Below are 115,343 nucleotides of genomic sequence, written 5' to 3'. Positions count from 1 at the left end.
CGATTTTTAAACTCTGCAAAGCCTGTTATTTGTTAGCGACAGGTTCAACAAAGGCAGATATTATTGCAGAGGTTATTTCCTCCTCGTCCGCTGATAAATGCATCCCGGCAACAGCCTTATATGATCATCAAAACGTAACGGTCATACTTGATGAAAAAGCAGCAGCCAAATTACCAGAATCCGTTAAACCCAAAACAACATTATTATCGTCTAAAAGTTTCTATGTTGCGCCTAAAATTCCAGAGGCAACCCAATTCCCTGTTCCTGTTTATGAGGGTAGCACACCAACTCAGGTTGGTACCTTTATGTAATTAGCGTGTAAGCAGGGCTTAGCAGCCCTGCTTACGCTTGCTAAAACGGATATGGCTGCTTGTTTTGCTACTTTAACAATAACCAGCACTCGGTTAATAATTCTGTTTCAGCAACCTCGTGATCAAAATTGTAGTAACAAAAAATACACGGTAAGTCGCCAAGCTCTTCATTGGATTCGGGTAACCAATCACGATACAAACCATACACCGCATCACCAATATTTTCACGAGTTCCCTTATGCAGGGTCACTGCATATCGGCCAGCAGGCAATCTTTTTTCGATGATCTCGCCTTCGAGTTTTAATTGCTCTGGTACCGTAATACCAAGATCAAAACGAAACTCGGAAACAGGCGTTGTTTTTGGATCATCATAAGCAAACCCAAAAGACTCACCCGCTTTAGGTTGCAAATTCATTGCTTGCTCTTTCGCCCAATGAATCAATTTATTGACACTGTCGCCCAATTTTTCAGGGTCGCCACGGTGCTCTATCACCGCCAAACGCCTTTCCTTCATATTTTTGATAACCACATTCATTGTCATTTCACCTCGTTTGGGCAAACAATACGGCATTTCCCACACGTGCCAGTTGGACTGAGACCTAAACTCACTTGGGCTCACGCCGCAAATTTGTTTAAATACCCGAGAAAAGGACTCATGCGACTCAAACCCCGCATTGATTGCAATATCTAAAATGGATTTATCTTTAGCCACTATCAGTTGATGGGCCGCGCGTTTCAGGCGTAACCAGCGGATGTAGTGTTGTAAAGATAATCCGGTGTAAGCTGTAAATAATCGATGAAAATGATATTTTGAAAAGCATGCAATAGAACTCAATTGGTTTAGCGTCAGTTTTTCATCAAGATGTTGCCCGATAAACTCTATTACTTTTTTTAATTGCCGTTCATAGTTCATACTTATCTCAGTTTAAAATTATCATCTTATTTACCCCAACAAGATTACTCTGCTCATGGAATACTTATTTGACCATTATTGCTAAATTTAGCAAATAATTAAGTACTCTAGGCTACATTTGTAATAACGTTTCAAAAGGAACATGGGAATAAGTATATTAGGGCATATAGATATTAGAAAAAATTTAACCATTAACTAAGGAGAAGATAATGCCTGCAACAAATCAGGGTAGGAATGAAAATACAGTACTTATTACTCGCGCCGATGCTCCTGGCCAAGACAGCCATTTCAACTGGTCAAAAAATAAACTATATGATTATGGCAAAGCAGTATCCAATACTTACCAGCTCCTCATGAACTTTGATGCCAAAAATGATCCCAATGCCTTTCATCATTTATTGCAAAGTCAATTTGACGCACTTCCCGAAGACGAGGTAAAAATTTTAGAGATTCCTGTTTTAGCACCAGGAAAAGATAAAATTTGTCAGCGAATAGTAGCCATAGGTAACCCAGTTATTCTGGCCGAGCTGCGCAAAATCCCACGTGCTGAAACTGTAGAGCCTGATTATTTCACCAGAAATCCCAATACACCTAAAATTAGCGGAGGACGTGCCTTTGGTTCTGTTTTGGAAGCCATTGGTATGGGTATTTTGAGTGCCGAACACGAGTTGCATGCTCCTTTTAGCCAAGAAATGATCGCCACATTAACCATGAGATCTATTAACGAAACACCCTCTAAAACAGAAAACTCCCATAAACCATGGTTTATTGAGGTCGTTAAAGAGGAAACCAAGATTTTAATTAATGCCATGAAGCAAGCAGCGGCATCGCAACAGCAATTCAGTCCTGATTTTCGCTTCTATGCATTGAAAGTTTTTCTTAGAGGCTTCTACCCCAATGCCTCCTGGAAGGATGAATGGATTCACCAATTATCACAAGCGATTGAAGACATTTCGGACTCCGCTTTTAAGCATGTGGTAGACCCCTACGCGAATGTAGAAAAATTAAGAAAAGAAGCCAAGCTCAGACTAGATCCCTTTATTGATCTTATTATGCAAGAGGATCAGTCATTTTTCCTTAGCAAAGACTATGTTGCTCACACGACCCCCGATATTTTAAGGCAAATCATCATTTCGCTTCTTTTTGCCGGTGGCGATAACATTAAAAAATATTTGGATCATGTCTTTGTCGAATTTGGTAATGAATCGATTCGCAATCGCTATTTAAAAGAAAAACCCAGCGCTGAATATTTGAAAATATTAATTCAGGAAATTGGCCGGCTGCATACCACTATCTATGCACAGCCCGGAAAAGCCTTGGAAGACTTTACTATTGAATATAAAGGAAAAAAAATCCTCATCAAGGCTGGTGATGAATTGCACTACACCACCTGGGTAGCTAACCGTGATACCATGGAATGGGGGCCTAAAGCTGGGCAATTTAATCCGGAAGAACATCAACCGCATTATACCAAACTCAATCCCTTAGCTACATTTGGGTCTGGTTCCAGAGTGTGCCGTGGTAAATACCTGACTTTAGCAATGATTGAATACATTACTGAACAGGCCCTGGAATTATTCTCTTGGGATGCATTAGTCAATAAAGAAAAAAATCATCATCCTACTGAGTTTAATTTTAACAATGGGGTTAAGGGAAAGATAGAGTACACTTTTAGGTCACGACCACAAGCGCCGCTTGTAACTCCCGAAGCAATTCCAGAAACGGCAAAAGAAAAGGGCTCTCGCACCTGGGGGCCTGTTTCTGAATTTTCTCCCGGCATGAGCGCACTATCAGGCCTCTTCTCAGACCATAAGCTGCCGGCAGAGCCCCCCATTGTTCCCACAAACGACTCAACAAAGGAAGTGACCGAGACACTATATATCAATACCCTATAAATAAATGAAATTAATGCGCAGCATTGTTGTTAATGTTGCGCATTATTTTTAGAAACATCAGTTATTACCAACAAGGCTGACTCCAACCAGCTTCGCGACTCCATGTCATGAGACAAGGATTGTTTTTCCCCAAAACAAGGGGCAGCGTATTCCATGGCTGCTGGCCACCAATAAGTTGTTGTTGATTAATCCATGTTCCAGACCATGGAGCAGTTATTTCCGCCTGCAATTGTACCAAGCTAAATTTAAAACCAAGACACGGGTACATTAACACACCTCCTGTGCAATAAATGGCCTGAATTTTTTAAAAAAAATTTATTTAATAAATCATTATCTAGATTTGTTTCACGCGAACGCTACTTAAAACCATACTAGGTTATTTTTATGGTAATTCAAAGAGAGAGCAGTTGAGTATTAGAAAATGACCCGTCTGACACCCCATAGATTATTTAAATAATAGCAAGGTGTGAGGATGCGATAATCAGGTCCTTGGTAATGGCTGTCGGTAATAATCCAATCGCCACGATGAGGCCGCCAATCTTTTTGAGGGCAAGATTCGTTAGGCGCGATTTGCTCGGAATGAATAGCGTCAGGGGCATCATTCACTTGTTTTCCTGTCCACATCACCACATGCACTACAGCTGTAGAGTTGTTAGGTCGTCTTGCGGAAATAAATAATAAATCGCCGGGGTGTAAGGCGGTTAAATCCGAACTAAGGATACTACCGGGATGTTTATTACCCGAACTGTCAATTACCGATAAATACCCCCCATGACCGGCACACGAGTGGTTCACTTCAATACTGTTATCTCGACAAACTAATTTACCCGCTGCATTGGGATTATCAAGCACATTAGTCCCTGATTGCTGATTGGGAGATAAGTTATTTTGGGTTTTATCAGCACGCTGCCCTGCCTGGTATTTTATATTGCTGCTGAACATTAATCCCAAAGCAAAATTATATAAAAAAGTGGTGTAATTACTGCAATCCATGCCATGCCACATAGTGTTATTAATCCAATTAGTGCGAGTTTCAGCCCCCGTTCCCTTATAATTCCATCGGACTTGTTGATGGTAATAAACTGAACCCGGCATAATATTTTTAGCAACACTGCAATATCCGCCTTTGTTGTGCTTGGCATCCCGCCTTTCTAAAGGAGTAGCATAATCAGGTAAATAATGATGACAATAATTTAATTTTTGTTTAATCCAATAATCAGCCGCAGCAAGAACTCGTTGTCTTTGCCAATCTTTATTATTCAAACAGGTTAGCAGTTCTGAACTTAAGCGTAAGATATTCCGTGCCGGCCCCCATCCGCGGACAAATCGCTTAGTATGCAACGGTTGCTGCAATTCATAATCAAAATTGGCTACGTTGTTCTGACATGAGAAAGATATAGAGTCAGAATTTGCAGAAAGGGGCCATAATAAAATTAATAGAGGAATTAAAATTAATTTTTTTATAAAGATTAATGATTGATTCATCATTTTCATTTTAGTTGGTTTAGTTAAAAAAATTAAAAAGTGTCGCGCTCTTAATAATATAGCAGATCAAAAAGCCCCGTCACTTAGAACATTAGCGAGAGATCTCGGAAATAAGCACTGTGCTGCATTGGAAAGATCTCTCGCTAACGCTCGAGATGACGGCTCAATAGTAGCTCTTAAGCCGCGTTCCGTCATCCCGAGGAGTTTGCGACGAGGGATCTCCTGAAATGGGCATGAGCCAAATGTTGGAGATCCTTCGCTGCGCTCTGGATGACGTTCTTAACCTCGGCCCCGAACCGATTAATGTCCCATTTTTTAATCGATAAGAATGGCATTTCGCGAAGGTATAATTTTTTTCCCTTTATATAGAGAAAAAATTTTCGTGATTTCTGCACCAATAAAAAAAATTTGAGAAGAATAAAAGACCCAGACTAAGATGATAATTAAAGAGCCTGCAGCTCCAAACACTGAAGCTATATGAAATTTGTTAAGATAAAATCCCAGTAGAATTTTTCCCATACTAAATAATAATGAAGTGATTAAAGCTCCTAGCCACACATCACGCCAGCTTAACTCAACATCGGGCAAAATTTTAAATGTCATAGCAAATAATAGGGTAATAATAAAAAACGATATTAAGTGACTTATTATTAAGTCAATAAAAATATTGGTTCCCATAAAACGATTCAGGTAATTACTTAAGAGGGCTAGAGAGGTATTTAAAATCAATGAGACTAATAATAAAAAAGCCACTCCTAAAACCATGATAAAGGGGAAAAACCTACTTCTTATTTTTACAAGCCATCCTAGATCGGACCTTGTTCTGACACCCCATATATTATTTAGCCCCTGTTGGATTTCACTAAATACCCCTGATGCGCTAACCAAAAGAACAACAAGACTAACTATTCTGGCATAAAATGCTGTAGTGGGTTTATTGGCACTGAGAATTATTTCCTGGATTTGTAACGCAGTTTCCTTATCTATTAAACGGCTTATTTGCGCCACTATTTCACCGCGAGCAGCATCTTCACCAAATAATATGCCCACGATTGAAATACATATCAATAAAATGGGCATCAAAGAAAATACGGTGTAATAAGCAAGTGCGGCAGCTTGACTTGAAATTCTATCTTGGCTCCAACTAAAAAAAAGTTTTTTTACAAACTGCCAAAATGTCATTAGAAGCATTTTAATCCCTTAAAACTAAATTATAATAATTGTTTAATAGTACTGAATCATAAAAGAGTCTATTTCATTTGAGTACATTAGAAAAACATTTCGATGAAACACCGTCTCTCTGATTTTAGACTACTATAAACATTTTCAACGGAAGGAAAATCATGTCACATCCTATGCTTAATACCCCTTTCTGCAAACGATTAGGTCTGACATGGCCCCTCATCCAGGCGCCCTTGGGCGGCGGTCCATCAACACCGGCATTAGTCGCTGCGGTTTCAAATGAGGGCGCTCTGGGCTCATTAGGCGCGGCCTATTTGCCACCGGTGGATATTGAGCAAACAATCAATCACATTAAAAAGCTTACTCCAAGGCCTTTTGGAGTTAATTTATTTGCGCCTGCGCAGCCCCTGGAGATCAATGCAACCCAAGTTAATGCAGCACTCAAGGTTACCCACCCATTCAGGCAAGAGCTAGCTCTTCCTGAGCCGTTGATTCAAGCTCCTTTTGAAGAGTCTTTCGAAGAACAAATGGCAGTGGTGCTAAAATGTAAACCCGCTGTTTTTAGTTTCACTTTCGGATTAATCGATAAAAAAATTATTAAAGAATGTCGAAAACAAGAAATAATGACTATAGGCACAGCGACTACTCTTGAGGAAGGTATTGCCCTGCAAGAAAGCGGGGTTGATGCCGTTGTGGTGCAAGGCATAGAGGCAGGCGGACATCGCGGCATGTTTTTTGCGGATCAGCAGGACTCTCTAATGGGGACATTCATACTGACCCGAATTATGACTCACACACTTCAAATACCAGTGATTTCATCAGGTGGCATCATGGATGGAAGAAGTATTGCGGCAGTCCTCACTCTAGGGGCTCAAGCAGCTCAATTGGGAACGGCCTTTTTATTATGTGATGAAGCAGGAACAACACCGGCTTACCGAGAAGCGCTGCATCATGCTCAGGGCAATACCACCCAGCTCACTCGTGCTTTTTCAGGGCGTTGGGCACGTGGTATTAAGAATCGCTTCATGATAGAAATGGAAAAGCAGGAGCGCTCCATCCTGCCCTTTCCCGCTCAAAACGCCTTTACTCGCGATATCAGAAAGAAAGCTGCTGAATTGGGGCGATCTGAATTCTTATCTTTATGGGCTGGACAAGGAGTAGAACTCATCCGCAAAATGAAAGCTAAAGAGTTGGTCCAGACCTTAGGTGAGGAAACTCTGGCGGCATTGTGTGAGCGATAGAGAGTTATTCCGCACCAAGGGGCTCCTTGTAAATCAGCTGATGGGGATCAAAACAAACAAACATTAAATCATCTGCGGGCTTTTTCGTAACGCAGTCAATGCAATAATGATGCAATCTGGACTCAATCTCAAAACCGCATTTTTCTGCAACTCGTCTGCTACGAATATTTTCAACCTGAGTCACAATCTGAACTCTTGCTGCATGTAAGGTTTCAAAAGCAAATCGAGCCAATGCGGTGACCATCTCGGTTGCTAATCCCAATCCAGTGTATTTGGTCATCAGCCAATAGCCAATTTCATAGAGCGGTACCATTGGATTGCTGCGATAGTTGTAACCACAAGCCCCAATGATTTCTTGATACTCTTTATGCACAACAACCAGTGGAAAATCTCTTTGATCTTCATCTCGCCAACTTTCAATACCGGCCCGAACAAACTGAATGGTTGGCTCAAGACTGGGATCTGAAGCCCAGGGCATCCATCGCTGAAGCTCTGGTAATGACTCATTAATCGCCTGATTTAATGGCCTTTCATCGCCAAGGGTGGGAGTGCGTAAAATCAAGCGCTTCGTTTCAATTATGGGTAACATATAAAAACCTGTTAAAGGACATTGTTGAATTCTCTTTGCTGCATTTGTCGTGATAACTTTAAAGGCATTATTGATTGTACACTTGCAGAACAGGTTCAGATTATCCCACTATGATTTCATGATAGAACTTCAATTCCATATTATCGACTAACAATGGCGCCTCGTTATCAATAAAATTTTTTACATAAGAGGTTTTAAGATGACTATCAAAAGCGTCCTGATTTTTAAAACGCTCAATAAAAAACACTACATCAGGATTATCTGTACTTCGATGCATTTCATAGCGCAAACAACCTTCTTCTTTTAGGGTTAAAGGAATTAATTTAGCTAACGTTTCTATAAGCTTTCAACCTTATTGGGCTTAGCTGTCAATTCGGCAGTACAAACTAATTCAGGCATGTTTAACTCCAATGGCATAAAATTCAACCTATCGGTGATGGCGGGATAAACCAGCATGACTATACAATGGAATACAACTAACTTCAAAAATAAAATGGGGGAACTCTTCGCCGGGGTCGATTTGTTTCTGAAGAGTGTTCTCAGTTATAGTTTTCTGCTCGGCATTTTTGCTGAGCCATTTTTGCACAACTTCCCTGGCAATTTCTTTGACTTGAATTCAGGCACACACTATTAATACAATTCTGTGTTGCATCAGCAACACATTTTATCGCATCGTATTTTTCAGCCCCTAGATTATCTGAAGGAATATTTGCCGCCAACGCGGTTAATGAACACCCGATAAAAAAGAATATGGCTACTAATTTAATCACAGAGATCATAATAAGTCCTTATCGTTCCGATTCCTTACTAAACTATAGTTACTCACTATTTTTTTTGCCAGTTTTATGAGGTAGCAGTCCATACTCGTTTTTTTAATCAAGACTTAACAATCGTTTCGATTGCTCTATCCAATAAGGCATATCCAATTCCTGATAAAGAATTAGGGATTTTTAATTCTTATCTGATGATGTTTGCAATCTCTTTACTTCTAGCTTCCGCTCTTTTTTATTAACCATTAAATATATTGCTAAATAGAGAGAAAAATTTTATTGTTGGCTTTTTTCTAATTGTATTAATTTCCAAAGACTTAATTTAGAGCGTGTCAAACCATATAACAAGGAACAGTTAATGAAGAACTCTTTTGTAATAAAAAAACTCGGCTTTTACGATTCAGAGAAAGGTTATTGGCGAACCCTATTCAAGGATGAGCCTCATATTAAAGAGCTTCGTCCTTTCGTTAAAAAAATTGAAGGAAAAGAAAGAGACCTCTCTCCTGAAGAGCTCTACGGTTTAGTAGAAATTTTATTGGGAAAAAATACGAGAAGTGATTCACTAAGTGGCGAAGCTTTTCGTGATCTGGCTAATGGGTTTGGTGGTTTTGCGGTACTTGACCTGCTGCAGCATAATGAGAGATTAACGGCAGACAATCTCGTTTTTTTTGAGAGAAATTCGGAGCATGCTAAAGAGTTGGCGCCCCTCGTGATGTCTTTAGCACACAAAATAAATTCATCTGAAATGCTCGCCTTATTCAAATTATCTAAAAGAATGCAGGATACTGATAAAGCACTCTTTTTTAAGTTTCTTAATAACTGTGAGGCAAACAAGTTATTTGTTTACATTAAGTTATTATGTCTTTTAAACCAACATAAAATTCATATTGATAATTTAGTGGCCTTATTGACGGATGCAAAAGACGTTCTCTTCATTCACCAGATCATAGACACCTTAGTTTCTGTAAATTCAGGCTTGCTTACTGCAACAAATGTGGCCAAGACTTTGCAACTAAAGCATCCTTATTATTTTAGTAAATTGTTTAAAGTGTTGCCGATAACCCAAGAACAATTTGATGATTTATTAGGGGTAGAAGGTACATTAGATAAAAGCTCATTTGCTGAAGAAATCATTAAGGCTTTCAATTCCGCCGGTTGGGAGCTCAAGCCTTGGCTAAAGCAGATTTTAACTCCAACAAAATACAGTATCGATGTAGCATTTGCCATTCAGAAACTTAGAGAAATTAAAGTACCTTCTGAACATCTTTTCTTAATTTTAACGCATGTTTTTAATTATCCTCATGCCAGCACAGATTTCGCAGAGGCAGTAGTTATCTTAAGTGAAATTGGGTTGGAGGACAAAGAGCTAAAAATCCTTTGTGGCGTCATCCCAGAGCCTGTCCCCGTGGCAAAAGCTATTGTTATACTTAAAAAAGAACAATCGTATCGCGAAGAAACTCTAAACGTTGTCAGGACTTATCCTGAACATGCCAGGGGGTTAGCTTTAGGATTAGTTTTCTTTGATAAACTCGGAACTCCTGCTTCCGAAGCGTGTAAAACGATGCTTCAACATCCTGAATGCGCAGAAATGACAACACGAGTTTTAGAGTATTTACGAGAAAATAATTTACATAAAGAGCCTATTGCTCTCGCTGTTTGTCAATCCAGAATATCCCAAGGTGCCTTCCTCAGTCTGTTAAAAACGATGAAAAAAGCTGGTCTTTTAAACCAGTCCAATCTGGAGCTCCTTTTTCCCAAAATGAGTTTTATTAAAACTCTGGCAAGTGCCGCAAACTGTTTGGCTCATGTAGATAAACTGGATCAAGATAATTTTAGTTCATTAATCATCGACCCTATAAACTCATTATTCTTAGCCAAAAACCTAGGAGGTAGACCCTATCCTAAATCGCTCAAGTTCTTCTCCGATAATGGGGCAAAAAGTTTCGACAACATTTGCGAAAAAGCTCAAATTCTGGCCCAAGTGAAAAGACAAGGTGGCTTTTTCATGGCAATGACTAAGGAGCAAGAGCATTCTTTTCAACAAGCTACAGGAAAAACCATAAGTAAAGTCCAAGATGAAACATTAATTAAAATTGCATCATACTGTGGAAATAATGGCTTGGATGCAGAGACAGAGCATCATGTTGCGAGTACTACTTATCTTTCGCAAAAATAGGAGCTGTTGACTTTTTTTCTTCAACGCCGACGTACCGCGCGTTATGCGCGGTATCCACCAAAATGAGATATCAGCTCAAAATATCACCAGGATACCCTTTTTAAATCTCGCCACTTTTTAAAATGTCGACACCTTGTTGCAATAATTCTGTTTTTATTTTTTGAAACCGAACCCTGTCCAGAGGGCAGGTAGCATCCTCAATCAAACAACAGTTAAATCCCTCTTTAATTGCATCCTTAATGGTATAATAAACACAAATATCAGCACATAAACCGCAGAAATAAAGTTCTTTAACTCCTTTTTCGTGCAGATAACCTGCCAAACCGGTGCTTTTTTTGCTGTAATTATCGCGAAATCCGCTGTAACTGTCTCTGTCTACATCCATGCCTTTACGGAAAATAACCTCTATGGGTCGAGTTTCAAGATCCGGATGAAATTCTGCCCCCCATGTTCCTTGTACGCAGTGATCTGGCCAAAGTGTTTGCTCTACGCCATGCACAATGTTTTTTTCAAAAGGTTTTTTCCCAGGATGATTGGAGGCAAAACTTTTGTGATTTGCTGGATGCCAATCCTGGGTAGCCACAATCAAATCAAACTTCACTAATGAATCATTAATTACGGGAATGATACTATCGCTATTGGGTACCTCTAACGCTCCTTTGGGCATAAAATCATTCTGCATATCTAATATGATTAGTGTTTTCACGCGCTTTTCCTTTCATATTCTTCAATCAGCTGATCTCGCTGCATTTTTAATTTGCTGCTTAATCCCACTTGATATAAATGAGGAGCGCTCAAGCATTTATATTCAGCAGGTAGCCTATCCAAACATTGTTTGGAGTATTGAGCTATTTCCTTAAGAGTCTTTGAGGCGGATAAACGAATACCATTTTCCATAATCTTGTGTAACAAGGGCTCATATTTAAAATTTTTAATGGAACGTGGTTTTAACGATTCAAAAGGATGATACATCGTATCTAATGCTTCTTCATCCGTCAGAGCGATAACATCAGCGCCCCCAAAGAGACCGTCCTCTGCGATGATTCGGTACACTTGTTTTTTATACGGCAAGGTGGTTTTGGTAGCATTTTCGGAAAGCTTGATCCGGGGTTTATGATGAGCGAATGCCAGTTTGAAGACGCCATCCAAAGCAGCGTCGGGACGTCCGATGACCAGGTTAGTCCCTACTCCAAAGGCATCTATAGGTGCGTCTTCCTCTAATAGAGTTTTAATGGCATCCTCATCGAGTTGATTGGATGCCGTAATTTTTACATCCTTCAACCCTGCTTCATTTAACAGGTGACGCGCTTTTTTTGATAAATCGCCTAAGTCGCCACTATCTAAGCGGATTCCTTTAAGACGTTGCCCACGTGCTTCCATTTCTTTGCCAATCTTTATGGCATTAGGGACTCCACTTTTTAATGTATTGTATGTATCAACAAGCAAAATACAGTCATCGGGATTAATTTCGGCAAAATCACGAAAAGCGGATAACTCATCCTCATAACTTTGGACGAAGGAGTGCGCCATCGTCCCAACGATTGGAATAGTGTAATCACGCCCAGCACGTACATTACTTGTCGCGTCAAATCCGCCAATAATAGCAGCACGACTAGCATAATAACCACCAGGTCCCTGGGCTCTTCTTAGCCCAAAATCAATTAACCTGCGATGACCTGCAACCTGCCTCATTCGACTGGCTTTTGTAGCAATAAGCGTTTGAAAATTGAGAATATTTAAAAGGATGGTTTCAATTATTTGTGCTTCAATAATATTAGCTTCAATAGTGACTACAGGAGCCGTAGGAAATACGATTTCCCCTTCATTAGGAGCATAAACAGTACCTTTAAAACGAAAATTTTTCAGATATTCAAGAAAGTCAGCGTGAAACCCTTGAGTTTGGAGAAAAGCAATATCACGTGTATCAAAGTGAATATGGTGCAGTACCTCAAGTAGATCTTCCAGTCCGGCAAAAACAGCATACCCACCTTCAAAAGGAAGTTTACGGAAGAAGTAATCAAAAACAGCCTCATGATTTTTCCTCTCTTTGAGAAAATAAACCTGTGCCATTTTAAGTTGATATAGATCAGTATAAGTTCCTGTATAATTAAACATTGATACTCTTTTCCCTCTCCAATAATACTTTTTGCTCACATCACAGTGGAACAATTTTTGAAATCAACCACGATTGCCCATTGATACAAGAAAGTCATTCACAATATATCTGTGCATTATCTGTGCTTTTTGAATGACTTTCGCTAATTTCAAGCACTAAAATTGCTTATTTATAAAACTGAATTACGGATGTCCATGCCCATGAGTATGAGAAGGTTGATGAGAATGTTCGTGTTCATGAGATGGAGCATGGTAATGAAAACCATTGGGATTATGAGCGTGAAGATGAGGAGTATGCGTTGGATGAGAAGGAACTGGAATGGGGTTTGATACCACAACGATAGTTTGAGTGCCGGGATTAGATACAACAACTGTATTTGAATGACTAGGTGGTGTTGCCTGGTGGTGACCATGTGTTCGTCTCATATATTTATCCTTATTAAACAGAAATGGAATTCTAGTAGTTGTCTACCCCCCAATATAATGTTCCCAAGGGGCTAATGATGTGTTTTAATTCATCATCGATTGAGGATTATAGTACAGCTAGATCAGTTAGGAAACTATTAAATCCCCGAGGAATCTTATTGATTCTGATGAATTTAAGTGGAAAATTAACCGCATGAAACTTAATGATGAATTGAATAAGTCGATTAAAAAAACCAATAAATGACGAGAAGAAAAGATGAAAAATAATAATCCTGTCACCCCCGAAAATATTTTACCAGAGGACATTAATAGTACGACTATCAACGGAACCTTAATCCGCAAAGGGACTATAGCGGCATTCTTAGCTAATACTGAAATATTGGAAAGCAATAATGCTACCGAACAACAGAAGCAGGACGCAATTCAAACGATGAGAGAGCTTGCCCCAGCCGTCATTGCAGTTGGCTTACATAAGCATGCTGTTTTTAAAAATACTCTTGTTGAAGAGATTTTAATTGATGCTGAGAGCTGTTAATACCAATCGACGCTCAGAATAAAAATCCGTGAAAATAAAAATTAAGAGGCACATTTCTCTATTTGCTACTAGCCCCAAATCAACTTAAATTTCTAAGAAACCACTAAAAAGATAAAGTCGAATAATTTCCTACGTGGCTGTCCGGCGAAAGTAAGGTATTAACCCCTCCGCCAATTAAATCCAGCGCATTGATTAAGGGACTTAGGATTGCTATGCATAGAGCAGCAGTCATTGCCATTAACAATTTTATAGCACCCCCACCATTTTCTTTTGCCTGGCCTGGATTTAACGTTGCTAAATCCAGCGCAGATTTAATAGCATACAGGATAGATGCTCCAGCAAATTCTACGGCTACAACGGCCAAACATATAGGAGCGGAAACTATTGAAGAAGCCCTGTAAAAGGGATCTGATGTAGACTGATAGCGTTGAAAGAAAAATGGTTTTATCGATGAGGGCTTATTTTCAAAGACGTTACTAACTACTCTTCCAGTAACATGGGAATTGCGTAATAAGAATTGGTTGAACTCTATTAAAGTCATAACATGTTCCTATTTTAAAATTTTAGCACCTCGATTATACGACTTTAATTCTTAAGACGTCCTTAAGAGAATATCTCCCAAAACTCTATTGTAACTCACCGAGCTAAATTACAATTTGGGTCATTTTCTAATGCTCTTAATCATCAGTTGTAACCATTTAAAGATTATTTACAACAGATAAATAAAAAATGCCATACATCAATCGAGAAATGTTCACTAATATCTGGGCCAAACTAAAAAATTCGAACAACCATTATTAAATGGGGAGATTATTATTGGATTTAATGAATAATTGAAGACTTTTGTTAGTCTATGGGCTGAGAGAAAAATACTTTACTGAATAGCATTTCCTGAACATTCAGATGATTTTAAATCCGATTCTTTATCTGATGCCTCTGTACCACTTTCTTGTCGCACTAAAAGGAGCACTTCTTCGATGAGGTGTAATCGCAGTTCGGTGTTTTCCTCCGAAAAAACACGCTTCCCCATAGCAAGCAACTCCTCCTTGTTCAATCGAATGTGCTGTTTTATCTCCGAACCAGCATCACGCATGTACCGAGAACCAAAAAACTCATTCCATGATATGGTATCGGTATATAAACAAAGCATGGGAGACCAAAAATCCATAGCAAACTCAGAGCTGGTGTGTAACCTGATGTATGTGTGGCTTTGTTCAGAATAAATTGTCTCGATTGACAGCTCTACATCGAATTCAGTAGCTAAAAAATAAGCGCCAACGATAGCATAAAACTCGCAAGTCCCTGTTCCATAAAGATACGCCAATTTAAAAAAGTGCTCATAAACTTCGGCGGGCTTGCCCATAGTTTGGGGAGCTGTAGACAGACTCAACGAACTGGCAATCACTGCCGGAAGAGCATCCAACTTATCCTTACGATATTGTGGAGAAAAAAATGGACGCTGTCCTTGCTTGTCGCGCCTAGAATAATAAACTTTTTTTGCTTCCTCAGCTGCATCACTATTACAGGGTCCAAATAAGAGCACTTCATCAACTTTTTCTTTTAATCGAAGAAACTGCTCATACATAAAATCCACTTTTTTATAATCAGCAGTATAAGATTGCAATGTAATATCAAGCTCTTTCATACAGACCACATTAGATTAAATAATATTTAAAATAAGATGAATTATAACACACCACGAAGGTCATATTAACACCAAAGTGCCTTCTTATTGATTGCTGCGCTTTTAAAGTGGTCTATTTATTTGCCACTCTTGGATTTAATAGAGAAGAGAAATACATAACAGATTGAATTTTAACCTATTTACTCTTATTAATTTGTAAAACGACATCTATTTATTTGCCCAATCCATGGAAAAATAAAACACTTAATCCTATTAAAAAACAATAAGATGCCGGCATATTATTTCAATATCGTAAACTTAATTTGCAAAACAATTAAATTAAACTTACCCTTATATCCCACTTCATTTGTGGTAAGCATTTTTTATAGTCATATGACTTATTAGGACGTCACTCGTCCGCGGGATCCAGGTGTACGGGAATTGTGCAATGTACCAATGCCAAAAAGGATAAAAGGTCAACAGTTTCTAATAATTCATTTTTTAAGGAAATAAACAATATAAGGAAAAATATGAATTCATAGAAACTCTAATCGACCTCAGGATACACTACAAACAACACAAGTAAATTTATAGAGAACAAAATGCTGCTATGGAGAGTGCTGTTTCTTGTTATGAGCCCCGTTTTGATGGTGGCAAATTCAGCTGCGGCCGAAAAAACAGCCGATGTGCAGATGTTTGAACGCCTTTTTTCTGCATGGACGAATGCGTTTAATCACCACGACCTGAAAGAGTCCTGTAAATTATTTTCCATCAATGTGACTGCGGATTATCAAGGAGCACCAACTAAAAACTATGCCTCAATCTGCAATGGATTTAAAAAAATTTTTCACGAAAAACGTCACTATGAATACCATTTCAAACTCCATGAGGTATACCAAGCTCATGATTGGGCCAGTGTGAGAATTACCTGGTTTCTAGAAATATCACAACACGGTAAAGTAATCGCCAAGACTCAAGATGAAGGGCTAGATGTTTTCCAACGCAACAATAAAGGGGATTGGAAAATCGTTAATTATTTGGCTTACCCGGTTAAAGAGTAACTAATCCCATTACGCCCGGAATCCGCTCCAGCTAGTTTACAATACCCTGTTTTAAATTTAATATTGAATTTAGTTACTAAAATCATAGAGAGTGGCATAATGGCAAAAGGCGGCAAAAGACCAGGCGCAGGGCGCCCCAAAGGGGGGAAATATAATGAAGCCACCAAATTGGTCCGCATTCCACACTCTCGTGTCGAAGAGGTTTTATTGTTTCTCGATATGCAAACCAATTATCGAGTGCCTTTGTACTCAAGCAAAGTACGCGCAGGGTTCCCCTCACCTGGTGATGATTATATCGAAACCTATTTGGATTTAAATAAGCGATACATCCAAACCCCTGCCGCAACGTTCTTTGTCATCGCTTCCGGGGATTCAATGACTAATGCTCATATTCACGAAGGCGATATGCTGGTTGTTGATAGAAGTATCGAAGCAACCCACGGAAAAATTGTGATTGCCGCGATTAATGGGGAACTAACTGTGAAACGTTTATCAGTCATTAACGGACGAATTCAATTGCTACCAGAAAATGAGAAATATAAACCCATTGATATTACGGAGGAGCAAGATTTGGTTATCTGGGGTGTTGTAAAACATATTATGAAAGACGTATGAAAATGGCCATGTATGCTTTAATCGATTGTAACAACTTTTTTGCAAGTTGTGAGCGACTTTTTAGACCTGATTTACGTAATAAGCCATTGATTGTATTGAGTAATAACGATGGAGCCATTATTTCACGATCAAATGAAGCCAAGGCTTTAGGTATTAAAATGGGTGAGCCCTACTTTAAGGTTAAAGGTTTTTGTAAACAACATCATGTCCATGTCTTCTCTTCAAATTACACTCTTTATCGAGATCTCTCTCAGCGCATTATGTCAATACTTGAAGAAGCCTGGGATAATGTTGAAATTTACTCTGTTGATGAAGCCTTTCTTGATTTAAGTATGATGCCTTTTCATTTACACGAATCATTTTGTGCAGAGTTACAAAAAAAGATTTTAAAGTACACAGGAATTCCTACGTCAATAGGCATTGGCCCAACAAAAACTCTTGCAAAAGCAGCGAATTATCTTTGTAAAAAAGAACTTAAAGACCCGATTTTTAATATCGGTGGACAGCAGCATTGGCTAAAAAATATGAGTGTAGCCGATGTATGGGGAATTGGTCGACAATGGCATAAAAAATTAGTACAACAGGGCATTTATACTGCCCATGATTTAGCGATTATCAATCCTCACTTACTAAGAAAGCAATATAATGTAGTCATGATGCGTACGGCAATGGAACTACAGGGAATCTCTTGTTCGGGTCTTGTACCAGCAGAACCCAAACAATCGATCTTATCCTCACGATCTTTTGGGGTGATGCAGACAGAACTCGCCCCCCTCTCGCAAGCGGTTAGTGCGCATTGTACCCATGTTTATGAGAAATTACGGCAACAGCACTCGCTGGCACAGTCAATCTATGTCTTTGTAAAAACAAATCGTTTTCGTGAAGATCTGGCCCAATATAATCGATCCGCGGCCATAGAACTAGTGACTCCAACAGATGATTTGCGCTTAATTACCCACCATGCCAAGAAGTGTTTACAAAAAATATATAAATCAGGTTTTCAATATAAAAAAGTTGGCGTTTGTTTAGAAGCACTGGTGAGCAAAGACCATTATCAGTTAGATCTGTTTCATCAAGCGAATAAATCTCTCCCAAAAACGGAGCAAGTCATGACGATACTTGATGAGATCAATCGCAAGTACGGTCGTAATACGATGAAACTTGCTGCTGAGGGCTTCTCAAAATCCTGGGCGATGAAGTCGGAACTAAAATCACCGGCCTACACGACCCAATGGTCCGATTTGCCTCTTGTTAAAAATGATACTTAGCCTTTTGATGCCAATGGATTTAAAAATACGTTATATAAAGATATAAAGCCGCCTTAATTACTGCATTTCTAACAAATTTCATTCACACAAACAAAATTTCATCCTATTGGTACCGAATCTCTCATTTATACTGTACACTCATGGCATTTATTTGCCTTACTTGAGTAATTTAATGGCAAGACACATGTTGTACTCTGGCGAAATGAATCGCGTGATTAAAAACCATTTTTCCCAGAAAGAACAATGGCAAGAAAAGACGATTACAGTCACAATCAACCCGGAAGTAGAGTTTGAAGTATCTTATTTCTATAACTTGGAAAAAAATGCGGTCGTCATGTCAACACCCTTAGCGGTTAAACCGGTTACTGCATCTGATTTTTTTGAGCCCCCTTATGAAGAGACCGTTGCCACGATTAGCCGTGAATTAGGCAATATGAATTTTAGTGTGAGTGCCTCACTTATTGGCAAAGGAATCGGTGAGCGTCATTATGCTGCCTTTCATAAAGATCGCGAAGGAAAAATGGTCCTTTTTGACTCCCACATCAGTGATCCGGAACGCTTCCTAAATTCAGCAGATAAATCTAACCTGCTTGAAACAGTATGGTATTATTTTACTTCACTTTTTCGAGTGATTCAGTTTAAGTTGGGCTTTGGTCGCATCACTCATAGTCTGATTTTAGAGCAGGATATTGAGGTATACCGGCTGGGTACCCAATCTGCATTAGATGGGGTAAGCTGCGGCTATCATTCAAGTGGTGCGGTTATAGCAATCAGTGAGGATATTGAAAAAAATGATTCATCCTCTTTAGAGAGTATAAAAAACGTCATAGAAGATAATAAACAACTGGATCTGATTGCAGAGGCCCTTCTGAATCAAACGCCCAAGACTCGAATAAAAATCGCGGAAATATCTCCCGCTCTATCGACTTTCACCAAAGCCACACCCCGAGTAACTCAATCGACTGCCTCAACAAAAGTTTCGCCAGCTAATGTAACTCTTCATGTTCCATTACCTGCTGTTAAGGAAAACCAGGCCGCCCCCCCTTCTACGGCAGAAAGACCCTCAATGTAGATGGGTGGGTGCTAATGCCTATAGAAGAAACGTAACTTTTTAATTAATCAAGTCAGGAACAGCCCCCGTTTTCTTGCTTTTATGAAGTTCAGATAGTAATTCAAGTTGAATTTCTTGTATCTTTGTCATTTTTTCCCATTGCTGAGAAAGCAAATGATCTATTTTTTCATGTAAGCTGCGAATTTCCAGCTCTGCTTTTAAATTAATTTGATAATCATGCTGTGAACGCATGCGATCTTTTGCTTCTTGGCGGTTTTGACTCATCATGATCACGGGAGCTTGAATTGCAGCAATACAAGATAAGAGCAAATTTAGGAAAATAAAGGGATAAGGATCGGAAGGAGTTCTCCAGGAGGCTAAAGAATTGGTTACTATCCAAAGTGTAAGAAAAATAGCAAAACTAATTAAAAACCACCAACTACCACCAAAACGGGCAATCTTGTCAGTAAGGCGCTCACCAAATGTCCATTTATTGTCGAATTTTTCTTCAATGTCAATAGACAGCAGTTCCTGTTTACGAAGGTTATCAATGACGGTTTGTTCTAAGGAAGTAAGCTCATTTTTCTCAGACATCAGTAATGAATGTACATAACGGGAGCGCATCGTTGCCAGATCGGCAATGCATATAAATTGTCCCTCATTCCAATTTTTACAGGTCTGCTTAATTTCTTTGACGATCTCTTTTCGTACCAATTCTCCAGAGACCAGGTCATGCGAAGGAAAGGAGTTCCCACAAATAGAGCAGATACATAACAAATCTTGCATTTTTTATCCTCTATATTGAATTTAAATCCTTATACAACAAAAAATAATTTTTGTACAATACGAACAAAGAGCTCCTGGTTTATGTCTCTTCATTATCAACTTCTAGCATAAATTTCACCATCATTGGTGAGGACTAAAAATGCCAATACCTCTTTTTTGATTGCCCGGAGAAATACATACAACAGAAAACTTAACTAACAGAAATTATTTTAAACCGGGGAACGGTCGTTTTACTCCACCATCCTACTCACTTACATCTAAGGTAGTACCATTGGAGTCCTAAACTGAATAATACTTATTTGCGAAATAGATGAATTAATGCTTAGATTCATATTATAACTAAAGCGTGAACGGACAAAAAATGACTTCTCGAATTAATTATTACAAAACTGCTCCCGAAGCGGTAAATCTCATGTTAGGCCTTGAACGTTATATTAATAACAGTGGTCTGGAAAAATCCTTACTTAATCTGGTAAAGATTCGTGCTTCCCAAATTAATGGTTGCGGCTATTGTGTGGATATTCATACCACTGAGGCGCGCAAAGCAGGGGAATCCGAGCGTCGCTTATATGCGGTGGCAGTATGGCGCGAAACTCCTTTTTTTACGGAGCGTGAACGAGCGGCTTTAGCCTGGACAGAGGCTGTTACCTTGTTACCAGCAACACAGGCACCGGATGAAGTCTATCAGGAAGTGCTTCATTATTTTAGTGAAAAGGAAACCGTAGATTTAACCATGGCCATTATTACCATTAATAGTTGGAATCGGTTAGCAGTGGGTTTTCGCACTATGCCAGCGCCTTAAAAAATCACGGCATACTGCTTGTTCAGAATTAAGTGAGGAGGAATAATGGGGGCTTTAATTAAGGGCCAATGGCAAGACAGTTGGTATGATACCAGCCATACCGGTGGTGCTTTTAAAAGAGAATCAGCTCAATTCAGACAGGCAATTACTCAAGAAACAGATTCATTGTTCCCTGCTGAAAAAGGACGCTATCATTTATACGTTTCACTCGCTTGCCCCTGGGCACATCGCTCCTTAATCTTTAGAACATTAAAAAAACTGGAATCCTATATTGGATTGTCTGTGGTTCATCCGCACATGTTAGAAAACGGTTGGGAATTTAAGACCGGGATGGATGGCACAACAGGTGATACGCTTTATGGACTTCGTTACCTCTATGAACTTTATTGTAAGGCTGACAGCCAATACTCCGGCAGAGTGACTGTTCCAGTTTTATGGGACAAGAAAAAAGAAACTATTGTGAGTAACGAATCAGCTGAAATCATCCGACAATTGAATGGCGCTTTTAATCACCTAACCGGCAACCACCAGGATTTCTATCCTCCCGCTTTGGCTAAAGAAATTGATACGATGAATGACAAAATCTATGCAACCGTTAATAATGGGGTTTATAAATGTGGCTTTGCCACGACTCAAGAAGCCTACGAACACGCTTTTTATGAACTCTTTGCTACTCTGGACGAACTCGATAGACACCTGAGTCAAAACGAATATTTGGTAGGGGGACAATTAACGGAGGCCGACTGGCGCTTATTTACTACTTTAATTCGCTTTGACGCCGTTTATTTTGGCCATTTCAAAACCAACCAACAACGGATCAGTGATTATCGCTATTTACAACCTTATTTGAAGAAGCTTTACCAACATCCAGGTATAAAGCAAACCGTGAATTTTGAACATATTAAACAACATTACTACTATAGTCATAAGACCATCAATCCGACTCAAATTGTACCTGTTGGACCTCGGCTTGATTTTCAGTAGACGAAAGTCCAAGAGGCTCAACTAAGCAAACTGAAGTTGTCGCCATGCCTCAAAAAGAATAATGGCTACTGCATTGGATAAATTAAGACTACGACTCTGCTCGCGCATAGGAATACGAATTGCGAGATTATTTTTCCAAATCTCTTCGGGTAAGCCACGTGTTTCTGGCCCGAATAAAAGTACATCTTCCAGTTGATAAACCACATCACTATAGCTTTGTTTACTTTTGGTAGTGCAACAAAAGATTCTGCGCGTGGCATTTTGTTCCGCAAAAGCCTGCCAATCATCATAATGGAGCACGGATGCCCATTCATGATAATCAAGTCCCGCCCGCCGCATGCGCTTGTCATCAAGTGAAAATCCAAGCGGATGGATTAAATGCAGCTGCGCGCCGCTATTGGCACATAGTCGGATGATATTTCCTGTATTAGGAGGGATTTCAGGCTGATAGAGAGCGATATGCAACATAAATTTAGTTCATTTCATTTAAGAATGCTGATTCTAGCGGATCAAGGGCAGGTTAGGAAGATTGATGTTCCTCCGTCTGCAAACAGATCAAACAAAAACGTTTTTTATAAGGAATTGACTTCGCTAACCTACTTGGTTAATTATTAACTATGAATTGTTACATGACCTAATTAAAAGAGTAGGCGAGTCGGTTGATATGAAACATTTTTTCCTCACCCTTTTACTAAGCTTAGTGAGCTCAATGACGGCATATGCCGCACAAAAATCCGTTATTTGTACTATGAAAGGAATAGAAGATCCTATTTCCTTTATCGTCCCCGGAAAAACTGGTGATTTACCTGAAATTGATTTTTCTTATCCTGTAGACGTCACTCGATTTAGCATGAGATCGGGTAATCTACTTTTAGTTGCTATGGATCATGAAGAGACAACCCGTCCGAGAATTTTTATTTCTGCGCAATTAGCTCAAAATAGCCATGCTTATACGGGGCAATTTATGACGGATTTCGGTGGTAATCAACTGCAACTCGATAATGGACAAGTTTCCTGCACCATAAAGTAAAATACGATTTAGATTCATTCTTGGTGACGAATAAACGGCATGCAAAAAATAACGGGTGATATGATCGGTATCGGTTTAAGAAGTCCTCATTATTATCAGATATTAGAGGAAAAACCGGATATTGATTGGTTGGAAGTACACACTGAGAATCTGATGTTACACGGTGGGCCAGTGATAGACCTGCTTCTTTCTATTCGCCAACATTATCCATTAAGTTTTCACGGCGTGGGCTTATCCTTGGGTTCTGCCCAAGGGATTAGTAAGGACCATTTAAAACGGATAAAAACACTGATAAAACGCTTTGAACCGGTTTTAGTTTCCGAACATTTATCCTGGAGCTCCCCAGGGCAGGTCTATTTACCTGATTTATTACCCATCCCTTACAATGAAGAAAGTTTAAGAGTTATTGAGGATAACATTGACTGTGCGCAAAACTATTTGCAAAGAACATTATTAATAGAAAATCCATCTTCATACTTGGAATATCAAACGTCTACTTATTCAGAAGCCGAGTTTTTAGCAGAATTAGTGAAACGAACCGATGTGAACATTTTACTGGATGTGAATAATATTTATGTCTCCAGCTTTAATCACGGCTGGAATCCTCACGAATACATTCAAGCAATTCCAGCCAGTTCGGTGCAGGAAATTCATCTGGCCGGACATGCTGTGCATACTCAAGATGAAATAAATTTCTTGCTGATAGATACCCATGATAATTATGTATGTCAGGATGTATGGGAGTTATATCGCCATGCAGTAAAACACACAGGCATTGTCCCTACTTTGATAGAGTGGGATGCAGAAATACCGGAGTTGCAAATTTTATTAAATGAGGCGAGAAAATCCGTATCTTATGGACACAATGAAACAAATTCAAAATGATTTCTATGCAAGCGTATTCGATCGCAAAAACTGCGCCATTATTCCGCATATTCGCAAAAATCAGATTGCTCCCGAGCTTAGATTTAGCGTTTATCGTAATACCATTATGCAAAATCTGGCTAAGGCCTTGGAAATTACCTTTCCTTCGGTTTGGAAATTGGTTGGACAGGAATGTGCCAATAGTTTAGCCTTTGCTTTTATCCGTAAAGAAATTAATCTTCCTGAGACTGGTTGTTTGGATGATTGGGGGGGCAAGTTCCCTGGTTTTCTCCAAACGGTGAATGCGATAGCTTCTCTTGTCTATTTAAAAGATATCGCCCAAATAGAATGGTTGAAGCATTTAAGCTACTGTGCGGCTAATTATCGGCCTCTTAATCCGGTGTTCTTACAAAATATGCTGGATAGTCGCCTGGAAAAATTGCGCTTACGCTTTAATCCAACGGTATTTTTATATTCATCCCCCTTTTTCTTAAAAGAAATTTTGGAGCTCGTTGAGCATCCAACGGAAAAGGAGGACATCGCTTTACAGGTAGAGCCCTGTTATGCCGTTATTTCACGCCAACATCATCAGGTACTAATTCACTGGGTTTCTCAGGACCTGTTTGATTTCCTGAATTATATAAAAAAACGGTGTACGCTGACGCAATCCTATGAATATATGCTCCAGGTAAATCCGACTTTTGATTTGATTCCCGCATTACACTTTTTGATAAAAAATGAGCTTTTATGGAAGTGTGGATAAGGATAAATCATATGAGAACCACTAGATCGATGGGAGCCTCAACCCCAGCTACCGTCCTTGCGGCAAGTTCTTTTCTTGGCATTATATTCTCATAACGTTGTTCCAGCGCTTCTCTAAGAGTATCTGTGGTAGTCAATGCTAGTGAATGTTCTACTTTGTTATGTTTCTCAAGTTTGGCAGCCAGATTCGCAGTCTCCCCAATGACGGTATATTCCAATCGTTGTGCATCACCTATAACGCCGAATACTACTTCACCAATGGCAAGCCCTATTCCCACCCTCACAGGAAGCTCTCCTTTTTTATTTCGTGCATCATTCCATGCCTCTACTGCGGCCATAATGGCATCAACGGTTCTTAACGCATCTGCAGCATAGGTACTAGAGGGAGTTACAGCACCAAAGCTTGCCATAATTCCATCCCCCATAAATTTATCGATAGCACCATTATATTTTTGAATGAGAGGAACCAATAAACTCTGATACTCCCCCAGAAGTCCTATCAATTCGCTAGGTGATAGTGATTTTGATAACACAGTAAAACCACGCATGTCGATAAACATAATGGCAGCTTTACGTAGTTCACCATAACCTGCTTGTAATGCTGATTCGGAATGGGTGATTTTTTCTGCAACGCTGGTATCAAAAAAACGAGCCAGATCTTTTGCCGCATTGGTCTCTGCCACCGCTTGATACAACGTTTCTTTTGAACGCTTAAGTACCAAGGCAATAATCACCGTGACTAATACGATTGATAAAATCACATCGAATACGGCACCTAAATAAACACTTCGGGTGGACGCGTAGGTTACATAATCCCAGGTAATCACCTTCATACCGGCACTGGATAAAGTCTGCCAAACAATAATAGTCCAGCAAACTGTCGCAGTAAGTCCTGATAAGAGCACCCATTTGGGTTCGAAACGAAGCGCGCGCAGTGCAATCAGGATAAAAACATAATTAATATGGGTGTTTTTAAGATTAATGGTTGCTGTAGTTTCATACTGTAAATAATACGTCCAAATAATAAAGAGTAACAATACCATTTCTGCAACTATTGAAAACCCAAGAAATACTGGAGTTAGCTGCTTCGTATAGGCAAACCATAATCGTACCAAGGTCAGAATAGCGAATAACCACAGCCCTAAGGAGGCAGAATCGACAGGTGCATCTGGAGAGTAACTTATCGGCATACAAAAATTTATAATAAACAATAATGCGATAACCCCCAGCTGTACCCCTGAAACCAGCAATTCACTTCTGTACTGTTGTGCTTCTATCTCTTCTCTGACTCGAAGTGGTAATTGCATGTATTTAAGCACCCTTTCCTCCGGCTATACGCTGACACAGTCCCTTGGGTACCATGACAAACTCTTCAGGATCAGCATCAATTGTCGCTTGAGACGCACAAGCATGCTTCGCATTCCCACAGTCATTTTTTCCTGTACGCACTACATTATAACAACGCTCACGCTCTTCCGTTTTATGGTTTGGCGAAAGCCAATTGGTATTGGTATACACCACAAGGATCGAAGCCCCTACAGCAGCTACAATCACAGCAGTATTTTGTATTTGTCGTTTATTCATATTATTTTTTTCCGTTAAAATTAGAATACTGCGCAGGTAAAAATAATAATACTTGATCAATTAGAATAAACGCCCTACATTTAAAATGCTATAGGTATCTTTTTGTCGTTAAATATAAAATAAAGTACCGTAGCTGATTCTTTAGCCAAATAAAAAGGATTTTTATGAGCCATTTCAAAGTAATGGGCAGCACATTAATGACACATTGGCATCATTAGCCAGCAAAAATGAATATCCAGATAGTAAATAGTCTGAGGTTAAGTGATGTATCTAGATAGCGAAGACTTAAAAGAATTATTGTATTTGGGTTTTAGTTTATGCGCTGAAACCATATGGTCACAAAAATGTGTTAAAGCACGGTTTGCTTGCCACTATTTTTCTTCATGCCCGTATGCCCCCAACATTCTTTGATTGAATAAAACGACATCTATGGAGGATGATATCATGATTATAAAGGACGTTATGCAACGATGCCTGGTTTCTTTACTGTTGTTAATCCCGTTGGCAGCTAAATCCTCTCCGCCCTCCTGGCAGATTGTACCGGGAGAAAGTCAATTGACTTTTACAGCTACTCAAAATGGTGCGGCAGTTTCTGGTGAATTTAAAACGTTTTCCGGTACCCTGTTAATCGACCCTAATGACTTAAAAAATAGCAGCATTGATATTGTTGTGGATATCAATTCAGTCAGCGCCTCTTATGCCCAATTAAAAGAAACCCTGATCAGTCCAGACTGGTTCAATGCCAAACTTTTTCCCAAAGCTGAATTTAAAGCAACCCAGATTGAGAAAACAGGTGATAAGGCTTACCAGGCAAAAGGAACGTTGACTATTCGCGATAAAACAGTGCCCGTTACTTTAAACTTTACCGGAGAGCAACCCGACCCTAGCAAAGGCCTAGTTGTTGGTAGTACAACAATTAAACGAACTCAGTTTGGCGTAGGTCAAGGAGATTGGGCAGGAACGGATGAAATCAAAGACGATGTGACCATTAACTTTAAAGTGGCCGCCATCAAAAAATAATAAGGCCTTTATTTAAAACGGTTTAAGGGAATAGACTAATGAAAAAAACATCAATGATAAATGAGTTTGATATGCCTGAACCACGATGGATACGCACCTATCCAAGCGGCCCTTATCGATTTATTAATAGAGAGTTTTTCATTATTACCTATGAAACGGAGCCGAAACTACTGGAAGCTATCTTACCTGATGGACTTGAATTACTTGAACCGGTGGTGAAATTTGAATTCATTCGGATGCCGGACTCAACCGGTTTCGGTGATTATACAGAATCAGGACAAGTCATTCCTGTTCGTTATAAAGGAGAAGAGGGAACGTTCACCATTTCGATGTTTCTCGATTGTCATGCACCCATCGCCGGAGGACGAGAAATTTGGGGGTTCCCCAAAAAATTAGCCAAGCCCAAATTGTTCGTTGAGGAAGATGTTCTGCTTGGTATATTGAATTATGGCAGTGTGCGCATTGCCACAGCTACTATGGGATACAAGCACCATGAGCTGGATCAGCAGCTGGTGTTAAATACGATGAAAAAACCAGTGTTTCTGCTAAAAAATATACCTGGCGTAGATGGCACCCCTGAAATTAATCAATTAACGAGAACTTATCTACAAGACATCACGGTAAAAGGAGCCTGGACAGGGCCCGGCAGTTTGGAGTTACACCCTCATGCTCTGGCCCCCATAGCCGATTTCGCTATTAAAAAAATCGTTTCAGCAGTACATTTTGTTACTGATTTAACGTTACCCTATGGTGAGGTGGTCGAGGATTATTTACAGGGGAATTTTCATGGCAAGAAAAAAAATTAATCTGCCCCTTCAGAGTGACGAGGCGCATGGAGCTTTTATCTGACCTCAGCCTGCCTAAATTATTTCAAGCCATTAAATTGACGAGGAGTGGGATGGCGGATATTTAGGAAATCCAGCTATTTTTCCATTGATTTAGGATACCCCATCAGTGCCCCTTATTCGAACAAAAAACCAACCTTTGATCAAAAACTAATCTATACTGTTTAAAAGAAAACGGTAATTTAAGTCTTGCTAGATTGGCGAAAAAAGGAGTTTATTATGTTTTCATCTTACATTAAAAGCCTTCTCATTGTACTGATTGCAACGGGTTTTATATCTAATGGTTATGCCGCATGGAACTATAATAAAAACAAAACAACCTGTGTCAATGGTGTTTGCAAACATACGAATGTTCACAAACATTGCCAAAACGGCAGATGTTGGAATTCAAAGCATGTCCAAGTTTATGATCGATAATTATTAATAATCAACTAGGGAGATGGCTTATCCATTTCCCACTACATACCGTTATCTTTTTCACGTCGAACAGCCATAGGATCTATTAAAAAAGAATTAAGGCAACCGTTAAATACTAATCTGTTGACTTGGTTCTTCGACGTACTGCGACGTACCTCCTACGTCCGCGGCTTGTCCGCGGGATGTAGGTGTACTAAAATAGATTGATGCAACAACGCCGACTTGTTCTCGGCATCCAGGCAACGCCCCAAAGCGCTGACCCTTTATTTTCTTTTGTTTGATTTAGTCTCTTTAACTTGAGTCTGCTCTATTTTCTCTTCGGGATTACCAAATTTTTCTTCTGGATGAGTGGCATTATGTTTATCACGACGACGAGCATCTTGTGATTCATTTTTAAATTTTTTATGGTCATGGTGGCTCATTTTAATATCCTCTCCGTATGCAATCGTAAACCTGTTTGTCTACGAGTCCTGTATTAAAGTTAGGTTGGCTTTTCTTAAAAAGCAAATTTTATTCTCTTGAATGAATGAAACTGCCATGCTTGGATTAACCCCATTATTAATATTATTATTTTCAATTTTGTTATGCTAAATTCGCTATTACTTTGCGGGAATCTTTTGTTTATCAGTCTCTTGTGGAGAACAGTGTTTTAAATCATTTAAAACACAAAAAAGGACTTTTTATGACTCAAAAAATAAATGAGATCTTAACCAAGATTAAACTGGAAAAACCTTTAATATTTAATTGTAGCGATTATTACTCTATGGAGCTTATAGTCAGCGGAATACGCAGTTTAGGCGCCTTTCCAATAATGAGTAATGCGGAGCAGGAAATAGAAGAGTTACTGAAACTATCTAAATCTGTGGTTATTAACCTAGGCAAATTAGATGATGCATTTATCACCCTCAGTAACCGTATTTGCCAAATAGCCAATGAGATAAACATCCCCATTATTTTAGATCCAGTCGGTACCGGTGCAAGTCGATATAGAACCGACACCGCAATTGACCTGATTAGTAATCATAAAATTTCCATCGTCAGAGGCTACCCAAATGAAATTTCCGGTTTGTTAACCGGACAATTAACCATGCAACATAATAATCCAATTGATATTAATACCACCGTGGAACATGCAAGATCATTGTCAGAAAAACACAACCTGACAGTAGTTGTGAGTGGAAAAAGACACATAGTTATTGACTCCAAACAGCTCAATCAATTTAATTTTGACTCCCTGCTCCTGCAAAAAGTTGCAGGGATAAGCAGCTTACTTTCATCTATTATTGGAGTTTTTCATGCCATTGAACCTGATCGCTTCATTGCAGCGAAAACCGCTGTTAATTTTTACGCCAATTGTGTTGGACCTACTTCAAGTAAAGCAGCAGGACCCGCGTCTCTGATGACGGAACTGATAGATAGATTGTACATCACCTCATCTAAAGTAATATTATTTTGATAAAGACAAAGGAGTAATCGGTCACTGCACTTATTTTTAGTGCCCCTTGTCGCGCCACAGTAAGTTAAGGAAAGTTATGATTGTTATTTTCGTCCATGGTTGGAGTGTCACGCATACCAATACTTATGGGGAGCTTCCTCAATGGCTTGAAAGTCAAAGCAAAGACGGAAAGCTGAATATTCAAGTTGGCAATATTTATCTCGGACACTACGTCAGCTTTGACGATACAGTAACGGTTGACGATATCGCTCGTGCATTTGATCAAGCAGTGCGTGATGAAATTGCTGATAAGCTGCGAGATGGAGAGCGTTTTGCTTGTATCACTCACTCTACCGGTGGCCCCGTTGTTCGTAAATGGATGGATTTATACTTTAAGAACAATCTTGCCAAATGCCCATTGAGCCATCTCATTATGCTGGCGCCCTCCAACCACGGCTCCGCACTTGCTCAACTTGGTAAATCCCGACTAGCCCGTATAAAGAGTTTTTTTGAAGGCATTGAACCAGGACAGCAAGTTCTTGATTGGCTTGAACTCGGTAGCGATATGAGCTGGCAACTTAATGAAAGTTGGCTTGACTACGATTGCACTGCTAATGGTATCTATTCCTTTGTACTTACAGGTCAGAGAATTGATCGCCAACTTTATGATGCGATTAACTCCTACACGGGAGAAGCCGGGTCTGATGGAGTTGTACGCGTAACTGCTGCCAATATGAATTACAGTCTATTAAAGTTACACCAGGAGGGGAATAACGGTGAAAATCTTGTGGTCGCCAAAATGACACGCACCCAACCAACGGCATTTGGGATTCTGCCCGCGTGTTCGCATTCGGGTAAAAATATGGGAATCATACGTAGTGTTACTCTGGCCAATGCAGCCACTCATCCCACGGCAATATGGGTCCTTCGCTGTCTGCAAGTAAAAAATCGCGACGCCTATAATACTTTAGCCAAAGAGCTGGATAAGATGACTCAAGAAACTCAAGAAAAGGAGCACACAGAATCAGTGAAGACCCTTCTCTATAAGCGCGAGTATATCACCGACCGCTACTCTATGATTATTTTCCGGCTTATTGATGACCGGGGCAATCATCTTGTCGATTACGATCTTTATCTAACCGCTGGCCCCAAATATAGCGAGCTGGCGCTTCCTAAAGGTTTTTTCGTAGATCGCCAGCGAAACCTGAATAATCGCGGAAAACTGACTTATTATCTTGACTACGATATCATGGAAGCAGGGATTAATACGCCTAAAATGCAGGGGAATCTGGGGTTCCGTATTAAGGCATACCCTGAGTCAAGTGACCAGGCTCTCGCCTATTACAGGTTACTTGATTTTCATTCCTCGCTTGCAGACATTAACAAAATTCTTCATCCGAATGAAACAGTAATGGTTGAAATCATGCTTCAGCGACGGGTAGATAGAACGGTGTTCAGTATCACTAACAACCTTACTCCAGCAAAAATCAGTGCGAAACCGACTGGCAAAAAGGTGGATTGATTATCCCATCGCCTGCTACATAATTCCTAATTATTAATATGCATTATGTTGGTTGGCTAGGGGGCTTATTAATAATTCTTCCAGAGTAACTGGCGAAATTCGGCTCTCTTGTTGCTCTGATGTCATTTGATCAACGGGTATAGCAATCAATTTTAATAGATTAGCCAAATGCTCTGTATGAGTATTTCCGCTAACAATAATAACCGTTGTACTATTATCTTTTTGATGAAGTGTTTGCCATAAATCCATCATTAATGTCGCATCAAAATGATAAATTTCATACAAGTAATAAATCTCCAGCCATGCAATTATTATTTCAAAAGATTTCGTCTGCTCCATTCGTTCAATACAAATATCTAAAATTGAATCTGATTCTTTTCTTTCCCCATCGCTACTGGTAAAACTATTTTCTTTTTCCAGGCTTTTTGCCATATCGAGTGCTTTAACGATATTTTTGATACAGGAGTGGATATAGTCACTTAAGCGTAAATTAATAGGTGTAACTTTTTTTTCTAATTGAGTTAAAGACTCTATTTCTAAATTAAATAAATTAAATAAATCTGAAAAACTAAATTTTTTATTATAATCCTCAGCCAATTCATGGAGAATACCTGTAAACTTGGGATTATCAAAATGGGAAGTTTTAGAAGGAGGTAGCTCTGATAAGGTTTTAAAATAGAGAAACAAATCTGTAAAGCCTTCATTATAATGACGTTTATCTGCATGTTGCACTGACAAATTAGCAGAACTAAGTAATAGAATACTATCCATAAAGCTCAATTGTTCTGAGTTATTTTTTTCATCGCCTTCAATACTTTCTAGAAGAATCGTTACACTGTCGCAATCGATTATGAATTCATTTAAAACTTTAATGTATTCCATAGCTAATTTTCTACTCATTGTGTCATGAATTTCTCCTAGCAAAACAATTCTAACATTCTGATACGTAAATTGATAAAAACTAAACAACCCACCTAAAGTAAACATCTTTCTAGCGCTTAGTTTTTCTCCAAAAAATTTGGTTGTGTTCATTTTGGTAACTCTTGTTTCGACCTACAATAAGTTTAGACTCAAAATGATACTTCCTATTTATATTTTTTACAAATAGTTCTTTTAATGACGTCCCGGCTCGATAAGCATCTTCAGACCCCAATATTGAGTAAAGGTAACAATCGGCTCGTATAAATTTGCTCTTTAAGCAATTTCACTCATTCAAGAAAACCGTAAAAAAACTAGCTGACAAATGGTCAACTCTCTTAAAACACCATTGACAGCCCCAAAATGATTGTGTCTTTAGCCTCACTCTCTTCCTCAAGACGTTGCATCGCTTTAAATGATCCATAATCCTGTTCATGTTCATATTCAACAAAAACATTTAATCCAGGTGTCATTCGATAATAAGGTCTAACGATGTAGCGCATTTGATTTAGACCATTGCCAATGGCCGCAGCTACGACTGTTTTAGATGCTAAAATGGTTCTAATTCCTGTTCTTAAAAACAAGTTATTGGTAATTTGAGAGTCACGTTCCAATTCCGCATCCAACTTAAAACTTCCATGGTAATAATAGCCGCGAATATTGGTATCGATAAAATAGGGCATTAATCCTTCAATTCCAATGCCCGGTTGCCAATATGGGGTTAAGGCTGGACGATAAAAATAATTGACGCCCCCTTTTATTGCCCAAAATTGAGAGACCAGATGCCAATAAAAAATATCCAAATCCGCATTGGGAATAGTACCTTTGCTCGCTTCAGCATCATTAATAAATAATTCAAGTTTGTTATAGTCTCGACCGTATAACCCCTTAAACGTCAGTTTTTGCACCGGATGAAAAGGATCTGCCCCCAGATCCACAAAACTTGCCTTATATATACTCATCGGGTGTGCCATAGGATGACGAACCAATGCGGGATCAATAGGCTCTTTATCAACGCGAACAATGGGGCGATTAACATAGGCGGTTTGTTTCACGACATGTTCCGGTTTTGCCTGCCCTTTTGTAATTTCGATTAAGGTGGTGTACTGAAATACTCGCGACATGCCACTCATCATATGATAAAGAAGATGACAGTGAAAAAGCCATTGACCGCTGGCGTCGGTATCAAGATCAGCAGTAACAGTTGCTCCAGGGGGCACATCCAGAGTATGCAATAACGGATCATAACGGCCATGCCCATTCCGTAAAATGAACCAATGTCCGTGTATGTGCATGGGATGACGCATCATTGATGGATTGGTAAAAATAAAACGATAACGTTTATTGGGCTTTAAAGGGATGGGGCGAGCCAGATACTCGGGAACACCATTAATAAACCATATGTAGCGTTCCATATAACCAAATAACTCCATTTTTATAACCTTGCTTACCGGTTTATCAGGATCATTGGTTTTAACTGCTGCTTTTAAGGTTTGATATTTTGTACCCATTGTCTTGGCAGGGGAAGGCACAAAAGAGGTCAACTTATCCCCTATCAAGGTAGGCTCTGTAGGCATATTCATATGCATAGCCCCCATTTGCATCCCATGATCCATCTTCATCCCGTGATCCATTTTCATATCATGATTCATTTTTATATGAGGTGATTTCATTGAATGCGACTTGCTGCTGTGCTTATTCATGGAAGAAGAGCCGCTGTCACTCATCATCAAGGACATCATTTCTCGCATAACAGGCACTGGTTCAGGAAATGGAGTAACGTTCTGGTAATGAACTGATTGATGAGGTTGCGTGACTAAAGCGCCATAAGCTGCCCCTAGGGTATCAATGGATTCGGCATAAATAATATAAGGATGGTTTCTTTGGATTTTGACCAGCACGTCATAAGTTTCACCAGGTGCAATTTTAAACTCTTTTATTGAATAGGGTACTACATCGTTTCCTTCCACATGCACCATTTGCATAGAAGAACCAGGAATCTTGACCTTAAAAATAGTACTACCGCCTGCCCCAATAAAACGAAGTCGTACAATATCACCAACACTTACTGGGGCTGTCCATGGATTTAATTTTGAACGGCCATTTAATAGGAACGCATCATAGGCTACATCACTAATATCATAAATACTCATCCGCATTTGCTGCATCATTTTATAATCATCAACAATTTCTTTCCGTTCACTGGCGGAAGCGTGATGATAATCATGAAGAAACTTGACTAATGAGGGCTGTAATGGAAATTTGGGAGCGTAGAAATCTCCTTCTTTTTTAAGATTAGCCAGAATCTGTTCTGGCTCCGTGTTGCTCCAATCCGACAGTACGACTACATAATCTTTAGTATACTTATAGTTCGGAGGATTGGGCGGATCAACTAAAAAAGCACCATACAGGCCCTGTTGTTCCTGTAATCCGGCATGAGCATGATACCAATAAGTGCCAGCTTGCTCCAAAGTAAACTGATAATGAAAAACGCCTCCAGGCGGAATGCCATGTTGGGTCACGCCTAAAACCCCGTCCATTTGCCAAGGTAGAATTAAACCATGCCAGTGAATGGCCGTTTCTTTATCCAGTTGGTTATACACATTAATAGTAACCTTATCCCCTTTTTTAAAATGTAAGGTAGGAGCTGGTATCTGATCATTTACGGCAATGGCTTTTCTGACTTTCCCGGCGAATTGCACCATTTTATATTTAACGGTCAGGTTCACCGTGCGATGAGCCGCCATAATGGAATGAAAAAACAATAGGGTGACTATCGCAAGCAACAAGCGGTTAAAAAGTGAGTTTGATTTCAATTATGCCACTCCATTTATAATGGATTCACTTTATCATAAATTTTTGCCTATTGAATGATGCAATTTAGGACTGAAACAGACAGGCCCCGACTGGCATGACCACGCTCTTGGGCCAAACTAATTTTCATCATAAATAACTTCCTTTAATAACATCATTCTCTATTAAATCCGGCATTATTTTTTTATTGCTCCTCATGGGGATCAAATTTCAAGCCTTTTGCTTTATAAAAACGCAACAAATGGGAGCTTATCCTCTAAAATTAAGGTATACTTGCACAATCATATTACAGTAAGATTGTAAAAAAACCATGTTGGCTGCTTGGTTATTTAACCGGAGAATTAGAATGTCCGATCTCGACCGTTTTCGTGATGCGCAGTTAAAAGAAGTTGACGGCTATGCGCAGGCAGAAAGAGAAATAACTGCGGGTAAGAAAAGAACCCACTGGATTTGGTATATTCTTCCTCAACTAGGCATCCTTGGCTTCAGTGCCCCCTCCCAATATTATGGCATTGCAAATTTTGAGGAGGCTTGTGATTACCTCCGTGATGAGACTCTTTTTAAGAATTATTATAAAATAATTAAGATTATTGAATCCCAATTAAGTTCCCACCCCAACCTGCGTCTTGATCAACTAATGGGACAGCCCGATGACCTTAAACTGCTTTCCAGCTTAACCTTATTCCGTGAAGCGGCCTCGTTCCTGGACTCGCAAATAACAAATCCCAAGAATGACTTCAAAGATCTTAAAATTCGCTGCGACCATATTTTTGCTTTGGTTGCAAAACAACATTATTACCCTTGTATGCAAACCGAATCTTATTTGCAATCAGCTTCAAGACCATCAATAACGATTAAGCCCCAGGAGATAAAGACGCCCCCTGCAAAACCTTCTGTGGTTCGTCCTAAAACCACTTTCTTTGAACCTCCTGTTATTCATACCCCACCAATACCCGATGTCCCTCTGGTTGTTCATACCCTGCCAATACCCGATAAAAACCCAGTTGTTCCTGACAATACGGCGCTGGATGCCCCCCCTGTTATTCCTATCAAAACAGAACAGGATGAAATTTCTGCTCCACTTACTCCGGTTGAGGATACAGAGCCCGAAGTTTTATCCCCTCTTATTCCAAGCCTTGAAGGATATATTGAGATGAGAAGAAATGAATGGTCTTTTCACTATAACTTTTTAGGGGTAATGTCTTTAATTTATTTAATTATGGACGCCATTTCGGGAAGCGATCACTTCCATGAAAAAAATCGTGACGTTAAAATAAGTGCGGCTACGAAATTAAAACAGCTGCTTGACCCAACCGCTCCCCAATTAAATGCACCACTAACCAGTGTGGAACGAGCTGCCTTGTCAGAAGGAAGATTAGGAGGGCTGGTTGCAGAACACGGTAGTCTGGAACAACTCATACAAAATGCTCCGGAAAAACAAATAATAGAAGACAACTCAATCCATCCCTTTAACTTTTAGTAAATCTAATCATTGAAGATACGGACTTAAAACTTAAGCTATTAAAATAAAACCGGCTCAAGAAGTTGTCTTAATAGCTCAAGTCACATTAGTTAAGAATTGAATTTATAATAATAAAACAAGTTCTTTTGTGACATACGTTTTTCTCGCTTTAGGACTTTAACCAAGTGATCCGCGGCAATAACCTCTCGCCTACTGGCATCTAATTCTTCCTGCAACTGCACTAATTTTTTATTAGCAATATTCTGCATTTCTTCAATTTCTTCATACAAACGATTGCTTTCCAAGCGGGTATTTTTAAGTTCTAATTCCACCATTTCCTTACTTTGATGCAGTTCTTCAAATTCGGCTAAAGCGATAAACAGTTTATCTTCAATTTCTTGCAAAGAATTCAATAGGTAATTACCCAGGGGATAAGGCGAATCAGGGAGATAATTAAGCGAGTCGCTATGAACGGCAAACTCTTTGACGAGGCCTTGGAGGTGCATACTGATGTTTTGTAATATATTTTCCTCCGGAAACTGCTCCAGACTTGGAAAATAACTCAATAGCTCTGAGTTGTGCTCATTCTTTTGATATTTTTCCCACCACTCATATAGGTATTTAAATGCGGTGTTACGACTTACTTTGGCCCTGAAGCAAATTTCGTTTATATCAGGAATATCCGTTTTTCCATTTTGCTCAAAAAGCGTGTTAATCACTTCAAGTACGCGGGATGCGGTCAATTTATTATTATTCTTCATAGTGCACTCCTTCTGCTAGTTAAACTCCAGTCAGCAGTTGTTCATTGTGAAATAATAAAATTTCTTCTTGCTCTCCTGTGATAATTATTTGTTAATACTGCGCATTAATACCGTAACAAAAAATGATATGGGATGCAAATCGCACGAATTCATAAAGTATTGATGAATAAATCTAACATCCAGTTAACAGCCGGTGATTTTATTTTCTTTTCTTACCCACCTTGATCATTTTTACTCCCTTGATCGTATTGTCACTCACTTTCAAAATCTCGATCCGATAATTTTCAATCGTTAAACAAGAGTCCGCCGGTGGAATGTAGCCAAGATACTCTATAATCAGGCCACTTAATGTTCTCGGGCCAATTAAAGGCAAATTCCAGCTCATCATTCGATTTAAATGACGTAACGTTGAACTGGCATCCACAATGACCGAACCGTCGTCTTGAGGGGTAATATCTCGGCTAAGAGCAGCAATATCCGTGGTAAATTCCCCTACTATCTCTTCAAGAATATCCTCCATGGTGACTAAACCGAGAATATCTCCATACTCATCTACCACGAAACAACTTCGTCTTCTCATTTTCCTGAAATTTAAAATTTGAATATTTAAAGGGGTCGCTTCTGGAATAAAATAGGGAGGATCAGCTATTTTTAATAAAGTATCCAGATCCAATTTATGCTCTAAAGCCAAATTTAATACATCTCGGGCATGAATCATTCCCACTAAATTATCGATGGACCCGCGGTATAAAGGCAGGCGCGTATGTTGGGCTGTCTCTAATTGCTCAAGAAGTTGTAGCCAGGGTTGCTCCAAATCAATACCAACGATATCCGCTTTCGGAACCATAATGTCTTCAACAGTTGCCTGCTCGAGATCCAATAGACTGATCAGCATGCTTTTATGCTCTATGGGTAAAAGTCCCCCTGCTTCGTGCACCACGGAGCGTAACTCTTCGCCAGTTAATGCCTCTTTTTGAATTCGATTAATTGAAATGCCAAACAAACGCAAAATCCCATTTGAAATAAGACTAATGGCCTGCACCAAGGGGGCAAAAATCCACTGTAAAATTTTTAAGGGCAATGAGGAAGCAAACGCAACTTGTTGGGGATAAATAGCTGCCAACGTCTTGGGGGTCATCTCGGCAAAAACCAATACTACCAGGGTTAAAAGTGCAGTAGCCACAGCAACCCCGGCATCACCATAAAAACGCTGTCCAATTAACGTGGCTATGGTAGAGGCAACGATATTAGCTAAAGTATTACCGATGAGTACTACACTTAATAGTCTATCAGGCCGTGCCAGCATCTGGTTAACACGTATTGCCTGTTTGTTCTGCTTTTTTACCAGGTAGCGCAATTTATATCTATTAATAGACATCATGCCTATCTCAGATCCAGAAAAAAAACCTGATAAGAAAATCAAAAAAATCAATATGATTAATAATGTTGAAAGAGGGAATTGCACTTAATTTCCTTAAGCCTTTGGTGCTAGAAAATAAATTATCATAAGGTGATCAAGAAAGCGAGATTGAAGAAGGGTTCAAAAGATATAAACCCTTCATCATTATTAGATACAGAACAATTTTTTGGCACTATTGGGTGATGATCCGTCTTATTTTTTATTCTGATCGAAGCGCTTTATGCTGGCGATAATTTCTTCACGTGCTTCATCAGGGCCTACCCAGCCTTCTATTTTAACCCATTTACCTTTTTCCAAATCTTTATAGTGGCTAAAAAAGTGCTCCAAGGTTAACAATAAGTGCTGTGGTAAATCCAAATGAGTTTGGACATCATGATACAAGGTGCTTAATTTATGAGTAGGAACGGCAAGTAATTTAGCGTCGATCCCTGATTCATCGGTCATTTTTAACATGCCCACTGGACGACAGGCAATTACAGCACCGCTAATTAAAGGGACGGGCGTCACTACCAACACATCAACAGGGTCACCATCTTCAGACAGGGTATTGGGAATATATCCGTAATTCGCAGGATAAAACATGGCAGTAGCCATAAATCGATCAACAAATAAAGCGCCAGACTCTTTATCTACTTCATATTTTACTGGCTCACCATGCATAGGGATTTCAATAATAACGTTAATTTCATTTGGCACATCTTTGCCACTCTTAATTTCCATTAAACTCATTTATATACCCTTATACTAAGTAAAAAAGCCTATTATGCGAAAAATTACGCCAAAAGGCAAAGACAAGCTGTCGCAATCTAATGAAGGAAATGTATAATATCTTTTTAATCGATTAATCAGGTTAATTATGACTTGCTTGTTTTGCAAAATTGCCCGAGGTGAAATTCCTGCTACTGCGGTTTTTCAAGATGATGATATAATGGCTTTTCGCGATATAAATCCACAAGCACCTACCCACGTGTTAGTCATTCCCAAGCGGCATATAGCCACAATTAATGACACCCACGAGGAAGACGCGCAGCTTCTGGGCAATATGGTTTTAAGAGCCAAGAAATTAGCTCAGGCTGAGGGACTTAGCGAGGACGGTTACCGATTAGTTTTTAACATTAATTCTGGTGGCGGGCAGGAAGTTTACCACATTCATTTACATTTACTTGGCGGACGTCAAATGACTTGGCCGCCAGGCTAGGAATTCTTTTTATGGAACAACTATACTCTGATCTGCTTAAAGAATTAGGCGAAGACATCACTCGTGAGGGATTAATAGATACCCCTGCTCGTGCTGCTAATGCAATGCGTTATTTAACTAAGGGTTATCGTGAAAATATTGATGACATTATTAATGAGGCACTGTTTGATTCGGACATGAGTGAACTCGTTATTGTGAAAGATATCGAGATGTATTCTATGTGCGAGCATCACTTATTACCATTTCTTGGCAAATGCCATGTCGGATATCTGCCGAATGGGAAAGTCATAGGATTATCCAAGATTGCTCGTATCGTTGATTTTTTTGCGAGAAGATTGCAAATTCAGGAGCGCATGACTAGTGAAATAGCCAATTGCATCGAAGCAATAACCGGAGCTCGGGGTGTTGCTGTCGTTGTAGAAGCAAAACATCTGTGCATGATGATGCGTGGCGTGGAAAAGCAAAATTCTGTAATGACTACCTCCGTGATGTTAGGTGAGATGCGTGCTAACGCGAGCAGTCGCAGTGAGTTTTTGAATTTAATTCGTTAATAGCCCCAATATACGCACCTGTAGCCTGGTTGCAAGCAACCAGGCTACTTTTGAACCAAAATAAAAAAGCCCGCAACAAACTTTATTTGTTGCGGGCCAGTTGAAATGAACAACTGTTCTTCGAGGTTTTTATTCCTCTTCGGAATTATCACCCGCGTCAGCTACTTCATGATGTTCTTCAGTAACAGGCGCTGCCGCTTCTGCTGCCTGAGGCTTATCTTTCCACTCCAGTTTTACTCGACCTTGTTTATCAACACCGGCAACAAATACCTCGATATCCTGACCTTCTTTTAGCACATCCTCGACTTTTTGCGTTCTGTCAGTGCAAATTTGAGAAATATGCAGCAACCCATCTTTACCAGGTAAAAGATTGATAAAAGCACCGAAATCAACGATTTTGCTTACTTTGCCTTGGTACGTTTGACCTACTTCCACTTCAGCAATTAAGGCTTTAATTTGTTTTTGAGCCTCTTCCAGAGCGTCCATATCTGGAGAAAACAACTGGATTACACCGGTATCATCAATATCTATAGAAACCCCGGTACTTTCAATCAAACCTTTGATTGTAGCGCCACCTTTACCAATAATCGTGCGAATTTTATCTTCCGCTACTTTCATCGTTGTGATGCGAGGAGCATGTTGCGACAGTTCATCTCTATGCTCAGCCAATGAGTTATTCATTACCCCAAGAATATGAGTACGACCCGCTAAAGCTTGCTCCAGAGCCTGCTCCATAATTTCATTAGTAATACCGGTGATCTTAATATCCATTTGTAATGCGGTGATTCCATTTTCAGTACCCGCTACTTTGAAATCCATGTCACCTAAATGATCTTCATCACCTAATATATCAGTCAACACGGCAAAACGATCGCCTTCTTTAATTAAGCCCATAGCCACACCAGCAACTGGTGCTTTTAAGGGCACACCTGCATCCATAAGCGCCAAACTGGTACCACAAACCGTTGCCATAGAACTGGAGCCATTAGATTCAGTAATCTCAGAAACGATACGCAATACATAAGGGAAATCAGCTGCTTCTGGTAGTACTGCCATTAAAGCACGTTTAGCCAAACGGCCATGCCCGATTTCGCGGCGTTTAGGGCTACCAACCATTCCAGTCTCTCCCACAGAATAGGGAGGGAAGTTATAATGCAACATGAATCTATCTCTGCTCTCGCCATTGATTCCATCAAGAATTTGCGCATCACGGTCATTACCTAAGGTGGCAACAACAATCGCTTGAGTCTCCCCGCGAGTGAACAAACAAGAACCATGAGTTCTGTCGAGGAATTTGGTCCGAATAGCAATAGGACGTACTGTTTTATGATCACGACCATCAATACGAGGCTCGCCATCAAGAATACGGTTACGTACTATAGAGCGTTCCAGCTCACCAAACATTTCGCCAATATCATCAGCCTTCAACTCGCTGTTTTCTACCATCAAGGCAGCAATGGCTTGTTCTTTTAACTCGCCTAAACGTTGATATCGTTGTTGTTTGTCTCTAATCAGATAGGCAGCTTCAACGTCATGCTTGGACATCTCTGCAATTCTATCTTGTAGGTTAGTGTCGATAGCAGCTGCTTGCCAATCCCAACGAGCTTTCCCGGCCTCTCCTGCCAGTTCTTCTATTGCTTTTATAACGCTCTTCATCATTTCATGACCGAACATTATCGCGCCACGCATGACGTCTTCGCTTAATTCTTTAGCTTCTGATTCAACCATCAAAATCGCATCTTTAGTACCGGCAACAACCAAATCAAGTCTGGATTGTTCTAGTTCTTTACGGCTAGGATTCAACAAATAAATACCGTCTTTATAACCCACGCGGGCAGCGCCAATTGGACCATTGAAAGGAACGCCGGATATAGCAAGAGCGGCCGAAGCACCGATCATAGCGAGGATATCTGAAGAAACGTCAGGGTTTAAAGAAAGAACTGTAGCGATTATCTGAACTTCATTACGGAAGCTATCAGGAAATAAAGGTCGAATCGGCCTGTCTATTAAACGTGAAATGAGTGTTTCATTGTCACTAGGTCTTCCTTCACGTTTATTAAATCCACCAGGAATTTTACCCACAGCATAGAATTTTTCCTGATAATTTACGGTGAGTGGAAAAAAGCCGTTGCTCTCGCCCCCTTCTTTTTTTCCAACCACAGTGACCAACACTTGAGTACCATTCATGCTTACTAATACAGCACCATCAGCTTGTCTTGCTACTTCACCAGTTTCTAACACTAAGGTGTGGTCACCAAATGCTACTTCTTTTGTAATTTTAGCCACGTAATGTTCCCCATCAAGTAATTATAACGAAAAAAAAGGCGCAGAAAACTGCGCCTTTTTATTTAAACGACTGTATGTGTTTGATTCGTCTCTATAGAGACCATAACCTCAACAATCAATAAGAATCTCTCAATCCCAAACTTTGAATTAATGTTTGATAGCGAGATTGATCATTGCGCTTCAAATATTTTAATAACTTACGACGTTTATTAACCAGGCTTTGTAAACCACGTCTGGAATGAAAATCTTTTTTATGTTCTTTAAAATGGTCAGTCAAATATTTGATTCGGCCAGTAATTAAAGAAACTTGAACTTCGGGCGAGCCAGTATCTTTATCGGCACGTTTGTATTCATTAACAATTTCTGCTTTTTCCGCGCTATTTAGCGACATTATACACTCCTGGAACTAAGCTAAGTATTCATTTAAAGGGGGACATTCTACCAAGGCATACAAAACGATACAAGTGCTGTAAATTAATTTGTGCAAAAAATTTCATCTTTATTCCCAATAGGCATCAAATTAAGTAATAATCCGGGTTCAATCCCGGAATGCAAGTAATCGTTTTGCTCTTATATCTCCATTGGTTTGTCGCTCACCTAATCCAATAAACTGTGCCTGCTCATTATAGAGACGAACACAATCTGTTACTTCAACATTCATCTTTCTGGCAATTACTCTGCCTTGACGAATAGTAAATACCTCATCTTCTGATAAGATAATCTTTGCAAAATACTCCACTGCTTTGTCCATTGGGATCAAGCAATCAAGTTTTTGGCTTAAAGACATTTTTTCTAATTGATCGAGCGTATACATAGGCATTTGCTGAAATCCTGATGTATAAAGCCTATGTAACCGTGTCACATGAGCACCAACCTGCAGATCATCACCAATATCTTCAACTAAATTACGGATGTAAGTACCTTTACTACAGGTTACTGTTAATGAAAATTGCTTTCCATCAAAATTGTCCAATTGCAATTGACTGATCAAGACATCCCTTGCTTGTCGCTCTATCTCAATACCTTCTCTTGCAAAGCGATATAAAGGAGTTCCTTTATGTTTCAACGCTGAAAACATCGAAGGAACCTGTTTTATATGCCCCTTATAATGCCTTAAGATCTCGTTTAACTGTACTTCTGTAATACAAAAATCGTCTACTTGGGCAATAACTTCACCTGTAGCATCTGATGTATTAGTTTTTACACCTAATAAACCAGTGGTTTCGTAACACTTATCAGCATCAAGCAAATACTGACAAATCTTGGTCGCTTCACCAAAGCAAACAGGCAACATCCCGGTAGCTAAGGGATCTAAGCTACCTGTATGGCCTGCTTTTTTAGCTCCAAACAATCGTTTGGCTTTTTGCAAAGCAACATTTGATGAGATTCCTTCAGGCTTATTTAATAATAAAATTCCGTCTATTGATGATTTTATTTCAGTTGCTTTCATTATCATCAGGAGTTGGAGGATTTACCTCATCAATTAAACGACTTAAACGTTCGCCATATTCTATTGATTCATCATAAATAAAATGCAATTGGGGAACGGTGCGTAAAGTGATGCTACGTGCTAAAGCGGTTCGCAAATAGCTTGCCGCTGCATTTAAGATATTTGCAGCTAACTTTTTATCTTCATCAAGTACAGTAAAATACACTTTTGCATGCCCTAAATCAGCAGCCACTTTAACTGCTGAAATAGTGACGAATCCTTTTAAGCGTGGATCTTTTACTTCCTGTGGAATAATCTGAGCCAATTTTCGTTGGATCATCTCAGCAATTCTATCAGTTCGTTTAAAATTATTACTCATCTTTATAAATCACGCTTAATTTCAACTGTTTCATATACTTCTATCAAATCACCAGGTTTTACATCGTTATAGTTTTTGACCCCAATACCACATTCAAAACCTTGACGCACTTCAATAACATCGTCTTTAAATCGTCGTAAAGATTCTAAAGTACCTTCGTAAATTACTACGTTAGAACGCAATACACGTATGGGATTATTACGTTTAATTGAGCCTTCAATTACCATACAACCAGCAATAGAACCGATTTTTGGTGACTTGAACACATCACGAACCTCTGCAATACCAATAATTTGCTCTTTAAATTGAGGAGCAAGCATACCAGTTAAAGCCCCTTTAATTTGATCCACAATGTCATATATAACGCTGTAATAGTGCAATGATACCGACTCTTGTTCGGCTAAACGTTTCGCACCACCATCAGCTCTAACGTTGAAACCAATTAAAATTGCATTCGATGCTATAGCCAAGTGAACATCAGATTCGGTAATTCCACCTACACCATTGGAAATCACTTCAACTTTTACTTCATCGTTGGATAATTTCACTAATGCATCAGAAATTGCTTCCAATGAACCCTGAACATCCGCTTTTAATACTATATTCAGCACTTTCGACTCAGCCGCCGTCATGTTTTCCATGATGCCTTCTATAGAAGATTTTTGGCGTCGTGCTAATTTAACATCGCGGAATTTGCCTTGGCGGAATAATGCAACTTCTCTAGCTTTCTTCTCATCAGGAACAACAACCGCTTCATCTCCTGCATGAGGAATGGCAGATAAACCAAGGACCTCTACAGGAATAGAGGGTCCGGCACTATCCACTAAATCACCATTATCCCCTACCAGCGCGCGGACACGACCATATTGGAAGCCAGCTAATAAAATATCGCCTTTGTGCAAGGTTCCACTTTGCACCAACACAGTAGCAACAGGACCACGTCCTTTATCAAGTCTAGACTCAATCACAACGCCCTTCGCAGCGCCATCTGTTAATGCGGTTAACTCCAATACTTCTGATTGTAATAAAACGGAATCAAGAAGATCATCAATACCCATACCCGATTTTGCCGAGATATTAACAAACATGGTGTCGCCACCCCAAGCTTCAGGAATCACTTCATGAGTAGATAATTCATTCATTACTCTTTCCGGATCAGCATCGGGCTTATCCATTTTATTAATTGCAACGATAATAGGTACCTTTGCTGCTTTAGCATGTTGAATTGCTTCAATTGTTTGTGGTTTCACACCATCATCGGCAGCGACTATCAAGATAACAATATCAGTTGCCTGCGCGCCACGTGCTCTCATTGCAGTAAATGCGGCATGTCCAGGGGTATCAAGGAAAGTAACATCGCCTTTTGGAGTACTCACATGATAAGCACCTATATGTTGAGTAATTCCACCGGCTTCGCCTGCAGCAACTTTAGTACGACGAATATAATCCAATAAAGAAGTTTTACCGTGGTCAACATGCCCCATTATCGTTACGACAGGTGCACGAGACTCGGTATGACTTCCTTTAGAAATTGACTCACCTAAACCAACCTCAATAGCATCTTCTTTTATAACAACTGCTTTGTGCCCCATTTCTTCAACAACGATTAAGGCTGTTTCCTGATCAATTACCTGATTTATCGTTGCCATAGCTCCTAAAGTCATCATTACTTTGATTACTTCGGCTGCTTTTACTGACATACGTTTTGCAAGTTCAGCAACTGTAATTGTCTCAGGTACCAGAACTTCTCTAATCATGGGCGTAGTGGGTAAGGCAAAACCATGCGTTAAAGATTCTTCCGCCTCTCTGTACTTATCTGACTTTTCTGAACCTTTTCTCTTTTTGAATTTACTACGTCCACCACGACGATGCCCCTCTTGTTCGTCTTCTTCACGTTCAAAAGATTGATACTTAGGCTTTTTCTTAACTTTCTTAAATTCAGCCGACTCAGAATCGGAGTTAGTCGGCTCAGCATGTTTCTTTTTACCAGGTTTTTCAGAAGACTTAGCTTCTTCTTTTTCTGCAGCCACAGGAGCCACTTCAGGTACAGTAAGGTCCTCTAGTGCCTGTTCAGTAAATACTGCTAATGGCTCAGCCGGTTCCTCTTCAGGTAGAGGATGCTCTGCTACTTCAGCTTTTTCTTCCTCTGCGGAGGTTTCAACCTGAGTAATATTCTCTATCTCTTCAGCAGGAGAAGCTTCAGCAATAGCATTAGCTCCAATTTGTTGTTCATCAGCTACAATTTCTTCTACCTCAGGAGCAACTTCTTTGACCTCGGGTTGTTCTACGATAGTACTGCGTTTAACAAAGGTCTTTTTCTTGCGCACCTCAATATTAACTGTCTTTCCGCTGTGAACATCATGACCAACAGTAACCTGTGATACTTTACGTCTTAAGGTTATTCTTTCAGGTGCATCGGTAGTATCGCGTGCGGAACTACCCTTTAAATGGCTGAGTAAAATCCGCTTTTGATCTTCATTCACTGTCTGTTGATCATCAGTGAAAGACAACCCTGCTTCCTGTAACTGGTTCAATAAGCGTTCAACCGGGATACCAACGACTTGAGCTAATTGTTTAACCGTCACATCCGCCATATTTTAATCCCCTTTCAGCAATTTTTTATAAAACTGCATATATTCTAGTACTACAAGCACCACATTGGTGTGTATATTATCAAAAACCAAGATTTTATATGAACCATGGTTCTCTTGCTTTCATAATTAAAGCACCGGCCTTTTCTTCGGTCATGCCTTCAATTTCTAATAATTCATCTACAGATTGTTCTGCCAATTCTTCCATAGAAGTAATGCCTTTACTGGCTAATTTATTAGCCAAGTCGTCGCTCATTCCTTCCATATTTAGAAGTGAATCATCTGGAGAGCCAGATAATCCCTTACCCGATGTAAGAGCCATCGTTAGTAAAGTGTCATTCGCTCTGTTTCTTAGTTCTTCAACAATTTCATCATCAAACTCTTCTATAGCAAGCAGTTCTTCTTTAGGCACATATGCCACTTCTTCAAGAGTAGAAAATCCATGCGCTACAAGCAATGTTGCAATTTCTTCATCAATTTCGAGTGCAGAAGTAAATAGTTTCACTATTTTGCCAGACTCTTCTTGATTTTTATTTTCAAACTCCTCAACAGTCATCACGTTCAGAGTCCAACCGGTTAGCTGGCTGGCTAAGCGCACGTTTTGTCCATTGCGACCAATGGCCTGAGATAGCTGATCTTTTTCCACAGCCAGATCCATGGTGTGACTGTCTTCATCGACAACTATAGATGATATATCAGCTGGTGCCATAGCATTAATTACCAGCTGAGCAGGATTGTCATCCCATAAAATAATATCAACACGTTCGCCGCCAAGCTCGCTTGAAACTGCCTGCACCCGTGCACCACGCATTCCCACACAGGCACCAATAGGATCGATACGACCATCATTAGTTTTTACTGCAATTTTAGCTCTATTACCTGGATCGCGTGCTGCCGCTTTCACATCAATAATATTCTCGCCAATTTCTGGGACTTCAATGCGGAATAATTCAATTAACATCTCATTTCTTGTACGACTGACAAAGAGTTGTGGGCCGCGAGCTTGAGGAGAAATTTCATATAAGTAAGCACGAACCCTGTCATTAGGTCTAAACATTTCATGAGGCAACATTTCAGCACGGGGTAAAAATGCTTCAGCTTTTCCACCCAAATCAATAATAATATTATCTCGAGTTACTTTTTTAACTGTTCCATAAACTAATTGACCTAACTTATTACGGAACTGATCAATAACTAATTCACGCTCAGCTTCTCTAACTTTTTGCATAATGACTTGACGAGCAGTTTGCGCTTCAATTCTGCCAAATTCGATAGAAGGAATTAACTCTTCAATTCGACCACCAATAGTAACTGATGGGTTACGCTCTTTAGCTTGTTCTAAAGTCAATTGACACTCTGGATCTTCCAGTTCATCTTCATTTACTACATCCCAGTATCTAAACGTCTCATACTCACCGGTACGAGGGTCAAGCTTGATCCGTACACCTATATCTAATCCAAAGATCTTCCGTGTTGCAGACTCCAATGCGGCCTGAATGGCGAGTATAATAACTTCTTTACTAACGCCTCTTTCGTTTGATAACGCCTCAGCAACTAATAACAATTCTTTGCTCATTGTTCGCCTCTCTAGACTGTCAAATTTGCTTTCACAATATTTGAAAAAAGTAGTTCTTGATGTTCATTATTTATATCCAGTACTACTGCACTCTCCGTTGCTGAGACAATAATACCTGACAATTTACGTTTACCATTTACCGGCTTAAAAGTTTTCGCCTGAACGACATGCCCTACATAACGTTGATACTGCAAATAGCTAAACAAGGGCCTGGGAATACCTGGAGATGATATTTCTAAACTATAATTCCCTGGAATTGGATCTTCAACATCAAGTAAAGCACTGACTGCATGGCTAACCGCTTGACAATCTTCAATCCCAATTCCATCAGGTTTATCTATATAGATTCGTAATAACGAGTGCTTACCCTGAGAAAGGTATTCACACCCCCAGAGTTCATATCCCATATTACTAATAGTGGGAGATAGTAATTGTGCTAATTCATCTTGCATCATAATAATAGTAACAAACAAAAAAAGGGCGCACACGCCCAAGTCTGTTAACTGACTTAGATTAGCACAATACCCTATTAAACATAATAAAAAACCCCAAAAATGGGGTTCTAATAAAGTGGTAGCGGGGGCAGGATTTGAACCTACGACCTTCGGGTTATGAGCCCGACGAGCTACCAGGCTGCTCCACCCCGCGTCAACTGTGAGAAAGTATACTGGTACTTATCTCTCTTAGCAAGCACTTTTAACAAAGTTTCTGAATTAATTAACAAATGCATTAATGCAAGTGGCAATTAAAGCTCCTGGAAAAATTCCTAAGTACAGTAATGAGAGACAATTGAGTGAATAGAACAAATTATTACCTTTGCTAATCACAACGGGTTCAGAATGAATAGGTTGATCGAAATACATTATTTTAACTATTCGTAAATAATAGTACGCACCTATTACCGTAAATAATAATCCCCAAATTGCAATCCAGGTCAAATGAACATCTACCACCGCTTTAAGCACCAGCAATTTAGCAAAAAAACCAACTGTTGGTGGAACACCGGCCATGGAAAACATCACAAGAAGCATCATAAAAGCGAGCCAGGGACTTCTCTTATTGAGTCCTTTCAAATCATCCACACTGTCAATTTCCATACCTTGATTCGACATTAAAACTACCAGTCCAAATGCAGCTGCAGACATTAATGAATAAACCACTATATAATATAAGGCTGCCGAATATCCTGCCGGGGTCGCTGCCAAAATTCCAAATAAAGCATAACCCATATGTGAGATCGCAGAATAAGCAAATAAGCGCTTAATTCGGGTTTGTACCACAGCAAGCAAATTACCTATACCCGCAGAGAGCAAAGCCATCACGATGATGATTTGCTGCCATTGTGCCGTAATGTCTATTAAACCTATGGTGAACAGTCTAAATGCCATTGCCAAAGCTGCAATCTTCGGGGCAGTACTAAGAAATAGGGTTACTGAGTTTGGTGCTCCTTGATAAACATCAGGGGCCCACATATGGAAAGGTACAGCAGCCAATTTAAACCCTACTCCAGCGAGAATAAATACAACGGCAAAAGAGAGTAGTAAGTTTTGTTGTTGCCAGTTAGCAGCAATGGCATTCGCAATGTCTAAGAGATCTAATTTACCAGTCGCACCGTATATCAAAGACATGCCATACAAAAGCATACCTGAAGCGATTGCCCCCATGACAAAATACTTCATTGCCGCTTCTGACGCATCGCTGTCAGTGCGTCTAATTGCCGTCATGGCGTATAAAGGCAATGACATTAATTCTAAACCTAAATAGACAGTTAGTAATGAGTGAGCTGAGATAAGAATCATCATACCAAGAGTAGAAAAAAGGCCAAGAACATAATAGTCGCCGCCCGGCATTTGACGCTCGTCTATATAATTACGGGAATAGATAAAACTAAGCACAACCGTAATATATACAAAGAACTTCATCACATGCGCTACATCATCACTAATAAATAAACCATTAAAGATAATGACTTTAAAACTACCTATATATAAGTAACTTACACACGCTGCTAAAATCAAACCGGTGCAAGCTATAAAAAATGAGATGGATTTATATTTGTGACGAAAAAATAAATCCGTGAGCAATGCAAGGCATGCGGTGGCAAGCACAATCATTTCAGGAAGTGCTAAATGTATATTTTCAAGTAATGCGATCATATTGATTAACCTTGCTATGTTACAATTTTGATTTATCAGCTAATGCTAATGTATGACTTACTGTTTGATGAACATATTCAAGCATCGGTTTTGGAAAAACCCCCATAGCGATGACCATCAAGGCAAGTAACACGTAAGCGCTTAACTCAAAACCCGATATATCTTTTAATTCAGCCACTTTATCATTGGCAACAGGCCCGAATATAACGCGCTTGTACATCCATAGCGTATAAGCTGCGCCAGTAATTAACGTGGTTGCTGCCCAGAAGGCTATCCAAAAGCCAGCTTTGATGCTTCCCAATATCACCATAAATTCGCCAACAAATCCCGAAGTACCAGGTAAGCCCGCATTGGCCATAGCAAACAACATAAAGAAGGAGGCAAATATGGGCATAGTATTCACAATCCCACCAAAATCTGATAGGCGGCGGGTATGCATGCGATCATAAAGAAATCCCACCCCGGCAAACATTGCACTAGAAACAAAGCCGTGAGAGATCATAACTACAATAGCACCTTCTAACACCAAACCAGCACTGCTTAACCCTGCTTGACTTGATATGGCAAATATGGCAAAGCAGCCTAAAGTCACAAAACCCATATGGGAAATAGAAGAATAGGCAATCAACCTTTTCATATCTTTTTGAATAATTGCCACTAAACCAATATAAACAACGGCGATCAGTGATAAAGCAACCATTAGTGCCGCATACTTGCTACAAGCATCTGGCACGATAGGAAGAGAAAAACGAATAAATCCGTACGCTCCTAGCTTCAACAATATCGCTGCAAGGATAACTGAACCTCCTGCTGGAGCTTCTGTATGAGCATCAGGTAACCAGGTGTGTACTGGAAACATAGGTATCTTTATTGCAAAACCAAGGAAAAAGGCAATAAAAATTAATGTTTGCGCCGTCATACTTAACTTAATGGCGTAAAACGTTTCAATTTTAAATGATCCTGCGATGTAGCCCATGTATAAAAAACTAGCCAACATCAATACAGAGCCTAAAAAGGTGTAGAGGAAAAATTTAATTGCTGCGTACACGCGATTTTCTGATCCCCATATGCCAATAATAAGGTACATAGGGATTAATGTGGCTTCCCAGAAGATATAAAACAAGATCGCATCCATAGCAGCGAATACGCCTACTAATAACCCTTGCATGATCAGAAACGCAGCCAGATATTGAGCAACTCTATTTCTAATACTGTCCCAAGTCGCAAGTATTACGATCAGGTTAGTAAAGATACTTAAGACAATGAGCAGCAAGGATAGGCCATCTATCCCAAGGCTGTAATTAATGCCCAGTGCTGGCATCCAAGGAATCTCTTCCAAAAACTGCATGCTAAACGTTTGTAAATCGAACCCTGAAACTAAAGGCACGCAAAGCAATAAGCATAACAATACAGTAAATAACGATAAATACCGCGAAATATTAGGATTGTTATCGTCTCCTGTCAGAAGTACGAAAACGCCACCTATAATTGGCAACCAAATTAGCAAATTGAGCAAATGATGCATACTCTCACCTTATCTTTAGCCCAGTATCAACCAGCACAGAAAACCTAATAATCCAAATACCATTACTGTTGCATAATGATACAGATAGCCACTTTGTATAGTACGACCTTTAGTTGAAAACCATCTAACCAAACGTCCACTACCATTTACTACAAGTCCGTCAATTAATTTTTGATCACCGACATTATAAAAAATCCGGCCTATCCCTTTGACGCCTTTTACGAAAACTAAATCATTAAAGCGATCAAATCCGTACTTATTGATTAAAATGTTATAAATTAATGAGCAACGACGTGCTAAATAAGCGGGAATTGTCGGGACGGCAATATAGCAAATCCATGCTATAAGTGCACCTGCTAAAGTAACCCATAAAGTTAATGAATAAATGGAATGAGTCATGCTTGCAAATGGCGATGTTACCTCATGGGCAAGTTCTGCTAAAACATTATGCTCGGGAAGTATGAACAGTGACGAGCCAAGTAAAGTAGGATTATTAAAAAGGATAGGCATATAAAGTACATAGCCAAGGATAACTGAAGGAATAGCCAATAACACTAAAGGAAGCCAAACCACCCAAGGAGACTCATGAACGTGGCTTAAGGTGTGCTCATCCATGCGTGGTTTGCCATGGAATGTCATAAATAAAGATCTAAACGTATATAGGGCAGTCACCATAGCACCGGCAGTAACACAAAAATAAGCATAACTGCTGCCTGGGATTTGTGATAATTGGGTTGCTTCAATAATGGTATCTTTAGAATAGAACCCGGAAAAAGGTGGAAAGGCACAAAGAGCTAAACTACCAATAACATAGGTCACGTATGTAATTGGCATTTTATTCCATAGCCCACCCATTTTCCGCATGTCTTGCTCATGGTGCATACCAATAATAACCGAACCTGCTCCCAGGAATAATAATGCTTTAAAGCAGGCATGGGTCAGAAGATGGAACATCCCTGCACTATATGCTGAAGCGCCCATAGCCACCATCATGTAACCCAATTGAGATAATGTGGAGTAAGCAACTACACGCTTAATATCATTCATTACCAGCGCTAAAATACCAGTGAATAGCGCTCCTGTAGCCCCGATCACCAATACCACAGTTAAAGCCGTGGTCGATAGCTCTATTAATGGAGAAATACGAGCAATCATGAATACACCCGCTGTAACCATCGTTGCCGCATGGATTAAAGCAGAAATAGGTGTAGGACCTTCCATTGACTCAGGAAGCCACACATGTAAAGGAACCTGAGCTGATTTACCCATAGCGCCAACATAAAGTAATAAACAGGTAACCGTAATCACCGACCAAGGATGACCAGAAAATAGCTCTATATTTTGGCTGGCCAGATAACTTGCACTCTTAAATACGGTGGCATAATCAAGACTGCCTGTATAAGCAAAAACGAATGCAATTCCTAAAACGAAACCAAAATCGCCAACCCTGTTAACCAAAAACGCTTTTAAACTGCCCTCAAGAGCGGATTCTTTTTGAAACCAGAACCCGATAAGCAAGTAAGACACGAGACCTACGCCTTCCCAACCAAAGAATAATTGCAGAAAATTATTAGCGGAAACGAGCATGAGCATCATGAACGTAAACAGGGAAATGTAACTGAAAAAGCGCTGATACCCATCATCGTCGGCCATATAGCCAATACTATAGATGTGAACCAGTAAGGATACGAAATTTACAGTAACCAACATGACCGCACTAAGAGGATCAATTAAAAAGCCTAAGTTAAACTCATAAGGAATCAATAACCCGCCAGAAGCCCAGTGATAAAGCACCATGTTAGTGGATGAAATGGCACCGGAAAATATTCCATAGGCAATATAGAGGGATACCACAAAGGAAACGCTTACTCCCAGAATAGTTACCGAATGGGCTCCAACCCGACCTATTTGATTGCGAAACAAACCAGCGATAACCGATCCAATCAAAGGAGTTAAAACAATTATTAGACAAAGTTGAAGTATACTCACGATTTTAACCTTTTAAATGATTCATCTTATCTACATCTATATTGCCGCGATTTCTGTAGAGCAACATGACTATGGCCAAACCTATTGCTGCCTCAGCTGCAGCTACCGTTAAAATATAAAAAACAAAAACTTGTCCACCGACTTCTTTATAGTAATGTGAAAAAGCAACAAAATTAGTGTTAACTGACAAGAGCATTAACTCAACGCACACCAGCAGCAAAATGATATTTTTGCGATTTAGCATAATTCCTACAAGGCTTAAACCAAATAGAATCGCACCTAATATCAGATAATCATTAACAGGTATCATACAGGATTCCCCAATTGTTATTTCTCTGATTTCATATTGATTAATTGAACTCGATCCAGACTTCTGGTCATAATTTGTTGTTTAATATCTTGTCGCTTGGAGCGTACGGCACCCCGATGCACTAAGGTAATGGCAGATACTATAGCAACCAATAAAATAACAGCAGCCAGTTCGAATGCCAGTAAATAATCAGTATAAAGAACCAGCCCCAAAGCTTCGGTATTGGAAATGTGTGGTTCTAAAGCGGCAGGATTATTTTTCGCTGAAACATCGAGCAACTGAGAATTTGCTACTGAACCTTCCGCTACGCTATGTTCTTGTTGCGTCGCAGATACATCAGATTTAAAAGAGTCAGGGATAACTACCATTAATAAGCCTGTTAATAATGCAACTATAATCAATCCAAAAGGCAAATAACGTATCAAATGAGTTTTAATACTTTCAATATCAATATTGAGCATCATGACCACGAAGAGAAACAACGTCATTACTGCGCCAACGTAGACAAGAACAAGTATTAGAGCGAGAAACTCAGCTTCAAGTAATATCCATAATACAGCGCTGGCAAAAAAAGTAAGTACGAGAAACAACACACAACGTACTGGATTATTTTGACTAATTACCATTAGGGCAGATCCCACTGCTATAGTAGCAAATATGTAAAAAATGACCTGAATTAATAATTCATGCATAGCTCACCCCGTTATCGGTATTTTTCATCAGCAGCACGATCTGCTGCCAGTCTTGGTTCCATCATGTCGCCGATGGCCAATAATTTTTCTTTGGTCATGATATTCTGGCCACGTTCACTGACGTGATAATGATGTATGGGCGTTACCACGATAGAATCTACAGGGCAAGACTCTTCGCATAAACCGCAATTGATGCATTTAAACATGTCAATATCATAACGTGTTGTACGTCTTGACCCATCTTCTCTCTCATCAGATTCAATGGTAATGGCTAAAGCAGGACACACTGCTTCACATAATTTGCATGCAATACAACGCTCTTCACCATTAGGATATCTGCGTAATGCCAACAAGCCTCTGAAGCGTGGTGAAAGAGGTGTCTGTTCTTCGGGAAACTGAACCGTTATTTTTTTTCTAAAAAAATAACGGCCGGTTACTCTTAAACCTGATAGCAGTTCTAATAGTAAAAAACTGCGTACATAATATTTTATATATCGATATACTTTTTTCATCGGCTTCTCTATTAACCATCAAAACCAAGGTTTAAGGTGAGCAACAACCATCAAGGCAGTTACAATAACCCAAACTATGGTGACCGGAATAAGTACTTTCCAACCCAAACGCATCAGCTGATCATAACGATAGCGGGGAAAAGTCGCTCTTACCCACAAATAAACAAAAAGAAAGAAAGTAATTTTTATGAGTAACCATACAAAGCCGGGGACTACAAAAAATATACTTTCCAGAACAGGTATCCCTTCAAAAGGCGACATCCAACCACCCAGGAACAGAATGCTTATGAGGGTAGAAATGAGTGCCATGCTCGCATACTCGGACATGAAAAACAGCATAAAACCTATTCCAGAATACTCAACATGAAATCCAGCTACGATTTCTGACTCACCTTCTGCCAAATCAAAGGGAGCTCTATTTGTTTCGGCTATTCCAGCTATCCAAAATACTAAAAACAAAGGAAAAAGTGGTACAAACCACCAATGCAGTATTCCACCTTTTTGTGACAAGACTATATCAGTCAAGTTCATGCTGCCGGCAGCTAATAGTACCCCTACAAAAGCAAAACCCATTGCAATTTCGTAAGATACTGTTTGAGCAGTACTTCTAAGCGCACCGAACATGGCATATTTTGAATTGGATGCCCATCCGGCAATCAGGACGCCATAGACGCCGAGCGAGCTCATAGCAAATGCATACAAAACCCCAGCATTAATATTAGCCAGCACTATACCTTCCTGAAAAGGGATAACTGCCCAACCAGCCAATGAAGGAGCCAAAGCAAAAAGCGGGGCTATAACGAAAAGATACTTATTTGATTTGGTTGGAACTATTATTTCCTTGGAAATTAATTTAATCAAATCTGCAAAAGGTTGCAGCAAGCCTTTAAATCCTACCCTATTGGGTCCTATTCGAACTTGGATGTATCCAATAACTTTTCGTTCTGCATAGGTTAAATAAGCAACGCAAATAAGTAGGGGAACTACTATCGCGAGTATTTTAAGGATAATCCAAACTAATATGCTAATATTTTGAAGCATTTCTTTACCTGTCTAGCGCTTAATAGTTATTGCAGCAAATGAATGGCCCAAGTCAACTGTCTCAGGCATTGCGTTTGCTACCCACACCACATCAGCCGCAATGCGCTCATCGCGTTTAAGCGGCAATGTTATCTCAATATCACCCTGAGATACAGTGGCAATTTCCTCTAATTTCAATCTATCTGCTGTTGCGGGGTGAATCCGTATGCATGCTGATTCAGAAGCAGCACATAATTGCAACTCCCGAGCATTTCTTACAATAGCATCGATACGGTAGAGTGGCCACTCGCCTACTCTAACTAATGATTGATTAATCACCGGTAAAGATTCTGGATAATAGGGCGTATATTCATGTTCCATATTCATGGCAGCGCTGGTTTTGACTTCGGAAAGAATTTCTTCTGTTGATGTATATTCAAAATTCTTGCAATGCAATAAATTTCCCAAAACCCTTAATATTTTCCACGCAGGACGTGCTTCCTCATAAGGTTGCAATGCTCCTTTTACCGTTTGCCAAGTATTATCTACATTAATATAAGTTCCAGAAGTTTCTGCATAAGGTGCTATTGGTAAAATAACGTCAGCATAATCCAGCATCGATTCATGATTATAAGCGGATAACATCACAACAAACTCTGCTGCAAGCATGGATTGCCTTGCCCCATAAGGATTAGCAAAGTCATACCCTGGCTCTACCGCCATAAGAAAATAACCTTTAAGCTTGGCATTGAGTGCGGCCTGAACATCAAGGCCTGGCTCTGAAACGGATTTACCCGCTGCTGCTCTGTGGGGCAACATTCCTGCCATCCAGGCACCCGCGGTATTTGAACCGTTAGTTAACCTCAGTGCTTTGGCACCACTTAATTTTTGAATTACAAACACTAAAGTTCGTATTAATGAAGCTTCCGGGTGATTCTCACAAAGTGCACCAGTAATAAGGCAGGCTTTGTCTTCTTTGAGTGCTTTAGCAACCTGTTTAGTAGTTTTATCTACTTCGAGACCTATTAACAACTTTTGTATGTCTTCTGGCAGAGTCTTGACGTCGTCGGTCAAAGCTAAAGCCAGTTTAGCCAGTTGCATCGGCATTTCTAGTGGAGAGACTATACTGTTTCCTGCAAGTTCAAATCGGTATTCAAAATCAACCGGATTTATAGCATAAATTTTTGCTCCATTGCGAAAAGCTTTACGAACTCGTACACCGGCTAAAGGAACTTCTCTGTCGATATTGCAACCGATAAGGACAACGGAGTTCTGATGTTCTATTTCCGCGTAAGGCAAGGAGCTTTTAGGTGTAGTTGTTTGATTATCCTGATCTCTAAAATCAGTTTGATGTAATCGATGATCCAAATTCTGAACACCCATTTCACGCATTAGTTTTTGTAACAAATACAGCTCTTCCAATGTGGAAGAACTTGATGCAAAAGCCGCCATTTGCTCTGGACCGTTTTGCTTAATAACGCGACTCACGCCTTCCGCAGCGAATTTCAATGCCGTTTCCCAGTCAACAGTTTCCCACTGGCCATTGCGTTTGATTTGTGGTTTTCCTGCCCGCGAGGAGCTTTTTAATCCCAAGTAGCTAAATCTGTCCCGATCAGAGATCCAAGTCTCATTGATTGACTCATTTTCTTTAGGTACAGCACGCATCAATTTATTATTTCGTGTATGCAAATAAATATTTGAACCTAAACAATCATGAGGTGCAACGCCATCATGCTGCGTCATTTCCCATGCTCTGGCAGTAAATCGATAAGGTTTTGATGTCAAAGCACCGACAGGGCATAGATCAATAATATTTCCAGAAACTTCGGAGGTCATACTGTGCTTAACGAAAGTTCCAATCTGCATATGCTCGCCGCGGCCTGTTGCACCTAATTCTCTGACTCCTGCAACTTCTTCGCCAAAACGGACGCAACGGGTGCAGTGAATGCATCGAGTCATCTCTGTTGAGATAAGAACTCCTAAATCATCATCGTCTACAGCACGTTTGGATTCCGTATATTCTGATTGATCCGCTCCAAAACCCATAGAAATATCTTGCAGTTCACATTCGCCGCCTTGATCGCATATAGGGCAATCTAGTGGATGATTAATAAGCAAAAACTCCATAACTACTTTTTGAGAGTGTAAAGCCTCGGCTGACTTGGTGAATACCTTCATTCCATTAGTAATAGGCGTGGCGCAAGCAGGAACTGGTTTTCTGCCATTTTCTACTTCAACCAGGCACATGCGACAGTTTGCTGCAACGGATAGTTTTTTATGGTAGCAAAAACGAGGGATATAAATACCCGCTTCATCCGCAACTTCGATGATCATTTTACCGTTTTCAACTTCAAATGTTTTACCGTCGATTTCAATAGTAGCCATGGTCTAACCTTCTCAATTATGCTGCAACGACCGAGCGTTTATGCTTAATAAAATAATCAAATTCATTATAGAAATGCTTAACGAAACTTTGCACAGGCCAAGCTGCTGCTTCACCTAATGCACAGATGGTACGTCCTTCGATGTTATCGGCGACATTAACCAGCTTTTCTATATCACCAGGCTCTCCATGGCCATGTATAATCCGATGCAATAGTCTTACCATCCAGCCAGTACCTTCACGACATGGAGTGCATTGACCACAGGATTCATCCATATAAAACTCAGAAATACGATATAAAGCAGTGACCATACACGTGGTTTCATCCATAATAATTACTGCTCCAGAACCAAGGCCTGAACCAGCTTTCTGTATGCTGTCGTAATCCATATCTAATCCCATCATTACCTCTCCAGGTAACACAGGCATCGATGTTCCACCGGGAATTACTGCTTTGATTTTACGATTTTTAGTTACTCCACCTGCTAATTCGAGTAACGTTTTAAAAGGGGTTCCTAATGGAATTTCAAAGTTTCCAGGGTTATTAACATGACCACTCACGCTAAAACACTTGGTACCGCCATTATTTGGCCTTCCTAACTTTAAAAACCACTCGCCACCTTTTTCCATAATCACCGGAACGGAAGCAAAGGTTTCCGTATTATTGATTGTGGTAGGCTTTCCATATAAACCATAATTAGCAGGAAAGGGCGGTTTAAATCGTGGTTGTCCTTTTTTACCCTCTAGTGAATTGAGTAATGCGGTCTCTTCACCACAAATATAGGCTCCTGCACCCAAATGGTTGTATAGATCAAAATCAATGCCCGATTTTAATATATCTTTACCCAGTAATCCGGCTTGGTATGCTTCTTTTAAGGCAGCTTCTGTGCGTTCAAACGGCAACCAGAATTCACCTCGGATGTAGTTATAGCCAACGGTTGCTCCCATTACATATCCAGCAATGGCCATACCTTCAATCAGCTGGTGCGGGTTAAGACTTAATATTTCTCTATCTTTACAAGTACCAGGTTCGCCCTCATCAGAGTTACATACTACATATTTCTGCACTGGAGAATTACGATTCATAAAACTCCATTTAAGGCCGGTGGGAAATCCTGCTCCTCCACGTCCTCGCAGAGCAGATGTTTTCAATTCATCAATAATGTGCTGGGGTGATGTTTGTTCTTTCAATATTTTACGCCAGGCACTATATCCACCAACACTTTCATAAGCAGATAGAGTCCAGGGCTCAGCTAAATGAGCCGTTCGGTAACAAACTTGATTTAATTCAACCATGGCAACCACCTCTATCTTATTCGTACTGTTCTAAAACCGCATCTATGGATTCGGCGGTAAGATTTTCATGATAATCTTTGTCCACCTGCATCATGGGCGCGTTTACACAGGCACCTAAACATTCAACGGATCTTAAAGTGAAGCGACCATCATCAGTTGTTTCGCCTAATTTAATACCTAGCTTTTTTTCTAAATGATTTACCATGCCAGCAGAATCTCTTAAAAGGCAAGAAATATTAGTACACACATTAACTAAATGTTTTCCAACGGGCTTATGTTCATACATAGTATAGAAACTGGCTACTTCATACACCGCTATTGGAGCCATATCCAAATAATCAGCAACTGCATCCATTAGCACTGTTGTCAAATGACCATGTTCTTCCTGGACGATTCGCAGGGCACTCATCACCGCAGACTGCTTTTGATCCTCTGGATACTTTGCTATCCATTGATTAATTTCGTGCATTCGTTTTACTGACATGAACTGATGTAATATTTTTGCTGAATTCTCAGACATTTCTAAACCTTTATCTCGTTATTATTAGTGCCCGTTTTGCATCTAATAGGTTAAATTAACGATCTATCTCACCAAACACTATGTCCTGGCTTGCTAAAATTGCTACTCCATCGGCAAGCATATGATCTTTTACCATTTCATCAAAGCTGGATAAGTGAGCAAATCCTGGAGCACGAATTTTCAGGCGATATGGCTTATTAGCACCATCTGAAACCATGTAAATACCGAATTCGCCCTTAGGTGCTTCCACAGCTGAATAAACTTCACCACGTGGTAAACAAAAACCTTCAGTAAATAATTTAAAGTGATGAATTAATGCTTCCATATCATGCTTCATGACCACCCTTCGAGGTGGAGTGATTTTATTATCATCGACTCGAACTGGGCCAGGATTTTTCCTTAACCAGTCAATGCATTGCTTAATAATCCGATTGGACTGTCTCAGTTCTTCAACGCGCACCAAGTACCGATCATAACAATCCCCGGTTTTACCAACAGGAATGTCAAACTCGACCTTATCATATGCAGCATAGCTTTGTTTTTTGCGTAAATCCCAGGCAACGCCAGACCCTCTAAGCATAGGGCCGGTGAATCCCCATTGCAACGCATCTTCAGGAGAGACAACACCAATATCAACTGTACGTTGTTTCCAAATTCTATTATCGGTTAGTAATGTTTCATACTCATCGACACAATGCGAAAATCGCTCTGTAAATGCAGAAAGAAAATCCAATAAACTGCCTTGTCTGGTGGCATTCATCTTTTCGACTTCACGGTCACTATGCCATCTGGATGCTTTATATTGAGGCATGGTATCTGGGAGATCTCTTGCAACGCCCCCTGGTCTATAATAGGTAGCATGCATACGCGCCCCTGATACGGCTTCATAGCAGTCAAATAAATCTTCTCTTTCTCTAAAACAATATAAGAAAACAGTCATAGCACCTATATCAAGCGCAACGGCACCTAACCAGAGCAGATGATTTAGAATACGCGTTACTTCATCAAACATGGTGCGAATGTATTGTGCTCGCAATGGCACTTCGACATCCAAAAATTTTTCAATAGCCCTCACGTAAGCATGCTCATTGCACATCATGGATACATAATCCAAGCGATCCATATAACCAATACTTTGGATGTAAGGCTTGGTTTCTGCTAACTTTTCTGTTGCTCTATGCAGCAAACCTATATGAGGATCGGCACGAACTATTGTTTCCCCTTCAAGTTCCAGTACTAAACGCAACACGCCATGAGCAGCAGGATGTTGTGGTCCAAAATTTAAAGTGTAATTCTTTAGTTCAATCATTATTTGCTACCCTCATCACCTATATAACGGTTGTCATTACGAATAACCTTGGGTACAAGTATTCTGGGCACAATATCTACGGGAGCATAAATTACTTTTTGTAGCTTCGCATCGTAGCGCATTTCAACGTGACCACTGAGAGGGAAGTCTTTGCGGAATGGGTGCCCTATAAAGCCATAGTCAGTTAAAATACGTCTTAAATCAGGATGTCCATCAAATAATATGCCATATAAATCATAGGCTTCACGCTCGAACCAATTTGCGCCTTTCCATAAATCATGCACAGACGGAACAATTAAATGTGCTTCATCAACAAATAGCTTAACCCGTAAACGATGATTTTTTTTAGTAGAAAGTAAATGGTAAACCACAGCGAATCGAGGTTTATCCATAGCATAGGCTTTTGCTTCTTGACGCTCTACGCCTCGAGAAAAACCACTCTCACTAGCAGACTCAGTTTCCCAGTCATATTCACCATAAGACAAATAATCTACGCCACAGAGGTCGATAAGCTGATCAAAGGAAAACGCTTCCTGATCACGCAATTCAAGCATTATTGACTTTAAATTTTGCGCGTCGCATTCTATGGTTAATTCACCATAAGCTAAGTTCAGATCAGTAATATGATTTGCTAATTCAGACTTGAGCTGTTCAGCCAAATGATCGTTTTTAGTCATCTAATTTGTACCTTTCATGACCCTATAACACTTTAACCAGAAAATGACTCATTGGTATAATGCACACTTCCAATCTTCAACGAATCAATTCACCTAATTAAAGAGTACTAGGCTTCTAATATATTTTTACGCCTGATTTTATTCTGTAATTGAATGATGCCATAAAGTAATGCCTCCGCTGTCGGTGGACAACCTGGCACATATATATCTACTGGTACGATACGGTCACAACCCCTGACTACTGAATAGGAGTAATGATAATACCCGCCGCCATTGGCGCAAGATCCCATAGAAATAACCCAGCGTGGCTCAGGCATTTGATCATATACTTTGCGCAGCGGAGGAGCCATTTTATTACATAAGGTTCCCGCAACAATCATCACGTCAGATTGGCGTGGACTGGGGCGAAAAATAATTCCAAATCGATCCAAATCATAACGCGCAGCACCAACGTGCATCATTTCTACTGCACAGCATGCTAAACCAAAAGTCATAGGCCACATAGAACCACTGCGTGCCCATCCAACCAGTTTATCGACTGTAGTCGTTAAAAAACCATTTTCTTGCAATTCTGCAACCGCCATAGCAAGCCTCTAAGCAGTTAAATATTAATAAAAGAAACCCCGGGGGATTTCTTGACTATGAACGAGATGGAGATTATTCCCACTCCAATGCGCCTCGTTTCCATTCATAAATAAAACCAATAACTAATAATCCAAGAAACAACATCATACCGCAAAAACCAAACCAGCCGATTTTGCGCAATGCCAAAGCCCATGGAAAAAAGAAAGCCGTTTCCAAATCAAAAATAATAAATAATATCGCAACCAGATAAAAACGGACATCAAAAGGAATGTGCGAACTTTCAAATGCGCCAAAGCCACATTCATAAGGAGCATTCTTGGCACTATTCGGGCTGTGTTTTGAAAATAACGAACCAGCACCTATCATCACCAGGCCAAGAACCAGTCCAATGATAATGAAAACGAGAACGGGTAAATATTGAGATAGCATCAGTTCACCTTGCTCGGATTAAATGGTGCCGAAGGCCGGACTCGAACCGGCACGGCTTACGCCACCGCCCCCTCAAGACGGCGTGTCTACCAATTCCACCACTTCGGCATATTTTAATAAACAGCATGTTTGTGCATCTTGAGAAGATGCCTCAAATCTGCCGATCAATTATCTTATTGTTTTCCACTCTTACTGCTGTCAACCGGTACCGGAACTGAGTTCACTGGCACAGTAGTTTGTTGAGGTATAGCCTGTTGCTCTGCTTTTTGGTACTGAGTTGAGACCATATAAGACAGCATTAGGCTGGTGACAAAAAATGTCAACGCTAAACCACCGGTTAATTTAAATAAAAAGCCCCCTGTTCCCTGACTTCCAAATAAAGTATTTGAAGCACCAGAACCAAAAGCTGCGCCAATATCGGCACCTTTACCATGTTGTATAAGCACTAATCCGATTAAGACTACTGCAATCACTACATGAATCATTAATATCAATTGATACATTTCACAATTTCCACAAACTGTTTAGCATTCAACGATGCGCCCCCTACCAAGCCACCATCAATATCCGGCATGGCAAATAATGCCTTTGCATTATTTTCGTTTACGCTGCCTCCATAAAGAAGGGGTAAACGCTCAGCATCACTATTGTTTATACCTGCAACCAGCCTTCTAATAAACTGGTGTACTTCTTGTGCCTGTTCTGGTGAAGCAGTTTTGCCAGTACCTATTGCCCAAACAGGTTCATAGGCAACGACACATTCACGAAAGCAATCTTTACTTTTTTCACTCACTGCGAGCAGCTGTCTGGCAATTACTTGCTCTGTTTGTCCTGTTTCTCGCTCAATAAGTGTTTCACCAACACAAAGAACGGGTATCATACCATGATCTTTTACATGGTGGAATTTTTGTGCGACAAAATTTTCATCTTCACCAAAATATTGTCTCCGCTCGGAGTGCCCTACCAAAACATAAGAACAGTTAAACTCTTTTAGCATAGGTGCAGATAACTCTCCAGTATACGCACCCGCGTCTTTTGGAAAGACATTTTGTGCACCAACTGCTATTTTACTGTTACTCAACAATTCATTTACCATAGGAAGATAGATGACTGGAGGCATCACCACGACTTGAGTAGTACTATCGCATTCAATTAACTCTTTCAACTGATTGGTTAACTGAATCACTTGCTGAGTTTGGCCATTCATTTTCCAATTGCCAGCAACTATTTTATCTCTCATCGTATCTCCCACTTTCTGGGAGCGACTATACCCAAACTTATTCCAGATGTGTAGCACTATTCTCTATTTTTTTTATTAGCAATAACATTCTTACCCATTATTATTATTTAGTTGCCTCTTGCTTAGTGCATTGATTTAGTTAAAATCGTAAATGGACTATACAAGGAGTATATATGATGAAACGGATCATCCTGCAACTAATGAGCGAGCTTTCTACTTTAACTGCCCCTTTTAATCCGGTCGATATAAAAAAAATTTTTGCAAAACACCCCCCTCTTGATAAAACTCAGCTACCGCCAGAATTAACACAACATGCCGAAGAGTTACTTGCTTTAATGGATTTAACAGAACAAAGTTTTAATTTGGCTAATCAGCGTCACGGTTTAAGTGAAGAACAAGACCGCCTGATTCATCTAACCGAGGATGGAGGTTTAACACAACAAAATATTCATAAGCTTCAACAACAGATGCATGAAAAAATGGAATTAGTAAGTAATTCTTTCCAGCAACTGTTGCCCCAAATAAATGAGAGCTTACTAAAACAAAATAAATTAATTCCGCCTTATAGCGCTACAGTAGACAGCAAAACACAAAGATTAGCCGTAGAAGAATATAATTCTCAATTGTCCCAAAGCCTTAGTGAAATGGACGCTCAGGCTGCGGCTTTGACACTCTGTCAGCTAACAGAAACCAGAAATAGTTTAATTGAAGAATTAAAAACGCTTGGGTTCAATCTCTCCGCTAAAGGTGGTAAAGACAATATTCAAAAATTAATCTCTTCTATTACACTGTCCATAAGCCAGTTAGAAAGCATAAAACCTAAGGCGATAGAACTGCATCAGCTCTTTGCGAAACAAATATCGATAATTGATGTCCAAACAAAAATTAAAGAGCTGGAACTGCAAACGGCTAGTATTATAGAGCAGCTGGAATCCACTTCATTAGAAATTTCTATCAATACACTGGACCTTAAAGTAAAAAAAAGATTATCAGAAGAGTTTAAAAACAGTACTAATAAATCAGAGTTAATTCAAACTTATCACCATAAGCTTCCCGGGGCTTTATCTTATATCGATCCTTATGCATGGAAATCCTGGATTCAAGATCAACACAAATATGAGGTAGGCCAACTAGAAACGCAAAACTCGGTCAGTTACTTACAATTACTGGAAAAAGAACACACTCTAATATTAAGTAAAACTCGTCTTGATGAGCAAAAAAAGACATTAAACTTATTGACGCCAATGGCTCCGAGTAGCTGTGAAGAAGAATTAGAGATAAGCAAATTGGTAGAACAAGCCCAAATTTTACTTAAGGCATGTGCATTACTAACAACACCAATTACTACTCCTTCAGGTTCTTCTGCTTCTGACTTTTATCTTGCATTACTTTCTTATATCCCCGTTATTGAGCAAAAACTTGAACTAATGGCTATAGTTTTAGTGAAACTACAGAAATTAGACAGTTTGGATATTAAAATACTCCAATTAATGGCTCAATATAAGTTGGAAGAAAAAAATGACCACTCAGCCAATCGAAAAGACCTCGAAGAGTTAACGAAACTTATTGAGACCCCACAAACCGCTAAGGATGTTTTAATCCAACAGTTCGAATTATGTAAGTCTTTTCTCACCAATGCGGCAGAGTTAGAAGAGATAAAGAAACAACTGCAAGCAGCCATAATTCACAAAAAAAATATCGAATTAACCTTAAGTGTTAGTCATCTTGGGGTTCCAATACCAGATCAACTTCACACTATATCAGAGCAACTGTCTGTACTGCTCCTTGCAATATCCGGAAGTATAGAGAAAATTAACAATTTACCGTTATTGAATGAAAAACCTGAGGAACCGCAGACTTCTTCTCTCGAAGAAGAGCATCATGTAACCTCGTCTTTAGTCACGCCTCATGTTCAAGTAAGCTTAAACCTAGACACGCTCCCCATACCGAGCCAGGACGACATTACCGAGCAGCAGCCTTCATTCTCCGAAAATGGAGATCATAAGCAATCAACCTCTGCCGTTTCAGCCAGTTTAAACCAAGCCCCCTCTGTACTACATCTCGATGAAGAACCTACTAAAGCCATAATGTCTCCTGAAAAAGAATCCTCTACACCAATCCTTTCTTTTGCAACCCAATTGCTTGAGGAGCAATCCATTTCTCCGCCTCTAAGTGGTCTAGATTTGAAACCAGAACAACTGACATGTGATATTCCGACCAGTACCATTGAGCCTTCACCTGAACAAATTTTTTCTGCTTCATTGCCAACAGAGGAGACAAGCGAAGAACAATTAGATACGGTTGGACAAGGCTTAAATCATGAGCAACCTTCCATGAATAGAGAGACGAGCCTTGTTGATCAAACAATGACTTCTGACGAGATTCTCCTTGCTGCAGAACAGACCTTATCTCCTGTGCAAGCCCAAGATGAACTATTAGCTTCGCCTCGTTCAATTGATTTAAATGCATCATTAGGGCATATCCAAGAAAAAATTGAGGAGCAATTACCAATTCCCAATACAATAATCCTCGAATCAATAGAACCTCCGCTCACGGAAAGAGTATCTGAAGGGCAATTCGTTTCTACTTCTCCAGTCGCTTTACAGTCAGAACAACCAACGATACCTATGCTAGACAGTCCAGCAACACCATTGATATCTACAGATACTGGTGGCCTTGTTCCAAAGCAACCATTGCTGCCTAAGCCGATTAGCCCCGTGGAACAGTTGACTGATGAGGCAATGATCGCCACTTCAAGACAGACTTTGGCTAGTGAAGAAGTAGAGCAAAAAATACCCATTAAACAGTTAATGTCCTCTGATAAAATTGTCTCGCTGTTACAACAACCTTTATCTGCAAAAGAAGTACACGACGAACCCTTGGTTTCCATTGCACCCGTTTTAAAATCCAAGCAAGCCCCTCCCCTCATCAAAGATAGTCCGGAGGAACAATTAAGTTCTTTACCACCTCATAGTCAAAGAGAGAAAGTTGAACCACTGGAATCTGCAGATGATATGACTCTGACGTTGGCGATGCCCTCACCAACAATATCCAATGAATCGCAACAACGACAGAATTGGTATCAACAAAGTCTTATCTCACTAAAATACCACCCAATTGATATTCAACAATGGTGCATGAACGTATTCAATGCCGTTGAAAAATACACCAAGGAGGATGATTCTTATAAAGCATCTCATCTAATAAGAGACATTTCATTTGAATTACGATTTAAAAAGGATTTAGATGTTATTAAATCCTATATGCGCCGGTGCCCTGTTCCAGAAAAAGATCTAAACCAACTATTGGCATTGAAGCCAGCTCTCCCCCTGAGCGATGAGCCTTTTAATGACGCAACTGATTTACTGGATGTTCCTTTAGCATTAAGGCCGCTTTATGAACAATGCATGAGATTAAAAAAAGAACATCCTATTGAAGGTGAATTATTGTTGCAAGCCCTTCACTCATTACGTATGGCAAAGATCCTCATTGATACACCCCATTCTAATATTTCAGTAACTCAAGTCCCTTTTCTTTCTGTAGATCCCAGATACGAGCCATTGAAAAGGCATAGAGGATTTTTTAAAGTTTGGGAGGCAATAGAAGATTTCTTTAGAATGCTTATAGGAAAAATTATGGGGCAGGCAGAATTCGAATACACCAAGAGGCCTTGCTTTTTCAGGACTAAATCAGCTCGGATGATTGAGGAAGCAGATCTACTAATTCAAAAAGATCTGCTGCCCATATGCGCTACTTAAGCGGATTCTTTGGTCTCATTGATCTTTGAGTCAATGAGGCTAATGTGATCGCATAATTGTTGAGCATGCTCTCTAACAACAGACTCATTTATCCCCTCGACCATAACGCGCAATAAAGGTTCAGTACCAGAGGGTCTGAGTAATACACGACCTTCACCCTTCAAACTTTCCTCTAAATTTTTGACGGCATGAACCACCAATGGGTTTGTGGCTAATAACGCAGCGCGATCGGTTTTTAAATTGACTAATGATTGGGGTAACAGAGTAATTCCTTCGGTTAATTGTTGCAAAGTCTTATCCTGTTTTACCATAATTGACAATACTTGAAGTGCGGCCACAATACCATCACCTGTCGTTGTTTTATCTAGACAAACAATATGTCCTGAAGTTTCTCCGCCTATTTTCCAGTCTTTGTCGCGCAATGCTTCTAGTACATACCTATCTCCTACTCTAGAACGAAGAAAGGGAATGCCTAAAGATGAAATTGCCAATTCCAAACCATAGTTACTCATCAAAGTTCCTACGACGCCGCCGTGCAGTACCCCTCTTTGATGGCGATCTTTGGCAATAATATAAAGGATTTGATCCCCATCCACTATATTACCCTGAGAATCGACTAAAACCAGTCGGTCACCATCTCCATCCAGGCCAATACCAATATTCGCGCCTGTACTCAATACCTTGCTTCTCAGGAGTTCAGGCGAGGTTGAACCACACTCTTTATTAATATTAAATCCATTCGGTTTATCTCCTATGGAAATAACATCTGCACCTAACTCTGCGAATACATTAGGCGCTATGTGATAAGTCGCTCCATTGGCACAATCCACCACAATTTTTAAACCGGATAATCGAGACATTGAAGGAATGGTGGATTTACAAAACTCTATATAACGACCTGTTGCGTCGCCAATCCGCGTTGCCTTACCCAGTTTTTCTGAGGACACCGTTTCTAATTTTTTATCCAGTTCCGCCTCTATGGCGAGCTCTACGCTGTCAGGTAGCTTACCCCCATCCGCAGAGAAAAACTTAATACCATTATCTTCAAATAAATTATGCGAGGCACTAATTACTATTCCTGCATTAGCTCTAAGAGTTTGCGTTAAATAAGCGATTCCTGGTGTAGGCATCGGTCCCAATAATGCCACATCCACGCCTGCAGCAGATAAACCTGCCTCCAAGGCCGACTCCAGCATATATCCTGATACTCGTGTGTCTTTGCCTATTACAACTTTTTTTCTGTGCCCATTCGCCAGTACTCGTCCAACTGCCCAACCTAGCTTTAGTACAAACTCTGGATTAATACTCGACAGCCCCACATGTCCGCGTATGCCATCAGTGCCAAAATATTTACGTTGACTCATCCTTACCTACCTCTTTATTAAATCATCCAGGAAATTACTCTCAAATTATTTTTCTTCCTAACTCGCCTGACAGATCGCATCGATCATCTGCAAGGCCTGATTTGTTTCACTAACATCATGAGTTCTGAGAATCCCCACGCCCTTAAGAGCAGCATAAACTGCGATGCTTATGCTCCCAATTAAGCGCTCACCCACTTCTTTATTCAATACTGCTCCAATGGTACTTTTGCGTGACACCCCCAAAAGAATGGGTAAGTTAAAGTGTTTCAAATCATCCAAATGGCAAATTAAATGCAGATTATTTTTTACCAATTTCCCAAAACCAAAACCCGGATCCAAAATTAACTGTTTTTTTTCAATGCCGGCATTAGTACAAGCATCAATACGTTCATCAAAAAACTGACTGAGCTCTGCCATTACCCCATTGGGATATTGGGGATTTTGTTGCATATTCTGGGGTTGACCTTGCATGTGCATTAAACAAATAGGAACTGCCAATTTGGCAGCCATGGCCAATGCCCCGTCTTTTCGCAAAGCATAAATATCATTAATAATATTAGCGCCTGCTCGAACAGCAGCCTCCATTGCTTCGGGTTTATAAGTATCAATGGAAATACAAATATCGGAATGACAACGAATTTGCTCTATGGTAGGTATTATTCTACTTAATTCAATGCCTAAAGGGACTTGAACTGCTCCTGGTTTCGTTGATTCCCCCCCGATATCAATTATATCAACGCCTTGAGCGATTAAATTAAAAGCGTGCTCGCATGCCCTATCTACCGATAGAAATTTGCCGCCATCAAAAAAGGAGTCCGACGTGATGTTCAACACGCCCATAATTAATGGCTTTTCAAAGGAAGTATGCATATTGGGCTGACTTTTTCGCTCCAGCCAGCCGGCAAATTGATTGGGGGTCACCTGGTTCTCTCTGTTAACAACCTAATATAAAATCAATGCTCTTCAGCAGGATTCTCTATAGTTTCGCCATTAACTATTTTAGCAGGTGCTTCCTCCACGACGTCTACCTTATCCAAAGGCTTGGAAGAACCCCAGTCCTCGGGAGGCGTAGGTTCTTTTCCAGACATAATTTCCTGGATTTGTTTAGAATCAATAGTTTCGTACTTAATCAAACTCTCGGCCATCAAATGCAATTTATCCATATTGGTAACCAGAATTTCTTTAGCTCTTTGATAATTCCTATCGATAATTGCTCGTACTTCATCATCAATTTGTTGAGCAGTTCGGTCAGACATTTCCTTGTGCTTATTCATTGAGCGGCCTAAAAATACCTCTTCTTCTTCTTCGCCAAAAGTAAGTGGACCTAAAGCAGATAAGCCCCAGGAGGTAACCATTTTACGCGCAATTTCGGTGGAGCGCATGATGTCATTGGATGCTCCAGTGGTTACGCTTTCAAGACCGAAAATAAGCTCCTCAGCAATCCTTCCACCAAATAAACTGGATAATTGACTTTCCAAGCGACGCTTACTGTGACTGTATCTGTCTTGTTCTGGTAAAAACATAGTCACACCAAGTGCTCGTCCCCGAGGAATAATGGATACTTTATAGACCGGATCATGTTCAGGAACAGACAATCCAACAATCGCATGTCCCGCTTCATGATAAGCAGTTAGTTTTTTCTCATCCTCATCCATCACCATGGAGCGTCTTTCTGCACCCATCATGATTTTATCTTTGGCTTTATCCAGCTCCTGCATGCCTACTTTACGCTTATTGGCTCTAGCTGCAAATAAAGCTGCTTCATTAACCAAATTAGATAAATCAGCACCGGAAAATCCTGGAGTACCTCGTGCAATAGCCATTATCTCCACATTGTTATCAACAGGAACTTTCTGTAAATGTACTCTTAAGATTTGCTCCCTGCCTCTGATATCTGGCAAAGGAACGACGACTTGACGGTCAAAACGACCTGGACGTAACAATGCAGGATCTAAAACATCAGGTCGGTTAGTTGCTGCCACAACGATGACGCCTTCACTGCCTTCAAAGCCATCCATTTCAACCAATAGCTGGTTAAGTGTTTGTTCTCTTTCATCGTGACCACCACCAAGACCAGCGCCTCGATGTCTACCCACTGCATCAATTTCATCTATAAAGATAATACATGGAGCATGTTTCTTTGCTTGCTCAAACATGTCACGCACCCGTGAGGCACCTACACCCACAAACATTTCCACAAAGTCCGAACCGGAAATAGTGAAAAAAGGTACTTTGGCTTCACCCGCAACTGCCCTGGCCAATAAAGTTTTACCCGTACCAGGTGACCCTACTAATAATACACCACGGGGAATACGTCCGCCTAAACTTTGGAATTTTGTTGGATCACGTAAGAAATCGACGAGTTCTTTCACCTCTTCTTTAGCTTCATCAACACCAGCTACATCGGCAAAAGTAACTTTGACTTGATCTTCGCCCAGCAAACGAGCACGCGATCTACCGAAAGACATCGCTCCTCGGCCGCCACCACCTTGCATTTGCCGCATAAAAAATACCCAGACGCCAATCAGCAGTAACATGGGGAACCAATTGATAAACAAATGCAAGAGGAAACTCTCTTGCTGTTTTTCCTGCCCACTGACATCTACTTTGCCTTTGAGCAATTCACCTAATAAGGCATTATCTTGCATAGGCATATAAGTGACAAAGCGTTTATTGTTTTTCGTCATCCCTTTGATGATTTTGCTATCCTCAATCGTAACTGAGTTCACCATGCCCTGATCTACTTCTTTCAAAAATTGGCTGTAGGAAACTTTCTCAGCAACAGAGTTACGAGGGCCAAAGTTACTGAAAACAGAGACTAGAACAATCGCTATAATCAGCCATAAAAATAAATTCTTAACCATATCGTTCAAAGTATTAACCTCGTTAGTTACTTACAGCCTTGTTGTGAGAACCATAACTACGGCTCTTGTGAATTAAATCACCTAAAAACACTGCATCTTCATCCATAAGAATATCTATAAAGCTACTATAAATTATAGCCCTTTGCCAGCAAATAGGTTTCTTTTGAACGAGATCGAGAAGCAGATGGTTTACGTATTACCACTTTCTCAAAGGATGCTCGCGCCTGTTTTACTAAATCATCAAAACCCGATCCATGAAAAATTTTAACTAACATGGTACCTCCAGGTTTTAACATTTTTTCGGCAAAATCAAAAGCTAACTCGACCAAGTACATGGCTCTTGGAATATCTATTGCAGCACTACCGCTCATATTTGGGGCCATATCTGATAATAACAAGTCTAAACCACGCTCAGGAATTAAATTTATTAGCTCCTGCAAGACGTCATCTTCCCGAAAATCCCCATGAATGAAAGACACGTCGGGCAAAGCATCCATAGGTAAGATATCTAAAGCCACGATAAGACCATTTCCTTGCAGTTTTTCAGCAACATATTGAGTCCACCCCCCTGGAGCAGCCCCTAAATCGACGACAGTCATCCCAGGCTTAAGAAGCGATTCTTTATCATCCACTTCTTTGAGTTTATAGACTGCTCGGCTTCTGTAGCCTTCAGCTTGTGCTTTTTTTACATAAACGTCATTAAAATGCTCATCCAACCAACGTTTACTGCTTTTAGTACGCTTCATAACCATCAAATTTTATATGGATTTGCCTATGATACTGAATTTTACTACCTTTTCCCAGCAAAACGTGCAATAATTTGCCATTTTATCAATCAGGAACAAGAAAGTGGACACTTCGTTCAAACAATCACTTAAAGCGCAAGCCCATCATCTAAAGCCAGTTGTCCTTCTTGGCGCTAAAGGACTCACTGAAGCTGTTGTTGCAGAAACTAATATTGCATTACTTTCCCATGAGTTAATTAAAGTTAAAATTAATGGCGCGGAAAAGGAAGACCGATTAGTAATGGCAAACGAACTATGTCAGCAATTACAAGCAGAACTGGTGCAAATGATTGGAAATACCGTGATCCTGTATCGCAAAAATGAAGAGAAACGTTAATCCATTAATATGACCCGCAATGGGTCTGATGAGATGCTCCCCATAGCAAAAACCTCATCTCGAACGTAGTGAGAGATCTTTTGGCATGAGTACCTGTGCCGCATTCGGAGATCCCTCACTACGTTCGGGATGACGTGCACAAGCTAGCCATAGAAAAACTAAGACAAGGGATTGTTAAATCTTTGTAGATATAAGACCCCGAATTGATAAGACGCGTAATCCGTAAGATGTCCTGCGTCACGATAAATAGGAACGCCATTGAGGTCTGCCTTACAAATATCATTCTGACATTGCACCTTTTTAGGATCAATTAATATCAGTTCCGGGTATTTAATTTTCATTTTATTAAATAAATCATCGAGCCATTGTTCTTTTGCTGACTGGGTCAAATGAAAGCTGCATTGTTCTGAATTATAAGGTTGGCGCAATTTAATATGTTTAAAAAAACAGTCATGGAAGTTTTCTTGCATCAAGGCCGTCGTTTTAATCAATACAGGCTTTGCCCCCGACCTTGTTATTATTTTTAATGCTTCATCCAGAGAAATTTCTATCCGCTGTTTGGTTAAGGGTAATGAACGCTCATCCCCTAAATGATTGATTACATTTTCAGATAAATAATTAATCCAAATTTGGCCAATCATCACATAATCATAATGATTATCTTGAATCATATGATAATATTTTTCAGTTTGATCGCGGCACTCTTGATACACTTGATTTTTAAAATGCCACCAATCATAAAGAGCAATTCCCGGCAAGGTAAGACAAGATGAAGTCCCTTGAGCCAATATGGAAATATTAGCAGCCTGTCCCAAAGTATCCATGAACCCCCAGTAATGATTAGAAAAAGAATCTCCGATCATAAAGCCTGTTTTACTATTGAAATTTTTAGCACCTATTTTGCATTGAGCTTCAATATCCGTTTTATTATTACTAATACACAAAGGTCTTCGTGGGCTATTAAATTGTTCTAATTGCTGATAAATGGTAACCAGCTCCTGATTAAAACGTTGAGGAAATCCCGAGTGCGTTTTGATTAAATAATCGGTCGCATGAATCACCAGTAGAGGAAATACCACTAAACTGCCCACCGTATAACGGAATTTAATTTGCTTCAATCGTCTGGAAGGTATTTCAATATATTGCCAAGATAGATAGGCGAAAAGAAAAGCCGCGCAGTAAGCCAATAGCAAAACAGCGGGCGTCTCTACTATACTGTGGTATCTTAACGTTGAAAATACAGCCCAATGCCAAATGTAAAGTGAGTAAGACAACATTCCAATAAAAACCAAGGGACGCAGAGAAAGCAGTTTGACTACCAATTCAGTTGGATAAAAACGTCCCAAAACGATTAATAAGCCAGTTGCTATGCAGACCGTAAATGCGTACCAATTCGGATATCCAAGAAGAATATGATTCAGAGTGGCAATATAAAAAATCGTTAGCAGCGCTCCTCCTCCAATCCCATTTAAAATATATTTATTAATGGCAATGGGACGAAACGGAATTAGAGCAATACATGATCCTATTAAAAATTCAAAAATTCGACTCGAAAACTGATAATAGGTTTGTGCAGGAAGGGCTTTTGAATAATGCAAAGAGAGGAGGAAACTGATAAAAGTAAGAGCATAGAGGACTCGAATCACATTACGTCGACTAAATATCCGGTATAAACCATACAAGACCAGGGGTAAAATCAAATAACATTGCCACTCTATTGAAAGAGACCAGGTATGTAATAAAGGCAGCTGGTGAGTATCAGAGGAAAAGTATCCTGTAGTTGTTTGATTAAAAAAAAGATTGGAGATGAACAAAGAAGTTTTTCGTGCGCTTCGACTGTATTGAATTAAATCTTCAGGTAAAAAGAACAATAATGTAACTATCGTGGTTAAAAAAATGAGGCAAACCAACACAGGTTGTAGTCGCCATAATCGTCGATTATAAAAATCCACAAAAGAAAAACGATCGTTATTCAATGAATCATGAATAATGCTCGTAATGAGGAATCCTGATATAACAAAAAATACATCAACCCCTACAAATCCTGAAGGGAAAAGAGACAGTCCGCCATGATAAATAAGGACCAGTAAAATCGCAATTGCTCTTAATCCATCAATATCAGGTCTGTACTTCATTGAGATAATTTCGTTTAAAAATGATCCATCTTATCATTTTGCCCCTAATTCATGAACTGTTTTCGCATGAAGAAGCCATTAAATATTTTTATCCCCACACTTGCAAATGAGAATCATTATCATTTATATTGATAGCATCAAGGGCTTTTCTTTGGAGATTGGCATGGCTTTAGCGTATGGAAATTTTCATGAACTGAGTCACCAGTTACGCTTTTTATTATTTGAAATCGGCATAGGGTTGCCGCAAAGCAGCATTGATTATTTTATCACTTTGGCGCATAAGAATGCCTTACAACGTCTACAGCATTCTGCCCTTATGGAAGGATTAATTAACTCCCCCATAGCCAGTCATCATGTCCATGATTTTATCGATCAATTGCAAGGAACATTAAAACGGTCCAATCCGGCAAGCCAATTTTATCAATGGAAGAATATTCGTGATGAATTAGATGAGTCCATTGCAAATCATGCTTTAGCTCTGGCCTATAAACAACGCTGGGATGCTCAGATTTGCTGTGAGGCAAGTCAATATGACAGTCTTTGGTCATGGATAAATAGTAAACAGACAACACGCCAGGCATTCCTGTTTCTGGAACAGTGGGGATATCAAGGTCATCCTTCTTACCCAGGTTTTCGTGCCAAAATGGGATTTACGCGACGAGAAGTATTACAAAACTCACCTGAATTTCAAGCAAAAATCAGCCTCCATTGGTGTGCCTTAAGTAAAAATCAAATGAGCATGAATCCTGATTCCATTGATTTAAAGGCATTAATTGCTCGTGAATTTCCACATGAATTTAAGCTATGGCAAGAAAAATTAAAATTTAGCCATATAAATCCCGAAGAATATATCCCTGTTCCTGTCCATCCCTGGCAGTGGCGCAATAAATTACAAATAACGTGCAGTCAACTGACCGATAGTAAATCACTTATCTTATTACCACATCATCAAACAGTAATACCCTCTATGTCTGTTGATACCATGATGCCAATAGATCAGTCTAATACGTTGATTAAACTTGCTATTAACGATCATGCTCGTGATCTAAATGAGCAATTCTACGGCTGTACCCTATCGCGCTGGATAAACTCTTTGTTAACGCAGTCAGGCCATTATCAGAATACCTTATTTTTAGCCAACGATTTAGCTGGACTTAACGTAGATAGCCCATCTATTCCTAAATATTGTCAAAAGGAATTATCCGTTAAACTTCTTCAACATCCCGTGAGTCTGATAAAATCAGAACAAAAAATAGTTCCCTTAATGAGCTTATTTGCTCATTCTCCATTATCAAATAAACCGCTCCTCATTGAAATGATTAAGGAGAGTGGTTTAACTCCAATAAATTATTTCAACCAATATTGTCATAAAGTTTTATCAGCCCAACTGCATTTACTATTGAAATACGGAGTCGCATTTGAAGCTCTGCCTCACAACACACTACTCATTTTTTCTGAGCAAAGGCCCCAAGGCTTAATTTTACGAGATCTTGAGCAAATTAAAATTGCCTATTCTGCATTCTTTGAAGACAATGACAAGCCTGATTTACCCGCTACCTCAAGAATAAAAACCAGCAGTCTCGATAAATTAAGAACCGTTTTTATTCATGGCACACTGCAAAATAATCTAGGACATTGGATAAATAGTTTAACCCAGGAGTATCAACTTGATGAGCAACAATTATGGCATGTGGTATATCAAGTGATGCAAACGATATTAAATGAACTCGCTAAAGAAATTCATCCCTCTATTCTTAGCTGGCAAAAACATCAATTATTGCATGATACGTGGCAACATCAATGTTCATTAACCATGCGTTTGCGGGGTACCATCAATAAAGATGTCTATAGAGCTCACCCCAATCCGCTGAATACTTTATATTAGAATCAGATGACATTTCATGAGGAAAAAAATTAGGGTTAATGAATAATAAAGTGTTAAAAATGCATCCTTCATCGTTCAACATCAGATAGCTGGCTCAATAACGTGACAGCAGCAGCGGTATTGTATAAACTAGCTCTACCACTGCCATTACACATCCAAGATTGTGGATGTAATTTTTGGCGCAATACATTCCCTCAGTACGTTAAGTTAAATGGGGGTAATTAAAATTATCGCATGACACATGATACTAAAACACATACCTAATGCATTGACCTTATTTCGGTTAGGGCTGATTGTCCCATTTTTGATGTATTTATATCATCATGAATACGTTAATGCATTTTATACATTTATCATCGCCGGGTTTACCGATGGATTAGATGGCTGGCTGGCCAGGCATTTTCATTGGCAAAGCACCTTTGGTTCTTTTGTCGATCCTATGGCTGATAAATTGTTAGTGGCTTCCAGTTTCATCTCGCTGGCTTTAATAGGCTCGTTACCCTGGTGGTTGGTCATTCTTGTCTTTCTTAGAGACTTGAGTATTTCTATTGGTGTGTTGGTCTGGTATTGGTGTATTCAACGTAAACTGGATTTTGTGCCCTCTTTATTAAGTAAATTCAATACTACCTTCCAATTGGCTCTGGTCACTTTATGTTTATTTGAATTAGCTTACTTTAAATTTCCGCATTATCTGGTCAGCGTTTTAATCTACCTAACCGCATTCACTACGGCCACTACTTATATCGATTACTTTTGGACTTGGGGCAGGAAAGCATGGCCCAAAAAAGATCTGGCCCAATGAACACTCAGCTGGCTTTAACAATAAAATTAAACGATGAAGCGACCCTTACTGACTTTAATTGGGAAAACAATACCCTTCTGCAACAACAATTGCAAAGCATGCTCACCCTGCAAGAAGATAGATTATTGTATCTATGGGGGCCTAAAGGCAGTGGAAAATCACATTTATTACAAGCCTGCTGCCAAGCTGTCAATTTAGTTCAATCGGCTATCTATCTGCCCTTAACCCTTCTTAAGGAGTGGGGGCCGCAAACTATAGAGGGGCTAGAAGAACAAACGTTAATTTGTATCGATGATATAGACGTTATAGCCCATGATGCAGCATGGGAAGAAGCTTTATTTCACTTATATAACCGAATCAAGGATGAGGAAAAAAGTCTTTTAATTATCTCTGGAAATCAGCCGCCGGCAATGCTCGCAATTAATCTTGCTGATTTACGCTCCCGACTTGCCTGGGGATTGGTCATCCAATTAAATGAATTAAGTGATGAAGAGAAAATAAACACATTAAAGCTACATGCTTTTAAACGAGGATTTGATTTGCCTGATGGTGTTGCCCAGTTTTTACTAAATCGTTGTTCGCGAAATATGCATGATTTGCATCAATTGCTCAACCGATTAGATGATGCGTCTCTGGCCGCCCATCGCAAAATTACAATTCCTTTTGTTAAAGACATCTTAAATATTTAAGACGAGATGAGCAATTATCGCTCTATTTGACAATTTTATAGATGAGGCCATACCTAAAGAAGTGTCTGCATCCTAGAGAATGGATAAGTTTTTTACACGAGGCCTTAGCCCCACTAAAGGCGGGAAAGATGTTCGATGGAGAGAACAATGAATAAACATAGAGTAACTGCTATTAACTCTTATTGGATAGACAAACAACAAACCAATATTCCAGAACAGTTAATCAAAAAGTTATACCAGTTTCTCACTTCCTATTATCATTTGCCCAATCAAGAAAAGTTCAATCGTCTTATTCTCCGCATGGAAGAAAATGGGGAATTAATAATTCATCATGGTATAAATCAGGAAATCGCTGGATTTTGCCGAACGCTCAGGCAATCAATTATCGTTGGTAAAAAACAAGTTATTACCTACTCTGCCTTAATTTATCTGAATCCCCAGTACCATGTATGTCCCACTGTAGGCAGCGCAGGACTGACTGAGGCAATAAAATATAAGCTGGCTCATCCTCAAGAAGAACTTATTTATGTGGCATTTGCCGATAGTCCGTTAACCTATGAGTTCCTCTATAACCTGAGCGACTCTATTTATCCCAAACCCTTACAGAGAGTTCCGGATCAAATAATAACCGTTATTAACGCATTAAAGAAACAAAGTGGACTTATATCAACCTGCAATCATCCTATGGTTGTCAACTCATTGATGTTGCCGGCTAAAAATAAAATTTTACCCCTGCAGGATGAAGGAAATGAAACCAATGAATTTTATGTATCAGCCAATCCAGACTATCTGCAAGGTAACTCATTATTAGTCTATATACCACTTCACTTGGCAAACATTAGCTATGGTTTAAATCATCAAGACACTACTTACATTCAAAGAGCAAAATCTCTTCCGAATCAGAAGTATCAATCTTCCGGGCTACATCCTTCTTAGGATGGAATGAATAGATGTTGTCACTGATTCTTACTGGGGCGGTAGAGACATTTGGAACTGACGTTACAACTTGTTCACTCTCTGTCGCGTCAATACCATCCAATTTATTTTGAAGCTTCACCAAACGATTGGCTAACTGTGCAGTACTGCTCACTTGTTCTTTTAAGTTTTCCAGCTTTTTTTCTTCTTTATCCAGATGCTCTTTATCGCATAATTGCTCTATTTTATCTTCATCTAATCCAAACCAACCACTTACCAGTTTTTTAAACCCTGCTTGCTCGATGTACCAATAAAGGGTAAATGCCGCTATTCCTACAATTACACTAAATAAAACCACTGGCCAAAAAGTTGGCAAAACTGCAGGAATAAAAAGGCCTGCAATAAACATGGCAACTGACTGTCCCGCAAAAAAACCACTACCAAAAAAAAGTAAGCCGGCAGTGCTTGAGGCGATGAGTTTAGCTATCTGCATTTTACGACTATTAAGAGCTGTTTCAAATTGGGAGCTTGCTTCGGTTAACTCTTGAAAACGGCGTTGCAGCATAGTAATCATATTTTCTAATTGGGTTAACTCCTCTGCAGACAGTTCAGCAAACTTATAGGTATTTATTCTTCTTCTTATGCCTTTAATTTCTTTCATTTGCAACAAATAAACGTCTAATAATTTAGGAGCATCCCTTAAGGTTACACCTAAATTTTTAGATACCTGCACTAAGTCAAAACCATAAAAAACCAGTATGGATAAAATAGAAAAACCAAGCCCCGCAATAAGAATAAACATTGAAGGCAAAGATAAAACACTCAACATGGTGGTGATACTATCAAAGCCTTCACAACCAGCTAATAAAGTACCCGCAAGCGCTAAAAGTCCGACTTTTATCTTGGCAACCCAGGTCGAGTTTTCCTCTGCATTATTCTCAGGTAATTCCCCCCCCATAGAGGTCAATAAATCACGCAACAACTCTGCACGTAATGAAGCAAGGATAAACTCAATTTCCTTTTTGACTCGAGTGTCGGTATTGGGAGGTTGGGTTATTTCATCGTGTAACCAGGAAATTAATTGTATGGAATCAATGGGTGAATAAAAATGGGCTAAACGACTTGCATGCGGTTGGCATAAGCTCAAATATTTAGCAATCAACTCCTGAGAGCGCGTGCTTAATACTACCTCCACCCCCATGCTCATTTTTTTTCACTCCAATTCGTATTAATACATCAACCAGGAACTATTGACCATTCATCTTTAGGTGTACTGGTAACGGCGTAAACTTAGAGAAAATTGCAGCCTGGATGGAGCGAAGCGTAATCCAGGATTAAGGCTCGAGTCAATTTCGATCCTGAGTTACGGCCGCGCCTTCGCCCAGGCTACATCCTGCATCCCTTAAGTTGACGCCATTGGGGTACTGGGGTTGATTAAGGCAACAACGCCGAACAAATCGCGAGACATCGAATGCCAATGATCAACAAACCTATTTATAAGTCGTTTAATATACCACAAATAATGCGCATTGTTTAACCAATTTTTATTGGATACCGTGTATCTACATGAAAGATAAGCATTATTAATTTACTTCATCCACCCCCAATAACCAATAAATTCATCAACTAACCTAAAAAACGATCAACGATTTACTTGCATTTGATAATAAAATGAATCAATGCATAGCAAATCATATACAATCATAGTATTATGCCAAAAAATTTAGTTTAGGATTGATTGAATGGGTATCGTTAAAATTTCAGATGAATTGCATGATGCGGCAAAAATTATGGCAAAAGCAATGAGCCGATCTGTTAATTCACAAGCAGAGTATTGGCTGCGTATTGGGAAAGTAGTTGAAGAAAATCCATCTTTTACTTATGCAGACGCAATTAACTTTTTGGTCACTCAAGCCGCATTGGATACAAATAATGATATTAGTGAAAACGCCTGAAGAAATTCAAAAAATGAGAGTTGCAGGACGCCTGGCTTCTTCCGTATTAGAAATGATAGAAGCATTTGTTCTGCCTGGAATAACTACTGGAGAGCTGGAGCAGATCTGTAGAAAATACATTGTTGATGAGTTGCAGGCTATTCCTGCCTCATTAAATCACCATGGATTTCCAGGCTGCATTTGTACTTCTTTAAATCATGTGGTCTGTCATGGAATCCCCTCTGATAAGAAAAAATTAAATGAAGGTGACATTCTCAACATTGATGTTACGGTAAAAAAAGATGGATTCATCGGTGATACCAGCAAAATGTTTTTGGTGGGTAAACCCAAACCTTTTGCCGAACGGCTAGTGAACGTAGCTCAAGAATGCCTTTATAAAGCAATAAGTATTGTTCGCCCAGGGGTGCACCTGGGGGATATTGGCCATATTATCCAGCAATATGCCGAATCTCATCATTACTCGGTAGTCAGGGAGTTTGGTGGTCATGGTATAGGCCGAGAAATGTGGGAAGAACCCCATGTGTCCCATTTTGGGCGGCCGAACTCAGGTTTACAATTGCGCGCTGGAATGACCTTCACCATAGAGCCTATGATTAACTTAGGCAAGAAAGAAATTCGAATGTTATCGGATAATTGGACTGTAGTGACTAAAGATCATCGCTTGTCTGCTCAGTGGGAGCATACTATATTGGTGACAGAGACAGGTTATGAGGTTCTGACCGCCAGACAAGAAGAATGCATTTAAGCAAATTGATTGGGGTTTGGAAATGATCTTATGTTCACCCACAGGATCTTTTCCAAACCGATTGAGACTTAATGAACTATTCTTCTAATGACTGGGAATATAAGTAGTAGAATATTCAACTGTCTCTATTTTATTGTCTTCTTTAACTGAATAGGTTGCGATATAACGGTCCAGACGTGGTGAGAGTAACCACATACACAAAGCAATAATTAGAGTCACGATACCTATCCAGGCAAATACATCCGTATAAATCAGCAGTGATTCAACCCCTGGTTGGATGTTGGTGGGAAGAGCTGTATAAGATGCTACTGTTGCCCCGATAAAACCCGCGACAGCCGAAGTTAAAAACCACATCCCCATTACGAACCCCGCAATTCGCGATGGAACTAATTCAGCAACCATTGCCACACCCAAGGCAGAGACTAGTAACTCACCAAGGCTTTGAAATAAATAACTAAATATTAGCCACCATGAAGAAACCATCCCATTGCCAGTATAAAAATAACGAGCAAAATAGAGCATTAAAAAGCTCACCCCACACATGGTCATGCCTAAAGCAAATTTATACGGAATGGCAAATAAAATACCTTTTTTATTAAGCTTGCCGTAAAAATAAGCCAGTACAGGGCTCATTAAAACGATCCAGATGGGGTTTAAAGCCTGAAAGCTTTGCGCATCAATGGTAATTCCGAAGAAGGTGGGTGTCACATTATGTACAGCAAATAAATTAATTGACGTAGGCATTTGTTGGTATAAGGTGAAAAAAATAACTGCCTCTACCATTAAAGCAAAGGCAACCAACATCCTCATATGGGATGCTTTACACTCCTTGCGCATCAAGTAAACATAAACACTGACCACAATGAAGGTAATCCCCCATAACAGATTTTTAGCGAGCATGACGTGCTGTAATAAATAGGCAGCCCCCTCCGTAACAATCATTATTCCAGCTAAAACAATAGCCCACTGGGGCGCAGTAATAACCCGCTGGTCAGCCAGTGTATTGATATGCGCCACATGTTGATGTTGAAACCAATAATTGACAAGACCGAGAACCAAACCCACAGCGCTAAGAAAATAGGCATAAGAATAGCCGTAGCGACTGGCAATGGCAGGTCCCGCAAATAAAGCCACCATACTGCCTAAATTGATTGCCATATAATACAGCGTAAATCCACCATGCAAACGAGGATCATGCTCTTCGTAACATTTAGACAATAAATTGGATGGATTGGCTTTAAACAAACCATTGCCAACACAAATCAATCCCAAGGCAAGAAAAACATGCTGTTTGTCGGTAATCGCCAGTGAAAAATAACCTGCTGTTAATACAACAAGTCCAAGAACTATGGTGCGTTTCGTCCCCAGCACTCGGTCTCCCAGATAACCACCAATGACCACCATCCCATAAACTAAGGCTGAATACGCGCCAAAAGTATAGTAAGACTCGACGTCACTATAACCGAGGTAACGAATAAAATAGAGGGTCAGAACTCCCTGCACCGTATAAAAGCCAAAACGCTCCCATAACTCCAACATGAAAATCATGTGAAATGCGCGCGGTTGCTCACGAAAAGGGGCAGCATGATTTTATTCCTTGGGAGGGTAAATTTTTAAAGTAAAGGAATTTCTTATTTTTTGCAATGAGCTTTTAAATAGGCTCTAAGGACTTTCCTGTTCCGTATTAATCTCCCTATCGTCCTCCTCTTTCACCTCTTTTCTGCCATTAGGAGTAGGCTTGGTAAAAAGATGAGACACTCTTTTTGCATCCTTTTCTTTTTCTTCCGCAGAAGGCTCGTCTACAGAGAATGACTTGTCAACAGCAGCATTTTCCTTCTTCAACCCTGCCAATGCGCCAGCTGTTGAATCATGCCTATGTTCTGCGATGCTTTTTTTAGGGTCCGGTAAACATTCTTCCTTATCAGCAACAACTGTATCGTTTTTAACTGCCTCTGCATTGAGTCCTAAAGATGAAGCCTGTTGCTTTTCTTTAGTATCAGTCAGGATATTCTCATTCGCCAGACTTTCACTGGTAACATAAGATCCAAAAACACTCTTAGCCTTGCTGATAAGCCAATTCCCTAAAAGCATGACGACAGGAGCGGTGAGTCTGGCGACCAAATAGACACCACCTGCGACTGCAACACCGGTTAATATTCCTAAACCGACCATCGGAAAAAACAAGGACAGAGACAAACCAATAATGGTAAGGGAGGACAAGCACACTCCAAGTCCTTTATCTACAACTTGCATTATGCCCACTTGAGCCATTTTTTGTTCTATATGTAATTCTCTGTTTTTTAATATTTCCAACGTGGCGTGTTGTGCGTCATAACGTTCACGTAATATTGTGATTTTCTGATAAATTTTTATAATCTCATCTTCTTCGGTCGCTTTGCTTAAGCGTTCTTCTAAATCCTTTGCCTCTTGCTGAATTAACCGCATTTCATCTTCTTCAATCTTTATAATTTTTTTTATTTCTCTATTTTTCTTACCTAATTGATAGCGTTCATACAGGGTTTTACCCAACAAAAATACGCCCACAGAAAGACCAATACCGGCGCCCACGAAACCAATCACTGTTGCCGCAGCAGGAACAGTCAATGCGATGATTGAAAGGGTTAATAAGAGACCCGAATACGCCCATCTGGCATTATTATCCAGAGTAAGTGGAACTTTCTCATTTAAAATGTAAGCCGCAAGGTAAATAATGGGGATACGAACAAAATCAAAGGCAGCCATGGCAACTGAACCAAAATGAAATGCGTGACCTATGGTTTGACTGCCTGGAGTTTCCTGTAAACTGTCCTGTAAACTACTAATCCGATCGCCTATCTTGACAATCGCATCACCAGTGTCATCGACGCTTTGTAAAAAATTGGATAGCCAGGGGATTCTTCTAGCGGCAATTTTTAATAAAGAGCGTTGACTTAAGGCGATTAATTTATAATCTACAGTTTTCTGCATCATGTTCAATTGCCCTAAAGCATGGTCTTTATCCAGTGTTGCATTCATATCATCTTTATCAGAGGCCATTTTTGCTACCCGAAAAAAGAGTGGATACTATAAATATATCAATAAAATATTAAGAAAATATGATGCACCTATTGTTTTCTTGCTAATTAGCCCTATATTCAACTATATTTCCTAATATAGGCAATAAGAATAAGTCATCATGGTAAAAAAAGCTCTATATCTGGCAGGTGGTGGTGCACGAGGCGCGTATCAGGCGGGGGTTTTAAAAGCAATTGGTCATATTTTACAAACAAAAACCCTTCCTTTTGATATGGTTAGCGGTGTAAGTGTGGGCAGTATTAATGCCGCCATACTTGCGGAGAATGCTGATGATTTTCCTTTAGCTCTGGATAAATTGGAATCCATATGGGGAGAAATTCATTGCCAACAAATTTATAAAGCAAGCAATTATGAGTTAGGCAAGTCAGTGATGCGAAATTTAAGCACCTTAATTATTAAACAACGACAATCAGGACATTTGCTTGATACCTCTCCTCTCAAACAATTTATTGATGAAACCATTGATTTTTCGCGTATTGAACAAAATATAAATGCAGGCTACTTGAATACTCTGGAAGTAATCAGTCTTTGTTATGAAACCCATCAGACTATTTCTTTCTATAATCACAACCATTCTGAATTTCAAGATTGGAACTACCCACGCCATGGCAGTCAACGCGCCAATATCAGCGCGGAACATATTTTAGCATCCAGTGCCCTACCCCTATTCTTCCCGACCATTACCGTGGACGGTTTTCATTATGGAGATGGCAGTATTGGATTGGTCGCTCCTCTGCGAGGAGCTATACGTTTTGAAGTGGATAAAATTCTAATTTTGGGAACACGTGAACTGCCAGAGTTTACTGATTCTGAAATGCTAAGGAATGGCGAAGTTCCCTTTGCCAGCATTTTAGGTAATATGTTGAATGGATTATTTTTAGATAATCTTGATAGAGACATTGAAATGGTTAATCGCATGAACGAAATAGCCACCCTTCTTTCAATGTGGAAAAAACGCCGTTCTCCTTGGCGCCCTATCTCGACACTCCATTTACGCCCTAGTCGAGACATGGCATTTCTGGCTCAAAATCATTATAAAACGATGTCGGCTTTGCTAAGGTATTTATTAAATATCCTCGGAGCTAAAAGCCATTCTGGTGATCTATTGAGCTTTTTATTATTTGAAAAAGAATTTACTCGAGAACTTCTCGAGCTGGGTTTTCAAGACACCATCGCCAATGCCAAAGAAGTGACTGCTTTTTTTGCCTAATGTTGCCGTAGCAAGCTTAATACAGGCTCTGTTTCAGGCATCACTGCATTCCAGATGAAAAAAGCCTCGGCAGCTTGCTCAACCAACATCCCGATGCCATCAACAGCATCACATCCCCAGTTTTTAGCATAATGAACAAAGGGAGTTGGTTCTTTTTGCTTATAAGCCAAGTCATAGCATACTGGTTTTTGAGACATCACGTTTTCAGGTACAGAAACAGTTTTTCCTGCCAAACTAGCGGAAGTAGCATTGATTATCAAATCAAAACTCCCTGTTACCTTATCAAGTTCAGAACATCTAACCAGGGGAAAATCACGTTGAAGCTCGATGACCTTTTCTACAGTTCGATTGGCAACCGTCAAGGTATGGGGATTAGCCCCCAGTAAGGGATGGATAATTCCCCGCGCCGCGCCACCAGCACCTAATATCAGAATGTTTTTCCCCTGTAGTTCAATGTAGCGAGTCAAATCACGAATTAATCCTATGCCATCTGTATTATCAGCATGCAATTGATTCTCTTGCAGCCACAAAGTATTAGCGGCTCCTGCTAATTGACAGCGAAGCGTACTCTTTTGAGCCATAGCAAAGGCTCTTTGTTTAAAGGGCAAAGTCACATTAAGCCCCTTGCCATCGCGGATAAAAAAATCAGATACTTGCTGTTCAAAGTGTTGCTCATCACCCTTAATTTTTTCATACGTTAATTCAATATTCATTTGATGAGCGAAATGCTGATGAATAACAGGAGATAAACTATGGGTAATTGGATTACCAATCACTGCAAATCGCTTCGACATTGTATGTTCCTCTATTTTTTTGGTTTAGTGGGGTGCCTTATTAGCAATACAATACAGGCAGCCAATTTATCGATTAACGTTTATCTCAAATTAAAGCCTGGCAATCAAGTTGCCCCCCTTATCAAGGATTTTAATCAATTTTTGCAGCAACGAGGGCTCTTCCATGCGTATCACATTACTCCTTTTATCGATCAGTATCCGCTCCACATCACTCTGTATCTATCCACATATGAAGAAAAACAGCTGGCGAAGATTATCAAGCAGACCCAATGGTTAGCCAAAAAACAAAAACGAATACCCATATCCACTTGTCAATTTATGGCCAGCCCTAGTGGTTATGTCATGTTATCAGTAAAGCGTACCAGGCAATTACAAGAATTAAGCAATCAAACATTAACTTCGCTGGCTGCATTACGCGATACCACGGCATCAATTCCAGATTGGGCCGCTGAAGATACAGAAAGACGCAAGCTTTTTACCCAATGGGGTAGTACTAGCGTAATGAATTTTTTCCAACCCCATTTTTCTCTTTTTGATCCGGAGTCTCTAACTGCAGAGCAGCGAATCCCTTTATATAAAAAACTGGAACAGTTAATCGAGCAATATAGCAAAACGCATCAACTTGAAGTGCAAGCAGTGGCCTACGCTATAGGGATTGGTATTGCCGATAAACAGGGACAAATTGTAAAAGAGCTAGGCGCCTTTGCATTAAATGGAGCTCCCTAGTCCTCGAAAGAAGTCTAATAGCTGAATGCTTATAAAGAAGAAGTGAACTGTCCCTGCTCTTCCATTACTTTTAAACTTTTACCCGAAGACCCCTCCGCCTCTGTTTTTCTTTTATTAACGACCACTTCATCTTTTCTCGCCCAATTATAATCAAGATATGCTCCCAATCTCCTCTCTTCTACATCGCGCACACCAGTGCAGCCAGCCCAGAAAACCACCCGCCCTTTGACCTGTTGCAAAACGGTGGCCAAAGAAAAATAGTTCTTATTCTTGGGATCAGACTGCAGATCATATAATACTCTACCAGTCAGCGGTTCTATGACTCTAGGTTTTGGTAATGAATGGTCATCATCGACAAGACACAAGTTAGGAAGCTTTTGCGGTGTTTGTCGATTAAAAAATGTTGGGTAAGGATTAATACTAGGCTCTTCTTCGGAGTTTTCTTTTTTTATCACCGCAACATTATTGGGATCAAATAAGTCGTTTTCGATATCTACAGCTAAATTATCACTCAGCCCCCCACCTTCCCCAGAGACCAACATTACTGTGGAATCCACTGCTTCTAAATCTACGTATCCATCCTTTAGATACCAAACGCCATGCCCAGAACAAACCGCAGATGTCTGTACCACTCCGGTATCGATGGCAGTTAATAATGTTTTCAAAAAAGGTAATTTTTCCATATCTTTTTTCAAAACCAGCAAATCCTGTTTTACTGATTTCTTGACCAAAGTCGACGCAAGTGCTGTATTAAGCACACGATAAGTTTCTAATATTTGCCAGCTGACTAATGTGTCATAATTATATCGGTTAGGGCATTTAATAAATATGGCAGCAATTTTTCTGCTGTAATAAGCCAGAGACCTATCTTGTTCTAATAGCACATGGGAAAAATTAACCTCCTTAGAGTGCATGTATCTAAGGATTTTTTTTTGGCCTAATGCCTTTTCAAATAAGGCCAATAAAGTATGTGGGGATTCATTTAGTCTCATTATTCGACATGCCATTTATTTTACATGCCGCGCATTATATGTTCTTATTATTAAGAGACTATTAATACTGCCAACAATTTTACCAATGACAACACATTGCTCAGCAATTTATCAAGCTCATCGATAAAAAATAGAATGGAACTTTTGTGTATTAAAATCTATTTAAGGAACATCTGTCGACAATTAAATCCGCTGCATGCTATTTGGATTCAATGGCACGTAACTTAAGGGAATTTAGGATGACCTAGCCTGGGTGCAGAGCCGGGTAACCCGCGAGCTGTGGCAGGAACCCCCGGGGTACGCTGCCGCCGCACCCAGGCTACGTCTTTAATATATTTCAGAAATTATCTTAAGTAAGTGCCACTCTTCTGATTCAACTGTCGAACGCAAACTTTATTCCATCTGACCAGCTAAACTTTTCGAGACTACTTCTCTTAAATCCCGAGATAATTTCAGTTTGGCAAGCTGCTCCAGCTGTTGTTTCATTAAAGCTTGCCGAGGCTTGTCATAACTTTGCCAACGAGTAAACGGGGTTGCCAGGCGTGCGGCAATTTGTGAATTCAATTTATCAACCTTAGCCAACATCTCACCCAAGAATACATAACCGCTTCCATCAATGGCATGAAAGTTACGGGGATTAGCCAGACAAAAAGCCCCTACAATGGCACGAACCTTATTGGGATTTTTGATATTAAATGCCGGGTGCTGTAATAGTTGTTTCACCTGGGTTAACGTTCCTGGCAATTCCGAGGCAGCCTGGATGGCAAACCACTTATCAACTACTAACTCTTCTTTAGACCATTGCTTATAAAAATCATCAATTGCCTGGGTCCGACTGGCACTATCGGAACAATTAACCAATAAGCCAAAACTGGCGAGCTGATCTGTCATTGTTCGTCCAGCGGCAAATTGTTGCTTGCAGGTATCCAAAGTTGCAGCCTCATTGGCTTTCATCATCAAGCACAGACATACGTTGCGCAACTCTCGATGTTCATAATCTTGATAGTTCTTAATATGACTCTCTTCTTGCCATAGTTTTTTATACACTTGAGCCAATTCTGAAAACAAATTCAACCCCAACTGCTCACGAAAATAATCCCGCACTGCTTCAACGCGCGCCACATCCACTAAATCAATAGTTGCCGCTACCTCTTCAAAACCGGGGGGAGAAAGCAATTCAGCACGTAAATCAGTATCTAAAGAGTCATCAAGCAACACGTGTTTGAAAGCGGCAATCAGTGCTTCTGGAATCTGCCAATCGTCAGCAGATGATTTTAAACAATCGGTTAAACAGTTCAGCACCAGGCGCTGCGCGGCATCCCATTTAGCATAGCCGTCCGTTTCATAGCGTAATAAAAATAATAACTCCTCCTGACTGAGCTCATCTTTGATGCGAACTGGGGCGGAAAACTCTCGTAATACAGAAACAACTGGCTTTTCGCTTAGCCCTGCAAAAACGAAGTCTTGCTCACTTTCTTTAAGCTCCAAAATGTCTTTATCAATGGGCAGCATTTGGCCTTTAGAGTTAAACAACGCAATGCGAATAGGAATATGGAATGGTTTTTTATCCTGACCATCAGGAGTCATAGGACAACTTTGTTGCAAAGTCAGTGTCAATCGTCCTTGTGAATAGGCGCTTTTAACTTGAACCGCGGGAGTTCCGGCTTGACTATACCACAGTTTAAACTGGGTGAGATCCACGCCATTGGCATCCTCCATAGCCGCTACGAAATCATCTATAGTTACCGCTTGACCATCATGGCGTTCAAAATATAAGTCCATACCTCGCCTGAATCCTTCTTTACCCAGCAACGTATGTTGCATGCGAATAACTTCTGCTCCTTTGCTATAAATGGTCGCAGTATAAAAATTATTAATTTCCTGATAAGACTCAGGTCTTACTGGATGAGCCATTGCTCCAGAGTCCTCTGGAAATTGCGAGCTGCGCAATCCGTCAACATCGACAATGCGAAAGACATCCCGTGAGTTCATGTCTCGAGAAAACTCCTGATCACGAAATACGGTCAATCCCTCTTTCAAACTTAATTGAAACCAATCGCGACAGGTTACTCTGTTGCCTGTCCAATTATGGAAATACTCATGGGCTACCACGCTCTCAACCCCTACAAAATCAGCATCGGTCGCTGTATCGGGACGAGCAAGAATGTATTTGGAATTAAAAATATTTAGTCCTTTGTTTTCCATAGCCCCCATATTAAAATCACTGACCGCCACTATCATAAAAATATCCAAATCATATTCTCGGCCATAAACCTCTTCATCCCAACGCATGGCCTTTTTCAATGACTCCATGGCATAAGCACATTTGTCTTCATTTCCAGGTTCAACATAAATTCGCAAAGCAACAGTCCGTCCGGAGCAGGTAGTAAACTCATCACTCACACAAGCCAAATCACCAGCGACTAAAGCAAACAAATACGAAGGTTTTTTAAAAGGGTCCTGCCACACAACCCAGTGACGACCGTCAGGAGTTGCGCCTGAGTCGATTAAATTTCCATTAGATAAAAGAACCGGGTAGTGTTTTTTTTCAGCAGAAATACGCGTGGTATAGGTTCCTAATACATCGGGCCTATCGAGAAAATAAGTAATTCGTCTAAACCCTTCTGCTTCACATTGAGTACAAAATAAATGATTGGAACGGTAAAGGCCTGATAATTCAGTATTATCTTGTGGGCGAATGCGGGTGACTATATCCAGTGTCATTGCATCAGGGCAGTGTTCTATAATGAGATCATCCTCTTCCAGTTTGTATGCGGAAGGCTCTAATTTCAAACCATTCATATGCACGCTGACCAGCTCTAACTCATCGCCATATAAATGCAAAGCCCCTTCATGCTGACGAATTAATTTAATTTTACTGCTCACCAAAGCATGGTCATCATACAAATCAAAACTTAAATCGACGGTATCCACGCTAAACGAAGGAGGTTGGTAATTTTTCAAGTAAATGGTGGTGTCTGGCATAATCGATGCATTCCTTAAAAAAACAATTAAATTGATTGAGTTAATTATAAAAATTAATTTGTGAAGATACTATTTAGCTACTAGTTTAGCTACTATACTAAGAATAACAAATACAAAAAAAGAATCACGTTATATCCTTACTCAGGGATAAGTAAAAGGGGATGGCACATGAATACACAAGATTTTTTAACCAGTTATACCAAACGCTTTGTGGATAACAAAGAAGAAGATTTGAGTTTGGATGAGTATCTGGAGTTATGTAAAACGGACCCTTCAGCTTATGCTAATCCAGCAGAACGCCTGTTAATGGCCATAGGCGAACCTGAAATGATTGATACGCGCCACGACCCGGTTTTGTCTCGTATCTTTTCCAATAAAGTCATTCAGCACTACCCTGTATTCAAAGACTTTTATGGCATGGAAGAGCCCATTGAACAAATCGTCGGATTTTTAAAACATGCCGCTCAGGGATTAGAAGAAACAAAACAAGTACTTTACCTCTTAGGTCCCGTGGGCGGTGGTAAATCTTCAGTGGCAGAGAAATTAAAAGACCTAATGGAAAAAGTTCCTTTCTATGCCATCAAGGGGTCTCCGGTATTTGAATCGCCATTGTCTTTGTTTAATCCCGCAGAAGATGGTGAGCTGCTCCTTGAGCGTTTTGGCATCCCCACGCGCTACTTACGTTATTTAATGTCGCCATGGGCAGTAAAACGATTACAAGAATTCAACGGTGATATCAGCAAATTTAGGGTAATCAAGATCAAACCCTCTCGCTTAAAACAAGTTGCTATTGCAAAGACGGAGCCTGGCGATGAGAACAATCAGGATATTTCTTCTCTGGTAGGTAAGGTGGATATTCGTAAACTGGAGGAGTATTCGCAAGACGATCCAGATGCCTATAGCTTTTCAGGTGGTCTGTGTCGAGCCAACCGCGGCCTTTTAGAATTTGTTGAAATGTTTAAAGCACCGATTAAGGTACTTCATCCATTATTAACCGCCACTCAGGAAGGCAATTATAATGCGACGGAAGGATTATCGGCCATCCCATTTGAGGGAATCATCTTAGCTCACTCCAATGAATCAGAATGGCAAACATTCCGCAACAATAAGAATAATGAAGCCTTTATCGATAGGATAAACATAGTAAAAGTTCCCTACTGTCTGCGCGTTTCTGAAGAGTTAAAAATTTATCAAAAATTGATCGACAATAGCTCTTTAGCTAAAGCTCAGTGTGCCCCAGGAACCCTCGATATGCTGGCGCAATTTTCAGTATTAACGCGTTTAAAAGAACCGCAAAATTCAAGTATTTATTCTAAAATGCGCGTTTACAATGGTGAAAGCTTAAAAGATACCGACCCTAAAGCCAAATCTTATCAAGAATATCGGGACTTTGCGGGTGTTGATGAAGGAATGAGCGGCGTATCAACTCGTTTTGCCTTTAAAATTCTCTCCAAAGTATTCAACTTTGACCACAGTGAAATTGCAGCGAACCCTGTTCATCTGATGTATGTTCTGGAACGACAAATTGAACAAGAACAATTTCCTCAGGAATTACAGGAAAATTACCTGGCTTTTATCAAAGAGTACTTATCAACAAAATATGTTGAGTTTATTGGCAAGGAAATTCAAACCGCTTATTTGGAATCCTATTCTGAATATGGACAAAATATTTTTGACCGTTACATTACTTATGCCGATTTCTGGATACAGGATCAAGATTATCGTGATCCGGATACTGGTGAAATTTTTGACCGCGGCTTGTTAAATCTGGAGCTGGAAAAAATAGAAAAACCGGCAGGGATCTCTAATCCTAAAGATTTCCGTAATGAAGTAGTTAATTTTGTCTTACGTGCCAGAGCAAATAACAGAGGCAAAAATCCAGTTTGGAATAGCTATGAAAAACTAAAATCTGTCATTGAGAAAAAAATGTTTACCAATACCGAAGATTTATTACCGGTTATTTCTTTCAATGCAAAAGCATCTGAAGATGATAAGAAAAAACACGAGGAATTTATCTCGCGGATGGTAGAAAAAGGCTACACACGCAAACAAGTTCGGTTACTTTGTGAATGGTACTTGCGAGTACGTAAATCGCAATAATGTTGTAACCCCTAAGGTGTTATGAGAAAACAGTCAGGGTTGACGTCTCTTGCTTAAAAGACGATAACAAACGTGATGACTCACACAACCCTGACCAAAATAAACCTTACCCTGTGCAAGGTGTGGAGCGAACAATTATGTCGCAATTAATAGATAGACGACAAAATGCAGGTAAAAAAAGTACGGTTAATCGCCAACGCTTTCTTCGCCGCTATAAAAATCAAATCAAACGTGCCGTCTCTGATGCAGTAGGTAAACGCAGTATTACCGAAATTGATCAAGGCGAACAAATCACTATTCCAGCAAAGGATATTTCTGAACCGCGATTTCATCGAGGCCAGGGAGGGCATGTTGAACGGATATTACCAGGAAATGATAACTTCATTACTGGCGACCGAGTAAGAAGACCTAGTGGCGGCGGTGCGGGAGGAGATGGAGATAGTGCCAGCGATAGTGGTGAAGGTGAAGATAATTTTGTTTTTGAACTATCGCGAGAAGAATTTTTAGAGCTCTATTTTGAAGACTTGGAGTTGCCCGATTTAGTTAAAAAAGAATTAGCACGCCTCAGTACTTATAAAACCGTCAGGGCAGGAGTATCCACCAGTGGTATTCCCAATAACATTAATGTATTACGTTCAATGAAACAAGCCACCGGACGTCGAGTCGCATTGGCTTCACCCTATAAAAAACAATTAAAAGAAATTGAGGATGAATTAGAGCGCCTCGTGCGTTCCCCGGATCCGGACAAGGCCATTATTTTAAAATTGCAAACAGAAATTGAACTTTTAAAAAAGAAAATTCAGACTGTTCCTTTTATAGATACGATAGACCTGCGTTATAATCATCGCGTACGCATTTCAGCACCTTCAACCCAGGCCGTTATGTTCTGTGTGATGGATGTCTCCGGCTCTATGGATGAAGCCAAAAAAGACATTGCCAAACGCTTTTTTATTTTACTTTATATGTTTCTCACCAAAAATTACGAAAAAATTGAATTAGTTTTTATTCGTCATCATACCTCGGCTAAAGAAGTAAATGAGGAAGAGTTTTTTTATTCTCGAGAAACTGGTGGTACCGTAGTTTCAAGTGCCCTGGAGTTATTGAATGCGGTTATAGAAGCTCGCTACCCGCCCCAGGCGTGGAATATCTATGTCGCTCAAGCCTCTGATGGCGATAATTGGAATGCAGACTCCCCCTATTGTCAGGAGTTGCTCCAGGAAAAAATTATGCCCTTACTGCAATATTTTGCCTACATAGAAATCATGCCGCGTCATCATCAAAGCTTATGGGAAGTGTATCAACAAATAAAAGAACATCACCCCAACTTTGCTATGGAAAACATCGATACAGTAGCCGATATTTATCCGGTATTTCGCGAATTGTTTAAAAGGAAAACCGTATGAAAAAAAAGCCTTTATCAACTGGCGCAGAATGGACTTTCGAGTTAATCCAGGCTTATGACCGCGAAATATCCCGCATTGCCAAAAGTTTTAAACTCGACACCTACCCCAATCAAATTGAGGTCATTACAGCAGAACAAATGATGGATGCCTATGCATCCGTCGGAATGCCTATAGGCTATCATCATTGGTCTTTTGGTAAGCATTTTGTTGGGGTTGAAAAAAGCTATAAAAGAGGACAAATGGGCTTGGCTTATGAATTAGTAATTAATTCAAATCCCTGCATTTCCTACTTAATGGAAGAAAATACCATGGCCATGCAAGCCCTGGTTATAGCTCATGCCTGTTATGGCCATAATTCTTTTTTTAAAAACAATTACTTATTTAAAATGTGGACCTCCGCTGATGCAATTATTGACTATTTGGTTTTTGCTAAAAAATACATCAGTGACTGCGAACAACGCTATGGTATTGATGAAGTGGAAACCGTGCTTGATGCCTGTCATGCCCTAATGAATTATGGAGTAGATCGATACAAGCACCCTGCCGCTCTGTCCATCCAGGAAGAAAAAATAAGGCAACAAAACCGGGAAATTTATTTACAATCCCAAATCAATGAATTATGGCGAACCATACCCCATAGCAAACCGGAAGATGAAAACAAACAAAAGCAGCGTTTTCCAGCAGAGCCTCAGGAAAATATTTTATATTTTATTGAAAAAAATGCGCCCCTGTTAGAACATTGGCAACGAGAAATCGTCCGTATAGTAAGAAAAATTGCCCAATATTTTTACCCTCAAGGTCAAACCAAAGTAATGAATGAGGGCTGGGCGTGTTTTTGGCATTATACTATTTTACATGCCTTATACGACGAAGGTTTGGTCACTGATGAATTTATGTTGGAAATTCTGCAAAATCATACCAACGTGATCATGCAGGTCCCCTACAATAGCCCCTATTATAATGGTATTAATCCCTACACCCTGGGCTATCATATGATGCAAGACATCAAGCGAATTTGCGAAAATCCTACCGATGAAGACAAGCAATGGTTTCCCTATTTAGCAAATACAGATTGGTTGACCAGTCTGGACACTGCAATGCGCAATTACAAGGATGAAAGTTTCATTGCCCAATATTTATCTCCTAAATTAATACGAGATTTAAAATTATTCCATATAATAGACGATGATCGGAGCCCAGAATTATATATTAATGCCATTCATGACGAGTTTGGATACCAACAAATAAGAGAAGCGTTATCCAGGCAATATAATTTAGGTTATTTGGAACCGGATATTCAGGTTTATTCAGTGGATTTACAAGGAGATCGCTCCCTCACCCTACGATACACGCAACAAAATCGCGTACCACTAGGGGATACAACTGCGGATGTGTTGAAACATCTTCATACTTTATGGAAGTTTCCCGTTATCTTACAAGCGGTAGATACAGAAAATAAGATTACCGCAGAATTTATTTGCCCGCCATTACCTGGTAATAAAACGGGCGAGAGTGAACTGTAGAAATTCTAGCCAGCCCCTCTTTAACCGGACCTGGCTACAAGCCTATGCTATTAAGCCCATCCACAAGACGCTCAAACTTCTCTTTATCACTATCCTCACCAGTTAATTCATTTAAACTATTCCTACTTGGATTAAACATGGTGAAGTATGTTGGCGTCTCTTTACCTGTTATCAATGGAGACTCTTCTGTTAATGGGAGCTCGTTAGCCTTACATTTTTTGTCAAACATATCTTAACTCTCTATCTAGATTTTATAAAAAAATGGAACCAGTAATGTTAATCAATTAACACTGGCCTAATAATAGCAAACTTTCTGAACCACGCCATATATTTTTTACACAGCATGCTCATTTATAATCAATGATGAGCTAAAAATCACATAAGCGTAAATTTTTTTCTCTTACTCGAGTAACCAAGATGTTTGGTTTGCTAAGCTTAAGAAAGAAAGGTGGTATAGGTACAGGCAAATTCATACAAGGCCTGATTATGTTGCTTCAGAATCAAGACCATACCCAGAAGTACCTTTGAGACGGCCTTGATCCTGATTCAACTGAAAGAATTTATATTGCTAAATCAATTATAACTAGGTGAAGGAGACACTTCTTCTGTTTCAGCATTTGAATGGGGTAACACAGATTTTATTCCGCTACCAATCAAATCAACCAAGTTAATAAATGGACTTACAACGGCAACAACTAGCAGATATACTGAACCTTTCAATGAGTCACCAGCCTCTTTAATATTTTCTTTTGCACTTGCCGTGTTTAAAAGTAGTAAACTTCCTATTGCTTTTAATACTTCAAATCCTGCTTTTAAAGCAAAAAATGCCGAAAAGCCGGTGAAAATTAGTGGAGCAGTAATAACAGAGGCAGTCCTGTAAAGAAAATCTGCTGGAGATTGATAAGGTTTAAAAAAAACGGAGCTTACCGCTTGATTGCTTCTAGCTGTTGCTCCTGCTCTAGCAGTGGTTCCCGCAAGCTTAAGGATGATATGTGTCATGTAGTAGCCCTTTTATAGTTCAAATCGCGTTTATTATAATCGATATTTATTAAGGTTTTATTAAATGGAGAAAGAATCAAGACTAAAACTAAGAATAAACAACTTAAAATAGCTTCTTTCTTTACTATTTAAATTGAAAGCCAGTTAAATCTGCCCCTATTTCTAAGGGAATGGCCGGTTCTAATTCTACTTTATCATTCTCAGCAGTATTTATTTTTATCCGACCAATTTCAGTTTCAATTTTATTGCGCTCCAACTTAATCAAAAGAACGCCTTCTTGATTAACTGGAATAAAATTCTTTGCCCCATCAGCAATAATAAGTTGAATACATAATGTTTTTTTAAGAGAAAATAACGACCCATAAACACTATCCAAACAAATCTCAACCCCAATTTTGCAACCTAAAAAATCTTTAATCGGATCATCATATTGGCCTGATTTAAAATAAACGCGCCGTAAATCCATAAAATTTAAAAAACCTTCATCGGTGTAATCAAAATCATAACTGGTATGAGGATGTTTTTTTTTGTACTTTTGTACCTCTCCCTGATAGAAAAAATAAGCGGTATTACGATAATAAGGATGGGGATCAGACTTAGCATTCTTATACCAACAAATAGTTCCGGGAACAATGAGCATGTCCGTGCCAATCGATAATTCTTTTAATTTATTTTTAAATTCATTTTTTTGTTGCTGGGTATAATATCTTCTATAACAAAGCTCTGAAAGATCCTTGAATAGGTACTCAGGAGCTACAAACAATGCAGAAGGCGGTGATGGGGGCAAGGGTATCGCGTTTGCTGAGGCGGCAGTTGAGGTCTTGTCTTTTAATGCGCGACTAAAACTATTTATTTTATTCTTAACCCAGAACCTGGCCGACTTTTTGCCGTTACCATGACTGTTTTTAATCTGCTGCTCGGTGTCCGAAATTACCTCTTGCTGCATGCTTTTTTTAGCAAGAAGAATCTGCTCCTCCAAGATCTTTAAGCGTTTTTCAAAAGGAAAAGAATAAAAATCATCATTGGGTTGAAAAGCAAATACCCTAATATTTAATGGATTAGCTATTTTATCCTGATTTGCATCCTGCTCTGCAGAAATATGTTGGGCCAACATAAAAAATCAATTGCCAAATAAATTCATTGTAAACAACATCACTGATAAAGCAAATTGAACGTCTTTACAAGAAATGTAAATTGCACTGTTTATAACAAATTACAGGAACTAGACTTAACCATGGGAGCATGCAAATCCTTATATATTTCGGTTACATTTATCAATAAAGAATTAGCGGCCAAACTCAATTTATTTTTTTCATCAAAAGTACACAAATGATTGTTTAGCAACGCCACGCAGGCTTCATAGTCATCACTGAGAAGAACGCCCTCATCAGTAGGACCTTGATTTTGAAGAACAACAGGCTGCTCCATAATATGTAAGAGTACTTGTCCAAAATGTCGTGGCTCCTGCACATTAGAAAAAATTAACAGGGCTCGTTGATGCATTAAAAACCGAGGGTCATTAAAAAGTTCTGCTATTAAATTTAATAATGGCTGAACTTGATCGAATTTCGTGTTAGTAAACCATGCTTTACTATTTATCCCTATGACAGTTTCTTTTCTTTTGCTCAAACTGATTTGCCACTCTTGTAATTTAAGAATTAGCGGATCATCAGAAAGAAAAATACCCTGTTGAGCTTGCGTTTCCTTAACCAGATCAATTAACTCATCTAATGAAATATCTTTTTGCAAATGATTCAACATCTTTTGAGCTGTGGATCTAAGTTTATTATCTTTATTCTTTATATAAGATTTAAGCCAAGCAGCGTACGATTCAATTATTGAGTTTTGCATCTATATACTCTGAAAAATAAAAAATGACAAATATTATATCACAAAGACAATATATTGCACAATGCGAGATATAATTGTTAACTTAACGAGTTATATAAGAAAAATCTGCCCTGGATTGGAAATGATCCAAGGCAATATGAAGAAAATTATTCAGAGGCTAATTCCATTGCAAAAGCCAAAGCTAACTTGGAAAAGTTAGTCATATGCTCCAGGCTTAACAGATCCATAGTATCAGAAGAGCTGTGAATATAAGGGTTATGATCTTCAAAGTTAGATTCACATGGGAAAGCAGCAGGAATTCCTTCCTCTGTCCAGGAGGCATGGTCACTGCAACCATATCCGCAACGGGAATAATCAACCGGTACATGAATATAAGTATCAATTAATTTTGCTACATAATTACTCAAACCTTTATGCGTATAATCGGTAAATACCCACATAGTAGGATCTTTGGGATCAACACGATAGCCGGTCATGTCAAACTGTATCGCGGCTTTAACTGGAATGGAGTGCTCAACAAAATGTTGCACCACATATTGAGAGCCCACTAAACCACGCTCTTCAGCAGCATACCAAATAATATAAATAGGACGCTTAAAAGTTGTTTGAGAGGCTAATAAAACCCGTGCTGCTTCCATAATACTGGAGGAACCACTTCCATCATCACCAGCACCAGGCATACGACCATCCAGGGTATCCATGTGCGCGCCAATCACGATAGCAGGGGCTTTAATATCTTTACCAATAACGGTCACTAATGAAGGTTGTTTATACCATCCTGTGTCCACCAAAAAAGTTGCAGTATCGTCACGACCATACTCAATCGCCATGGCTTCAAAGGTCGATTTCAGCCAATGAGCGGTTTCAACTCCCGTATTTTTAGTTGCGGAACGATTATGATACGTCGTTAAATGAGTTAAAGTTTGCCAAATATTATCCGCGACAACTTCTTTCAAAGCAGCATTTACTTCGTCCTGATGTTTAATCTCATAGACTTCAGCATTTAATTGGCTTGCTTTAAGAGATTTAGTACCGCTTTTTTTAAGTATGTTTTGTGCAGCTTGCTGCCTGGTCAGTAACGAGACACCTGATAATTTATGACTCACATTCACAAAATGGCCGCATTTAACTTGATCGGCTAAAACAGTCAGATTATCTACATCAGTCGAGGGCACATCGATGATTTTAAATTGCTTGTTTTCTGCCAGAATTTCATAAGATTTAGTGAGCTTGGCTGCCAGACACTGCGGTACCTGCAATTGTTCATGAACAGTGGGGCTTGCCGCAAAAGCTGAATTACCCGCAAGTATTAGACCCGCAGTAACACAGGTCATCCATTGATTTAAATGCATTTCCTCTCCTAAGTTATTTGCCATCATTAACGATCCTACATGATGAAGAAAATCATGCAAGCAAACTTTTCCAGAAAAAACAATTACCCTGATGTTCTATTTTTGCTCTTTTTGGTATTGATAATCATTTTCATTTAGAGTAAAGTTTTACTTCCAATATCAATGGGCAAATATACTACAATGAATACAAAAAACAAACCCATAACTCCTCAAAAGATTCTCTCTCACTTTACTGTTGGAATGCTTACCATAGGTGCCAGCCTGATTCTGGGCTGTTTAAGCTTAAGTGGAATGTATGCTCTATCACCATTCTTACCTTTCGCATTAGCCGCATTTGGCTTATCAGTTGCTTATGAAGGTGAAATTTATTTACAGAATATTAAAGGCGCATTAGAGAAACTGTTTAAAAGGAATTATCTTGAAAACTACATGGCCAAGGAATACTTATTGGAGAATTTTCCAGAAGACACTCATGATCCTGATTGCCCTCAGTTTTTCAAGGACTATAAAAAACAACTTAAATTATTAAGTGCCTTTGGTCATAAAGAATTAAATAAAGAAAGCAAAAACAAAAAAAAACAGATAGAAAAAAAACTACGGGACATGGAGAAATGGTTTGCCCTGCAATTATTTTCAGCTAAAAATAAAACAACCGGGGATGAATCCATTTATGCTCAGCAATTACAGTTCTGGCTTGAGCAACATGGGCAACAGGTGTGGCAAGAACGTATTAAGGCGCGCCGATCCAAGTTTAATATAGCAAAAGGATTTAGCCTTTTAGCCGGACTATTCATGGGGCTTGGCAGTACCTACCTTATTGTAGAAGCCTTTAGTGTTATCCCCTTTTTGGCCGTTATTCCCTTCGCCTTCTGGCCCATAATGATTGTCCCCATGGCTTTAATTGCGGGAGTTGCCTATGGCATGCTGACTTTCAATACCATTACAGACTTAATTAACAATAATACCGTCATTAAATGGTACAACAGATTACGGCATGACTTAAGTCAGGGATTAACCGTTCGCAATGTCTTTATGACAACGATGGCTGTTCTGCTTGTCGGATTAGCTATTGCGCTGACTATTTGTACCGCGGGCACCTGGTGGACAGTGGCTACTAATGCTCGCCCCCTGTTTGAGTGGATGAAGAGAATGCCCAGTTTTGTTATGGGAGTAATTAATCCAGTCATTACCGGTTTGTCCGCCATATTTTTTAATATTCAAAATACGGCTGAGTCCTTGGATTTGATAGATGAGGCAATCCAAGGTAATGAAAACATCTTCCAAAGAACTTATAGAGCAATAACAGAGAGCCTCGCTCATTTGCGGGCCACTGAAAATTGGCTCCAAATAGTAAACCCTTTTCGTCTTATTTTAAAACTAACCATCACGCCACTGCGTATCTTACTTTTTTTAGGGCACTTAATCAGTATTGCCGTGACCTCTGATCGCATGCCTGGAGTACCGCAAATAGTGGCCGTGCTAACGGCTATGATTAGTGAGGGATTTGAAGACGCGCCTTATTTTATAGGCCATGCTCATCCCGCCCACGACTCCCATCCTCATGATTTTCGAACGTTGTTGAAAGAACATCTGGATGGAGATGAGGGTCACACTCACGATGGCGATATCCCTACGTGGGTTCTGAAGACGATTACTTTACCGCTCTATGCACTGGCGGCACTCTGGGATTCCGGAGCCAGTACGCTCAACCGTTCTCAAGGCTATAAGCAAAAAGAAGAGTCCATACAAAGCCCCTATACTCATCAGCGACGAGTTCTTTCTCTGCAGGAGGCCTGGAATAAACAAAGAGGCATCAAAGAAGAAGAGCATGTTGAATTACCTTCTAAAGCAAAACATCCCTCAAAAGAGTGGTCAGTAGAACATGCTGTTTTTCTCATCGAAAAATATCAAACAAAACATTTTGAGAACATCCAGGTTGATCCTGAGTTGGCAGAGGAAAAAGTACGTGAACTGGATGTTTTAAAAAATAAAATACGAACAAGTACCTCAAGTGAAACATTAGCTGAAACGTTGGTTCAAGCCAGAAACCAACCGGTTTATAATCAACATCGGTGGTTTGCTCAAGCAGCAAAAACCAGCACTCAAATGTTTATTGAAGATTTGCCTGAACGCGTCAATGTAATGAGATAAGGGAAAACGTCATCCAGTGCGACGAAGCTCCCTCGTCGCAAGCTCCTCGGGATGACCGAAAGCGGCTTAAGTCAATGGATGAGGGGGTAACGAAGTGAAACCTGGGGTTCGAGCCTGCGGACTGCCACAGACTACTTTAGTATTTTTTCCTATTAATTCTGTTTCATTAGGCGGGTCAGCACACTTCCCGGACCAATTTCGATAAATTCAGACTCCCCTTTAGTTTTTAAATAACTAATGGTTTCCGCCCATCGTACCGAACTCGTCAATTGCTTTACTAAACATTCTTTAATGGTGTTTTGAATATAGGGCCGGGCGGTGACATTAGAGATGACCTCCGTATGCAGAGGCATGAATTCAAACGGGATGATGAATTGTTCAAATTCATTAGCCATTAATTGCATGTATCTCGAATGAAAAGCCCCACTCACTCGAAGTGGAATACACATAGACGCCTCTGTAGCCAGGATGTCCTGAGCTCGATTAATATCCTCTGCGACACCGGAAATAACCATTTGATTGCTTGAATTAAAATTCGCATAATCAATGGTATCTAATTCATTTTCCTGGAGTAACCCTTTAATTCGCTCCAGCGGTAAACCAATGACGGCCAACATTCCCCCGCCACGTACCTGAGCCATGAGTTCGCCACGTTTTTTAACCAGCTTTAAACCTGTAATAAAATCAAAAGCACCGGCAGCAAATAAAGCAGAATATTCCCCCAGACTGTGTCCGATACAATATTGTGGCTTTAAGGCGTCTCTGCTTTTGGCGAGAAAAGTGAGTGCTTCTATAATATACAAAGCAGGTTGGGTGAATTGGGTATTGCCTAATTGTTGTCCGGGATCATTAATGCATAACTCTTCTATAGAGTATCCGAGTACTTCATTGGCTTGTTTTACTTGTTGGGGGAATTGGCTAAATAAATCCCCCCCCATCCCTTTTACTTGAGAGCCTTGCCCAGGAAACATGTAAGTGGTCATAAATCCCTACGTCGCTAAATGAAATGTTCATCAGATTTTATTGGAATTATAGTATACAAAAAGGCCTAGCTTTGTCATTAAGGCATGAAGATATAATTTGTTGGAATAACGAGATTCATATTAAGTATCGTTCTAGTAATTTAAATGGTGTTAGGAATAAAACTATTACTCCTAATGTAGTGCAAGTATCTAATGAGCTAATGAAATTATACAGCACTTATGTGAGTACACTTGATCAAAATAAGCTCACCGAATATGTGTTTCTAAATCTTACAACATACGAAGCACCTCAGGATAAGTATTGTGATGAATATCATGAGCAATTTCTCATTACATTCGCTTTGACATTTTCCGGGGGTATTTGAAAGTTAGAAATTTGCTCAGGACGAGTACGTTTCATAATGGGGCTCATGCCCTTCATCAACAGTCTCATCCGGAATGTCAGGAATTAGAATATCGGCATTGTCTTTTTGTATTATTGACGGATTTGAGTTTTGAGGTGATGGATTGGCTTGTTCACTCGTCGTATTTTGTTGTGTATTGACTGGAGAAGCCATACCTTCATCACAGAAGCTTCTAAGTATTTTGGAATGAGAATCTGATTCAGGAATAATCATTGTGGGAATTTCATCGCACTCTCTTTGAAATCCCAGTTTTTCCTTAACGGACTCACCAAGGTCATGCAGTTTCTCTCTCAAATAATGATAAGGTCCAAGTAAACCGAAATGGTTATTATTTTGAGCTGTTCGGACAACGTCGAGCGTAGCCAAACTTCCTATTGATGCACCTGCTATTGATGCAGTTGTTAATCCTCCAATAGGGTCTAATCCTCCAATAGCTACCCCCACTACTACACCAATTGCCCCTCCGGCCAATGCACCAAAGCTGATGGGTATGGCCAGTTCCAGTTGTGAAATGACTGAATCTGATTCATACTTTCTTCCAGTCAATAGACTTCGCCATTTACCTGTCAGGGTGTTAGATTCCGTTAATTCGTTATTTTTATCTTCCTTCAATTGAGACACTGAAAAGAAAGTAAATGCATAATCAGGTAATCGTTGATTGTCGTATTGATTCATCAGTTTGTAGGCAGAGATAAACTGTTCTTTATTATCAAACAAAAATACACCATGATTTGCATCAGCATATCTGATTTTCTGATCGTCCTGAATGCTTAAATAGGTTCCATGTCTACCGTGCTTACATTGCAGAGTGACGGACAAATCCTCCCCTACATGTTCGGATGCAATTTTGTACAACTTCTCAGCTTGTTGCGTTAAAGAAGGACAGAAGGTCTTGGTGGTTAATCGAGTTGTTTTAATATACTTTTGATCTTTTTCTCGATTACTTTGATTTCTTTGATATTTATAAATTGCTTTATTAAATTCAATATGTTCTTTACCTTTGTTTTTATAAGGGCTTAAATCAGAATCCGCCATACTCATGGTTAAACCATAGCATCCCCCAAGGGAAGTACCCAGCTCTTTCATTTCTCCTTGAACGAGTTTATTAACTAGTAAGCGACTATTTAACAATGCCTTGTACTGTTCATTAATTTCGGACGGAGATTCTTTAAGGCGGTGAGTTTCGGAATCTGAATTAGGATCATCCGATTGATGGATTTGTTTTCGACCATCTTTGACGATTGTTAAATCTTTAATAATAAATCTAAATAATTTATTTAACCCAGGGTCACTACAGTTAGCTTTATAATCTCTTAAGCATTCAATTAAATCACCAAGATCCTTTTGTTTACTTTCGTTATAACCCTCTTGACCGATCGATTTTAACCTGGCTTTAACATCCTCTAGAAAGAGTCTCTCTTCATCTTCTAGGGGCCGAACAGGATTGTTAAGTGCCTGTTTTACTCGATCCGCACAACTATAAATGCTCATAATGAGGACTCCAGGAATGGCCTTAAATAAGGCCATATTGCATTATTATAACACAAAATTGTCGGGTGAGAACGATAGATACCTTATACGAATGAATTTCCAATTGGCTCCCACGGCCTACAGGCCTCGGCTGCCCGAGGAATCCAGTTGATGTTCAAAGCAACATCATAACGTGAATGCTTGCTTAATTTATTGATAAATTAAAGCAAACTCATAATATAGAGGTCCGGCCGGGATTCTGACGAAAAGGACCGCCTTGTGTTCATTATTAATTCAATTTGACTTCTTCCTTTAATTTCTCTCTATTCCCAGCGGCTAGATAAGCTTTTTTAATTCAGCCATTACCTCCATTAATGAGTTAAGCACCATAAACAAGTTGGTGTATCACGGTGCTAATAAGTATTAAATACAAATTGGTAGATTAATAATTAAACAAAAGCCACCGATTTTGTTTAATTACTTTTTGCATTAGAGTGTGAGATCCAGAGCATTAGGCCAAAAACGAGTCTGTTTCAATAAGACGATTAACTTAGCATGCTCTTCAATCCTGCCAAATGAGACTTGGCTAGATTTTTAGATTTTTCTTCGCAACGCTCGCCACTCTTACCAAACCATTCGAGGCTGTCTTGGGGTAGTTCTTCTAAAAATCTACTGGGCTGACAGTCCTGAAGTTCTCCTGCTCGACGTCGTTGCTTCGCCAGAGTAAAGCATAATCCTTTTTGTGCTCGAGTTACTCCTACATAGGCCAACCGCCGTTCCTCTTCAATTTGCTCCTCATCTATACTTACTCTGTGAGGCAATAATTCTTCCTCCATACCCACGAGATAAACATAGGGAAACTCTAATCCTTTTGATGCATGCAAAGTCATTAATTGAAGGGTTTCTGTATCCTGTTCGTCTGACTGCTCCAAGATATCAATTAAGATTAATTTATTGACCACATCAGCCAGTGTTTGCTCTGGTTTTTTAGTTAACAAACGCCCTACCCATTCAAGTAATTCCCAGACGTTATCCATCCTTTTTTGCGCTTTTGCCGGAGTATCAGTTTGCTCATAAATATAAGCCTCATAACCGCTGTCTTCGACCATTTGTCTCAAATGCTCCACTATAGAACCCGAAGCCAAGGACTTTTTAATTTCATCTATCCAACTTTTAAATGATTGCAACGCAGCACGCGGTTTGTCTGCAATGAGCTCGGTTAATGCCAAATGATCCGCACCGGCATAAAGACTTATTTCTCTGCTTTGCACATAACGTCCCAAGACATCAAGACTTGCATCACCTATACCTCGTTTGGGTGTATTGATAACCCGTAAAAATGCGGCATCATCTGCTTCATTACACAACAATTTTAAATAGGCAAATACATCTTTAACCTCTGCTTTGGCAAACCATGATTGCCCCCCACTGATGCGATAAGGAATACCGTAATGCCTTAATACTTTTTCAAATATTCGAGATTGATGATTTCCCCGGTACAAAATGGCGTAATCGCCATAATTCGTTCTGGCCCTCATTTTATGGCTAATTAAATCAGCGACCACGTGCTCTGCTTCATCATTTTCATCTTTACAACTAATAACCCGTAACAACTCCCCATGACCTAATTCGCTCCATAGTTTTTTTTCAAACAGATGCTCATTATGAGAGATTAAATGATTAGCCGCATGCAAAATTCTACTGGTCGAACGGTAGTTTTGTTCCAGTTTTATCACTTTTAATTGGGGGTAATCTTTTTGTAATTGCGCTAAATTTTCGGGCTTGGCGCCCCGCCAGGCATAAATTGACTGATCATCATCACCTACGACGGTAAAATGCGCGCGGACGCCAACCAGTTTTTTTACTAAAAGATACTGACTGGTATTGGAGTCCTGATACTCGTCTACTAGTAAATGACGAATTTTATTTTGCCAATATTCTAAAACCTCCGGGTGCTCACTTAACAAACTGACGGGAAGTCGAATCAGATCGTCAAAATCTACCGCATTATATGCTTTAAGTGCCTGTTGATAACGGGGATAGATTAATGCCGCTTCCTCAAATAAAGGAGCATCTGGCGCTTTTTTCAGTACTAATTCAGGGGATAAAAAATCATTTTTCCAACGTGAAATTTGCTGCTGAATTTGTAAAATAAAGTCGCGTTCATTGGCTTTATTAGCTGGAAGAAAACCACGCAAAACCTGCAAACAGTCTTCGCTGTCAAAAATGGAAAATCCCTTCTTTAAATTACATAAAGCCACATTACGTTTAATCATACTTAAACCTAAAGTATGAAAGGTGGCAACTTTCAAACCCCGGCGACTGGCGGCAGGTAAAAATGCTGCGATACGCGCACGCATTTCATTAGCGGCTTTGTTAGTAAAAGTAACGGCACATACAGATTGGGCAGCATAACCACAAGTATTAATTAAATAGCCAATTTTTTGCGTTATGACTCGAGTTTTACCGCTTCCAGCACCTGCCAGAACCAACAAAGGCCCATCTATATAATGTACTGCGGCCATTTGTTGGCTATTTAACATTCTTAATTCTCGTTCAAAAAAGGGGCATTATCGCCTACGCTCTCTTTTCTACGCAACTGTTAATTTATCGAGCGTTGTACGTCAAACTCTTCTTCATTATCGCATTCGATAAAATCAGGTTCTTTTTCAATCTCCTGGATATCTTCTATACCGAACAACACTTTATCTATTTTTTTAAATAGAGGAATAAGTATGCCTGAATTTTTCATGATAGTTCCTTTTTCTTTGGAGGGTTTTAAAAGGATAGTTCAAGAACTTTATTTCTCCAGTAAACAGATAAAATAAATTTAACCAAATTCTGCTGCAGAATAGAGTGCCCTACATAGAGCTCAGATTTTTTGCTAAAATGACCTAAATTTATAAATCAAACACCTCATTATGGATTTAACAGAAAACATAAGCCCAGCTTTAACTCATGTACCCGAGCTGATGCATGCCAATGCACTGCCACAACACAGACCAATACCAACAAAACGTATTATTTTTATGGGAATGCTTTTCGTCAGCTTTCTTATTGTATCTAATTTAACTGCTTTTAAAGTAGTTGAAATTTATTTAACCAAGGATTTTTTCATCAATTTTCCAGCCGCCTTAATTTTCTTTCCCTTAACTTATTTTTTTGATGATATTTTAACGGAAGTTTATGGCTTTAAAGTTAGTCGTTTGATCATCTGGGGTGGTCTTGCCTGCAGCGCTTTTGTTACCTTATTTACCTGGTTGGCGGTGCAATTACCTGCATCACCCATTTGGGATAAAAACACCAATCACGGTGCCCATGCTTATGAACTGGTGTTCAGCGGTTCATTAAGAGTATTTCTCGCCTCAATGATCGCCTATTTTTTGGGCGAGTTCTTAAACTCAATAATCTTAGCCCATTTAAAAGTAATTACCGCAGGTAAATATTTGTCATTGCGAGTAATGAGCAGCACGGCTGTAGGTGCTGGAGTTGATAGTGTTATTTTCTGCACTATTGCTTTTTGGAATATCATGCCCGTCCATGTTATCTGGGAGATTATTTTAACCCAATATCTGTTAAAGTTAGGATATGAATTTATTATGCTTCCCATAACCTATTCATTAACCCGTTACCTAAAAAAATCCGATCAGATGGATTATTTCGATACTGATACCCAATTTAATCCTTTTTCCCTGCGCTTAACGGATTAGATAAACCTGAAGGTAAATATAGGTGGAATATTCCAATGAGCAAAAAGGTAGCCTGGCTGCTCGCAACTCAATCTTATACATCTCTGAAAACCTATCTCAGCCCCCAGCTCAAGACTCACCTGGGCCTATGGAAAGATAGTATTTGTACGCCCGCCAATACGATCACGGGCTTCAAGAATAATATAATTAGTGATTCCGTGGTCTTGTAAATAATGCGCCGCCTCTAAACCTGCAACTCCGGCACCAATAATAATCACTTTATAGTGTGATGAAGAGGCAGCTGCGGCTTGAATGGCTTCCAACAACAGCAAAAAGATTAAGGCTAAAATCCTGGCCAGCATAAAAGATTCCTACTTAATCAAGCGAATGAATACATACTGATGCCCTATTCAATTGCGATTTAACGGGGCGCAAATTCATCAAATATTGCGGCTCCTCCGTTAACAATATTGCTAACCGCATTATTAATTTCAGTACTGGTAGTCCCTGTTTGTGATGAAAAAAAGTTATTGGCCTGGTTCAAAGCATTGGGAACAGGTCGTCGGCTTTTGCCTAATTCATGTAATTGATATAAGGCAGCCCACGTAAGAGCAAGGGAAGCAGTCAAACCTATTTTGGCATTAAACGCATAAAGAGGTGCCAATATTAAGTTTCCAACCCCTAACACAACGGCCGTCTTCTTCGTTTCCTCGGTACTAACTTCCTCTTTTGGCATATCAACTCCTTTTGATATCGTTTTATTACAGCCTAAGTGAGGACCAGTAAAATTGCAAGGCAACAGAATATTACACGTTAATAATCTAAAAGCTCGCGAATCCGCTTAATATAATGATGAAGAGAAGGAGTATTGATAATAAATTCCCTCAATGGGGTATCAATATTAAAGAAAAGAATATTCGCCAAGAAACCATAACAACAGGCATCCAGGGCGTGTAAGCTATTACCGAAGATAAAATTATTCGTTCCCAACAGCGTATTGACTGCCTTCAGGTCGTCCACCCCTGCCTGGTAGATTTCCTGAGCACTGTATCGTCCAATTCCTTGATAATGATATTTTTCAATATTATATTTTCTTGCCCTCTCAAGAATTTCTTCGGGCAAATCCATAGGTTGCCGTAGAAATTCGGCTTTGAATAAAGGCCAATAACGTTCATCTTGCCAACGTGAATAAGACATCACCCAATACAAATGACCATCGAGCATTCTTGTAATCAAAAAATGAAGGTTCTTCTGGGATGAGGTAAGATCACTATCTAAAGTGATGTGATATTTTTTAGTTAAATAGCTGATTATAGAATTACTTTCAGTGACGACCGTTCCTTCATCAATGATATAGGGCAATTGCCCTCGAGGCGCGTCTTTGGTGTCCAGAACATGTTCGAGTTGGTATTGAAATTTAGTAAGTCTTAGAAAGGTATCGACCTTCAAGCCAAAGGGGTTATTATCTGGCAAACCAAACATTGGTGGATAAGAATATAAGATGATCATTCAAAATTCCTTTTCTGCTCAATTATATAAACCGAGAATGATTTCTGTTTAGCATAGCTCAATTAAATAAAAGAGGTTAATATGGATTTCTCTAACCTTTAGAATGCTGCGTACAAGGAGTTGCTCTTAAATGGTTCAATCCACTTTACGTTTATATAAGGCCTTCAAAAATTCATGGCAAGGACTTAAAAACGCCTGGCGTTTTCAATGGGCATTTAGAGTTGAAGTGGGTCTTTTTTTAATTGCCCTTCCCAGTGCCTTTTATATTGGCAAAAATGCAGTCGAATATGTTCTATTGCTTAGTTCTGTTCTTTTAATCCTTATCATGGAGTTAATCAACTCAGCAATAGAAACGACGGTGAATCGAATTGGTTTGGAGTATCATGAGTTATCGGGACTTGCTAAAGATTTAGCCTCATCGTCCATACTTGTCTCCATTCTTAACGCGCTCATTACCTGGGGCATTATTTTGTTGCATTAGCAGGCGCCCTGATACGTCAAAATAAAGAGAAAATGAATGGCGAAGTAAAAATAGCTTCAAAATAAGTCTATACTTCGTGTACACTGCGTGTTTTTAGATGTTTTTCTGCGGTCTTTGTCTCAATTTCTGACAGTTTCGCTAGAAGTCGAATGAGTTTCCTAATGAAAGAATCAGATACTTTACAACGTTTTATTTTTGAACATGCCAATATTCGTGGGGAAATTGTTCATATTGAAAAGACTTATCAAACCATAATGAGTCAACATGATTATCCCCCTATGGTTAAAAATTTGTTGGGGGAAGCCATTGTTTCGTGTCTGCTCCTGGCGAGCAGCATTAAATTTGAAGGCAACTTAAATCTACAGTTTCAAGGTGATGAGCGCTTGTCCTTGTTATTAGTACAATGTGACCACGAATTAAATATCAGAGCCTTTGCCAAATATGCAGAACATCTTGAAGTTATTGATTACGCCACTGCTTTTCTTCAAGGTCAGATGGTTCTTACGATTAGTCCACACAATCAAACTCAGATCTATCAAAGTATGGTACCTATTCAATCGACTTCCATGAGCGAAAACTTAATGACTTATTTCGCTCAATCAGAACAAATTGCCACGCGAGTCTGGCTTGCCGTTAATGAAGAGATGGCTGCAGGAATGTTGCTCCAATTGATGCCCGGACAAGATACCATTCAAAGAGAACAATTTTGGGAATATGCGGTACAATTGGGAGAAACGGTTAGTGAGCAGGAACTGCTTACTTTAGACAATCAAACCCTGCTTTATCGTCTCTATAATGAAACAGAAGTAAGAATATTTGAAAGTCGATCTACACGTTTTCGCTGCCGCTGTAACCCGGAGAAAATGAATCAAGTAGTCACCGTTCTTGGTGAAAAAGAAGCCAAAGAATTATTAAAAGAACAGGGCGTCATTACAGTTAAGTGTGATTTTTGTAACCAAAAATACACCCTTGACCCAATAGACGTCACCATGCTGTTTCACAAGTAGACTCTTTATTTTTTATCGTCGTTGCAAGACGATGATGATTTACTAGATTTCTTTCGAACTCACTATATCGGACGAAGTGCGGGAGCAACGAGGTGCAGAACTGGAGTGTACGCGCCAGTACACGAGGATTCGAGCACCGTACTGACGAAGCAATTCACCGATACAGTGGTGTTTCGAAAGAAGTCTACTGCAAAGTTAAATCTGTAGAAGATAAGACTCCCCCATCTGCTTGACTAAATTGCAGATACTCTCCACGCATCGCCTGTAATACTTGTTGTAAAGTGACGAATTGGGCACTTAATTGAAAATACAAATCAGCCGTCTGGCTATCGTGCAATTCGCCAACGGTCAAATAGGCGGCCTGACCCATATCAGAGAAATAACTAAGACTGACGTGCCGTTGTTCCGCTATCCCTGGAAAAAGACCACAAAACAACAGACTTTTATCCCCCACATCCCTTAATAATTCTACTTGGAGCTGACGAGGTTTACGCATTGACTCTAAAAAATCAAGCGCGACTACCGATTCAATGAGCTTTGGACCTTGAGAAAAACGCATTAATAAAAAAACCAAATAACTTTCAGTATTTTCATTCAAAATAAGCCGGGTAGCAGCTTGCGCTTCGTTTACCAAAGCATGCCATTGACTAATATCAGTGGGATGTAAAATCAGTTGCTTCATAAATACCCCCATTTCTTATCCCTCACTATTAGTCTAGCAAAGCTTATACCAATAAGATCTTTATTTTTAAAATAATTTTTACCGCGCGGGGCACTGCCATTAATTTAACGTCAGATTGGATTGTAGATACTGTCTTCGATGGTTCTTATCTCAAGCTGTCAGGCTAAGAGTCGCTCAGCTAATCTATAACAGATTTTTTCTGTTCCTACCTCCTGCGGCTTGTCCGCAGGATCCAGTCTGGTACTCCATTTCTGGATACCGCGAACAAGTCCCGGCACGGAGGCATGAGAAGAAAGACGCCCGCGTAGCTGTAGAAGAAAACTTAAGTAAACACTGTGTTTTTTTATTAATTAAGTCAATAAGTTAATTAAATATGAGCTCTAGCCT

Annotated in this window: 105 protein-coding genes, 2 tRNA genes and 3 pseudogenes (1 of these 110 running past the window's edge); 38 read left to right on the top strand and 72 right to left on the bottom strand. The window is 39.7% G+C overall.

Annotated elements, in window-relative coordinates; translation table 11 throughout:
* On the top strand, positions 1-311 hold the final stretch of the coding sequence (nagB, locus tag LOX96_RS07175) for a glucosamine-6-phosphate deaminase (protein WP_250420920.1). 580 nt of this gene lie to the left of the window's left edge; only the last 311 of its 891 coding nucleotides appear in the window; its start codon lies off the left edge, out of view; it ends in the stop codon at positions 309-311.
* Positions 312-378: 67 nt separating this feature from the next.
* On the opposite strand, the gene LOX96_RS07170 is transcribed toward nagB, so the two are convergent.
* Entirely contained in the window at positions 379-1,224 is an 846-nt protein-coding gene (locus LOX96_RS07170; RefSeq protein ID WP_250420919.1) for an AraC family transcriptional regulator, read from the bottom strand.
* 209 nt (positions 1,225-1,433) lie between these two features.
* Between LOX96_RS07170 and LOX96_RS07165 the strand changes: the two genes are divergently transcribed.
* The gene (locus LOX96_RS07165) at positions 1,434-3,119 is read left to right on the top strand and encodes a cytochrome P450 (protein ID WP_250420918.1); all 1,686 of its coding nucleotides are present in this window, start codon (positions 1,434-1,436) and stop codon (positions 3,117-3,119) included.
* Positions 3,120-3,183: 64 nt separating this feature from the next.
* Here LOX96_RS07165 and LOX96_RS07160 read toward each other — a convergent pair whose 3' ends face one another.
* From LOX96_RS07160 to LOX96_RS07150, 3 genes are all read right to left on the bottom strand, one after another.
* Positions 3,184-3,387 carry a hypothetical protein gene (locus tag LOX96_RS07160; RefSeq protein ID WP_250420917.1) on the bottom strand — a complete coding sequence of 68 codons (204 nt, stop codon included), beginning with the start codon at positions 3,385-3,387 and terminating at the stop codon, positions 3,184-3,186.
* A 146-nt stretch (positions 3,388-3,533) separates the two neighbouring features.
* On the bottom strand, positions 3,534-4,604 hold the full coding sequence (locus tag LOX96_RS07155) for a hypothetical protein (protein WP_250420916.1): 1,071 nt from the start codon (positions 4,602-4,604) through the stop codon (positions 3,534-3,536).
* 315 nt (positions 4,605-4,919) lie between these two features.
* Entirely contained in the window at positions 4,920-5,795 is an 876-nt protein-coding gene (locus tag LOX96_RS07150; RefSeq protein ID WP_250420915.1) for a YihY/virulence factor BrkB family protein, read from the bottom strand.
* Between the two features lie 152 nt (positions 5,796-5,947).
* On the opposite strand from LOX96_RS07150, the gene LOX96_RS07145 reads away from it, so the two are divergent.
* The gene (locus LOX96_RS07145) at positions 5,948-7,027 is read left to right on the top strand and encodes an NAD(P)H-dependent flavin oxidoreductase (protein WP_250420914.1); all 1,080 of its coding nucleotides are present in this window, start codon (positions 5,948-5,950) and stop codon (positions 7,025-7,027) included.
* A gap of 4 nt (positions 7,028-7,031) precedes the next feature.
* Here LOX96_RS07145 and LOX96_RS07140 read toward each other — a convergent pair whose 3' ends face one another.
* From LOX96_RS07140 to LOX96_RS07130, 3 genes are all read right to left on the bottom strand, one after another.
* Entirely contained in the window at positions 7,032-7,616 is a 585-nt protein-coding gene (locus LOX96_RS07140; RefSeq protein ID WP_250420913.1) for a GNAT family N-acetyltransferase, read from the bottom strand.
* A 100-nt stretch (positions 7,617-7,716) separates the two neighbouring features.
* Positions 7,717-7,956 carry a putative quinol monooxygenase gene (locus LOX96_RS07135; RefSeq protein ID WP_348645827.1) on the bottom strand — a complete coding sequence of 80 codons (240 nt, stop codon included), beginning with the start codon at positions 7,954-7,956 and terminating at the stop codon, positions 7,717-7,719.
* A gap of 199 nt (positions 7,957-8,155) precedes the next feature.
* A complete protein-coding gene (locus LOX96_RS07130; RefSeq protein WP_250420911.1) occupies positions 8,156-8,395 on the bottom strand; it encodes a hypothetical protein in 240 nt (79 codons plus the stop codon).
* Positions 8,396-8,744: 349 nt separating this feature from the next.
* Here LOX96_RS07130 and LOX96_RS07125 point away from each other — a divergent pair, with 349 nt between their 5' ends.
* Positions 8,745-10,562 carry a hypothetical protein gene (locus LOX96_RS07125; protein WP_250420910.1) on the top strand — a complete coding sequence of 606 codons (1,818 nt, stop codon included), beginning with the start codon at positions 8,745-8,747 and terminating at the stop codon, positions 10,560-10,562.
* A gap of 100 nt (positions 10,563-10,662) precedes the next feature.
* On the opposite strand, the gene pncA is transcribed toward LOX96_RS07125, so the two are convergent.
* The 3 genes from pncA to LOX96_RS07110 all read right to left on the bottom strand — a co-directional run bounded on the left by pncA (position 10,663) and on the right by LOX96_RS07110 (position 13,103).
* A complete protein-coding gene (pncA, locus tag LOX96_RS07120; RefSeq protein WP_250420909.1) occupies positions 10,663-11,268 on the bottom strand; it encodes a bifunctional nicotinamidase/pyrazinamidase in 606 nt (201 codons plus the stop codon).
* Complete coding sequence (locus tag LOX96_RS07115) at positions 11,265-12,677, bottom strand: nicotinate phosphoribosyltransferase (protein WP_250420908.1); 1,413 nt, start codon at positions 12,675-12,677, stop codon at positions 11,265-11,267. The genes pncA and LOX96_RS07115 overlap by 4 nt, the downstream gene beginning before the upstream one ends.
* Positions 12,678-12,860: 183 nt before the next feature.
* On the bottom strand, positions 12,861-13,103 hold the full coding sequence (locus LOX96_RS07110) for a hypothetical protein (protein ID WP_250420907.1): 243 nt from the start codon (positions 13,101-13,103) through the stop codon (positions 12,861-12,863).
* Positions 13,104-13,359: 256 nt separating this feature from the next.
* On the opposite strand from LOX96_RS07110, the gene LOX96_RS07105 reads away from it, so the two are divergent.
* Complete coding sequence (locus tag LOX96_RS07105) at positions 13,360-13,638, top strand: hypothetical protein (RefSeq protein WP_250420906.1); 279 nt, start codon at positions 13,360-13,362, stop codon at positions 13,636-13,638.
* Positions 13,639-13,741: 103 nt separating this feature from the next.
* Here LOX96_RS07105 and LOX96_RS07100 read toward each other — a convergent pair whose 3' ends face one another.
* The gene (locus tag LOX96_RS07100; RefSeq protein WP_250420905.1) at positions 13,742-14,179 is read right to left on the bottom strand and encodes a hypothetical protein; all 438 of its coding nucleotides are present in this window, start codon (positions 14,177-14,179) and stop codon (positions 13,742-13,744) included.
* A 333-nt stretch (positions 14,180-14,512) separates the two neighbouring features.
* Positions 14,513-15,283, bottom strand: coding sequence for a hypothetical protein (locus tag LOX96_RS07095; RefSeq protein WP_250420904.1), 771 nt, complete (start codon positions 15,281-15,283; stop codon positions 14,513-14,515).
* A gap of 581 nt (positions 15,284-15,864) precedes the next feature.
* On the opposite strand from LOX96_RS07095, the gene LOX96_RS07090 reads away from it, so the two are divergent.
* The 4 genes from LOX96_RS07090 to LOX96_RS07075 all read left to right on the top strand — a co-directional run bounded on the left by LOX96_RS07090 (position 15,865) and on the right by LOX96_RS07075 (position 19,278).
* Entirely contained in the window at positions 15,865-16,323 is a 459-nt protein-coding gene (locus LOX96_RS07090; RefSeq protein ID WP_250420903.1) for a YybH family protein, read from the top strand.
* Positions 16,324-16,419: 96 nt separating this feature from the next.
* Positions 16,420-16,938, top strand: coding sequence for a LexA family protein (locus tag LOX96_RS07085; RefSeq protein ID WP_489470557.1), 519 nt, complete (start codon positions 16,420-16,422; stop codon positions 16,936-16,938).
* A gap of 8 nt (positions 16,939-16,946) precedes the next feature.
* Positions 16,947-18,206 carry a Y-family DNA polymerase gene (locus LOX96_RS07080; protein ID WP_250420962.1) on the top strand — a complete coding sequence of 420 codons (1,260 nt, stop codon included), beginning with the start codon at positions 16,947-16,949 and terminating at the stop codon, positions 18,204-18,206.
* A gap of 172 nt (positions 18,207-18,378) precedes the next feature.
* Positions 18,379-19,278, top strand: a complete 900-nt coding sequence (locus LOX96_RS07075) for a hypothetical protein (RefSeq protein WP_250420901.1) — start codon at positions 18,379-18,381, stop codon at positions 19,276-19,278.
* A 39-nt stretch (positions 19,279-19,317) separates the two neighbouring features.
* On the opposite strand, the gene LOX96_RS07070 is transcribed toward LOX96_RS07075, so the two are convergent.
* Positions 19,318-20,043 (bottom strand): DUF1003 domain-containing protein, encoded by a 726-nt coding sequence (locus tag LOX96_RS07070; RefSeq protein ID WP_250420900.1) that lies wholly within the window; start codon positions 20,041-20,043, stop codon positions 19,318-19,320.
* A gap of 361 nt (positions 20,044-20,404) precedes the next feature.
* Between LOX96_RS07070 and LOX96_RS07065 the strand changes: the two genes are divergently transcribed.
* Complete coding sequence (locus LOX96_RS07065) at positions 20,405-20,845, top strand: carboxymuconolactone decarboxylase family protein (RefSeq protein WP_250420899.1); 441 nt, start codon at positions 20,405-20,407, stop codon at positions 20,843-20,845.
* Positions 20,846-20,890: 45 nt separating this feature from the next.
* On the top strand, positions 20,891-21,829 hold the full coding sequence (locus tag LOX96_RS07060; protein WP_250420898.1) for a glutathione S-transferase family protein: 939 nt from the start codon (positions 20,891-20,893) through the stop codon (positions 21,827-21,829).
* Between the two features lie 21 nt (positions 21,830-21,850).
* On the opposite strand, the gene trmL is transcribed toward LOX96_RS07060, so the two are convergent.
* Positions 21,851-22,297 (bottom strand): tRNA (uridine(34)/cytosine(34)/5-carboxymethylaminomethyluridine(34)-2'-O)-methyltransferase TrmL, encoded by a 447-nt coding sequence (trmL, locus tag LOX96_RS07055; RefSeq protein WP_250420897.1) that lies wholly within the window; start codon positions 22,295-22,297, stop codon positions 21,851-21,853.
* A gap of 196 nt (positions 22,298-22,493) precedes the next feature.
* On the opposite strand from trmL, the gene LOX96_RS07050 reads away from it, so the two are divergent.
* Genes LOX96_RS07050 through LOX96_RS07040 form a run of 3 tightly spaced genes read left to right on the top strand, consistent with a single transcriptional unit; the run spans position 22,494 to position 24,486 of the window.
* The gene (locus tag LOX96_RS07050) at positions 22,494-22,859 is read left to right on the top strand and encodes a hypothetical protein (protein WP_250420896.1); all 366 of its coding nucleotides are present in this window, start codon (positions 22,494-22,496) and stop codon (positions 22,857-22,859) included.
* Between the two features lie 39 nt (positions 22,860-22,898).
* Complete coding sequence (bufB, locus tag LOX96_RS07045) at positions 22,899-23,744, top strand: MNIO family bufferin maturase (protein ID WP_250420895.1); 846 nt, start codon at positions 22,899-22,901, stop codon at positions 23,742-23,744.
* The gene (locus LOX96_RS07040) at positions 23,725-24,486 is read left to right on the top strand and encodes an HvfC/BufC N-terminal domain-containing protein (RefSeq protein WP_250420894.1); all 762 of its coding nucleotides are present in this window, start codon (positions 23,725-23,727) and stop codon (positions 24,484-24,486) included. The genes bufB and LOX96_RS07040 overlap by 20 nt, the downstream gene beginning before the upstream one ends.
* Before the next feature lie 7 nt (positions 24,487-24,493).
* Here the strand turns inward: LOX96_RS07040 and LOX96_RS07035 are convergent, their stop codons facing one another.
* Together LOX96_RS07035 and LOX96_RS07030 are read right to left on the bottom strand one after the other, a co-directional pair.
* Positions 24,494-25,792, bottom strand: coding sequence for an adenylate/guanylate cyclase domain-containing protein (locus LOX96_RS07035; protein ID WP_250420893.1), 1,299 nt, complete (start codon positions 25,790-25,792; stop codon positions 24,494-24,496).
* 4 nt (positions 25,793-25,796) lie between these two features.
* Positions 25,797-26,069, bottom strand: a complete 273-nt coding sequence (locus LOX96_RS07030) for a BufA1 family periplasmic bufferin-type metallophore (RefSeq protein ID WP_250420892.1) — start codon at positions 26,067-26,069, stop codon at positions 25,797-25,799.
* Between the two features lie 444 nt (positions 26,070-26,513).
* Between LOX96_RS07030 and LOX96_RS07025 the strand changes: the two genes are divergently transcribed.
* Positions 26,514-27,089: a YceI family protein gene (locus LOX96_RS07025; RefSeq protein WP_250420891.1), complete on the top strand. Its 576-nt coding sequence runs from the start codon at positions 26,514-26,516 to the stop codon at positions 27,087-27,089.
* 38 nt (positions 27,090-27,127) lie between these two features.
* Positions 27,128-27,895 (top strand): acetoacetate decarboxylase, encoded by a 768-nt coding sequence (locus LOX96_RS07020; RefSeq protein WP_250420890.1) that lies wholly within the window; start codon positions 27,128-27,130, stop codon positions 27,893-27,895.
* Between the two features lie 719 nt (positions 27,896-28,614).
* Here the strand turns inward: LOX96_RS07020 and LOX96_RS07015 are convergent.
* Entirely contained in the window at positions 28,615-28,773 is a 159-nt protein-coding gene (locus LOX96_RS07015) for a hypothetical protein (protein WP_250420889.1), read from the bottom strand.
* 260 nt (positions 28,774-29,033) lie between these two features.
* On the opposite strand from LOX96_RS07015, the gene thiM reads away from it, so the two are divergent.
* Positions 29,034-29,807 (top strand): hydroxyethylthiazole kinase, encoded by a 774-nt coding sequence (gene thiM, locus LOX96_RS07010; protein WP_250420888.1) that lies wholly within the window; start codon positions 29,034-29,036, stop codon positions 29,805-29,807.
* Between the two features lie 76 nt (positions 29,808-29,883).
* Positions 29,884-31,308 (top strand): phospholipase PlaB, encoded by a 1,425-nt coding sequence (gene plaB / locus LOX96_RS07005; protein ID WP_250420887.1) that lies wholly within the window; start codon positions 29,884-29,886, stop codon positions 31,306-31,308.
* Positions 31,309-31,341: 33 nt separating this feature from the next.
* On the opposite strand, the gene LOX96_RS07000 is transcribed toward plaB, so the two are convergent.
* Together LOX96_RS07000 and LOX96_RS06995 are read right to left on the bottom strand one after the other, a co-directional pair.
* Positions 31,342-32,340: a hypothetical protein gene (locus tag LOX96_RS07000; RefSeq protein ID WP_250420886.1), complete on the bottom strand. Its 999-nt coding sequence runs from the start codon at positions 32,338-32,340 to the stop codon at positions 31,342-31,344.
* Between the two features lie 224 nt (positions 32,341-32,564).
* Positions 32,565-34,973, bottom strand: a complete 2,409-nt coding sequence (locus LOX96_RS06995) for a copper resistance system multicopper oxidase (RefSeq protein WP_250420961.1) — start codon at positions 34,971-34,973, stop codon at positions 32,565-32,567.
* A 413-nt stretch (positions 34,974-35,386) separates the two neighbouring features.
* On the opposite strand from LOX96_RS06995, the gene LOX96_RS06990 reads away from it, so the two are divergent.
* The gene (locus LOX96_RS06990) at positions 35,387-36,520 is read left to right on the top strand and encodes a DUF1810 family protein (protein ID WP_250420885.1); all 1,134 of its coding nucleotides are present in this window, start codon (positions 35,387-35,389) and stop codon (positions 36,518-36,520) included.
* A 92-nt stretch (positions 36,521-36,612) separates the two neighbouring features.
* On the opposite strand, the gene LOX96_RS06985 is transcribed toward LOX96_RS06990, so the two are convergent.
* The 3 genes from LOX96_RS06985 to ppa form a co-directional block, all read right to left on the bottom strand.
* On the bottom strand, positions 36,613-37,263 hold the full coding sequence (locus tag LOX96_RS06985) for a hypothetical protein (protein ID WP_250420884.1): 651 nt from the start codon (positions 37,261-37,263) through the stop codon (positions 36,613-36,615).
* Between the two features lie 199 nt (positions 37,264-37,462).
* Positions 37,463-38,728 carry an HlyC/CorC family transporter gene (locus LOX96_RS06980; protein ID WP_250420883.1) on the bottom strand — a complete coding sequence of 422 codons (1,266 nt, stop codon included), beginning with the start codon at positions 38,726-38,728 and terminating at the stop codon, positions 37,463-37,465.
* Between the two features lie 147 nt (positions 38,729-38,875).
* Positions 38,876-39,412 carry an inorganic diphosphatase gene (ppa, locus tag LOX96_RS06975; protein WP_250420882.1) on the bottom strand — a complete coding sequence of 179 codons (537 nt, stop codon included), beginning with the start codon at positions 39,410-39,412 and terminating at the stop codon, positions 38,876-38,878.
* Positions 39,413-39,539: 127 nt separating this feature from the next.
* Here ppa and LOX96_RS06970 point away from each other — a divergent pair, with 127 nt between their 5' ends.
* Both LOX96_RS06970 and folE read left to right on the top strand, forming a co-directional pair.
* Positions 39,540-39,881 carry a histidine triad nucleotide-binding protein gene (locus LOX96_RS06970; RefSeq protein WP_250420881.1) on the top strand — a complete coding sequence of 114 codons (342 nt, stop codon included), beginning with the start codon at positions 39,540-39,542 and terminating at the stop codon, positions 39,879-39,881.
* Positions 39,882-39,892: 11 nt separating this feature from the next.
* Positions 39,893-40,432 (top strand): GTP cyclohydrolase I FolE, encoded by a 540-nt coding sequence (gene folE, locus LOX96_RS06965; protein WP_250420880.1) that lies wholly within the window; start codon positions 39,893-39,895, stop codon positions 40,430-40,432.
* Between the two features lie 129 nt (positions 40,433-40,561).
* On the opposite strand, the gene pnp is transcribed toward folE, so the two are convergent.
* The 26 genes and pseudogenes from pnp to tpiA form a co-directional block, all read right to left on the bottom strand.
* Complete coding sequence (gene pnp / locus LOX96_RS06960) at positions 40,562-42,718, bottom strand: polyribonucleotide nucleotidyltransferase (RefSeq protein WP_250420879.1); 2,157 nt, start codon at positions 42,716-42,718, stop codon at positions 40,562-40,564.
* A 115-nt stretch (positions 42,719-42,833) separates the two neighbouring features.
* Positions 42,834-43,109 carry a 30S ribosomal protein S15 gene (rpsO, locus tag LOX96_RS06955; RefSeq protein WP_250420878.1) on the bottom strand — a complete coding sequence of 92 codons (276 nt, stop codon included), beginning with the start codon at positions 43,107-43,109 and terminating at the stop codon, positions 42,834-42,836.
* Between the two features lie 147 nt (positions 43,110-43,256).
* Entirely contained in the window at positions 43,257-44,168 is a 912-nt protein-coding gene (gene truB, locus LOX96_RS06950; RefSeq protein WP_250420877.1) for a tRNA pseudouridine(55) synthase TruB, read from the bottom strand.
* The gene (gene rbfA, locus LOX96_RS06945) at positions 44,155-44,526 is read right to left on the bottom strand and encodes a 30S ribosome-binding factor RbfA (protein ID WP_250420876.1); all 372 of its coding nucleotides are present in this window, start codon (positions 44,524-44,526) and stop codon (positions 44,155-44,157) included. Before rbfA ends, truB begins: the two co-directional genes overlap by 14 nt.
* 2 nt (positions 44,527-44,528) lie before the next feature.
* Positions 44,529-46,550: pseudogene (gene infB, locus LOX96_RS06940) on the bottom strand (translation initiation factor IF-2); the annotation flags it as partial.
* A 212-nt stretch (positions 46,551-46,762) separates the two neighbouring features.
* Positions 46,763-47,120, bottom strand: a pseudogene (locus tag LOX96_RS17690) (translation initiation factor IF-2 associated domain-containing protein); the annotation flags it as partial.
* 94 nt (positions 47,121-47,214) lie between these two features.
* Positions 47,215-48,693: a transcription termination factor NusA gene (gene nusA / locus LOX96_RS06935; RefSeq protein WP_250420874.1), complete on the bottom strand. Its 1,479-nt coding sequence runs from the start codon at positions 48,691-48,693 to the stop codon at positions 47,215-47,217.
* Between the two features lie 11 nt (positions 48,694-48,704).
* The gene (gene rimP, locus LOX96_RS06930) at positions 48,705-49,148 is read right to left on the bottom strand and encodes a ribosome maturation factor RimP (RefSeq protein ID WP_250420873.1); all 444 of its coding nucleotides are present in this window, start codon (positions 49,146-49,148) and stop codon (positions 48,705-48,707) included.
* Between the two features lie 116 nt (positions 49,149-49,264).
* Positions 49,265-49,341: transfer RNA gene (locus tag LOX96_RS06925), tRNA-Met, on the bottom strand.
* A gap of 65 nt (positions 49,342-49,406) precedes the next feature.
* Complete coding sequence (nuoN, locus tag LOX96_RS06920; protein WP_250420872.1) at positions 49,407-50,849, bottom strand: NADH-quinone oxidoreductase subunit NuoN; 1,443 nt, start codon at positions 50,847-50,849, stop codon at positions 49,407-49,409.
* Between the two features lie 19 nt (positions 50,850-50,868).
* Positions 50,869-52,374: a complex I subunit 4 family protein gene (locus LOX96_RS06915; protein ID WP_250420871.1), complete on the bottom strand. Its 1,506-nt coding sequence runs from the start codon at positions 52,372-52,374 to the stop codon at positions 50,869-50,871.
* A 15-nt stretch (positions 52,375-52,389) separates the two neighbouring features.
* The gene (gene nuoL / locus LOX96_RS06910) at positions 52,390-54,363 is read right to left on the bottom strand and encodes an NADH-quinone oxidoreductase subunit L (protein ID WP_250420870.1); all 1,974 of its coding nucleotides are present in this window, start codon (positions 54,361-54,363) and stop codon (positions 52,390-52,392) included.
* A 4-nt stretch (positions 54,364-54,367) separates the two neighbouring features.
* Positions 54,368-54,673 (bottom strand): NADH-quinone oxidoreductase subunit NuoK, encoded by a 306-nt coding sequence (nuoK, locus tag LOX96_RS06905; protein ID WP_250420869.1) that lies wholly within the window; start codon positions 54,671-54,673, stop codon positions 54,368-54,370.
* A gap of 17 nt (positions 54,674-54,690) precedes the next feature.
* Positions 54,691-55,365, bottom strand: coding sequence for an NADH-quinone oxidoreductase subunit J (locus tag LOX96_RS06900; protein WP_250420868.1), 675 nt, complete (start codon positions 55,363-55,365; stop codon positions 54,691-54,693).
* A gap of 11 nt (positions 55,366-55,376) precedes the next feature.
* Positions 55,377-55,877, bottom strand: coding sequence for an NADH-quinone oxidoreductase subunit NuoI (gene nuoI / locus LOX96_RS06895; RefSeq protein ID WP_250420867.1), 501 nt, complete (start codon positions 55,875-55,877; stop codon positions 55,377-55,379).
* Between the two features lie 18 nt (positions 55,878-55,895).
* Complete coding sequence (nuoH, locus tag LOX96_RS06890; protein WP_250420866.1) at positions 55,896-56,918, bottom strand: NADH-quinone oxidoreductase subunit NuoH; 1,023 nt, start codon at positions 56,916-56,918, stop codon at positions 55,896-55,898.
* A gap of 12 nt (positions 56,919-56,930) precedes the next feature.
* Positions 56,931-59,282, bottom strand: a complete 2,352-nt coding sequence (nuoG, locus tag LOX96_RS06885; RefSeq protein WP_250420865.1) for an NADH-quinone oxidoreductase subunit NuoG — start codon at positions 59,280-59,282, stop codon at positions 56,931-56,933.
* Positions 59,283-59,298: 16 nt separating this feature from the next.
* The gene (gene nuoF / locus LOX96_RS06880) at positions 59,299-60,576 is read right to left on the bottom strand and encodes an NADH-quinone oxidoreductase subunit NuoF (RefSeq protein ID WP_250420864.1); all 1,278 of its coding nucleotides are present in this window, start codon (positions 60,574-60,576) and stop codon (positions 59,299-59,301) included.
* Positions 60,577-60,592: 16 nt separating this feature from the next.
* Positions 60,593-61,096: an NADH-quinone oxidoreductase subunit NuoE gene (gene nuoE / locus LOX96_RS06875; protein WP_250420863.1), complete on the bottom strand. Its 504-nt coding sequence runs from the start codon at positions 61,094-61,096 to the stop codon at positions 60,593-60,595.
* A gap of 55 nt (positions 61,097-61,151) precedes the next feature.
* On the bottom strand, positions 61,152-62,405 hold the full coding sequence (locus LOX96_RS06870; protein WP_250420862.1) for an NADH-quinone oxidoreductase subunit D: 1,254 nt from the start codon (positions 62,403-62,405) through the stop codon (positions 61,152-61,154).
* On the bottom strand, positions 62,405-63,082 hold the full coding sequence (locus LOX96_RS06865) for an NADH-quinone oxidoreductase subunit C (RefSeq protein WP_250420861.1): 678 nt from the start codon (positions 63,080-63,082) through the stop codon (positions 62,405-62,407). The genes LOX96_RS06870 and LOX96_RS06865 overlap by 1 nt, the downstream gene beginning before the upstream one ends.
* A gap of 107 nt (positions 63,083-63,189) precedes the next feature.
* Positions 63,190-63,666, bottom strand: a complete 477-nt coding sequence (locus tag LOX96_RS06860; protein ID WP_250420860.1) for a NuoB/complex I 20 kDa subunit family protein — start codon at positions 63,664-63,666, stop codon at positions 63,190-63,192.
* 73 nt (positions 63,667-63,739) lie between these two features.
* Complete coding sequence (locus tag LOX96_RS06855) at positions 63,740-64,096, bottom strand: NADH-quinone oxidoreductase subunit A (RefSeq protein WP_250420859.1); 357 nt, start codon at positions 64,094-64,096, stop codon at positions 63,740-63,742.
* Between the two features lie 23 nt (positions 64,097-64,119).
* A tRNA-Leu gene (locus LOX96_RS06850) sits at positions 64,120-64,204 on the bottom strand.
* Positions 64,205-64,269: 65 nt separating this feature from the next.
* Positions 64,270-64,599, bottom strand: a complete 330-nt coding sequence (gene secG / locus LOX96_RS06845; RefSeq protein WP_250420858.1) for a preprotein translocase subunit SecG — start codon at positions 64,597-64,599, stop codon at positions 64,270-64,272.
* Positions 64,587-65,336: a triose-phosphate isomerase gene (gene tpiA / locus LOX96_RS06840; protein ID WP_250420857.1), complete on the bottom strand. Its 750-nt coding sequence runs from the start codon at positions 65,334-65,336 to the stop codon at positions 64,587-64,589. The genes secG and tpiA overlap by 13 nt, the downstream gene beginning before the upstream one ends.
* Positions 65,337-65,509: 173 nt before the next feature.
* Between tpiA and LOX96_RS06835 the strand changes: the two genes are divergently transcribed.
* Positions 65,510-69,094 (top strand): hypothetical protein, encoded by a 3,585-nt coding sequence (locus tag LOX96_RS06835; RefSeq protein ID WP_250420856.1) that lies wholly within the window; start codon positions 65,510-65,512, stop codon positions 69,092-69,094.
* Here the strand turns inward: LOX96_RS06835 and glmM are convergent.
* The 4 genes from glmM to rlmE form a co-directional block, all read right to left on the bottom strand.
* Complete coding sequence (gene glmM, locus LOX96_RS06830; protein ID WP_250420855.1) at positions 69,091-70,458, bottom strand: phosphoglucosamine mutase; 1,368 nt, start codon at positions 70,456-70,458, stop codon at positions 69,091-69,093. The two genes, LOX96_RS06835 and glmM, sit on opposite strands and share 4 nt — an antisense overlap.
* 57 nt (positions 70,459-70,515) lie before the next feature.
* A complete protein-coding gene (folP, locus tag LOX96_RS06825; protein WP_284498332.1) occupies positions 70,516-71,328 on the bottom strand; it encodes a dihydropteroate synthase in 813 nt (270 codons plus the stop codon).
* Positions 71,329-71,411: 83 nt separating this feature from the next.
* A complete protein-coding gene (gene ftsH, locus LOX96_RS06820) occupies positions 71,412-73,322 on the bottom strand; it encodes an ATP-dependent zinc metalloprotease FtsH (RefSeq protein WP_250420960.1) in 1,911 nt (636 codons plus the stop codon).
* A 125-nt stretch (positions 73,323-73,447) separates the two neighbouring features.
* Entirely contained in the window at positions 73,448-74,068 is a 621-nt protein-coding gene (gene rlmE / locus LOX96_RS06815) for a 23S rRNA (uridine(2552)-2'-O)-methyltransferase RlmE (RefSeq protein ID WP_250420853.1), read from the bottom strand.
* Between the two features lie 103 nt (positions 74,069-74,171).
* Between rlmE and yhbY the strand changes: the two genes are divergently transcribed.
* Positions 74,172-74,444, top strand: a complete 273-nt coding sequence (yhbY, locus tag LOX96_RS06810; protein ID WP_250420852.1) for a ribosome assembly RNA-binding protein YhbY — start codon at positions 74,172-74,174, stop codon at positions 74,442-74,444.
* Between the two features lie 158 nt (positions 74,445-74,602).
* Here the strand turns inward: yhbY and LOX96_RS06805 are convergent, their stop codons facing one another.
* A complete protein-coding gene (locus LOX96_RS06805; RefSeq protein ID WP_250420851.1) occupies positions 74,603-76,579 on the bottom strand; it encodes an acyltransferase family protein in 1,977 nt (658 codons plus the stop codon).
* Positions 76,580-76,742: 163 nt separating this feature from the next.
* Between LOX96_RS06805 and LOX96_RS06800 the strand changes: the two genes are divergently transcribed.
* The 4 genes from LOX96_RS06800 (at position 76,743) to LOX96_RS06785 (ending at position 80,891) form a co-directional block, all read left to right on the top strand.
* Positions 76,743-78,464 (top strand): IucA/IucC family protein, encoded by a 1,722-nt coding sequence (locus tag LOX96_RS06800; RefSeq protein WP_250420850.1) that lies wholly within the window; start codon positions 76,743-76,745, stop codon positions 78,462-78,464.
* Positions 78,465-78,705: 241 nt separating this feature from the next.
* Positions 78,706-79,266 (top strand): CDP-alcohol phosphatidyltransferase family protein, encoded by a 561-nt coding sequence (locus tag LOX96_RS06795; RefSeq protein ID WP_250420849.1) that lies wholly within the window; start codon positions 78,706-78,708, stop codon positions 79,264-79,266.
* On the top strand, positions 79,263-79,955 hold the full coding sequence (gene hda / locus LOX96_RS06790; RefSeq protein ID WP_250420848.1) for a DnaA regulatory inactivator Hda: 693 nt from the start codon (positions 79,263-79,265) through the stop codon (positions 79,953-79,955). Before LOX96_RS06795 ends, hda begins: the two co-directional genes overlap by 4 nt.
* A 147-nt stretch (positions 79,956-80,102) precedes the next feature.
* Positions 80,103-80,891, top strand: a complete 789-nt coding sequence (locus LOX96_RS06785; protein ID WP_250420847.1) for a hypothetical protein — start codon at positions 80,103-80,105, stop codon at positions 80,889-80,891.
* Here LOX96_RS06785 and LOX96_RS06780 read toward each other — a convergent pair.
* Positions 80,821-82,077 carry a hypothetical protein gene (locus LOX96_RS06780; RefSeq protein ID WP_250420846.1) on the bottom strand — a complete coding sequence of 419 codons (1,257 nt, stop codon included), beginning with the start codon at positions 82,075-82,077 and terminating at the stop codon, positions 80,821-80,823. The genes LOX96_RS06785 and LOX96_RS06780 overlap by 71 nt on opposite strands.
* A 535-nt stretch (positions 82,078-82,612) precedes the next feature.
* Between LOX96_RS06780 and LOX96_RS06775 the strand changes: the two genes are divergently transcribed.
* Together LOX96_RS06775 and map are read left to right on the top strand one after the other, a co-directional pair.
* Positions 82,613-82,825: a ParD-like family protein gene (locus tag LOX96_RS06775; RefSeq protein ID WP_250420845.1), complete on the top strand. Its 213-nt coding sequence runs from the start codon at positions 82,613-82,615 to the stop codon at positions 82,823-82,825.
* Positions 82,803-83,570: a type I methionyl aminopeptidase gene (gene map, locus LOX96_RS06770; protein ID WP_250420844.1), complete on the top strand. Its 768-nt coding sequence runs from the start codon at positions 82,803-82,805 to the stop codon at positions 83,568-83,570. Before LOX96_RS06775 ends, map begins: the two co-directional genes overlap by 23 nt.
* An 84-nt stretch (positions 83,571-83,654) precedes the next feature.
* Here the strand turns inward: map and LOX96_RS06765 are convergent.
* Positions 83,655-85,145: pseudogene (locus tag LOX96_RS06765) on the bottom strand (oligopeptide:H+ symporter); the annotation flags it as partial.
* 87 nt (positions 85,146-85,232) lie between these two features.
* A complete protein-coding gene (locus LOX96_RS06760) occupies positions 85,233-86,606 on the bottom strand; it encodes a hypothetical protein (protein ID WP_250420842.1) in 1,374 nt (457 codons plus the stop codon).
* Between the two features lie 136 nt (positions 86,607-86,742).
* Here LOX96_RS06760 and LOX96_RS06755 point away from each other — a divergent pair, with 136 nt between their 5' ends.
* Entirely contained in the window at positions 86,743-87,855 is a 1,113-nt protein-coding gene (locus tag LOX96_RS06755; protein ID WP_348645826.1) for a patatin-like phospholipase family protein, read from the top strand.
* Here LOX96_RS06755 and aroE read toward each other — a convergent pair.
* Complete coding sequence (aroE, locus tag LOX96_RS06750; RefSeq protein WP_250420840.1) at positions 87,852-88,649, bottom strand: shikimate dehydrogenase; 798 nt, start codon at positions 88,647-88,649, stop codon at positions 87,852-87,854. The genes LOX96_RS06755 and aroE overlap by 4 nt on opposite strands.
* On the opposite strand from aroE, the gene LOX96_RS06745 reads away from it, so the two are divergent.
* Positions 88,608-89,375: a DUF1045 domain-containing protein gene (locus LOX96_RS06745; RefSeq protein ID WP_250420839.1), complete on the top strand. Its 768-nt coding sequence runs from the start codon at positions 88,608-88,610 to the stop codon at positions 89,373-89,375. The two genes, aroE and LOX96_RS06745, sit on opposite strands and share 42 nt — an antisense overlap.
* 29 nt (positions 89,376-89,404) lie before the next feature.
* Here the strand turns inward: LOX96_RS06745 and LOX96_RS06740 are convergent, their stop codons facing one another.
* Together LOX96_RS06740 and pepN are read right to left on the bottom strand one after the other, a co-directional pair.
* Positions 89,405-90,367, bottom strand: a complete 963-nt coding sequence (locus LOX96_RS06740; RefSeq protein ID WP_250420838.1) for a DUF6863 domain-containing protein — start codon at positions 90,365-90,367, stop codon at positions 89,405-89,407.
* 393 nt (positions 90,368-90,760) lie between these two features.
* Positions 90,761-93,352: an aminopeptidase N gene (pepN, locus tag LOX96_RS06735; protein WP_250420837.1), complete on the bottom strand. Its 2,592-nt coding sequence runs from the start codon at positions 93,350-93,352 to the stop codon at positions 90,761-90,763.
* A 168-nt stretch (positions 93,353-93,520) separates the two neighbouring features.
* Between pepN and LOX96_RS06730 the strand changes: the two genes are divergently transcribed.
* The 3 genes from LOX96_RS06730 (at position 93,521) to LOX96_RS06720 (ending at position 98,378) form a co-directional block, all read left to right on the top strand.
* Positions 93,521-95,452: a PrkA family serine protein kinase gene (locus LOX96_RS06730; RefSeq protein ID WP_250420836.1), complete on the top strand. Its 1,932-nt coding sequence runs from the start codon at positions 93,521-93,523 to the stop codon at positions 95,450-95,452.
* Positions 95,453-95,589: 137 nt separating this feature from the next.
* Positions 95,590-96,855: a YeaH/YhbH family protein gene (locus LOX96_RS06725; protein ID WP_250420835.1), complete on the top strand. Its 1,266-nt coding sequence runs from the start codon at positions 95,590-95,592 to the stop codon at positions 96,853-96,855.
* On the top strand, positions 96,852-98,378 hold the full coding sequence (locus LOX96_RS06720; protein ID WP_250420834.1) for a SpoVR family protein: 1,527 nt from the start codon (positions 96,852-96,854) through the stop codon (positions 98,376-98,378). The genes LOX96_RS06725 and LOX96_RS06720 overlap by 4 nt, the downstream gene beginning before the upstream one ends.
* A 34-nt stretch (positions 98,379-98,412) precedes the next feature.
* Here the strand turns inward: LOX96_RS06720 and LOX96_RS06715 are convergent, their stop codons facing one another.
* From LOX96_RS06715 to lapA, 5 genes are all read right to left on the bottom strand, one after another.
* Positions 98,413-98,607 carry a hypothetical protein gene (locus LOX96_RS06715; RefSeq protein ID WP_250420833.1) on the bottom strand — a complete coding sequence of 65 codons (195 nt, stop codon included), beginning with the start codon at positions 98,605-98,607 and terminating at the stop codon, positions 98,413-98,415.
* Between the two features lie 344 nt (positions 98,608-98,951).
* Positions 98,952-99,377, bottom strand: coding sequence for a hypothetical protein (locus tag LOX96_RS06710; protein ID WP_250420832.1), 426 nt, complete (start codon positions 99,375-99,377; stop codon positions 98,952-98,954).
* A gap of 124 nt (positions 99,378-99,501) precedes the next feature.
* Complete coding sequence (locus LOX96_RS06705; protein WP_250420831.1) at positions 99,502-100,491, bottom strand: carbon-nitrogen hydrolase family protein; 990 nt, start codon at positions 100,489-100,491, stop codon at positions 99,502-99,504.
* Positions 100,492-100,580: 89 nt separating this feature from the next.
* Positions 100,581-101,228: a hypothetical protein gene (locus tag LOX96_RS06700; RefSeq protein WP_250420830.1), complete on the bottom strand. Its 648-nt coding sequence runs from the start codon at positions 101,226-101,228 to the stop codon at positions 100,581-100,583.
* Between the two features lie 146 nt (positions 101,229-101,374).
* Positions 101,375-102,580, bottom strand: coding sequence for an aminopeptidase LapA (lapA, locus tag LOX96_RS06695; RefSeq protein WP_250420959.1), 1,206 nt, complete (start codon positions 102,578-102,580; stop codon positions 101,375-101,377).
* Positions 102,581-102,760: 180 nt separating this feature from the next.
* Between lapA and LOX96_RS06690 the strand changes: the two genes are divergently transcribed.
* The gene (locus LOX96_RS06690) at positions 102,761-104,731 is read left to right on the top strand and encodes a hypothetical protein (protein ID WP_250420829.1); all 1,971 of its coding nucleotides are present in this window, start codon (positions 102,761-102,763) and stop codon (positions 104,729-104,731) included.
* Between the two features lie 152 nt (positions 104,732-104,883).
* Here the strand turns inward: LOX96_RS06690 and fabD are convergent, their stop codons facing one another.
* From fabD to LOX96_RS06670, 4 genes are all read right to left on the bottom strand, one after another.
* On the bottom strand, positions 104,884-105,714 hold the full coding sequence (fabD, locus tag LOX96_RS06685; RefSeq protein ID WP_250420828.1) for an ACP S-malonyltransferase: 831 nt from the start codon (positions 105,712-105,714) through the stop codon (positions 104,884-104,886).
* Between the two features lie 380 nt (positions 105,715-106,094).
* On the bottom strand, positions 106,095-107,609 hold the full coding sequence (locus LOX96_RS06680; RefSeq protein ID WP_250420827.1) for a hypothetical protein: 1,515 nt from the start codon (positions 107,607-107,609) through the stop codon (positions 106,095-106,097).
* Positions 107,610-108,133: 524 nt separating this feature from the next.
* Complete coding sequence (locus tag LOX96_RS06675) at positions 108,134-110,131, bottom strand: UvrD-helicase domain-containing protein (RefSeq protein ID WP_250420826.1); 1,998 nt, start codon at positions 110,129-110,131, stop codon at positions 108,134-108,136.
* 59 nt (positions 110,132-110,190) lie between these two features.
* On the bottom strand, positions 110,191-110,340 hold the full coding sequence (locus LOX96_RS06670) for a hypothetical protein (protein WP_250420825.1): 150 nt from the start codon (positions 110,338-110,340) through the stop codon (positions 110,191-110,193).
* A gap of 169 nt (positions 110,341-110,509) precedes the next feature.
* Between LOX96_RS06670 and LOX96_RS06665 the strand changes: the two genes are divergently transcribed.
* Positions 110,510-111,298: a queuosine precursor transporter gene (locus tag LOX96_RS06665; RefSeq protein ID WP_250420824.1), complete on the top strand. Its 789-nt coding sequence runs from the start codon at positions 110,510-110,512 to the stop codon at positions 111,296-111,298.
* A 125-nt stretch (positions 111,299-111,423) separates the two neighbouring features.
* On the opposite strand, the gene LOX96_RS06660 is transcribed toward LOX96_RS06665, so the two are convergent.
* From LOX96_RS06660 to LOX96_RS06650, 3 genes are all read right to left on the bottom strand, one after another.
* Positions 111,424-111,639, bottom strand: coding sequence for an FAD-dependent oxidoreductase (locus tag LOX96_RS06660; RefSeq protein ID WP_250420823.1), 216 nt, complete (start codon positions 111,637-111,639; stop codon positions 111,424-111,426).
* Between the two features lie 59 nt (positions 111,640-111,698).
* Positions 111,699-112,013 (bottom strand): hypothetical protein, encoded by a 315-nt coding sequence (locus LOX96_RS06655; protein WP_250420822.1) that lies wholly within the window; start codon positions 112,011-112,013, stop codon positions 111,699-111,701.
* A 77-nt stretch (positions 112,014-112,090) separates the two neighbouring features.
* A complete protein-coding gene (locus tag LOX96_RS06650; protein ID WP_250420821.1) occupies positions 112,091-112,786 on the bottom strand; it encodes a glutathione S-transferase family protein in 696 nt (231 codons plus the stop codon).
* A gap of 130 nt (positions 112,787-112,916) precedes the next feature.
* Between LOX96_RS06650 and LOX96_RS06645 the strand changes: the two genes are divergently transcribed.
* A complete protein-coding gene (locus LOX96_RS06645; protein WP_250420820.1) occupies positions 112,917-113,267 on the top strand; it encodes a diacylglycerol kinase in 351 nt (116 codons plus the stop codon).
* Positions 113,268-113,428: 161 nt separating this feature from the next.
* Positions 113,429-114,274 (top strand): Hsp33 family molecular chaperone HslO, encoded by an 846-nt coding sequence (gene hslO / locus LOX96_RS06640; protein WP_250420819.1) that lies wholly within the window; start codon positions 113,429-113,431, stop codon positions 114,272-114,274.
* Between the two features lie 184 nt (positions 114,275-114,458).
* On the opposite strand, the gene LOX96_RS06635 is transcribed toward hslO, so the two are convergent.
* The gene (locus tag LOX96_RS06635; RefSeq protein WP_250420818.1) at positions 114,459-114,956 is read right to left on the bottom strand and encodes a hypothetical protein; all 498 of its coding nucleotides are present in this window, start codon (positions 114,954-114,956) and stop codon (positions 114,459-114,461) included.
* Positions 114,957-115,343: the final 387 nt, after the last annotated feature.

This window comes from Legionella maioricensis, assembly GCF_023618015.1.
Lineage (GTDB): Bacteria > Pseudomonadota > Gammaproteobacteria > Legionellales > Legionellaceae > Legionella > Legionella maioricensis.
The sequence above is the reverse complement of the archived record's forward strand: the minus strand, read 5'-3'. Positions and strand labels throughout refer to the sequence as shown.

Coding starts and splice junctions, on each gene's coding strand:
- LOX96_RS07170 (WP_250420919.1), bottom strand. CDS start 1,224: ATGAACTATGAACGGCAATTAAAAAAAGTAATAGAGTTTATCGGGCAA.
- LOX96_RS07165 (WP_250420918.1), top strand. CDS start 1,434: ATGCCTGCAACAAATCAGGGTAGGAATGAAAATACAGTACTTATTACT.
- LOX96_RS07160 (WP_250420917.1), bottom strand. CDS start 3,387: ATGTACCCGTGTCTTGGTTTTAAATTTAGCTTGGTACAATTGCAGGCG.
- LOX96_RS07155 (WP_250420916.1), bottom strand. CDS start 4,604: ATGAATCAATCATTAATCTTTATAAAAAAATTAATTTTAATTCCTCTA.
- LOX96_RS07150 (WP_250420915.1), bottom strand. CDS start 5,795: ATGCTTCTAATGACATTTTGGCAGTTTGTAAAAAAACTTTTTTTTAGT.
- LOX96_RS07145 (WP_250420914.1), top strand. CDS start 5,948: ATGTCACATCCTATGCTTAATACCCCTTTCTGCAAACGATTAGGTCTG.
- LOX96_RS07140 (WP_250420913.1), bottom strand. CDS start 7,616: ATGTTACCCATAATTGAAACGAAGCGCTTGATTTTACGCACTCCCACC.
- LOX96_RS07130 (WP_250420911.1), bottom strand. CDS start 8,395: ATGATCTCTGTGATTAAATTAGTAGCCATATTCTTTTTTATCGGGTGT.
- LOX96_RS07125 (WP_250420910.1), top strand. CDS start 8,745: ATGAAGAACTCTTTTGTAATAAAAAAACTCGGCTTTTACGATTCAGAG.
- LOX96_RS07115 (WP_250420908.1), bottom strand. CDS start 12,677: ATGTTTAATTATACAGGAACTTATACTGATCTATATCAACTTAAAATG.
- LOX96_RS07110 (WP_250420907.1), bottom strand. CDS start 13,103: ATGAGACGAACACATGGTCACCACCAGGCAACACCACCTAGTCATTCA.
- LOX96_RS07105 (WP_250420906.1), top strand. CDS start 13,360: ATGAAAAATAATAATCCTGTCACCCCCGAAAATATTTTACCAGAGGAC.
- LOX96_RS07100 (WP_250420905.1), bottom strand. CDS start 14,179: ATGACTTTAATAGAGTTCAACCAATTCTTATTACGCAATTCCCATGTT.
- LOX96_RS07095 (WP_250420904.1), bottom strand. CDS start 15,283: ATGAAAGAGCTTGATATTACATTGCAATCTTATACTGCTGATTATAAA.
- LOX96_RS07090 (WP_250420903.1), top strand. CDS start 15,865: ATGCTGCTATGGAGAGTGCTGTTTCTTGTTATGAGCCCCGTTTTGATG.
- LOX96_RS07080 (WP_250420962.1), top strand. CDS start 16,947: ATGTATGCTTTAATCGATTGTAACAACTTTTTTGCAAGTTGTGAGCGA.
- LOX96_RS07075 (WP_250420901.1), top strand. CDS start 18,379: ATGGCAAGACACATGTTGTACTCTGGCGAAATGAATCGCGTGATTAAA.
- LOX96_RS07070 (WP_250420900.1), bottom strand. CDS start 20,043: ATGCAAGATTTGTTATGTATCTGCTCTATTTGTGGGAACTCCTTTCCT.
- LOX96_RS07065 (WP_250420899.1), top strand. CDS start 20,405: ATGACTTCTCGAATTAATTATTACAAAACTGCTCCCGAAGCGGTAAAT.
- LOX96_RS07060 (WP_250420898.1), top strand. CDS start 20,891: ATGGGGGCTTTAATTAAGGGCCAATGGCAAGACAGTTGGTATGATACC.
- trmL (WP_250420897.1), bottom strand. CDS start 22,297: ATGTTGCATATCGCTCTCTATCAGCCTGAAATCCCTCCTAATACAGGA.
- LOX96_RS07050 (WP_250420896.1), top strand. CDS start 22,494: ATGAAACATTTTTTCCTCACCCTTTTACTAAGCTTAGTGAGCTCAATG.
- bufB (WP_250420895.1), top strand. CDS start 22,899: ATGCAAAAAATAACGGGTGATATGATCGGTATCGGTTTAAGAAGTCCT.
- LOX96_RS07040 (WP_250420894.1), top strand. CDS start 23,725: ATGAAACAAATTCAAAATGATTTCTATGCAAGCGTATTCGATCGCAAA.
- LOX96_RS07035 (WP_250420893.1), bottom strand. CDS start 25,792: ATGCAATTACCACTTCGAGTCAGAGAAGAGATAGAAGCACAACAGTAC.
- LOX96_RS07030 (WP_250420892.1), bottom strand. CDS start 26,069: ATGAATAAACGACAAATACAAAATACTGCTGTGATTGTAGCTGCTGTA.
- LOX96_RS07025 (WP_250420891.1), top strand. CDS start 26,514: ATGATTATAAAGGACGTTATGCAACGATGCCTGGTTTCTTTACTGTTG.
- LOX96_RS07020 (WP_250420890.1), top strand. CDS start 27,128: ATGAAAAAAACATCAATGATAAATGAGTTTGATATGCCTGAACCACGA.
- LOX96_RS07015 (WP_250420889.1), bottom strand. CDS start 28,773: ATGAGCCACCATGACCATAAAAAATTTAAAAATGAATCACAAGATGCT.
- thiM (WP_250420888.1), top strand. CDS start 29,034: ATGACTCAAAAAATAAATGAGATCTTAACCAAGATTAAACTGGAAAAA.
- plaB (WP_250420887.1), top strand. CDS start 29,884: ATGATTGTTATTTTCGTCCATGGTTGGAGTGTCACGCATACCAATACT.
- LOX96_RS07000 (WP_250420886.1), bottom strand. CDS start 32,340: ATGAACACAACCAAATTTTTTGGAGAAAAACTAAGCGCTAGAAAGATG.
- LOX96_RS06995 (WP_250420961.1), bottom strand. CDS start 34,973: ATGGCGGCTCATCGCACGGTGAACCTGACCGTTAAATATAAAATGGTG.
- LOX96_RS06990 (WP_250420885.1), top strand. CDS start 35,387: ATGTCCGATCTCGACCGTTTTCGTGATGCGCAGTTAAAAGAAGTTGAC.
- LOX96_RS06985 (WP_250420884.1), bottom strand. CDS start 37,263: ATGAAGAATAATAATAAATTGACCGCATCCCGCGTACTTGAAGTGATT.
- ppa (WP_250420882.1), bottom strand. CDS start 39,412: ATGAGTTTAATGGAAATTAAGAGTGGCAAAGATGTGCCAAATGAAATT.
- LOX96_RS06970 (WP_250420881.1), top strand. CDS start 39,540: ATGACTTGCTTGTTTTGCAAAATTGCCCGAGGTGAAATTCCTGCTACT.
- folE (WP_250420880.1), top strand. CDS start 39,893: ATGGAACAACTATACTCTGATCTGCTTAAAGAATTAGGCGAAGACATC.
- rpsO (WP_250420878.1), bottom strand. CDS start 43,109: ATGTCGCTAAATAGCGCGGAAAAAGCAGAAATTGTTAATGAATACAAA.
- truB (WP_250420877.1), bottom strand. CDS start 44,168: ATGAAAGCAACTGAAATAAAATCATCAATAGACGGAATTTTATTATTA.
- rbfA (WP_250420876.1), bottom strand. CDS start 44,526: ATGAGTAATAATTTTAAACGAACTGATAGAATTGCTGAGATGATCCAA.
- nusA (WP_250420874.1), bottom strand. CDS start 48,693: ATGAGCAAAGAATTGTTATTAGTTGCTGAGGCGTTATCAAACGAAAGA.
- rimP (WP_250420873.1), bottom strand. CDS start 49,148: ATGATGCAAGATGAATTAGCACAATTACTATCTCCCACTATTAGTAAT.
- nuoN (WP_250420872.1), bottom strand. CDS start 50,849: ATGATCGCATTACTTGAAAATATACATTTAGCACTTCCTGAAATGATT.
- LOX96_RS06915 (WP_250420871.1), bottom strand. CDS start 52,374: ATGCATCATTTGCTCAATTTGCTAATTTGGTTGCCAATTATAGGTGGC.
- nuoK (WP_250420869.1), bottom strand. CDS start 54,673: ATGATACCTGTTAATGATTATCTGATATTAGGTGCGATTCTATTTGGT.
- LOX96_RS06900 (WP_250420868.1), bottom strand. CDS start 55,365: ATGCATGAATTATTAATTCAGGTCATTTTTTACATATTTGCTACTATA.
- nuoI (WP_250420867.1), bottom strand. CDS start 55,877: ATGAAAAAAGTATATCGATATATAAAATATTATGTACGCAGTTTTTTA.
- nuoH (WP_250420866.1), bottom strand. CDS start 56,918: ATGCTTCAAAATATTAGCATATTAGTTTGGATTATCCTTAAAATACTC.
- nuoG (WP_250420865.1), bottom strand. CDS start 59,282: ATGGCTACTATTGAAATCGACGGTAAAACATTTGAAGTTGAAAACGGT.
- nuoF (WP_250420864.1), bottom strand. CDS start 60,576: ATGGTTGAATTAAATCAAGTTTGTTACCGAACGGCTCATTTAGCTGAG.
- nuoE (WP_250420863.1), bottom strand. CDS start 61,096: ATGTCTGAGAATTCAGCAAAAATATTACATCAGTTCATGTCAGTAAAA.
- LOX96_RS06870 (WP_250420862.1), bottom strand. CDS start 62,405: ATGATTGAACTAAAGAATTACACTTTAAATTTTGGACCACAACATCCT.
- LOX96_RS06865 (WP_250420861.1), bottom strand. CDS start 63,082: ATGACTAAAAACGATCATTTGGCTGAACAGCTCAAGTCTGAATTAGCA.
- LOX96_RS06860 (WP_250420860.1), bottom strand. CDS start 63,666: ATGGCGGTTGCAGAATTGCAAGAAAATGGTTTTTTAACGACTACAGTC.
- LOX96_RS06855 (WP_250420859.1), bottom strand. CDS start 64,096: ATGCTATCTCAATATTTACCCGTTCTCGTTTTCATTATCATTGGACTG.
- secG (WP_250420858.1), bottom strand. CDS start 64,599: ATGTATCAATTGATATTAATGATTCATGTAGTGATTGCAGTAGTCTTA.
- tpiA (WP_250420857.1), bottom strand. CDS start 65,336: ATGAGAGATAAAATAGTTGCTGGCAATTGGAAAATGAATGGCCAAACT.
- LOX96_RS06835 (WP_250420856.1), top strand. CDS start 65,510: ATGATGAAACGGATCATCCTGCAACTAATGAGCGAGCTTTCTACTTTA.
- glmM (WP_250420855.1), bottom strand. CDS start 70,458: ATGAGTCAACGTAAATATTTTGGCACTGATGGCATACGCGGACATGTG.
- folP (WP_284498332.1), bottom strand. CDS start 71,328: ATGCATACTTCCTTTGAAAAGCCATTAATTATGGGCGTGTTGAACATC.
- ftsH (WP_250420960.1), bottom strand. CDS start 73,322: ATGGTTAAGAATTTATTTTTATGGCTGATTATAGCGATTGTTCTAGTC.
- rlmE (WP_250420853.1), bottom strand. CDS start 74,068: ATGAAGCGTACTAAAAGCAGTAAACGTTGGTTGGATGAGCATTTTAAT.
- LOX96_RS06805 (WP_250420851.1), bottom strand. CDS start 76,579: ATGAAGTACAGACCTGATATTGATGGATTAAGAGCAATTGCGATTTTA.
- LOX96_RS06800 (WP_250420850.1), top strand. CDS start 76,743: ATGGCTTTAGCGTATGGAAATTTTCATGAACTGAGTCACCAGTTACGC.
- LOX96_RS06795 (WP_250420849.1), top strand. CDS start 78,706: ATGATACTAAAACACATACCTAATGCATTGACCTTATTTCGGTTAGGG.
- hda (WP_250420848.1), top strand. CDS start 79,263: ATGAACACTCAGCTGGCTTTAACAATAAAATTAAACGATGAAGCGACC.
- LOX96_RS06785 (WP_250420847.1), top strand. CDS start 80,103: ATGAATAAACATAGAGTAACTGCTATTAACTCTTATTGGATAGACAAA.
- LOX96_RS06780 (WP_250420846.1), bottom strand. CDS start 82,077: ATGAGCATGGGGGTGGAGGTAGTATTAAGCACGCGCTCTCAGGAGTTG.
- LOX96_RS06775 (WP_250420845.1), top strand. CDS start 82,613: ATGGGTATCGTTAAAATTTCAGATGAATTGCATGATGCGGCAAAAATT.
- map (WP_250420844.1), top strand. CDS start 82,803: ATGATATTAGTGAAAACGCCTGAAGAAATTCAAAAAATGAGAGTTGCA.
- LOX96_RS06760 (WP_250420842.1), bottom strand. CDS start 86,606: ATGGCCTCTGATAAAGATGATATGAATGCAACACTGGATAAAGACCAT.
- LOX96_RS06745 (WP_250420839.1), top strand. CDS start 88,608: ATGGGTAATTGGATTACCAATCACTGCAAATCGCTTCGACATTGTATG.
- aroE (WP_250420840.1), bottom strand. CDS start 88,649: ATGTCGAAGCGATTTGCAGTGATTGGTAATCCAATTACCCATAGTTTA.
- LOX96_RS06740 (WP_250420838.1), bottom strand. CDS start 90,367: ATGAGACTAAATGAATCCCCACATACTTTATTGGCCTTATTTGAAAAG.
- pepN (WP_250420837.1), bottom strand. CDS start 93,352: ATGCCAGACACCACCATTTACTTGAAAAATTACCAACCTCCTTCGTTT.
- LOX96_RS06730 (WP_250420836.1), top strand. CDS start 93,521: ATGAATACACAAGATTTTTTAACCAGTTATACCAAACGCTTTGTGGAT.
- LOX96_RS06725 (WP_250420835.1), top strand. CDS start 95,590: ATGTCGCAATTAATAGATAGACGACAAAATGCAGGTAAAAAAAGTACG.
- LOX96_RS06720 (WP_250420834.1), top strand. CDS start 96,852: ATGAAAAAAAAGCCTTTATCAACTGGCGCAGAATGGACTTTCGAGTTA.
- LOX96_RS06715 (WP_250420833.1), bottom strand. CDS start 98,607: ATGTTTGACAAAAAATGTAAGGCTAACGAGCTCCCATTAACAGAAGAG.
- LOX96_RS06710 (WP_250420832.1), bottom strand. CDS start 99,377: ATGACACATATCATCCTTAAGCTTGCGGGAACCACTGCTAGAGCAGGA.
- LOX96_RS06705 (WP_250420831.1), bottom strand. CDS start 100,491: ATGTTGGCCCAACATATTTCTGCAGAGCAGGATGCAAATCAGGATAAA.
- LOX96_RS06700 (WP_250420830.1), bottom strand. CDS start 101,228: ATGCAAAACTCAATAATTGAATCGTACGCTGCTTGGCTTAAATCTTAT.
- lapA (WP_250420959.1), bottom strand. CDS start 102,580: ATGCATTTAAATCAATGGATGACCTGTGTTACTGCGGGTCTAATACTT.
- LOX96_RS06690 (WP_250420829.1), top strand. CDS start 102,761: ATGAATACAAAAAACAAACCCATAACTCCTCAAAAGATTCTCTCTCAC.
- fabD (WP_250420828.1), bottom strand. CDS start 105,714: ATGACCACTTACATGTTTCCTGGGCAAGGCTCTCAAGTAAAAGGGATG.
- LOX96_RS06680 (WP_250420827.1), bottom strand. CDS start 107,609: ATGAGCATTTATAGTTGTGCGGATCGAGTAAAACAGGCACTTAACAAT.
- LOX96_RS06675 (WP_250420826.1), bottom strand. CDS start 110,131: ATGTTAAATAGCCAACAAATGGCCGCAGTACATTATATAGATGGGCCT.
- LOX96_RS06670 (WP_250420825.1), bottom strand. CDS start 110,340: ATGAAAAATTCAGGCATACTTATTCCTCTATTTAAAAAAATAGATAAA.
- LOX96_RS06665 (WP_250420824.1), top strand. CDS start 110,510: ATGGATTTAACAGAAAACATAAGCCCAGCTTTAACTCATGTACCCGAG.
- LOX96_RS06660 (WP_250420823.1), bottom strand. CDS start 111,639: ATGCTGGCCAGGATTTTAGCCTTAATCTTTTTGCTGTTGTTGGAAGCC.
- LOX96_RS06655 (WP_250420822.1), bottom strand. CDS start 112,013: ATGCCAAAAGAGGAAGTTAGTACCGAGGAAACGAAGAAGACGGCCGTT.
- LOX96_RS06650 (WP_250420821.1), bottom strand. CDS start 112,786: ATGATCATCTTATATTCTTATCCACCAATGTTTGGTTTGCCAGATAAT.
- LOX96_RS06645 (WP_250420820.1), top strand. CDS start 112,917: ATGGTTCAATCCACTTTACGTTTATATAAGGCCTTCAAAAATTCATGG.
- hslO (WP_250420819.1), top strand. CDS start 113,429: ATGAAAGAATCAGATACTTTACAACGTTTTATTTTTGAACATGCCAAT.
- LOX96_RS06635 (WP_250420818.1), bottom strand. CDS start 114,956: ATGAAGCAACTGATTTTACATCCCACTGATATTAGTCAATGGCATGCT.